Origin of the sequence: Campylobacter concisus, from assembly GCF_902460575.1 — a bacterium.
Classification (GTDB): domain Bacteria; phylum Campylobacterota; class Campylobacteria; order Campylobacterales; family Campylobacteraceae; genus Campylobacter_A; species Campylobacter_A concisus_AW.
On record NZ_CABPUY010000001.1, the window covers coordinates 117,407 to 232,749 of the forward strand.

A 115,343-nucleotide genomic window follows, 5' to 3' on the forward strand; every position below is an offset into this window, starting at 1 on the left:
TCATTAAACATTTTTAAACACAAGAAGTATAAGAGTATAATTTATGCAACAAAAAATAAAATACCTATAAATCAAAAATGTACACAATATATTAAATTAATATAATTTATCCTCTTATATTTTAATTGCATAATTTGTATTTTTTTTACAAAATCTACCTTTATTATGATATACTTCCAAAGTATCTTATGTATTTATAGGAAAATCACATGTTGATTAGTTTTTATGCAGAAAATTTTTTATCTTTTAAAGGTAAAATAGAATTTAGTATGCTTGCAGACAATGGCAACGATAAGAATTCAGTTGCTTTTAGAAAAAATAAAATTTTAAAGACTGCTGTAATTTATGGTGCAAACGCTAGCGGAAAATCAAATTTATTAAAAGCATTATCTTTTTTTAAAAATCTAACCAGAAATATGAATAAAGTAATTCAATCAGTAGATAAGCTGGGCTATGCCCCTTATCTGTTAAATACAAAAAATAAGGTTAAACCTTCCAAGTTTGAAATGATATTTACAATAGATGACACAAAATATACATACGGCTTTTCGAATGATGCAGATAAGGTTTATGAAGAATATTTGTATGCAGATGAAAAAGGTAAAAACTCAAGACTTTTTTATAGAAATGGCCTAGGCGAAGATTATGTAAATGCAGGCAAATTTAAAGAAGGGGCGCCTTTTTTTGATAAAGTAAATAAAAAAATTAAACTACTTGACAATAGGTTATTTTTATGGAAATGCGACGAAGAAAAAGGTCAAATATCGCATAAAATTTTAAAATATATGTCGAATATAAAACTAATAGACGCGAGCGAATCAAATAATTATACTGGTATTACTAATAAAATGATCAAAGATGATGATAACTTAAGAAAAAAGATAGTTGATTTCATACAAAAAATGGATACTGGAATAAAAGATATTCATCACAAGGAAGAAGATATACCGGCTGATATGCTTGATTTTTTACGAAATTTCCCAAATTTTCCGAATGATATATCACCTGATAAAATGAAAGCAATCAGTATAAACACAAGCCATGACGCATACAATGAGAAAAATGAATTAATTGGCAAAGAATTATTTGATTTAAACGATGAGAGCACTGGAACTCAAAAACTTTTTCAGATACTTGGACCGGTATTTGATTCGCTTGAAAATGGAAACGTTTTACTTATAGATGAGTTAGAAGCTAGTTTGCACCCGTTTATTACAGCTACTATCGTTAAGCTTTTTAATAGTGAATATAATGAAAATGGAGCACAACTTATTTTTACTACTCACGACCTAAATGTCTTTTCGCTTTTCAACCGAGATCAGATATGGTTTGCCCAAAAGGATAAATTCGGTGCATCTGAATTTTACTCGCTTTTAGATATCAAGGGCGTAAGAAATGGTATAAATTTTGCGAAACATTATAAAATGGGAAATTATGGTGCGTTGCCTTACATAAATTTCGATTTTTCAAAGGCTAAAAATGAAAAGGAGTAGAAATACCAGAGAGCAAATTTGCGGTATTATCATAGCATGTGAAGACAGTGTTTCATCTCCTGAATATTTTAAACAAATTGTTTCAAAACTAAAGGAAGAGAAAAAAATTACACCACATTCTTTTGTTATAGCAAATCATAGACACAATAACCCAAAAGGAGTTTTACAAGATTTACAAAATTATAAGGATGGGAATATAACATATAAAGACTTTAATAGTAAATGGATAGTTATAGACCGAGATGCAAAAATGGGATGTGATAGATCTGGGCATGATATACAAGACTTTAACAACGCAATAAAAGATGCAAATAAAAAAGATATAAAAGTAGCTTATGCAAATGACAGCTTTGAATTGTGGTATTTGTTGCATTTTAGATATATAGACACCAGCATAATGAGAGATAAAATTCTAAAAGATGTTATTATTGAACTCAAAAGAAATTTTCCAGGCGAATTTCAAAATTTAAATGAAGAAAATATAAAGACAAAAGAACAGACGCAAAAGATATATGAAAAATTATTGGTAAAACAGCAAACAGCTATCAAAAATGCAGAAAAACTTCTGACCAACTACGGGAACAACCATAAACCAGAAAGCGACAACCCGTCAACTACTATTCATAAGCTAGTGCTAGAACTTAATAACATCTAAATTAAAATATTTATATACCCACAGCACAAAAAAGTAAAAATTTCTAAAGACACCTATTATATAATTAAAATCAAACAATACAAAAGCATATCTGCAAGAGAAATTTATAATATTAGCTATCTTGAAAACGATCTAAAAAATAAAGAAAAGATAGATGAAAGAGATAAATTTTACAAAAAGGTTGATACTAGGGTTTAAATTTAAGGGTAAAATCCAAAAAAGTTTATTGTAATTTAATCTTTTGGGGCATATAATCAATTCTTTGTAAATTCCAAACTTAAAAGAGACTGCTATGAATTTCACACCACTTTTTGCAATATTTTTTATAATCGCAACTGGTTTTTTTGCTAAAAAAGTCGGCATTGTTGAGCAAAAGCACTCGATCCCATTTGTGGATTTTGTCCTTTGTTTTGCAATGCCTGCGCTAATCTTTGACAAAATTTACCACGTAAATGTCGATGCCTCACTTATAAACACGATCCTTATTGGCTTTGCATCAACCGCCATTAGCGCCGCTTTGGCATTTGTCATAGGTAAGGTTTTTAAATTTACCAAAATAACAACCGTTAGTATGGTCATGCTAAGCCTTTTTGGTAACACACTATTTGTCGGTATGCCTGTCATTCAGGGCTTCTTTGGCGATGCAATGGTAAATGAGGTCATCTTTTATGATCAAATAGCCACTGGTATCCCGCTCTCGATCCTTGGACCACTCATCCTATCTTTTGCCGCACCAGAGAAGGTTTCTCTATTTCAAAATACAATGAAAATTTTAAAATTTCCACCATTTATCGCGCTTATTATGGGTCTTATCTTAAAAGAAGTCCCACTTCCAGATTTTATCTTTGCGCCACTTAGGATGTTTGAAGGCAGCGTCACTCCAGTCGCACTTTTTGCGATCGGCGTTGGTCTTAACTTTAGCAGTATCACAAGCTCATATAAAGGCGTTAGCGTCGTGCTTTTGTGCAAAATGATCTTGCCAGCTATCGTATTTTTTATCATATTAAAAGTCTCAGGTATCCAGATGAGCAAAACTTGGGTCGTTGGTCTCTTTCAATGTGCGATGCCGACATCAGCCCTTGCAAGTGCGATGGTCATAAAAGCTGGACTTGATAGCTCTCTAGCCATCTCATCAGTAGCTATCGGTGTGCTTTTTTCATTTATCACGTTACCAGTTATCTATTTTGTATTTGCATAAATTCACACTTATTTCACACTAAGTGACTACAATTGCAACATAATTTAATTTAAAGGAGACTTTATGAAAAAGTTAATCTTAGTTGCACTTGGTGCTATGTTTATGTTTGGCGGTCTTGCAAATGCTACTGAAATGATGCAAAAGGACAAGATGGGCAAAGATGAGATGATGAAGAAAGAGCAGATGATGAAAGATGATATGTCTAAAAAACATCCTGTCAAAAAACACGAAGCTAAAAAAGAAGACATGGGCATGAAAGACGAAATGAAAAAAGACGACATGGGTATGAAAAAAGACGACATGGGCATGAAAGACGAAATGAAAAAAGATGACATGGGTATGAAAAAAGACGACATGGGCATGAAAGACGAAATGAAAAAAGGCATGTAAAGGCACTTGATGGTCAGAATTTTGCTTGTTGAAGATGATGAAACATTACTTGATCTAATAAGCGAGTATCTGGGCGAAAATGGTTACGATGTCACCACTACAAACAATGCCAAAGACGCACTAGATCTTGCATACGAGCGAAATTTTGACCTACTTATACTAGACGTCAAACTCCCGCAAGGCGACGGCTTCTCCCTACTTTCATCGCTACGTGAGCTTGGCGTCACAACACCTAGCATATTTACCACCTCGCTAAACACCATAGACGACCTTGAAAAAGGCTACAAAAGCGGCTGCGATGACTATCTAAAAAAGCCATTTGAGCTAAAAGAGCTACTTATCCGCATGCAAGCTCTCATAAAAAGAAATTTCTCACACCAAAACGGCGAAGATATCAAAATTTTAGATGATCTTTGCTTTCACCCACAGAGCAAAACTCTAAGTAAAAACGGCGAAAATGTAAATATCTCGAGCAAAGAGAGCGACCTGCTCGCCCTATTTTTGCAAAACAAGGGCAAAATTTTAACCAAAGATGAAATTTTTAATAAAATTTGGAGTTTTGACGAGGAGCCAAGCGAGCTTAGCCTTCGTGTATATATCAAAAATTTACGCCAAATTTTAGGCAAAGATGCCATTTTAAACAAGCGTGGAGACGGCTACATCTATGTCTGAAAAGACGCAAATTTTATTTAAAATTTTATCCCTCTATCTTGTTAGCTCTGTGCTATTTTTGAGCTATTTTTTTATACACGACTACCAAAATAAAAAAGAAGCACTCATCTTAAACGAGGTAAAAAGCCTAAAAGAGATCAAGATGGGCATTTACATGAAAGCAAGGACAAATGGTCTTAGTTCGGTTTCAAGCCTAACAAAAGAAAAAGGGGTAAAAGCCTGCATCATTTCAAAAAATGGAGCGAAAATTTATCAAGACTTTGCCTGCGAAAACATAGATAAAGAAAAAAATATAAATTTGATAAACGGCAAGGTTACGATCTTTGAAAACATCCAAAGCATGGATAACGACATAACAGATGAGCTTTCTAGCGCTGAGATATTTTTAGTTGGCAAGGACATCAAAAAAGAGATCTTATCCCTTGTAATTTCATGCGTTATGGATGCTATATTTTTCCTTTTTATACTGCTTTTCATCGCCTTTTACTTAGCAAAACTAAGCCTAAAGCCACTTTATGAAAAGATAGATACGCTAAATCACTTCATAAAAGACTCAACACACGAGATAAACACGCCCCTAAGCGTCATCTCGATGAGCATAGAAACAGCCGATCGTGAAAACCTAAATGAGCGAAATTTAAAGCGCTTTAACAACATCAGCCTTGCTGCAAAGAGCCTAGGCAGCATCTATGACGCGCTCGTTCATCTAAGTTTTAACCTTGATAGGCCAAGCAAAAAAGAGCTAATAGATCTAAATTTGCTAACCACGCAAAGGCTAAACTATTTTTCACCATTTTTTGCCAAACGCGGACTTAAGATAGACGCTAGCCTAAAGCCTAGTTTTATAAACGCAGACCTTGAAGATGTGAGTAAAATTTTAGACAACCTCTTAAGCAACGCCTCAAAATATGCAGCGACAAATTCAAAGGTTAGCATCATTTTAGGGCCAAATTTCTTTAGCATAAGCAACACTGGACGTGGCATCAGTAAAGAGCAGCAGATGAAAATTTTTGATCGTTACACGAGATTTAACGACGATCAAGGCGGCTTTGGCATAGGGCTAAATTTAGTAAAAGAGTGCTGCAAGAAAAATGGCATCGCCGTAAAATGCCAAAGCGAGCTTGATGGCGAGACTACGTTTTTGCTCTCTTGGCAGAGCTAAATTTAAAACTACCCTACTCTAAATAATAAAATTTATTAAAAAAAAGAATTTATACCCAAAATTTATTTTTGATAAATTTTATTAATATTATAATCCTTTTACAAAATCTTAATCAAGGAGAAAAGTATGAAACTACTTGAAAAATACGGGCTTTTCATAAATGGTGAGTGGCGTGACGCAAAAGACGGTGCTACACTTGATGCCAAAAATCCAGCAAACGGCGAGCACCTTGCAAAGATCGCTGACGCTACCGAAGAAGATGTAAATGACGCAGTTCGTGCTGCACGTGAAGCTTTTAAGAAATTTAAACACACCACAATTAGCGAGCGAGCAAAGCTACTAAACAAGATCGCTGATATCATCGACGAACACAAAGAGCACCTCGCAAAAGTCGAGAGTATGGACAACGGCAAGCCAATCCGTGAAACGCTAAATGTCGATATCCCTTTTGCAGCTGAGCATTTTAGGTACTTTGCTGGCGTTATCATGGGCGAAGAAGGCAGCGCAAATGTGCTTGACGAGAAGCAACTCTCTATCGTTTTGCGCGAACCAATAGGCGTCGTGGGTCAGATCGTGCCTTGGAATTTTCCATTTTTAATGGCAGCTTGGAAGCTAGCTCCAGTGATCGCAGCAGGCGATGCGAGCGTGTTTAAGCCTTCAAGCGAGACAAGCCTAAGCGTGCTTGAGCTATTTAGGCTGATAGATAAAATTTTGCCAAAAGGTTTGATAAACATAGTAACGGGCAAAGGCAGCAAGAGCGGCGAGTGGATCAAAAACCACCCAGGCCTTGACAAGCTAGCATTTACTGGCTCAACCGAGATCGGCCGTGATATCGCCATAGCTGCGGCTCGCCGTATCATCCCAGCTACACTTGAGCTTGGCGGCAAGAGCGCAAACATCTTCTTTAGCGACGCAAATTTAGACAAGGCGCTTGACGGCCTTCAGCTTGGAATTTTGTTTAACCAAGGTCAAGTTTGCTGCGCAGGGTCTAGAATTTTCGTAGAAGAGAGCTTTTATGACAAATTTATAGAGGCTGCTGTTAAGAAATTTAGTACCATAAAAGTTGGCGATCCGCTTGATCCTAAGACTCAAATGGGCTCTCAGATCAATAAAAAACAAGCCGAGCAAATTCTAGAATATGTCGAGATCGGCAAAAAAGAAGGTGCAAAAGTAGCAGTCGGAGGCAAGGCCTACACTGCAAATGGTTGCAACAATGGCGCATTTGTCGAGCCAACGCTGCTAGTTGATGTGACAAACGATATGAGAGTGGCTCAGGAAGAAATTTTTGGACCAGTTGGCGTCGTCATCAAATTTAAAGATGAAGCCGAGCTTATCAAAATGGTAAATGATAGCGAATACGGCCTTGGTGGCGGAATTTTCACGCAAGACATCACAAAAGCACTTCGTGTCGCAAGGTCTATGGAGACTGGCAGGGTCTGGATCAACACTTATAACCAAATCCCAGCAGGCAGCCCATTTGGTGGATATAAAAACTCAGGTATCGGCCGTGAGACGCACAAGATCATACTTGAGCACTACACTCAGATGAAAAACATCATGATAGATCTCACTGGCAAAGTAAGCGGCTTTTACGCACAATGATTTTAGGGGGTTTTGCCCCCCTACTGCTTTAAATTTCATAAATAAAATTTCATTCTAAATTTATCAACAAATAACAATCTTTATTTTTAAGTTTAATAGACTAAAATTTGCGCCAAAGGAGAAAATTTGAGCGAGCAAATTTACATTATCGGCGACGTTCACGGCTGTTTTAACACGCTTTTAGAGCTTATCAAGCAGTTTCCAAACAAAGAAAAATCTCAAATTTGCTTTGTTGGCGACGTGATAGATCGTGGGCTTTTTAGCTGCGACGTGGTCGAACTTATCATGCAAAATGACTATAAAATGGTCATGGGAAATCACGAGCGAAGACTGCTAAGCAATAAACTTGAATTTCTAAACAACAAAGTGCCATTTGACAGGAGCTGGTTCTTTGGAAACGGCGGAGAAGAGACATATAGATCATATCTTGGACAAAGCGTAGAGTTTAAGCAAAGGCATGTGGATTTTTTAGAAAGCAGGCCAGTTTATCTGGAATTTAAAGATTATAAAACCCAAAATGGCGAGCATCTAGTCGTCTCTCACTCAGCCGTTGGCAATATGTGGGAGCTAAGAAACGACAAATACGCTAGTGAAGAGTTTAAAAGGCACCTGCTCTCAGGCAGAGGCGACGAGATGCAAGTTAGTGGCATATTTAATGTCTATGGTCACACGCCAGTAAGAGAGGTAAAATTTTATAAAAATAGCGCAGATATCGACACTGGCTGCGTTTTTAATGAAGTTGGTTATGACAAACTAAGTGCGTTAGAATTTCCATCGATGAAAATTTATACGCAAAGAAATGTTGAAAATTTTAACAAAAAGGATAAAGATGTGGTTTTCTAAAAAGAGTTCTAGCTTTGCTAGTAGGGTTGATAAATTTTGGAGCGAACTTGGTAAAAATTTAGATGTCATCAAGCGTAATTTAGAGGATAAAAATTACGAAACAGCGAGTAAAATGACTGAGGAGGCGCTAAATTTATGTTTAGTAGATCCAACTTTTATGATAGGCCTTGTTGATAATAAGATCGATCTAGTGCTAACACCAGAAGGGATGAAATATAGGCTTTTTTGGCTTAAATTTATCAAATCACGCATGCCAAAAGAGTATGAGACAAAGCTTACTTGCACGCTTGGCAAACCACGTGCACCACGCGACGTAGCCACTATACAGATGTATGGCGTGAGTGTTGATGCAAATGAGGTCATGGTCTATGCAAATTTTGAAGAAAAAAGCGTGGATATGTGCCTATACAACGAGACTTTAAGCAAGCTAAAAAGCGAAGATGAAAACAAGGCCTACACACTAGCTTTCATACTTTGCGACAATGTTGTTGGCGAGACAGCGATGATAAACACACTTGGAGACTTTGAGATCGTAGATGAGCCAAGAGAAAAAGGCGTCGCGCTTACCGACTTTGCCGATCTTATAGATGATAAATTTGGCAAAGAGGCCTCGAGCGAACCGCTAAAGCAGTTTAGCTTTTATGAGCTTGAACCCCGCTCAGACGCACTAAGAGATGATGTATTTATGGGATATACGAGCCTAACCTCGCTACTAAATGAATACTATGACGGCAAAAGCGATATCTATAATGAAGCCTACGAGCTTGGCATAAATTTCTGCTTTTTAGCCCTTGATCACGGTGGCGATGTGCAGTTTGGTGTTGATAGCAAAAACAAGATAGAAGATGAGCTTGAAACTAGTACTTTTTGCGAGAGTATGGGCGCAGCGACTGGCACTAAGCACTCTTATGTTGATCTTATCTGCTTTGATAAAGACGAGCTTGAAAAGGCTGTTAGCAAATTTAGCAAAGAGCTTGATATCAAGATAGAAATTTGCGAGTTTAAACGCTAGATACATAAAAATTTAACGTAAAATATTACATATCCTGCTAGCTGGTAAATTTAAAATAGCCAGCTGGCAATAAATTTATCCTTTAAATTTAGAGCTATTTGAGAGATAGGCGCAAAATTTAAGCCCATATAAAAAGATGATCCACGAGATGTAGATCCAGACAAAGAAGAAAAGCACGGCTGAAAACGAGCCATAGACGCTTAGATAGGTCTTGTTGTAAAGGACATAATAGACAAAGGCTGACTTGCCAAGATACCAAACGAGCGAGGCGGCAAATGAGCTAAAAAACGCGCTTTTAAATTTTATCTCGTCATTTACTGAGATGAGATATGTGACGCAAAATATCACCCAGATGATGAGATATGGCACGATGCTTAAGAAATTTATCCAGCTTGTAAATTTAGTCGAGTTTAGCATCTCTTGCACAAGGCTTGAGAGGTAAAAGCTGCCAGCGAGTCCGAGTGGTGCAAGTGTGATAAGCGTCCAGTACGAGCTAAGTGCCGACCAAAATCCCCTAGCCTTACTAGCTCTTGTCACTTTTAAGACTACGTATTCATAGTCGCTAAAAAACATAGCTGAAGTAAATATCATCGCCACAAAGCCAACTATGCCTAAATTTCCGCTATTTTGGAGAAAATTTTGCAAGTAGTTTGAGATGATCTCTTGGTTGCTTGGCAAAAGAGCTGAGAAGACAAAGTCTTGAATTTTGGCGTAATAATCCTCAAAGCTAGGAAGTTTTGTAAAGATAGAAAACGATATAAGAAGTATCGGTATGATCGATAAGATCGTGTGAAAACTAAGGCTTGCTGCGTAGTGAAAGAGCTCTTTGTCCTTAAGAGCAGCTAGCAAATTTAAACCACTCTTTAAATCGCTCTTGCTTAAGGACAAACGGCTCATTTATCAGTTGTCTTCTTCAAAAAGTTTTTCGTAGTGAGCGTCGTAGTTGTTGATGTGCTCGCTATTTAGCTTCCAAAATACAGTGTCTATGTCGCTAACTCTTGTATAAAATGGTAGTTGATAGTACTCAACCTCGCCAGTTTTAAACTCCTTTAGCACCTTAAAGCTTTGACAATCAGCAAAAACGCTTCTGCCATCCATCGCGACAAAGATAAGTCCAGCTGCACTTTGAGCGCACATCTTTCTAAAGTCATCTCTGCTTGGATTTGGCTTGTATTCGTAGCTTAAGTATGCTCCGACAAGGTCTGGATGGATAAATATCATATTAGGAAATGCGCCCAAAACCTCTTCATAAATTTCTTTATTTGGCACGACGATTAGCGAGCGGTTATAAAGGTAGTTTAGCACGACTATATCGCCACTTGCAGGTGCGATGCCAGGGAGTGGGAGAGCCTTTTGCTCAAGTAGGTCAAACACCTCAAATCTAACCTTCGCAAAGCCGGCATTTTTTGAGACAACGCTCACTCTTGCGATGATAGAGCTATCAGTGTCAAATTTATGGAGCACGACGCCGCTTGATCCGATCAAAATTTCAGGACTATCAACTATCGTTGCTGTGCCGTCACTCTCGACGCTAATAAGAGGAGTTCTATACTCATTTAAAGAAAAATCAGCCCCAAAAGCAAAGCCAAAAAACAGCGATAAAATCACGATTATACGTTTCAAAAATATCTCCTAAGTTTAAATTTTTAGAGCGATTATAGCCTAAAATGCTTTATCTTTTGCAAAATTAAAGCAAGTTTTAGTTAAAATCTCTCCCAGCTTTTTAAAAGGATATCGATGCCTCGTATTTTTGTGATTTTTGCAATATTATGTATAAATTTATATGCCATAAAACCAACTGTTGATGAGCTTAGTTGGCCAAATGGCAGCAGCTTTTTAAATTTCCTAGAGACAAATAAAATCCCACTTTCACTTTACTACAACCTAGCAAGCGAAGATCAAGAGCTAACAGAAGAGATCATCGCCGGCACAAAATATCAAATTTACAAAGACGATAACGGCGAGGTTAAACAAGCTCTCATCCCCGTTAGTGACGAGCTTCAGATACATATTTATAGAGATGATAAGGGCAAATTTCAGCTTGAGTTTATCCCGATCTTATACCAAAGCGAAGATAAAGTTTTAGCCCTAAAAGTCGATAAATCAGTCTCTGAAGATATCTTTGACTACACTGGCTCTGGCACGCTAGCACTTGGTTTCAAAGAGGTTTTTAGCGGCAGCGGGATTGATTTTAAAAAGATAAACAAAGGCGATACGATCGCTATCGTTTATAACCAAAAACTACGCATGGGGCGCTCTTTTGGCACGCCTGAAATTTACGCAGCGATGATAGAAACTAAAAACAAACGCTACGTGATGTATAAATTTGAAGATAAATTTTATGATAAAAATGGCAAGAAAAATGATAAATTTTTGCTCGTTCGCCCACTTGCAAACGCTAGGATCACATCAAATTTCACCCTAAAAAGATGGCATCCGATCCTTCAAAGATATAGAGCGCACCTTGGAGTTGATTATGGTGCTCCAAAAGGCACACCGATCAAGGCTGCAGGCGATGGCACGGTCAAATTTGTCGGACAAAAGAGCGGTTATGGCAGAACCGTCATCATCTCTCACGCTGGCGGCTACGAGACACTTTATGCTCATCTAAATGGCTTTGCAAAGGGCATAAGAAGCGGTCTTAAAGTAAAACAAGGCACGCTAATAGCATACGTTGGCACAAGCGGCATGAGCACTGGCCCACACTTGCACTTTGGCCTCTATCTAGGTGGCAAGCCGATCAATCCAGAAAGCGCCATCAAAGTCGTAAAAAATATAGAAGATAAAAAAGAGTCGGCTAAATTTAAAGCAGTCATAAATAGAGATGATGAGCTGATAAGACAAGCTCTAAACAACGACAAAGAGTATCACAAGGTGGAATTTTTCCCTAACGTAATAGATTTTTAAAGGTAAAACTTGAGCCAAGAACTAGAAGAAGCAAAAGAGCTGATAGATCAGCACTTAAATGAAAATTTAGAAGACGGTGAGCTCTCCCCTTACGAGCTAGCCCAGCATCTTAAAACACTTAAAAAGCACGATGAAGAGCTTTTTGCCAAGTACCTTGAAAAACTAGATCCTGAAATTTTGGGTGATGTGGCGATAGAGTTACCTGATCACATGCTAAAAGACGTGATCGACACGCTCCCAGCTGAAAAGATCGTAGAAGCGCTTGAAGAGCTAGAGAGTGACGATGCGACAGACCTACTTCAATACATCGAGGATATCGATGAGGACAAGGCTAGAGAGCTTTTTAACGAGCTAGATAAAGAAAATCAAAACGAAATTTTAAGACTTAGAAGCTACGACGAAGATAGAGCTGGTGCGCACATGCAAACAGAGCTATTTTCAGCTCATCTTGAAGAGAAGCTTGGCAGCGCAGTCGCAAGACTAAGACAAGAGAAGCAAGAAGGCAAACTAGAAAATGTCTCACAGCTTTTCATCATCGATAAAAATAGCGTCTTGCAATACGCCATCCCACTTGAAGATCTCATCCTCTTTGACTTTACAAAGACGCTAAAACAAAATATCGAATCAACCCAGATCGACCACTACAAGCCTCACATGGCAAACGATATGGATCTCATGCAAGATGTCGCTGATATGTTTCAAGAGTACGATCTAAACGTTATCGCAGTTACAAGTAGCACTGGCATACTGCTTGGTCGTATCACGTATGATGATATCCATGACTACATCCAAGAGAGCGCTACAGAGCAAATTTATAACCTAGCTGGCGTTGATGACGAGTCAGAAGAGGACGATACGCTATTTAAAGCGGGTCGTGGCCGTGCGGTTTGGCTTGGTGTAAATTTACTAACAGCACTTTTTAGCTCATCTATCATCGGACTTTTTGATGAGACGATCGCAGCTTACGTCGCACTTGCAGTTTTGATGCCAATAGTTGCTTCAATGGGTGGCAACACTGGCACGCAAGCACTTGCCGTTACGGTTCGTCGTTTGGCACTTGGCGAGATAGAATTTAAAGATGCAAAGAGCGTTTTAAAGCGCGAGGTGACGATCTCACTCGTAAATGGCCTCATCTTTGGCGCTATCATGGGCGTCATCGCCGCTGTTTGGTTTGATAAAGGCATGCTTGGCGTGGTTATTGGCCTTAGTATGGTTACAAATTTATTCTTTGCTGGTTTTTTTGGCACGATCATACCTTTGACGCTAAGGCGCTTTAACATCGATCCTGCCGTTGGCTCGGCGGTCATTCTTACTACATTTACTGATGCGATAGGATTTTTTAGCTTTTTAGGACTTGCAAAATGGATACTACTATAACAAATTTAGAAATTTTACCTCTTGGTGAGTCAAAATACCTAAAGCCATTTAAGATGAAATTTAAACAAAATGGCTTGCAAAGGGACTGGGACTGCGTCAAAGTGATGAATAGCGTTAGTATATTTTTATATCACGAGCAAAAAGATGCATTTTTGTTTGTCAAGCAGTTTCGCCCAGCTGTTTGGTACTCGCAAGAAAAAGAAGGCATCAAAACAAATGAGCAAGGCTTTACCTATGAGCTTTGCGCAGGGCTTATGGATAAGGGGCTAAGCGAAGAGCAAACAGCTAGAGAAGAGGCAGTCGAAGAGGTCGGATATGAGCTAAAAGAGATGGAGCATATCACGATGACGTATGGCGCTTTTGGCTTTGGTGGCAACACTCAAACGATGTTTTACGCAAAGATCGATGAGAGTATGAAAGTAAATGCGGGTGGTGGCGTCGATGGCGAGGATATCGAGCTAGTTTTTATAAAACGAGAAGATATGATGAAATTTGCCTTTGATGAGAGCAAGGTCAAGGGCTTTGGGCTCATCTTTGCCTACTTGTGGTGGGAGAAATTTAAAGGCTAAAATGAGACCTTTTTGATAAGCGCAAAGACAACAACCGCCACAATAAAAATGCCAACTAAAATAATATAATCCGACATAAGAAACCTTTATGTTTAAAATTTGCACTATTGTAACTAAATTTTTAACAAAATAAGAACTTTATAACCGCACATATCATAAAATAATCAAAAATTATAAGGAGAAAATGATGAGCGAAAATGAAACTCTTTTTATCAACCGCGAATTAAGCTGGCTACGCTTCAACTCAAGGGTGCTCGCTCAGTGTGAAAAGGATATACCTTTACTTGAAAAGCTAAAATTTATAGCCATTTATATGACAAATCTTGATGAATTTTATATGATAAGAGTAGCTGGTCTAAAGCAGCTTTTTGCAGCTGGAGTGACGACAAGTAGCAGCGATGGCATGAGCCCACTTGATCAACTACGTGAGATCAGAAAATATCTTCAAGATGAGCAAAATTTAGTTGAAAGCCACTACAAAAGCACCGTTGATGCGCTTAGCAAAGAGGGTCTTTTTATCAAAAACTATGACGAGCTTGATGATAGTTTAAAGCAAAAATGCGACGAGTATTTTTTCTCAAACATCCTGCCAGTTATCGTGCCTATCGCTGTTGATGCTACACATCCATTTCCGCACCTAAACAACCTTAGCTTCTCGCTTGCCGTTAAGCTTGCTGACATAGAGCATCCTGAAATTTTAAAATACGGCATGATAAGAATTTCAAGAGTTCTGCCAAGATTTACCCAGCCAAGTAGCAACGTCTTCGTGCCTATAGAGACGATCGTTCACCGCCACGCAGAAGAAATTTTCCCAGGGTATAAGCTCATTAGCTCGGCTGCTTTTAGAGTGACAAGAAACGCTGATATCGTCATCGAAGAAGAAGAGGCGGATGATTTTATGATGATACTTGAGCAAGGGCTAAAGCTTCGTAGAAAAGGGGCTTTTGTTCGTATGCAGATAGATAAAGATGCGGACGCTGATATCTTAGAGTTTTTAAATTTCCATATGAAAATTTTTCACAAAGATATCTATTTTTCAAGCATCCCGCTCACACTTAGCTCTCTTTGGGAGATAGCTGGGAGTAAGAACTTTAGCCACCTAGCAAACCCGCCCTACGCCCCAAAAACCCTGCCTCCATTTGGCAATGGCGTCTCGATCTTTGACGCCATAGACAAAGAGGATGTGCTGCTAGTTCATCCATTTGAGAGCTTTGATCCAGTCGTTAGCTTTATAAGAGAAGCGAGCAAAGATCCAAAGGTGATCTCTATACGCATGACGCTTTACAGGGTCGATAAAAACTCGCCGATCATTCAAAGCCTAATAGACGCTGCAAGCGACGGCAAACAAGTAACCGTGATGGTCGAGCTTAAAGCAAGGTTTGATGAAGAAAATAACTTGCACTGGGCAAAGGCGCTTGAAGATGCTGGCGCACACGTGATATATGGCATCACAGGTTTTAAAGTCCATGCAAAAGTTAGCCAAGTGATCCGCCAGATCGGCGATAAACTCAAATTTTACATGCACTTTGGCACTGGCAACTACAACGGTAGCTCGGCAAAAATTTACACCGACGTTAGCCTATTTACTAGCAAAGAGGAATTTAGCCAAGATACAACCTCGTTTTTTCACATCCTCTCAGGATATAACAAAAACCGCCGTCTAAACGCCCTTAGCATGTCGCCCTTTCAGATAAAAGAGCGCATCATCGAAAAGATAAGAGTGGAAGCTAGCAAAGGCAGTGAGGGCAGGATCATCGCCAAGATGAACGCACTAATAGACGAAGACGTGATAAACGAGCTTAGCCGCGCCTCAAACGCAGGTGTGAAGATCGACTTAATCGTCAGAGGTGTGTGCGGACTAAGGCCTGGCGTAAAAGGCAAAAGTGAAAACATAAGAGTTCGCTCGATCATTGGCAAATACTTGGAGCACGCTAGAATTTTATATTTCAAACACGCTAACCCAAAAATTTACATCTCAAGCGCTGACTGGATGCCACGAAATTTAGAGCGCCGCTTGGAGCTCATGACGCCTATCTTTGAGCCAAGACTGCAAGAGAGACTGCTTGAAATTTTAGAGCTTCAGCTAAGCGATAACGACCTAGCATTTGAGCTACAAAATAACGGCGAATATGTAAAAGTAGCTAGACGCGAGGGCGAAAAAGTGATCTCTTGCCACGAAGTTTTAGAAAACTATATCTCTAAAATTTATAAATCCGTCAAAAAAGACACCGACAAAGCAAAAGCTGACATGCTTGCAAGCAAGCTTTTAAAAGAGAGCTAAAAAATAAATGGCTTTTAAATTTAAGTTTAGAAGCCATTTTTACTATTAATCCTAAATCTTAAATCCAAAGACTAATTTTAATTTCTAGCTAAATTTAACTCCAAATTTAGCTAGCAATTTTAGCAAAAGTAAAATTTCACATTGGTGCAAGCTCTAAATTTAGCTACAAAAGCAACCCGCCTAGCAAACTGCGTCATCAGTAGCGACGGCTTGGCTATTTTACGCATACAAAACTGGCATTCACGAGAAATTTATCACAACGGCGACGTTGTTTCAAGGATTTTGTAAAGATCAGCGCTTGCAAGGCGATTGAACGCGCCGTTTTTGAAAGCATGATGACCGCAAACTACACAAGGACATAAAGTCTAGTTTAAAAGTCCTCAACTAAATCAAATTTCTAAATTCCCAGCCAAGTGGCTTAAATTTAAACCAGCCCTACTCCAAAGCTTTTAAAACTGGCTCTGGTTTTAGCTTTACGCTTGGGGCATTTTTGCTAAAGTTTATGAGATCCTCTGTCGTTTGGATGCTAAAAGGCAGGCGCGTGAGACAGACTTTAAAGATTTCGGCTGCTGCTATTGCGTCATTTAGGGCTCTATGGTGGGTGTTATTTATGCCAAGGAGCTCTTTTAGCGAGCCAAGGCCGTATTTTTGCGAGGCGATGGTGCGGCGGCTAAGATCGATGGTGCAAAGCTTTCTGTTTAGCAGTATGCCAAGGCCGATCTCATTTAGACTATGCGAGATAAATCCATAGTCAAAATTTACGTTGTGTGCGATAAAGACGCTAGTTCCAAGAAAAATTTTAAACCGCTCCAGCACGTTTAGCAAATTTGGCGCACCAACTAGATCGCTCGCTCTTATGCCGGTTAACTCTGTGATATTTTCAGGCACCACACTAGCTGCCACAAAGCTTTCAAAGCGCCCTATTTCGGTGCCATTTTTCATTTTTATAGCGCCTATTTCTATGATCTGGCCATTTGTCGTGCCACCAGTCGTTTCGATATCAACCACGCAAAATTCCTGCTCGCTAATATCTCTAAATCTCGTGCCAAGCTCGATCTCATTATCTTCGTTTCTAGTGATGTCAAGCCCAAGAGTTCGCCACATATCAAGGTCACGCACGTCAATGAGCGATGAAATTTCCTCGATATCGCTAAATCTTAAGATAAACTCGTGATAGCCTAAATTTTGCCTAGCTAAAATTTCAATGCTATTTTCTAAACGCTGTTTTTTTGGTTTCAAAACTCAAGCTTTATGGCGCGAATGGCTTGTTCGTATGAATTTGATGAGAAGATATAGCTGCCAGCCACCAAGATATCAGCTCCAGCCTCTTCAAGATCAGGCGCATTTAGTCCGTTTACGCCGCCATCTACTTCGATGAGACACTTGGCGTTTTTGCGCTCTATTAGCTCTCTTAGCGCTCTTGTTTTCTCAAGCACGACTGGCATAAATTTCTGACCACCAAAGCCGGGATTTACGCTCATTAATAACACCATATCGACTTCATCGATGATATGCTCGATCGCGCTAACTGGCGTGTGCGGATTTAGCACGATACCAGGACTTACGCCGTTTTTTCTGATGTGATCGATGAGTCTCATCGGATGTTTCTCTTCTTCTATGTGAAAGGTTAGAAATTTTGGTTTTAGCGGCAAAAAAAGGTCAGCAAAAAATGAGTTATTTTCAACCATCAAATGAATATCAAGTGGCTTTGTAGTAGCCTTTGCAACGGCACTTACCACGACTGGCCCGATGGTTAAATTTGGCACAAAATGCCCGTCCATAACATCAACATGCACCAGATCGCACCCAGCCTCGCAAATGGCTCTTATCTCAGCTGCCAAATTTCCGAAATCAGCCGACAAAATACTAGGTGCAACGTACATTTTAAATCCTTATTTACTTATAAAAATCACGCCAGTTTGGCTCTCTTTTGCATTTAATGTGGCAAAAATTCCACTGCTTGCTCTGTCAAAAAACATCTCATTTTCGAAAAATTTAAAGTTGCTAAGTTTTACCTTTAAATTTCTCTCAATGAAAATATCTAAAATTTTGCTTGCAATGATACTAAAAATTTGAGAAAATCCGCTTAAACAGCCACACTCCAGATCGCCATTATCTGAAAAAATAGAGCAAATTTTACCAAGCTTGTCCTTTTTAACACCAAGCAAAATTCTCATCTGTACGTCGCCATAAAAGAGGACGCAAGCCCGCAAATAGTCATTTTCGCCCTCTACGTTAAAGTTGCTAATCTTCGCATCAAGGCATAAAATTTCACTCTCTATCAAAGGCGAGAGCACGTCTGTGACACTTGAGATCACAAGTGGCAAAAACTCAACTAAGCTTTTATTCATCTTTGTAGGCTCAATGTCGATAAGGCGCTTTTTAAAATAAAGCGTCGAGTCATCTTTGAAAAAATCATCCATCTTTTTATATAAAAGTATCTTTGCTGCTTTTAAATTTGAGGCAAGTGTCTCTGAGATGTTGCCCTCATTTAAGCCGCAAATCGCCAATATACCGCCACTTTTTTGGCTCAGCTCAGATAGCTTTATCAAAAAACTAGCACCTATGGTATTTAAAGCACCTACCGAATCAGACCAAAAAACAAAGAATTTAAAGCCTATCTTTTGTAATCTTTCGTGAAATTTATAGTCAAAATTCTGCACAAAAGAGCTATCCATGAGCCCTACTGTCTTGTAGATAACGACGTCGCCTCTTACAAAGGTGCTAAACTCTTTTTTGCCTAAAACGATGTGATTTAGTGTGCTGATGGTGTATTTGTAAGCTTGCTTGGCGGCATTAAATTCTTCCACGCTTTTTACAAATTTACACTTGTAGCACTTTTGCTCCAAAAGCGAGTTGATGTAGTCTTTATACTGCTCATTTTTGTTATAAATCACGATGGCTTCGCTACTATCTGATAGCGTATCGTTTAAAAATAGCGTCGCAACTCTTTCATTTTCAAAGAGTGAAAATCTCAAAATATTTTTTGAAGTCTTTGCTACAAGCTCGTAAAAAGTATCGTCATAGTCACAAACTGCGAACTCAGCGCCTATCTCTCTGGCGATGCTTGAGAGATGCTCGCACGTGCTATTTAGCCAAAGAGGGCTAAAAAAGGTGACATTTTTTAATGAAAGCAAAATGGCACTTATCTGCCTTGCGCAAATTTGCTCTACTTCAGCCTTTTTGATGCTTGAAGGGGTGATATTAACCTCTAAAAATCCAAATGGCCTAACAATGGCTAAAGAGCCCTCAAAAGTTACTTTCATTTTCTAAGAGCCTTTTTTAAATTTATAACCATATCAGCCGAAGCATGGACGCTAACATCGGTGATCCTGTCGATACCAAAGTCAAAAAATTTAGCAGTGCTTGCCTCATAAGAGAGCAAAATTTTAAAGTATTTTAAGACCAAAACCTCTTCTCTAGTGAGCCTATCGCTCTCCCATCCTGCAAGCTTTAAAAGTACTCCAAATAGCGAAATATCAAACCTTCGCTGCAAGATCCTATCAAAGCTCATATCAGAAAAACCAACGATATGCTTAAGCGAGTGTGGATACTTCAAAAAGATCAGCTCGCAAAATATAAGCAAAATTAGCGCGTAGGCAGCTAGAAATAAATTTTTTTGATTTTTTAGCCCAAGATAGTTTAGAAGTTTGCTCCAGTCAGATAGAAATTTGGCATTAAACTCCATCATCGAGTGTAAATTTACGCCAAAATTTTTATATCTTTTTGGAGATTTGATAAAAACAAAATAAGAGCAAATTATCATTTTTAGGTTGTCTATGCCTAGCGGATAAGCCATAGCATAGATATCTCTAGTGTGGTTTTGAACGCCAAAATCGCCTAAATTTACTATCGTAGCAAAGTACGCTTTAAAAGTCTCACTACCCCTCAAAAGCTCCATAGCAGCAGTGATGTCGCCCTCATCCAAGTGCTTTTGGCACTCATAAAAAGCATCGGGCATTGTATAGATAAAATTTGAAATTTCATCTATTTGATTTTTAGTTAGCATTTTTGTTTTACCGATTTTTTATTTTGGGGCTATTTTAGCCTTAATTAAATAAAAAATCAACAAAACTTATAAATATAAATGTTCATTTTAAGCAATACTTTGGTTTTGTTTAGATAAAATCAGCAGAAATTTTTGTTTATAAGGAAAAAAAATGTCAAAAAGATGTGCGATAACTGGCAAAGGACCAATGGTAGGCAACAACGTGAGCCACGCCAACAATAAAACTAAAAGAAGATTTTTACCAAATCTTAGAACTATCCGTGTTACTCTAGAAGATGGCACAACAAGAAGAATAAAAGTTGCTGCTTCTACTCTAAGAACTATGAAAAAGCAGTCAAACTAAGAGATAAAATGAAGAGGAATTTATGTCTTTTCTCTCAAGACTTTTAAAATTCCTCAACTGGTCAAACTCTGCAAAACCAGAAATAAGCCTAGATACTGAGCTTTACGAACAACTAAAACCTTTTAGATTTCCACTAATTTCAGTCGTATTACTGTTACTTTTTGGAACACTAGGTTATATCTTTATAGATAACTTCTCTCTCATAGATGCCTTTTACCAAGCAGGTATGACATTCACGACGGTCGGTTTTACCGAAGTTGCGCCCATAACTCCAAAGGGGCGAATTTTTACTATAACATTTATCCTTGTTGGCTTCATCATTTTTACGCTATCAATCGGTATCGTTGTAGAAGTTCTAAAAAGAGGCACATTAATTAGCATTTTAAAGGAAAGGCGTATGCTTTACAAGATCGCAAGACTAAAAAATCACTTCGTTATTTGTTATCACAACCTCTACACGATCGAGCTTAGCGCTCAGTTTCGTGAAAATCACATACCATTTGTAGTGGTTGATGACAGAGAAGATATCGCAGAATTAGCTCAAATTTACAAGTATCCATACTTCATAAAAGCTCAGCCTCACACTCAAATAGCCTTTTTAAAAACGCATCTTTCAAGTGCAAAAGGACTAATCACTCTTAGCCCAAATATCGCTGATAATATCGCACTTATCGCATCTGTTAGACTTTATGAAAAAGAGATAGGCCGCAAAAAACCTTACCATATCATCACAAACTCCGATAGTGAAGATGACACACAAAGGCTTAAAAAACTTGGTGCTGACAACGTCGTAAGCCCATCTCGCCTAGTCGCACAGCGTCTAAGTGCCATGAGCGTAAGACCTGATATGGAAAATTTACTCGAGCAATTTCTATACACAAAAAGTTCGCCTATCGACATAGAAGAAATTCTTGTGCCTGACTACTCTTGGATCAGGTTTAAAAGACTAAAAGAGACGCACCTAAGAAATATCACAAATGCAGACGTGGTAGGCATTAGAGACATAAATAATAAATTTATCCCAATGCCAAATGGTGACACTCTAATTGGCACAGGCACAAAGCTTTTAGTCATCGGTACAGTTGATGGCATACGTCTAACCAAACGCCTAGTAAAGAGCAAACACAAACCAGAAGAGCTAAAATACGTTTAGTTCGTTTAGTTTTGCATTTTGTGATAAATTTGGCTTAACCGCTATATACTAGAAGCTTTTATGGATCTAAATTTAGATAGCCAAACATTTACAAAGCCTTGTTAGAATTTATAAATTTTTTACAGGAGCTACGTATGTTACACGAATACACTGATCTCATAAATGAGTTGAAAAAAGTTGATGTTCATTTTGCCGCACTTTGCAAAAAGCATGACGAGCTAAATGAAAAGATAGATAGCAAAGCAGTGCAAGCCTCTGAGCTTGATGCCTTGAAAAAAGAAAAATTAAAACTAAAAGATGAAATTTACACTCAAGTTTTAAAATACAAAGAGCAAAAATAAGAAAAAGCCAAACTAACAATGGAGCCAAATTTAATTTAGCTCGTATTTTAGGCTTTTACTAGACTAGAAATTTAAAAAGCCCAAATTTCTTTGGGCTTACAAATTTTATATAGCTTTTATCATCACTTTTGTTAGAAGCTCTGAAAATTTAGCTGGATTTTCTAGGCTCATGCCCTCATTTAGCCTTGCCATATCAAGAAGCAAAGGCGCTATGTCATAAATCATTGCCTCATTTTTCTCAAGTTTTGCAAAAATTTCATGATCAGCATTTATCTCCAAGATCGGCTTAACTTTTGGAGCATTTGCGCCTTGTCCCATCTGTTTTAGCATCTCTTGCATAGCGTAATCAGGGTCGTTTTTGTCGTATATTAGCACCGCAGCCGAGCTTGAGAGCCTTGAGCTTAGCCTAACATCTTTTACCTCGTCTTTTAGGATCTCTTTCATCTTAACAAGTGTGTTTGCAACCTTGCTCTCATCGACCTTCTCATCGTTTTTGATCTCGTCGTTTATATCAGCGTGTGAGACTGATTTTAAAGGTGTTTTGTCAAATTCATTGACCATTGGCATGACGATCGTATCGATCTCTTCGTCCATTATTAACACTTCGATGTCGTTTTTCTTAAAGCTCTCAAGAAGCGGCGAATTTCTTAGCATATTTTCGTTGTTGCCGCTGATGTAGTAGATCGACTTTTGATCCTCTTTCATCGCCTCTTTGTACTCTTTTAGGCTGATAAGTCCGTCTCTTTTTGAACTTTTAAATAGACAAAGGTCTAAAATTTGCTCTTTTTCAGCATTAAAACCGTAAAGTCCCTCTTTTAAAACCTTGCCAAATAGTTTGTAAAATTTTATGTATTTTTCACGGTCGTTATCTTTTACTTTTGCAAGTTCGCTTAAAATTTTCTTCACACTTTGCTCTTTAACGGTTCGCATGATCGCATTTTCTTGTAAAATTTCGCGGCTAACGTTTAGCGGCAGGTCTTCAACGTCGATCACACCTTTGATAAATCTTAGATACGGCGGCAAAAGCTCTTTTGCATCGTCAGTTATAAAAACCCTCTTCACATAGAGCTTCACGCCACTTTGATAATCAACCCTAAAGAGATCAAACGGCTCTGTGCTTGGCACATAAAATAGCGTCGAGTACTCGATCTTGCCCTCGGCCTTTGTGTGGATATAAAGGAGCGGATCGCTACTATCGTGTGAAATTTGCTTATAAAAGTCGTTGTAGTCTTGCTCTTTTAAGCTGGCTTTATTTAGCCTCCAAAGCGCATTTGCCTTGTTTATCTGCTCGTTTTTAGTCTCATAAGTGCCCTCTTTTTCGCCTTTTTTTGGTGCGACGTAGCTCTCTTTATCCATAAAAATAGGATAAGGGATGTGGTTTGAATACTTTTTAACTATCTCTTCAATACGCCAAGAATTTGCAAATTCATCGTCGTTTAAATGTAAGATGATATCCGTACCAAAGCCATCTTTTTTAGCATCTTCGATCTCGTAGCTTTTTGCATCAGATGTCCATTTATAGGCTTTGTCACTTAGTGCTCGTTTACTGACGACTTCGATCTTGCTTGCCACCATAAATGCTGAGTAAAAGCCAACGCCAAACTGGCCGATCAGCGAGCTATCTTTTTTGGCATCGCCGCTTAAGCTTTGCATAAAACCTTTTGTGCCACTTCTTGCTATCGTGCCTAAATTTGCGATGAGCTCGTCTTTATCCATGCCGATACCGTTGTCGCTGATGGTTAAAGTTTTAGCTTTTTCATCTACTTTGATGTCGATCCTTGGAGTGTAGCTTAAGCTTTTATACTTTTCATCAGTCAAACAAAGGTAGTTTAGCTTATCAAGTGCGTCGTTTGAGTTTGATATGAGCTCTCTTAAAAATATCTCTTTGTTTGAGTAAAGAGAGTGGATCATCAAATTTAAAAGGTCATTGACCTCGGTCTGAAATTCAAATTTATCTGCCATTTTCTTTTCCTTGTTTTAAATTTTTGGCAGATTATAGCACAAAGTGATAAAAATATACTTAACCTTGATAGCATTACTATCAAGTTTTTTAACAATTTTTTAGGCATATATGGTAATTTATAAATAAAATAAAAATTTGTATTTAATTTTTATTATTTAAAATGCTATTTTGTATAGTATTTATTTAAAATAATGCAAATTTAGCTATAAATCTTTTAGAAAATGTTGCTAGTCTGTCTTTCAAAATAAGAAACAAATATCGATATAAATGGATAACAAAGATCAAAGACCAATAAATCTAAACGATTGGCTTGAAGTTTTAAACGTTTTATCTATCTTTTAACGCTGCATGAGGTGGCAAATTTGAGTTTGAAAACTAAAAAAGTTCTGTGATGTTTGACTTGAAAGGCATGCAAATAATAGCCGCTTTAAAAAATTTAATTTACCAATAATCACTATGCGAGCAATCTTTAATGCCATGCTTTGCAAATTTTCGCCACTCTGACTTAATCCGCAAAATATAACATAAACGCTGTGTATTTCATCAAATTTAGCAACAGTAAAAAACCTAAAAACTAGTCAAAAAAGATACATACGAAAGCAAAGATCAAAATAGCAGCTAAAAAGCATCAAATTTAAAGAGGTAGCAGTAGTGGATAAAATAAAAATTTGCCACCTCTTGCAAGGCGGGTTTAGAGCCAAAAGGGGTAAATTTTATAAGTGAGCTAAAAAGCTTAGACAAAGAAATTTACGCACTTGGCGGACTAGATAGCAAAAACTACAAAGAGGCCATAAAAGCTGGCGCAAACGGCATTTGCTTTATGAGCCTAGCAATGAACGGCGATATAGAGCTTATAAAAAAGATAGTAGAGAGCAAAAACGGCTAAATTTAGTATAAATTACATAAAATAATACGTAAAATTTTACTCATTTTTGCTAGCGATATATGTTTTTATATCAAATATAAGTAGCGTCACAAGAGATGGCAGCATATAGGAGTTTAGCACTAAAAGCAGCGACTTTGTCAAATTTGACTTTATTAAAGTCTCTATATCAAAGCTGCTGTTGTAGTTAAAAAAATATAGCAAGGCAAACTCGCTAACAAGAACTATACGAGTGATCTTTAGCAAGATGTCATTTCCCAGCCTTGCAAATTTATCATCGACCACAAGCGACAAAGTGATCCAGCCAAGCAACCAAACTGCGCAGGCTAAAGCATAAACAGTAATGCTTTCATCAAATTTTTCAAGTAGTAAAAATACCAAAGGTTGCAAAAATACAAGGCTAGCGATAAACCAAAGAAGTGAGCTAAAGGCTAGCAGGCAAACACAGCCAAAGATAGAAATGGCAGAGATAAAGCCAAAAACCTCTAACCCAAGATAGTAGGCCAGCGCATAGGATAAAAAGAAAAAATAAGTCAAATTTTAATAACAAGTCGCCACCTATTTGCAAAGGCAGCGGCTTTTAAATTTAGGCTATCTGTCAAACTCATTTACGAGATTTTCTTTTGTTTTGGGCGGAAAACTTTCATCACATTTTCATCAGTCTCGATAAATGCACCCTCGATCAGGTCGATGCAGTATGGCACCGCTGGAAATACTGGCTCCAAGCACTCTTTTATCGCCTTTGGCTGACCTGGTAAATTTATAATTAGCGCATGGCCTCTTATGCCTGCTGTTTGGCGTGATAGGATTGCAGTTGGGACATATTTTAAGCTCGCAGCTCTCATTAGCTCGCCAAAGCCTGGCATCATCTTCTCGCAAACCGCCTCAGTAGCCTCTGGAGTGACGTCTCTTACAGCTGGTCCTGTGCCTCCAGTCGTTAGCACAAGGTCGCATCCTAGCACGTCTATCATGTGCACGAGCCTCTCTTTTATGAGATCAAGCTCATCAGGGATCACCTCGTAAAAATACTCTCTCTCGCTTACTATCCAGCCGTCAAGCACCTCTTTGATCGCTGGACCTGATTTGTCCTCGTATGTGCCCTCACTTGCGCGATCGGACATAGTTAGAATTCCTATTTTTGCTTTCATTTTTTCTCCTTTATTAGTAGTTTTCATTTAAAATTTTAGCAAGCGTCTCTTTATCTACGCTCTCGTAAGCAAGCAGATATGAGCTTATCCTTGCGATCTGCTCGTTTGTGCCCTTTAAAAAGGACATTATCTCATCTTTTGCTTGTTTTAAAATTTCTTCCACATCGTTTGGATTTGGCACGAAAGAATTTCCCATGCCATACTCATAAACCATCTTTGAAGCGATCTCTTTTGCTAAATTTAGATCGTTGCTTGAGTTTGAAAAGATATCGTTCTCATCTATCTCGAGCTTGCACATGCCAGAGATTAAAACCTTTATGCGTGAGAGCATCTGTGACTTTGACTCGATCTCTTGCTCAGTCGCCATAAAGCGATCTTCAATGAGCGAAATTTTTTCAAATTTCACATCAAACCAGTAGGCACTTAGCGCCTTTGCGCCTTGATAGATGGCTTGAATTTTCTTCTCGCTCTCGCTGTAGCTTAGCACCTTTTTCTTGCCAAGCAAGACCTTGTTTAAAACAGCCTCAAAGTCCCTCATCCTAAGCACGCTCTCGCCGTTTCTTAGGGCATTTATCGCTGCTTCATTTACAAGCGTGCTAAGTGCCGCACCAGAAAAGCCAACGCTCATCCTAGCGATGTCCTCGGCTGGCACTTCGCAGTTTTTATCTCTTAGATATGTGTTTAGGATCGCCACCCTGTCGTTAAAATCAGGCATTGATAAAAATATACGCCTATCAAAGCGGCCTGATCTAAGTAGCGCCTCGTCGATCATCTCGATCCTATTTGTTGCAGCTATGACGATGACGCCTGAGTTATCTTCAAAGCCGTCCATCTCGGTTAGCAGCTGGTTAAGCGTGGCTTCTCGCTCGTCGTTTCTAGTGCCACCCCTGCTCTTGCCAACAGCATCTATCTCGTCGATAAAGATGATTGATGGTGCGTAGGATTTGGCTCTGCTAAAGAGCTCTCTAACTCTTTTTGCGCCCATACCGACATAAATTTGCACAAAGCTTGCGCCATTTTGGTAAAAAAACGGCACATTTGCCTCGCCAGCGACTGCCTTTGCCACAAGCGTCTTACCAACGCCTGGAGGGCCGATCATCAGCACGCCTTTTGGCATTTTGATACCAAAATTTCTATATTTTTGCGGATTTTTAAGAAAATCAACTATCTCACTAAGCTCGCTTTTGACCTCGCTAATGCCCGCCACATCACTAAATCTCACGTTTGAGATGACTGGCATCGCATTTTGATTTAGCACGCTTTCTATCTCAAAAGCGCCGTCTTTTTTGCTTAAAAGGCTCTCCTCTTTCTTCTTAATAGCCCGAAAAATATAGGAGTACCAAAGCACAAGACAAACAAAGATGATGCTTCCCCAAACCATGCCTGGCGTGATATACTGCACGCTTTGCTCGACTGGAACCTTTTTGATGAGCTCTTTTATGTCTATACCCTCTTTTATGATGGCAAAGCGGTTATTTTGCGCATAGAGGATGACCTCATCTTCGTCGATGACCGCTTTATCGATGAAATTTCCATCCATTAGTTGCATATATTGCGAATAGGTGATGTTTCGTGGTTCTTTGCTCACAGCAAAAAGTAGCGCTATTATCAGAGCCATAGCGGCTATTATCAGGATATTTTTCTTGTTAAATTTAAATTTTTGCATAATTGGCATCTGGCTTAATTTCATATTCGCTTACCTCCAACCACTCTTTTGTTATGTCATTTTGACTAGAAATTTTAGCTTTGTTGTAAAACTGATCAAAGCCCTCGTAAAAGTCGCCGTTTTTTTGCTCGACTAAAATTTTTAAAGTTTCGTTATGTTTTTTTCTAAAATTTTCATTGTTTTTAAAAGCAATGCCCTGTAAAACTTTCAGCCTTGCCTTTGCCACGTCGCCACTAACGTCGCTCTTTAGCGTCGCTGAGTGCGTATCGCGCCTAGGCGAATAGACAAAAGCGTGCAGATGCGTTATAGGAAATTTCTTGAAATTTTCCACCGCTTCTGCCCAAATTTCTTCACTCTCACCTGGATGACCCACGATATAGTCAGTCCCCAGAGCAAAACCAAGGGAGCTAAGCTCATTAAAAAGCTCTAAGTCGCTAAATGCGTTATTTCGCCTGCGCATGATCTTTAGCATCGCCTCGCTCGTGTGCTGAAGTGCGATGTGAAGATGGCGCTCCAGCCACTCCTCTTTTAAAATTTCTCTAAAGCTCTCATCTATCTGGCTTGGCTCGATACTGCCAAGTCTTATACGTCTGATGCCTGAAATTTTGCCTAAATTTGCTAGCAATTTGCCAAGAGAGCTATTTGTATCCTTGCCGTAGCTGCCTATATTTGTGCCAGTTAAGACGAGCTCATTATAGCCATTTTGAGCTAAAATTCTAGCTTCTTTTAGTATCATCGCCTCATCCATGCTCCTAGCTCTGCCACGCACTGATGGGATGATGCAGTAGCTGCAGTTAAAGTTGCAGCCTTCTTGAATTTTTATAAAGGCCTTTGTGTGATTTTCGTAGTTTGTGACGATGTTTTTATCGACTGAGTTTAAATTTCCAAGCTCAAAAAATGGCTTCTCTTGTTTTAAAAGCTCGTTTATGTCGCTCTTTTTACTAGCTCCTAGCACGCCAAAGACGCCACTACTAAAAAGCTCCTTACCCTTACTAACTGCGCCACATCCTGTTAGTATGACCTTTGCGCCACGTCTTTTTACGCCGTTTATATAGTTTCTAACGCCGCTATCAGCCGAATTTGTCACGGTGCATGAGTTTATGACTACGATATCAGCGACCTCTTCGTCATTTGTGATCTCGTAGTCTTTGATGTAGCTCTTTAAAAGCTCGGTGTCATAGATGTTTGTGCGGCATCCAAATGTCTTAAAAAATATCTTTTGCATTAGATATTTTCGCCCTCTTGCTCAGCGTGAGCTACGTGATCGCTTGGCGTTTCTTTTTTGCCTATAAACATAGTTTGCGTTGGGTAAGCTATCTTTATATCATCGTGAGCCAAAAATGCCTCGATTATCTCCGCGCTTATCGTGCTTCTAAGAGCGAGCGTGGCGTATGAGTTTGACATAAACCAGCATGAGATATTTATACCGTAAGGCTCAAAAAATGTATAAATTCTTGGCTCTACATTTGGATTTTTGATGCTGTATTGGCTTCTTAGCTTGTTCATCTGGCGTTTTGCGATGTCGGTGTAGCCTTTTGAATATTTTTTTACTATATTTTTTGCTAGATAGGCTGCCTTTTTGTGATTACTATCAAAGCTTATCACGACATCTATGCCGTCCCAAACGGTCTTCATACCGTAGTGTGAGTAGTTTGCGATGAGGTCTGTAAAGATGTAGTTGTTTGGCACAAAGATGATCCTACCTGCACGGCGGTTTGTCTTATAAGTTGAGTAGCTAACATCTTCAAAAACGGTTAGGCGAAGTAGCGAGATATCGATAATGTCGCCCACAAATTCGCTCCCGTCGTGATAGACTCTGACGCGGTCGCCCACGTGGATCGTGCCACCAAACATGATAACCATCCAGCCAAGCATGCTCATAAACATATCTTTCATCGCGATAGCGATACCAGCTGAGGCAAAACCTAGCACGGTTACTAGATATGTGACGTTTTCGATGTATGAAAAGAGCAAAATTATGATGATAACGGTGATGTTTAGCACGTTTAAGAATTTATTGACCGTGTAAAATCTCTCGTTATCCGTGATCGTTCTTTTAACGATAAATTTAGCGATAAATGTTAGTCCGATCGTTAAAAGGATGACGATGGCTGTGTAACCCATGCTTAAAAACTGAGCCTTTATGTCAGATGTCGTCATATTTACCGCTTCATCTGCCCTTTTTTCATAGACGCTATAAGTGGTATCAGCGATCTGTTTTGCCGCTTTGAAGTCGCCTATCTCTTGCTTTGCAAGGTTTAGACTTGCTCTATTTTGCTCGCTGTCATCTATCAAATTTAGTCTATTTAGCAAATTCTCTTTTGCTTCAAGCTTTTCAAGCAAGGTGTCAAGCTCTTTGATATGCCTTTGGTATTCGATCTTGTCGCTTCTTATCTTTTTGATGTATGAAAAGCCAGATACCAGCGCCACTGGGCTATTTATCCTAGGTGGTGTCTCCATTTCTGGGGCTGCTAGCATATTTGAAAATGGCGTTTTCTCATACTCTTTTAGCAAATTTATCTGCTCTTTTAGAGTTTGACTTCTCTTTATGAGATCGCCACCTCTTTTTGAGCCTTTATCAAGCTTTTTAAGCTCATTTTCATTTTGCTCTAGCTCATCAAGAAGCTTTTGATAGGTGTTGTAGTTGGCGTATCTTGTGATCCAAATGTTGTTTTTTAGGGAGTTATCTAAGTTTGAAATTTCTTTTATAAGCTCGCTATTTTGTAAATTTTGTGAGACATTTTGCTCAAGCGTAGCGTTTTCTTCAGCATAAAGCGCAAAGCAAAAAAGTAGAAAAACTAGGATCTTTTTCATTTAAATTCTCTCAAAGTTTCTAAAACGTCCTCTTTTTTGACGTCATTTTTGATGATCGCACTGCCGATTTTATCTGCGATGATGAAATTTATCTTATCACCTTTTGTCTTTTTATCCATAAAAAACGCCTCGTAAAATGCATATTCATTTTCTATTTTGTAGCTTACAGGCAGATCAAATTTCACTAAAACCTGCTTGATATCTTCTGCCTGCGCTTCACTCATGAGACCTAGTCTAACGCTTAGGCGATTTGCCATATTCATACCTATCGCCACTGCTTCGCCGTGTAAAAATTCTTTGTAATTTGTCTCATTTTCGATGACGTGAGCAAAGGTGTGTCCGTAGTTTAGGATGGCTCTTAGCCCCTTTTCTTTTTCATCTTGCTCGACCACCCTAGCCTTTAAATTTATAGACTTTTCAACGAGTTTTGCCAAGTTTTCATCGTCTAAATTTACGCTCTTTAGCCAGCCAAACATCTCTTTATCAAATGTCACAGCCATCTTTAAAGCCTCAGCCACGCCAGCTGCAAATTCTCTCTTTGGCAATGTTTTTAAGAAATTTATCTCGCAAAAAACTGCCTTTGGCTGATAAAATGAGCCTATTAAGTTTTTACCAAATTTGTTATTTACCCCAGTCTTTCCGCCCACACTAGCATCGACTTGCGCTAGAAGCGTGGTTGGGATATTTATGAAGCTTATCCCTCTTTCATATATGCTTGCCGCAAAGCCAGTCATGTCGCTGATGACGCCACCGCCAAGAGCTATGAGTGTAGATGAGCGGTCAAATTTACTAACAAAAAGCTGCTCTAAAATTTGCTCTATCGTTGTTAAGTTTTTATACTCCTCGCCGTCTGGCACGCTTATGATAAATTTCTCATCGCACTTTAAAACGCTAAGTAGCTTTTCAAGGTGAAGCCCCGCCACTTTGGCATTTGTGACGATGCCGACCTTGCCCTTTAGCTCTAACCTCTCAAGCTCGTTTATATAAATTTTATAGCTTGACGCCTTTTCCTTAAGGTTTAAATTTATCTGCATTTTCTACTCACTTACTGGCACAAAAAGCTGTGCGTTTTGGCTTAGTTTTTTATAAAGTCTATTTAAATTTGTCGATAAAAAGGCAAAAGCGCTGCCATTTGCCACGTTTTTAGTAAACATCACAAAATGAAGCAGATCATTTGTGCCTTTTAGCTTTACAAGCGGGTTTTTAAGGCTGTGATTTTCTATCTTTATGCGCTTTGAAAAGAGCGTGCTAATGCTCTCAAAGTGCTCTTTTAGCGCTTCATCGTCGCTATGCTTGTTATCAAAATAGTAAAATCTCATCTCCAAATCAAGCTGCGCGCAGCAGTCTGTAATGACGGCTGATTGATTTTCCACTTCTTGGCTTTGATCGCCCAGTATCACGCCCTCTTTTATATTTGAGAGCAAAATTTTACCCGTTTTTAACACTGGGATTTTAAGCTCATAAAATAGCTTTTGAAATTTAAAAAAGTATCTATCATCGCTTATGATTAGTCCGATGTCGTGTTTTAAAACGTCATCTTTTATCGATTTATTGTCACTATTAAAATAATCCATCAAAACAAGGATATTTTTCTCTTTTATAGCTTTTAGCGTCTCTAAATTTTCGCCCAAAGTTGGATTTATCACTCTAAAAATAAGGCGTTTGTTATTTAGCTTTGAATGCACATATAAGCTATCTTTTATGAGCTTGCTAACTCGCTCTTTGCTCATTGATCTCATATCGATTAGCGTGTAGATGTTGCTGCCAAATGGACTTGGAAACTGCCCGCTTTCGCGTTTTATCGAACGATAAACATTTTGAAGCACGTTTGGATCGCCAACGATTAGCAAGATATCGCTTGGCTGGATCATTGTATTTGGCTTTGGCAAGATGATCTCAGCACCTCTGTAAATAAGCGCTATCCGCCATCTTTTTTGAGCGATCGAGCTTACATGGCGATACATATATGAGCTGCCAATAGGCACCTTAACCTCCATGATCTCGCCCTCACTAAAGCCGATATTATCAGCATATACAGGCATATCTGGCAGATAGTCCATGAGTCTTGAAGCTGCGATATCTCTTATATCAACCACGCTTAGATGCTTATCACTCGCGAAAGTCTCCTTGCACTTTTCATCTAGCTCCCATGAGTTCATAAAAATGGTCTCTGTTTTTGTGCTGATCTGTCTTAAATTTTCATAAACAGCAACCGCCTCTTTTTCATTGTCACTCACGATGCAAAACTGGCTAAAATAGCCATCACTTATGCTCTTTAGCTTTGAAAGGCTCGTTGGGTCAAACTGATAAAATGTAAAATTTTCGTAATTTGCCTTTTGGCTGTGATCTTCGTTTGAAACAACGATGTAGTGGTGTAAATTTGACTTTGCTCCAAGAAGTCTATCTAAAAAATTTCTTGCAAAAGCTCCATCTGCGATTATTAAAATTTTCTTCATTAATTCTCCGTATTTTAAAGCCGCATTATAACAAAAGGTCTTTAAAATAAGCTATTTTTGGCTGTAAATTTAAGCTTTCACAGCCAAAAAAATTAAGAAAATTTTAGTAGATTATTTCAGAGATTAAAGTATCGATAGCTAAATTTGCAGCCTTATTTATCGTCTCAAAAATGGTGCTTGAGCTTGGATCTGGGCAGAAAATTTCTTTTGTGATCATGCCTGATTTTAGCGAGGTATTTGCGTTAAATAGCTCATAAGCTAGCGAAACTTCGGCCTTGTCGCCTCTTATTTGAAGTGAGATGACGCTAACTTTTAGCCTAAGATCCTTTGCATTTGGCGAAAATATCGGCTTTGCAGCGCAGTTTGAGTATAGTCCTTTTACGAGCGATTTATAGATCATCTCGCTTGGCTCAGAGACAAATTTAGCATCGCTCAGGTATCTTATCTTATTGTTTTCAGCGACGATTAAAATTTTTCTAGTATCGACCATATCAAGGGCGCTCACGTTTTCGATGAAGACATTTTTTAGCTCTTTTTGCTTATTTTCAGCTGAGCACTCTTTGTTTGAGTAGTGTATCTCATACATCGTAGCTTGTGGTACGTCGGTCTTTAGCGAGCAGCCAAGAAATAAAAATGCAGTCGCTGCGTATATCAAATTTCTCATTTTTTGTCCTTTTTATCTGTATTTGGCACTGGATTTGTGAAGAAAAACTCGTAAGGGTTGTCCTCAAGCCTTTGAAGCGCGCCTCTAAACTCACGTAGCGTCTTGTCAAATCCATTTAAAAACTCGCTAGCCTCTCTAAGAAGCGGAGAGACCGTGTTTCTAAGGTCATACTCGCCGTTTTTTACCTTTTGAGTGAGTATATCTTGAAGCGAGCTATATCCAGTGACAGCCGAATTTGCTGATTTGAAAACTGAATTTGCACTTGCAATTAGCGTGTTTAAATTTTTAGCAAGCTCTTTTGTGTCTGTTTTGTTTAGGCTGTCGGTGAAATTTTTTACATTTTTAACGATGCTATCAACCTCGCTTAGACCATTTTCATCGGTTAAAACCTGAGTAAATTTATCGATATTTCTTAGGATTGACTCGATGTGAGAGATATTTTCAGCTGAGAAAAAGCCATCAACCTTATCAAGGGTTTGATTTATCTTTAAAGTGATGTTCTCAGCGTTGTTTCCAAGCTTTGAAAGAAGGCTCTCTTCAAGCTTTAAGATAGGCTTATCGCCTGGTTTAAAATCCTTAGTGCCTCGGCTTATATTGATACTTGCTACTCCGCTAATAGCCTGAACTTCGATGCTAGCCACGCTATCAGCCTTGATAGGCAGATCCTCTCTTATCTTCATTGTGATGTTTATAAGAGCGTTTTTATCATCGACAAAATTTATATCACTGACGCTTCCTGCTGGCACACCGATAAATTTAACCGTAGAATCAACCTTTAGTCCGCTTGGCAGCTCGCTTGTGTGGATGTAATACTCCTTAAAATCAACTTTTGTGTTATTTTTGCTAGTCATCCACCAGATAAATATCGCAAATGCTGTAAGGCAGGCTATGAAAAACATGCCAACAATGGTATAAGAATTTCTATTTTCCATCTACTTTTTCCTCATTTTAAATAGCTCTTCAAGCGGGTTATTTTCAAGATGTTCAAGCTCTTTTATATCTCCCTCAAAGGCTATTTTTTTGTTATCTATTATCAAAAATCTATCCAAAATATCAAAAATACTATCGGCATCATGCGTCACCATAACGACTGTTACGCCGATGCTATCACGAAGCTCTTTTATGAGCGCATCCATCTGGCGCGAGCTAACAGGGTCAAGGCCGCTGTTTGGCTCGTCCAAAAATAGCACCCTAGGGCTTAGCACCAAGGCTCTTGCAAGCGCAGCACGCTTTTTCATACCGCCACTTAGCTCGCTTGGATAAAGCATCGATACCTCTTTTTTTAGCCCTACTTTTTGTATCCAAAACATCGCTATCTCATCAATCTGACGCTTGTTAAATTTAGAGTACTCATGCAGTAAAACGCCCACATTATCAAGTATCGTCATCGAGCTATAAAGCGCTCCAAACTGAAACATCGTCCCACTTTTTAGCTTTATCTCCTGCTGCTCTTTGGGGCTACTTTTCCACATATTGACGCCATCAAACGTTATATCGCCCTTGCTTGGCTTTTTTAGATATATCATCGTCTTCATAAGCGTCGTTTTACCAGCACCACTACCGCCTAAAAAGCCATAAATTTCAGCCTCTTTGATACTCCAGCTCACGTTATCGTGCATTATCTTATCGCCATAACTTGTCGTTATGTTTTTTCCAACTATTATCTCGTTCATATCTTTAGCCACATAAAAATTATCGCAAAAAATGCATCAAGCGCGATGACCCAAAATATCGCATTTACAACGCTAACAGTTGTCATCGCTCCAAGGCTTTGGGCGTTTTGGCTAACGCCAAATCCTCTCATGCACCCAATGATCGCTATTACAGCGCCAAAAAACGGCGCTTTTATCATGCCAACAGCAAAGTGCCTAAGCTCGACCATCTCGCGAAATCTATTGAGATAGTCGCTAAAGCTGATATCAAGTATCGTTTGACAAATGATCATCTGCCCTAAAATGCTTATGCTATCAGCTATAAAGATGATGACTGGCACGCAAAGCACCATGGCGATGATGCGAGGCAAGACCAAGAAGTTAAATGGCTCAAAACCCATCGTCTTCATCGCGTCTATCTCCTCAGTTAGCTTCATAGCACCAATTTGTGCGGTAAAGCTGGAGGCAGACCTGCCTGCCACTACGATAGCAGCGATGAGCGGTGCGACCTCTCTAAGCGTTAGCATACCCATGATCTCTACTATAAATATACTTGCCCCAAAGCTTGCAAGCATCGCACTACCAAGATATGCAAGCACGACGCCTATCAAAAAAGCGGTGAGAGATACGATAAAAACGGCATTTACACCGCCATCTTTTATGTAGTTACTAAATTCTCTAAACCTTAAATTTGCAGGATTAAATAAAATCCTCACGCTTTTTATCAAAAACTCGCCCAAAAACGAGCCAAACTCAAGCAAATTTACAAATCCCTCGCAAATTTTCTCACCGAGACGTGAGAAAAAATTTAGGCTATTGTGCGGTGGCATATATTTAAAATCAATCTTCTCATCATTTAAAAGATCGCCCATCGCCTTTATCTTCTCGTCATTTGTGATGATCTCAAATTTCTTGCCATTTAGCGTGTTTTTTAAAAGGATCAAAACAGCGTAATCAATGCTCTTTAGCTCGCTAAAGTCAAATTTAACATTGCCGTTAAGCTTTTGGATTTTTTTAAAGATGCTTTGTAAATTTTTAGCCTCTTTGTAGCTAAACTCACCTGCAAATTTTATGGTCGCAGTGCCGTTTGCTTCGGTAAAAACGATATCATTTCTCTTTTGCAAAAAGTTCCTTTGCCTTAAAATTTCTGGATTATATTATAAATTTTGTTAAAATAAAAAATCAAAAAATTAAGGGACTTAGATGAAATTTGAAGTTATAAAAAAAGATGGCAACGCAAGGCGCGGCATTCTCACCACAGCCCACAGCGTGATACAAACGCCAGTTTTCATGCCAGTTGGCACGGTTGGCGCAGTTAAAAGCTTAGATGCCTTTGATATGAGTGAAATTTTAGACGCAAAGATAATTTTAGCAAACACCTATCACATGTATCTGCGCCCTGGCAGCAAGGTCGTGCGTGAGTTTGGCGGACTTCATGGATTTTCTAAATTTGATCGCTCGTTTTTAACTGATAGCGGCGGATTTCAGGCATTTTCGCTTAGGTCAAACACCAAAAACGACGATGGCGGGATAAAATTTAAAAGCCACATCGACGGCAGCACGCACTACTTCACGCCAAGATCCGTCCTTGACACGCAGTATGAGCTTGGCAGCGACATCATGATGATACTTGATGATTTGGTTGCATTGCCAGCTGAGCCAAAAAGGATTGATTTAAGCATAAAGCGAACGATAAAATGGGCAAAAGAGGCGATTGATTATCACAAATTTATGCAAAGCAAGGGCGTTGGCCTGCAGCAAAATATCTTTGGTATCGTTCAAGGCGGCACCGACTATGAGGCACGTAAATTTTGCGCTGAAGCCTTAAATCAGATGCCATTTGACGGCCTTGCCATAGGTGGGCTAAGCGTTGGCGAGAGCAACGAGGCGATGTATGACACGGTTGAGGCAGTTATGCCATTTATGGATGAGCTAAGACCTCGCTATCTAATGGGCGTTGGCACGCCTGAAGATCTTGTAGAAAACGTGGAGCGAGGCGTCGATATGTTTGACTGCGTCATGCCAACTAGAAACGCAAGAAACGGCACGCTCTTTACTAGCTTTGGCAAGATAAATATAAAATCAGCCAAATTTATAAACGACCACGCGCCGATAGACCCGCAGTGTCAGTGCTACACCTGCAAGCGCTACTCAAGAGGCTATCTAAACCACCTTTTTAAGGCTAGAGAGCTCACGTTTTTTAGACTAGCAAGCCTTCACAACCTACACTACTATCTAAATTTGATGAAAGAGATGAGAGAGGCGATAGAGGTCGGCGAATTTGCTAAATTTAAGCGAAATTTCTACGCAAAAAGGGTAAATAATGAGTGCTAGTCTTAGTGGATATTTTTACGGCGAAGAATTTGACTATATAATCTTAAATTTTGGCGCCAATTCGCAGAAATTTCTCTTTAAAAATGGGCAAATTTTTAAAGAAGATCTAAGCTCGCCTTGTGATAAAAATGAGTTTTTAGAGACGATAAAAAAGTTGCTCGATAACTTTTTAAATAAAATCTTAGAGCACGAAAGTGAGCTTGAAAACTACGAGCAAATTTACACAGGCAGCGCAAAGGTGGTAAATTTCGCCAAAAAATATCACGTTTTAAGATATGAGATCAGGAAATTTGAGAGTAGAATTTCTAGAATTTATGAGGCTTTGCAAATTTGTGCGGCTGAGCAAAATGAGCTAAAAAAGGAGCTAAAAAACAGCATACATAAGTGCGGCGTGCTAAAGAGCATGATAAGCGAGTATTCGCTCAGGGTCGAGGACATCTACTCATTTATACAAAACGACAAAAACGACAAGATAAACAAAAATATCTACCTTTTGACGCTGCTTTCGGCGCTATTTTTACCGCTAAATTTCATCACTGGCTTTTTTGGTATGAATACAAATGGCATGTTTTTAAGCTCATTTAAAGATGGTACGTTGATAGTTTTTGCCTTTGTAGCGATGCTTTGCGTGCTATTTTTTATATTTTATTACAGAACAAATAAGGATATTAGTTAAATTTATGCGAAGCTTGGCAAGTTGATCCAACCTGCCAAGTAAATTTGAAGTTATTTTTTCTTTATGATGATTTTCTCGCCATCGCTATCGATGGTGATCTCATCGCCACTTTCAAGCTCATCTTTTAAGATCATATCAGCGATCTTGTCTTCAACTAGCTCATAAAGCGCTCTTCTAAGAGGTCTTGCTCCATAAACTATGTCAAAGCCAGCTTTTGCGATAAATTTCTTAGCCTCTTCGCTTAAAACTGCCTTGATACCGCGGTTGTGAAGAGTTTTTTCAAGCTCTTTAAACATGATCTCTACGATAGATATCAAACCTTGCTCATTTAGAGGATTAAAGATGATGGTATCATCAAGCCTATTTAAAAACTCAGGTTTAAAGTAGTTTTTAAGCTCGTTTTTAACAGCTACATCACGATCTTCGCCCTTTAGCTCCATGATGAAATTTGAAGCGATGTTTGAAGTTAAAATGATGATAGTATTTTTAAAATCAACCGTTACACCTTTATTATCAGTCGCGCGCCCATCATCAAGTATGCCAAGAAGTATGTTAAATACGTCCTTGTGAGCCTTTTCAACCTCGTCAAAAAGTATGACTGAGTATGGTCTTCTGCGAACTGCCTCTGTTAGCTGACCGCCCTCATCATAGCCTACATATCCTGGAGGCGCACCAAGAAGCCTGCTCACGCTATGTTTTTCCATATATTCGCTCATATCAAAGCGGATAAGCGCCTTCTCATCGTCAAATAAGAATTTAGCCAAAGCCTTAGCAGACTGAGTTTTGCCAACGCCTGTCGGTCCAAGAAATAAAAACGAGCCAATCGGCCTTTGACCCTCATTTAGCCCTGCTTTGTTTCTCTTAACAGCACGTGCAAGTGCGTGTAGTGCGTCATCTTGACCGACAACGCTCTCTCTTAGATGCTCTTCGATGCGTAAATATTTCTCTTTTTCGCTTGTTAGCATCTTTTTAACTGAAATTCCAGTCCATTTGCTCAAAATTTCAGCCACAAGCTCCTCATCGACTTGATTTTTAAGAAGCACGCCCTCTTTTTTCATGTGCTCCCATTTTTCTTCAAGCTCGTGTTTGTGCTTTTTGGCGTCTGCTATCTTGCCGTATTCTATCTCAGCTGCCTTTTGAAGATCGCCATTTCTTTTTGCTATCTCAGCTTGTGATTTTAAGCTATCGATCTCTTTTGTCGCTTTTGAAATTCCGCCAAAAACGGCCTTTTCGTTTTCAAATTTAGTATCAAGCGCTAGCTTTTTCTCATTTAGATCAGCTATCTCTTTTTCGATCTCGCCAAGTCTTTCTTTGTTTTTATCCGCATCCTCCATCTTTAGAGCTTCTTTTTCTACTTGAAGCGTTACGATCTCACGTTTTATCTTTGAAAGCTCGTATGGTTCGCTCTCTATTTGCATCTTAAGCTCAGCTGCTGCCTCGTCGATAAGATCTATTGCTTTATCTGGCAAGAAACGGTTTGCGATGTAGCGGTCGCTTAGCCTTGCTGCGGCAACTAGTGCGCTATCAGTTATTGTGATGCCGTGATGAACTTCAAGACGCTCTTTTATACCACGCAAAATTTGAAGTGCCTCATTTACGCTTGGCTCTTTGACGTCTATTGGTTGAAAACGTCTTTGAAGCGCTGCATCTTTTTCAAAGTATTTTCTATACTCTTTTAATGTTGTCGCACCAACAGCGTGAAGCTCGCCACGCGCAAGAGCTGGTTTTAGGATATTTGCAGCGTCCATTCCACCCTCGCTCGCACCAGCTCCAACGATGGTGTGAATTTCATCTATAAAAAGTATGATGTTGCCAGCTTTTTTGACCTCGTCGATGACAGCTTTTAACCTATCTTCAAACTCGCCTCTATACTTTGCTCCAGCTACAACTGCGCTCATATCAAGTGCGATGACACGCTTGTTTGCAAGGCTTGTTGGCACATCGCGAGCCACTATCTTTTGAGCTAGCCCCTCAACAATAGCTGTTTTACCAACGCCTGGCTCACCAAGCAAGATAGGGTTATTTTTGCTCTTTCTTATTAAAATTTGCATCATTCTAGTGATCTCTTCATCACGTCCGATGACTGGATCAAGCTCTTTATTTAGGGCTTTTTGCGTTAGATCGATACTAAATTTCTCTAAGCTATCAAGGGTATCATCGCCAGTTTGGCTATCTATCTTTTTACCGCCTCTTATGCTCTCAAGGTTCTTTTTAATCTCTAAGATGTCGCAAAATTTGCTTAAAATTTGTTTGATCTCACTAAGCTCAAGAGCCGAGATGATCCAAGTATCAACAGCTATGTAGCTATCGCCCATGCTTACCATTAAAGCTTTTGCATTTTCAAGTGAATTTATAAGCTCTCTCGAAACTGAAACGTTATCTTTTGTAACGTTTGAGCTGCTTGGGAGTGACGAGATCTTGCTTTTTATCTCAAGCTCGACTGCGTCTTTGCTTATGTTCATCTTATTAAATACTTGATTTAAAATAGAATTGCTATCAGCGAGCAAAGCCCAAAAGACGTGAAGTGGCACAACTTGTGGATTTTTAGAAAAGATCGCTAAGCTAACGCCTTTTTCAAGTGTCTCTTGCATCTGCGCTGTTAAATTTTCTGTTATGTCAGCCATTAAAGCTCCTTAAGTTATTTTATAATGGCGGCATTATATAACTTTAGTCTTATATTGTCAAGTATTTTTATAGCCTTTGTCACTCTTTTTATATAATTGCTAAAATTTGCTGTTATAAATTTGTGTTAAAAATAGACAAAAGCTAAAAATATAAGGTTAAATTTATGCTTTTTTTAGCCAAATGTTAATAAAATTGAGCCAAAAAATATAGGAGATATTTTGAACAAACTTACTAGATCTTTTGCGCTAAAAATAACAGGCGCCCTACTCATCTCAAGCGTAGCAGTAAATGCACTTTTTGCCAAAACTGAAGATGAGGCGAGTGCAAAACTTGAAGCACTTTCAAAACTTACAAAAACCATCTCAACTGTTGAAAAATACTACGTTGATGACATTAAATTTAAAGAGATAATTGACAAAGCCATCGCTGGTTTGATGCAAAATTTAGACGCTCACTCGAGCTTTTTAAATGAAAAAGCATATAAAGATATGCAGGTGCAAACAAGCGGAGAATTTGGCGGACTTGGCATAACAGTTGGCATGAAAGATAGCGCACTAACCGTTATCTCGCCTATCGAGGACACTCCAGCTGATAAAGCAGGCATAAAAGCAGGCGATATCATTTTAAGGATCGATGGCAACTCGACTATCGGCACAACGATAGATGAAGCCGTAAATAAGATGCGCGGCAAGCCAAAAACTCCGATAACAATTACAATTTTGCGAAAAGGCGAGCAAAAGCCATTTGACGTAAAGATCATAAGAGATCTTATAAAAGTTGAGTCTGTCTATGCAAAAATGATAGAAAATGAAAACATCCTTTATATACGCGTCACAAATTTTGACAAAAACGTCGTTACAAAGGTAAAAGATGCTATCAAAGAGCATCCAAAAGCAAATGGCATCATACTTGATCTTAGAAACAACCCTGGCGGTCTTTTAAATCAAGCTGTCGATCTAGTGGATCTTTTCATAGATAATGGCATCATCGTATCTCAAAAAGGTCGTGATGCATCTGAAAATGTAGAGTATAAAGCAAGTGCTAGCAAAACCTTATCAAAACTCCCACTTGTTGTCCTTGTAAATGGCGGAAGCGCAAGTGCTAGCGAGATCGTCAGTGGCTCACTGCAAGATCATAAGCGTGCGGTGATAATTGGCGAAAACACATTTGGTAAAGGCAGCGTTCAGGTGATCTTGCCAATAGATGATACAGAAGCCTTAAGACTAACCATCGCAAGATACTACTTGCCAAGCGGCAGAACTATCCAAGCTGTTGGCGTAACACCTGATGTAGTCGTGCATCCTGGCAAAGTGCCGCAAAGCGATGATAGTGCATTTAGCATCAAAGAGAGCGAGCTAAAAGCACACCTAAAAAGCGAGCTAAACAAGATAAATCCAACAAGCGAGGGCAATAAAACCGAAGCAAAAGATGATAAAAATATAATCACACAGAAAAAAGTTGATGAGGATATTCAGTTAAAAACAGCGATTGATACGATCAAAATTTTAAAGATAAAACAACAATAATCTAAAGGAGAACAACATGCAAAAAAGAGAGCTTATCTACGAGGGAAAAGGCAAGAAAATGTACGCCACAGACGATCCAAATCTACTTGTGGCTGAATTTAAAGACGACCTAACAGCATTTGACGCTCAAAAAAGAGGCAACGAAGCTGGCAAAGGCGCACTAAATAACAAAATCTCTACTCAGCTTTTTAAACTGCTAGAGAGCAAAGGTATCGTGACTGACCTAGTTGAGACAATAAGCGACACTGAGCAAGTTGTCAAAAAATGCGAGATCATACCTCTTGAAGTTGTTGTGAGAAATATCGCAACTGGCTCACTTAGCAAAAGGCTTGGCATAAAAGAAGGCACCGTTCTACCTTTTACACTTGTTGAGTTCTACTACAAAAATGACGATTTGCACGATCCACTAGTTACTGATGAGCACTGCATCATCATGGGGCTAGTAAAGAGTGAAAAAGACCTTCAAACACTAAGACACACAGCTAGAGAGATCAACTCTATCTTATTTAAATTCTTTGCAGAGAGAAATTTAAAACTAGTTGATTTCAAAGTCGAATTTGGTATCGACAAAGATGGCAACATCATATTAGCTGACGAGATAAGCCCTGATAGCTGCAGATTTTGGGATGCTACGACAAATGAAAAACTTGACAAAGATAGATTTAGACAAGACCTTGGTAGCGTAAAAGTAGCTTACGAAGAAGTTTTAAGAAGAATTCTTTCTTAAGGACAAAGATGAAAGCTGTCGTAAATATAGCATTAAGAAGTGGGGTCTTAGACCCTGCTGGTAAGGCAGTGGAGCACGCGCTAAATTCGCTTGGATTTAGCGGTGTTTCAAATGTCAGGATAGGCAAACAAATCGTTTTAGACATCGACGAGAGCGATAAAAGCAAAGCAAAAGAGCAGCTAAAAGTGATGTGTGAAGAACTTCTAGCAAACACCGTCATCGAAGACTACGAGATCGTGCTATGAAAGTAGCCATCATACTTTTTCCTGGCACAAACTGCGAAGAAGACACAGCTCACGCCTTTAAACTACTTGGCTGCCAAACGCAGATCATCTGGCACAAAGAAGATAAGATCGATGCTGATCTAGTCGTTTTGCCTGGTGGTTTTAGCTACGGCGACTACTTAAGAACGGCTGCGATAGCTAAATTTAGCCCAGCGATGCAGGCTGTAAAAGAGCATGCGAAAAAAGGCGGCTACATCCTAGGAATTTGCAATGGCTTTCAGATGCTTCTTGAGCTTGGACTTTTAAAAGGCGCGATGAGAAGAAATGAAAATTTAAATTTCGTCTCAAAATATCACCATCTAAAAGTGATCTCAAATAGCAATAAATTCCTAGCAAATTTAGCCAAAGACGAAGTGGTAAATATCCCCATCGCTCACGGCGAGGGCAACTACTACACTGATGAAAATACGCTAAAAAGTCTATATGATAATGAGCAAGTCCTGCTAAAATACTGCGACAGCCACGGCAATGAGATAAATCCAAATGGCTCAGTTGATAGTATAGCTGGGATTTGCGATGAGAGCAAAAAGATCTTTGGTCTTATGCCTCACCCAGAGCGCGCTTGCGAGAAAATTTTAGGCACAGATGATGGCATGAAGATGTTAAAAGGGCTAGTTTGGTAAAACGAACACTTTTTATCGCCCTACTCGCGCTAAATTTATTTGCCGCAAACACTGATGAAGTCAGCGTTTTTGACATGATGGATGAGGCAAGAGAGGATAAATTTGTAAATAGCCAAGCATCAAAGCCGCAAGCAAAGACTCCAAGCGAAGAAGATATATCAAGAAAGCTCGTCTCTCCACGCTCTATCGCCCCACAACCAGAGCGTATCACTCCAGAGCAGATGCGAAATATCGTCCCGACAAACGAACCAGACATTAGCGTCCCTGATAATCAAGTCTATGACAAGATCAAGATAAAAGACCTCCTTTTAAAAGCGACAAATATCCCTAAAAACGTCGTAGTAGGAGAAATTTTTAGCGTTGAGATCGTGGCTGATACACAAAGTGACCTTGAGTTTGAGTTTGAGACACAGCTTGATGAGACAAATATCAAATGGCTAAATAAGAAGAATTTTCAATGGGTAAAAGGCGATGAAAACAAATACATCGGCACTTTCTACCTTGAAGCAACGAGCATTGACGCAAAGACTTTACGAGTTAGCTTGGATCTAAAAAGAAATGGCGAGAACTATCAAAACTCAAACATAAATATCTTTTTACCAAAGCTAAAAGAGCTTAGAAGCGACGAAAACTACAACCATATCGTCGCTGACAACCTTGAGGTGAAGAAATTTAAAACGACTAAATTTGATGACATAAACAACATCATGGTCGTTGAAATTTACGGCAACAATGTCGATCTAAGCGCCTTTAATATCGAAAATAAAACGATCCTAAAGCAAGGCGTAGATACGATAAATGGCGACTTTAACTCGCAAAGTGCATATTATTTTGCAGTATTTAAGCCAAACAAAAAGACGCTTGACTTTAACTACTACAACCTAAAAAAAGCTAAATTTGAGAGCTTTTCTCTGCCTGTGAGCGTCGAAGAGGACGAGGTTAGCACGCAAATCGGTCTAAATCCAAAACAAAGCGAATTTAGCACTTACAAAGATATCACGATCTACTCTTTGGTCGCTATCTTTATCTTGCTAGCGATCTGGCGTAGAAAGCTAAGCTACTTCTTTGTGGCAGCTGTTTTTATCGCACTTGGAATTTACACTTACAATCCTTTTGGCAAAGCAGTGCTTAAGCCAGATGTGAGCGTCACTATCTTGCCAACTAAGAATTCAACCGTTTTTTATACATCTCGTAAAAACGAAAATGTTGAAATTTTAGACACAAAAGATGACTACTCAAAAATTTTATTCGCAGATGGCAAAATCGGCTGGGTAAGAAAGGGTGATCTTGTCAAAAATTAGAGCTATTTTCTTCTCTATCACATTTGTTCTTAGCGTTTTTGTCGTGGTATTTTTTATGTGGCTTTTTAACTCGAAAAATAGACCTATTAGAAAAATTTGGGGCAGAGCTCAGAGATTTTTTGGCGGTTATACACTTGAGGTGGTAGGTGAGTTTAAAGATGAGGCGAATATCTTACTAATAAATCATCAAAGCATGCTTGATATCATCGTGCTTGAAGAGGTGCACCCTAAAAATCTTTGCTGGATCGCAAAGGCGCAGATAGGTAAGATCCCGATCATCGGTAAAATTTTGAGCCTTCCAAAGATGATAGCGGTCGAGCGAGAAAATAAGCACTCGCTAATAAAGCTTTTAAGCGAAGCAAAAGACAGAGTAGAAAATGGCCGTGTTTTAGCGATATTTCCAGAAGGCACAAGGTCTCAAACTAAAGAGCTGCTACCATTTAAAGGTGGCGCAAAGTTGCTAGTTGAAAAGCTAAATTTAAAGGTTCAGCCTATCGTGATCGTTGGAAGCGATGCGATGAAAGTGAAAGAATTTAGCTTTAAAAAAGCAGACATCAAGCTCTTTTGCCTTGATCTAGTTGATACCTCAAAACAAAACTGGCTAGAGGCGACTAGAGAGAGCATGCAAAAAGTCCTAGACGAAAACAGAAAATAAATTTAGCTTTGTAAATTTCTTTTCTAGAATTCACATTTTATGTAACCACTATAAAGAGTTAAAATTAATAAGCAATAAAGTAAATGTTGGTGTGATATTACCTTATAAATTTAGACAAATCACCTTAGTAAAAGGAATTTTATCCACCAGCGTTTTACTAATATCTTTTAGAAGTTTTTATATATCAAAGCATGTATCCAAATTTGCTTTTTACCGCCACGAGCAAACAAGCTTTAGTAGATAGACTGCTCTCTACACCATTAAATATAAAAATTACTACACCTTATAACACTTTGCTCATATTAGTTCAGCCGTTTATTATGAGCATTAAATTTTATTTAAGCCTAATGCTTAAATTAGATCTCTTGCTGGCTATTTTTATTAGCCATAAATGTTAGTTTGTGATTGCGGTGAAATAAAATAAATAGAAAAATTTAAATTATAGAAGTACGACAACTATTTGGCGGAGAGCTCCGCCAAATTTAGTTTTTCTTGAAAAATCTCAATATCTTTGCTTGTAGTTTAAACTGCTCTGAAAGCTCCATTATCGGATAAGCTCCAGCGTATTTTTTGCCGCCAGGTAGGTCTTTGCTAACGCCGCCGCGTGCCGCGATCTGAGCGAAGTCTCCAACGCTTACGTGTCCAGCTGAGCCGCTTTGTCCGCCCATAACGACGTTTCTGCCTAGCACTGTTGAGCCAGCAAGTCCAGTTTGTGAGACGATGAGGCAGCCATTTCCAAGCTCGCAGTTGTGGCCTATTTGAACGAGATTGTCTATCTTTGTGTAGTTTGCGATCATCGTGCTTTCAAAAACGCCACGATCTATCGTCGTGCAAGCGCCGATCTCGACAAAATCGCCCAAAACAACGTTGCCATTGTGATAAATTTTCACATGCTCACCAGTTTTTGTGTGCGCATAACCAAAGCCATCGCTGCCTATGACGCAGTTTGCTAGCAGGTGGCACTCGTTTCCGATAACGCAGTCGTTATAGATGACGACATTTGGGTGAATGATGCAGTTTTTACCAATAGTTACATTATCTCCTAAAAATGCCCCAGCCATCACTATCGTGTTTTCGCCAACGCTCACGTTTGAGCCGATATAGACATTTGGCATTATAATGGCGCTTTGGGCGATATTTGATGGTTTTGGCTCGCAAAAAAGCGGCTTAGCGTAAATTTTACTAAGGATGGCAAATGCAAGGTGCGGGTTGTCGCACACAAGCGCTACCATGCCAGCTGGCACCAAGTCTAAAAGCGATTTTGTCACCAAGATAGCTCCAGCGTTTGAAGTGCTTATAAATTTGGCATTTTTCTCGCCATCGCAGTATGTTAGCTCAGCTTTATTTGCATTTTTTAAAGAATTTAGAGCAAAAATCTCAAGATCTTCTCCGCTAAAAGTAGCATCTACTTTTAAGGCTATTTCACTTAGTTTCATCATATATCCATTATCACAGATCCGCCGCGCACGACATCAACTGGGTTAAATTTCTTTATCGATTTTAAAAAGCTCTCTACCCTGCTCGCATCATCAGCCACCATGACGACGATGTAGTTTTCATTTGTGTTTGTGACGATGCCATTGTATGTCTTTAGTATCGCCTCAAGGCCGGCGAAATTTTCACCAAGTGGGATTTTTACAAGTGCCATCTCTTTTTCAACAAATTCGCCGCTTTCTATGACTTTATATGTTGGGATGAGCTTATGAAGCTGCTTTACGATCTGCTCTAAAACCCTCTCATCGCCGCTTGTGACGATGCTTAGCCTTGAGAAGTTGCTCTCAGGTATCGGAGCGACTGTGAGCGTGTCGATGTTGTAGCCCCTGCCCGCAAAAAGCCCAGAAATTCTAGCCAAAACGCCATGTTCATTTAAAACTATAACCGAAATCGTTCTTCTGATACTCATTTTTCTTCCTTGCTCTTTAATATCATATTATAAATCGCAGCCCCTGCTGGAACCATAGGAAGCACGTCCTCAAAGCGGTCGATCCTCACGTCGATAAGTGCTGATTTTTTACTCTTGATCGCCTCTTTTAAAGCCTTTTTAAACTCATCTTTGCTCTTGCAAACAAAGCCAACGCCGCCAAATCCCTCAGCTATCTTTACAAAATCAGGCTGCAAGCTAAGATCAGTTGATGAGTAGCGCTTTTCATAGAAAAATGTCTGCCACTGGCGCACCATGCCTAAGAAGTTGTTGTTTAAGATGATGTTTATGACAGGGACATTTGTCTCATAAGCGGTCATTAGCTCTTGGATATTCATAAGTATCGAGCCATCGCCTGTGAAATTTACAACCAAATGCTCAGGCATCGCACACTTTGCGCCGATCGCTGCAGGCAGGCCGTATCCCATCGTACCAAGGCCGCCACTTGTGACAAGCTGTCTTGCGCGGTTAAATGGATAAAACTGCGCCACCCACATTTGATGCTGACCAACGTCAGTTGCGACGATAGCCTCAGGGCCAACTATCTTTGCGGTCTCTTCAACCACCCATTGAGGCTTTAAGACCTTGTCACTATCTGTGTAGCCAAGTGGATTTAGCTTTTGATATCTATCTAAAATTTCTCTCCAAGGTGCATAGTTTTTAGGCTCACCTTTCACCTCCTCATAAAGCTCGCTTAGCACGTTTGTAAGGTCGCCAACTATCGGATAGTGAGCGTTTATGATCTTTGAGATAGAGCTTGGATCGATGTCGATATGAATGATTTTTGCATGTTTGGCAAACTCGTCAGTTTTGCCTGTGACCCTATCGCAAAATCTAGCTCCAAGTGAGATAAGAAGGTCACACTCGCTAAGCGCCATATTTGAAGCGTAGCTGCCGTGCATGCCTGCCATGCCTAAATTTAGCTCATCTTTTGCGTCAAGCATGCCAAGAGCCATAAGTGTCTCAACCGCTGGGATGCCAGTTTTTTTCATAAATTTACGTATGATCTCGCTTGCATTTGATGCGACTGCACCACCACCGATGTAAAGAAGTGGTCTTTTTGCTTCATTTATCGCAGCAGCTGCTTTTTTGATCTGCTTAGAGTTGCCTTTATAGGTCGGCTTGTAGCTTGGGATAGAAATTTCTTTTGGATAGACAAAGTCGCCAAGCTTTGAAGTTACGTTTTTTGGGATATCGATATGAACTGGTCCTGGGCGGCCTGATCTTGCGATATAAAACGCTTCTTTTATGATGCGAGGTAGCTCCTCGACGCTATTTACTAAAAAGTTATGTTTGACACAGGGGCGTGAAATGCCGACTGCATCGATCTCTTGAAAGGCATCTGTACCTATCATAAAGGTTGGTACTTGACCGCTTATAAGCACAACTGGGATGCTGTCGCTGTAAGCTGTGGCAAGACCAGTGACTGCGTTTGTAAAGCCAGGACCGCTTGTCACAAAAGCTACGCCAACTTTGCCACTAACCCTAGCGTATCCGTCTGCTGCGTGCACGGCTGCTTGCTCGTGGCGAACCAAGACGTGCTTAAAATAAGTTTGTTTATATGTCTCGTCGTAGATATTTAAAGCTGCACCGCCAGGATAGCCAAAAACTATCTCAACGCCCTCTTCATGCAAGGCTTCGCTTATCATCTGCGAACCAGAAATTTGTTTTATCATCATTTTAGCCTTTTGATAAATTTATCGCAAATTATATCCCAAAGCATTTTAAATCCATTTTAACTTTTTAGCGAAATTTAGGCGTTATCTTAAATTCTTTGAAAAAATTTTAACGCTGGAGCAAGGATATTACAAAGTATTTTACATATAATTTAACGTAATATTTTTAGTATTTTGATAAATTTGGCAAATTTTATAGTAAAAATTTATAAAATAGACGGATGGGACAGAAACCAAATTTAATCCAGCCAATCCAGCCAATCCAGCCAATCCAGCCAATCCAGCCAATCCAGCCAATCCAGCCAATCCAGCCAATCAAATTTAACCCAGTAACCCAGAAAATTTGGCTAGAAATTTCACAAAAATAGCAAGAAATTTTATATTGAAGTATAAAAACAGCCTTAAAATAAGCCATTTCTAAGTGCAAAAAACGATCTATTTTAAATTTAAAAGTAAATTTAACCCAGCCAAAGAGAGTAAATTTAAATTTAGAGGTGAAATTTAGCCCAAACTAAGCGCCAAAAGGATTTAAAATTTAGCCTCATCTCTTATCAAATTTAGCTTTTTTACAGCCTCATCAAAGTCATCAGAGCTTACAAAAACGCTAATGTTTTCATTTTTCTTATAGACCTTGTCGTAGTATTTTGTGAGTAAAATTTCAGCCACTTTGGCAATGTCGTTTTCATTAAATTTGGCCACCGCCTCATCTCTGGCCTCTTTGTCGATGAAGGGCGAAATTTTCTTTATGCACTCATCAAAAAAGGCTTTATCCACACTTTTATAGTCGCTTGTGATGCAAGAAATTCTATTCTCCAAGCTCGCGCTAACCTCAACGCAGATGCCTCTTCGCATCGCTTCATAAAGGCTTTTTGGAAGTGTTAGCGAGCCGATCCTTCTGCTCTCGCCCTCGATAAAGCAAATTTGATCTTTTAGTGCAGAAAGCTCCTCAAATAACGCATCTTCAAAGCACTTTTGGCTAGGCTGCGCGCCGTTTATCGCGCCAAAGACTGAGCCTAGGTGATTTGCCATCGCTTCAAGGTCTATTGATGGCGTAAGTGCCCTTATTAGCTTACTTTTATAGCAGCCAGTGTTGCCAAAAAGAGTGATAAATTTCGTGCTTAAAGGACGCTCTAAAAATTCCAAAACATGGTTTCTATAAGCCTTATAGCCGCCATTTAGCCTAAAAACCCTATACCCAATCATGCTTAACACAAAGCCAACCGAGCTTGATCTAAGTCCGCCCTTTGCGCAGTAGATGCCAATAGCTGAGCCGACCTTAGCCCTTTTATAGACCTCGTCGATGATATTTTGCAAATTTTTGCAGATGTATTTTGCACCAAGGCTCTTGGCTAGGGCCCTGTCGCTTTTGTAGATTGTGCCTACCTCTTTGTGCTCAGCATCATCAAGCGCGTATAAATTTAGAGCATCTTTTATGTGCGAGTAGGCATACTCATGCGGCGTTCTAGCGTCTATTAAGAGCTCAAACTCGCCTCTTTTTTCAAGCCACTGCTCTATATCAATCTCAAATAACGCCACTAAAAGCCTTTTTTAGCTTTTGATAAAGCGGATGAAACGGCGTGCCATTTACTCTCACATCAGCGATCGTTGTGATGAAATTTGTATCCCCGCTCCACCTTGGCACAAGATGATAATGCACGTGCTCAGCTATGCCAGCGCCTGCTGCCTTGCCTAAATTCATACCGATATTTACGCCCTGAGCGTGAAGCTCCCTTTTTAAAATTTCAACCCCAAGCCTTACAAATTTACTCATCTCAAACCACGTCTGCTCGTCAAGCTCCTCGATCTTGTCGGTGTGGTGGTTTGGTATGATCATAAAGTGTCCAGGCGAATACGGGTATAAATTCATTATCCCAAAGCAGTGTTTAGCACGAAAAAGCACGCCATTTTTCTCGTCGTCTTCTTTTGAATTTATGACCTCGCAAAAGACACAACTATCTTTTTTTGCGCTGAAATACTCGCTTCTCCAAGGGGCACAAAGGTGCTGCATCACTCGCCCTCCTTTATCTTTTTAACGGCATTTTTTATATCATCTTGCCTCATAAAATGCTCTCCGATCAAGAAAGCATCAACTCCGATCTTACTTAGCTCGCGAAGCTGCTCATGCTCGTAAAGTCCGCTTTCAGCGACTATTATCTTGCCATTTGGCAAAAGTGGCACGAGCTTCTCGCAAAGGCTCATATCCATCGTAAAATCATCTAAATTCCTATGATTTATCCCTATTATATTTGCTCCTGCAAAGATCGCCTTTTTCACATCGCTCGCGTCATGGGTCTCTACCAAGACCTCAAGCCCCAGGTGGTGCGCGTACTCAAGTAGCTCTTTTAGCTCGCCTTGTGTTAGCGCTTTGGCGATAAGCAGGATAAAGTCCGCCCCATAAACAAGCGCTTCTAAAATTTGATACTTATCAACGATAAAGTCTTTTCGCAGGATCGGCCTTGAAGCGTAGCGACGAACTTGCGTGATATACTCTATGTCTCCCTTAAACCAATGAGGCTCGGTTAGGATACTAAAAGCATTTGCGTACCGCTCGTACTCCTGCGCTATTTTTATCGGCTCAAAATCCTCTCTTATCACGCCCTTGCTTGGGCTTGCTTTTTTGATCTCAGCTATGATCTTTATAGGCTCATCTTTACTTGATCTAAGTGCGCCCAGAACGTCTCTTGGCATGTATGGATTGTATGCCAGAGAGCGACCTAGCCACTCCATAGGAAAGTCTGCCTTGCGCTTTTTTAGATCCTCTTTTGTCTTTTTTATGATCTCATCAAGTATCATTTTTTAAGCCTTTTGTTTAAATTTATTATGCAGCGCTCGATTAGATGTAAATGCTCTTTTGCCTCTTTTGAAGTCCTAAAATCAACATCTTTCATCGCGTGAATCATTATGCCCTTTGCCTTTTTGCACTCACCAAGCTTAAAATATCCCCACGCTAGCGAGTCCTCATAGTAAGGCGAGTCTGGCGAGATCTCAAGCGCTTTTTGCACCATCTCTACGCCCTTTCTAGGGTCTATCTCATGATCAATTAGCAAATAGCCGTAGTAGTTAAAAAACATATCATTATTAAGCTTTGGCACGCTAGCTTCAAATTTATCTAAGATATCAGCGATCTTTTTTTCATCTAGGCTATCTTTGTTCATCTCGTACTCGTAAATGGCTGCCTTTGCTAAGAAATTTAGATCCCTGCTGTCGTTATAAATTTTAACCGCCAAAACGTATGCATCGCCAAAATTTCCAGTCGCAGCGTAAAGATCCATAAGCGTGGCGTCGTTGTAGCCATATTTTTTCAAAATTTCAATAGCCGCTTTGTAATTTTTATCATAGATAAAATACTGCACGATCTTATCAAGATAAGTGGTATCGTGAGTGATATCATAGATCTCTTCAAAAAGCTCGATCACCTTTGGGAAATTTCTTTGCTGAGAGTAAATTTCAGCCAAAAGCTCACATGTCTTTTGAGTGCAGCCCTGCTCCTCGCGGAATTTCTCGAGGTATTTTGTCGCATCATTTACATTATCCATGCGGTTTAAAAGGATATCAACGATGCGGAGTAAATTCTCCTCTTCAGGCTTTAGCGAGTATGCCTCTTCAAAGTATTTTAGCGCCGTTACCGTATCATTTTGCATCATACAAATGGTACCAAGCATGAGCAAATTTTGAGCGTTTGGCTCTTTTGTGGCAAGCTCTTGCATCAACTCTTTTGCCTCGTTTAGCTTAGAGAGATTGACTAAATTTGCAACCTTGATCCTGATAAAATCGCTATCATCTTTTAAGCTCTTCTCGCCATCACTCATGAGGCTATCTAAATTTTCATTTTTTGTAGCAAATGCTAGCTTGATCGCCTCTTTTAGATAGGTCTTTTGATTTGTCTCTTTAAAAAGCCCAAGATAGGTCTGGATGCTAGCATTTACATCGCCACTATCTTGCGAGATGAGAGCTTGCATTAGGCGTAAATTGACACTTTTGTTGTCATCTGCAAGCAGATGCGTGCTAAAAAATACGCTTATAAAAATTATTAAAAATTTACGCCAATGCATTCTGCTCTTAGCTCCTTTAAATTTTTTTTAAAATAATCCCAAAACGGAAATGTCCTGCACTGCTTAGGTCTTAGCTCATAAACCGAGCAGTTTTTATTTTTCTCATCAAAAAATATGCAAGCAAAACCGTCATCATAAGGCTTTTCTTTTATGCTTCGCCTTACGCCCACTTTTATTAGAAATTTGCTCTCAAACTCATCTTTTGACATATCAAATGCGGCGCAAAATTTTAAAATTTCACCCTCATCTATCCAGATGTAGCCGCTCTCGCCAGTGCAGCATTTGCCTCCGCAACTCTCACAAAAACTAGGATCAAACTCATAGCTAAAACCCTCAGCTCTCACGCTATCTCCTTGTAAGAGATGCTGTTTGTATCAGCTTTTTTAAAGATCTCGCTTGCCTCTTTCGTGTGCGAGCCATCCTCGCTCATCACAAGAGGCGGCAGGACTTTTAGCTTTGAGTTTGAGTTGTTTCGCACTTCAAGTAAAGCCAAATTTGCTGGCTTATCCTTTTTGGTATGGACAAATTTTAAGCTCACCAAATTTAGCTTATGCTCTTTTAAGCATGCCGCTATCTCGCTAAGATCATCTGGCGCATAGCAAAAAAATGCCCTTTTATGTGGCTTTAAATTTACGCTTATGCCTCTTATAAAATCCTTTAAATTTAGCGAGCTTGCATATCTACTAACTTTTATGTGCTCATTTTGGCTTTTTGTAACACCGTCATGATAAAAGGGCGGATTTGAGATGATTAGATCAAATTTCTCACTATCTTTAAAATTTGCAAAATCAGCCGTTATAGCTCTAGCCTCTAAGCAGTTGCTCTTTGCGTTAAAGCTAGAAATTTCGCTATTTAGCTCCAAAAGATCAAGCATGCTTAGATCTATCTTTTTAAAGTCACGCTTAAGCAAAAGTCCAAGTATCCCACACCCTGCTCCAACATCCAAAACTCTGCCAGAAATTTCGCCAAAGCTCATGCAAATAAAATCATAAAGAACGAGCGTATCGCTGTTGTAGCGATAGCCATTTTCAAGCTGAGCTAGGATCATCTATAAACCTTGATGATAAAGCCGCGCGTCACATCTTTTACGATCACTTCAGAGCTAAAGCTGATCCTTGCAAAGTCGCCAAATTCCTCTTTTATAAGCTCAGCAGCTGCCTTTGCACGCTCTTTACCAACGCCGTAATTTACGTAGTTATTTAGCTTGCCAAGGTCATCTTTTTTGATATTTTGAGCGACATTTGATGGGATGACAAAATTTTTCTTATCCACGATCGGGATGATCTCATACATGTAGTTTGAGTTAAATCTCTGCAAAAACTCGCTCACTCTGTTTTTGCACATTATGCTCACTTTGTCCTTTGCGTCCATATCGTCACACTCGATGCTAGAGATGAGGACGAGCTTTGTTGGAGTCTCAGGCTTTGTCGTAGCTTGCAAGATATTTTTTAAATTTACATTTTCGTTTTCAAGCTCGTCTTGTCTGTTTAAATTTTGCTCGATATCTTTTTGAAGCTCGATGATCTGGGCATTTACGGCTCCGCCTTTATGACCGCTCGAGCTTAGCTCGCTTATCTTTGAATTTAGCCGCTCGATCGTCTTATTGCTCTCGTTTAGCTTTTGCTTTGCATTTTCTAGTTCATTTTGCAAGCTTAGTAAATTTTTGCCACCACTTTTGTTGTTATCAGTTAAAAAGGTTGAGGTATCAACTATCTTTTTTTGTAGCATGTTTATTTGCTGGCGCAAAATTTCGTAGTTTTGCATATCGATCTTTAGCGTTCTTTTTTGAGTTTCTAGCTCATTTTGCTTAGAGAGGAGCATCTGGCTTGTCTTTGTGACATTTTCTTCAAGCTCTTTTATCTTCGCATCTTTTAGATCAAGTTTAGCGCTTAAATTCTTTAGCTCGCCCTCGTTTGAGCCAAGTTTTTGTGACTGCAAAGAGATGGTTTGGTTTTGATCAAATAGCGTTTTTATAAATTTAGTTGTCTTTGTATCAAGCGCTTTTAGCTCTTCTTGGCTCTTTTTAAAGCTCTCCTCACTTAAACTTAGCTTTTTACTTAGCTCATTTAGAGTTGAGTTTGCGTCTAAATTTTGCTTTTCAAGCTTTTTATTTAGAGCATTTGCCCTCTCAAGCTCTTTTTTAAGCGAGCTTATATTTTCATTTGCAAGCTTATTCTCTTGCTCGCTTTTTAAACTCTTTTGCTTTAGATCATCAAAGCTTTTATGAAGTGCCGCAAGCGAGGCATTTAGCTCTAAATTTTTGCCATTATAGCTTTGCGCCATTAGATCTTTTGAGTTTAAATTTTTCTTGATCTCTTCAAGCTCGTAAATTCTATCTTTTAGTGCAGTCTTGTTTGACTCAAGAGCCTCCTGCAGATCGATTATCTTATTTACCTTTTTAGAAAGCTCATCCTCCATAACGCTCTTTTGCGTCTCAAAGCCATCATTTAGCGCATTTATCTCTTTTTCATAGCTAAATTTTTGAGTGTTAGCGTCGTTTTTAACTCGCTCGATTTCCTCTTTTAAAAGCAAAATTTCTTTTTTCTCGCCTCTATCTTTTTCACTTTGAGCTTTTTCATACTCTTTTATAAGAGCTTCTTTTTGCGCAAGTGTCGCGTTTAGCTCGTTATTTTGCTCTTTTAAAGCGGTGTAGTTTGCCTCAAAACTCTCTTTAAATTTATTAAAGCTGGCCTCGGCATCTTTAAGTTTACTCTCATCGCCATTTCTAGCGTCATTTATCGCATTTTCAAGGTCAATTATCTTTTTCTCATAAGCCTTTGAGCTCTCTATCATATCAGCTTGCGCTTCATTTAGGCGCTTTGTCAAAGCTTGGATATTTTCAAAGTGTTGCGCCTCAAGCTCGCCAAGAGCCTTTTGATTTTTTTCTACTATCTCATTTTTTTCATTTTCGATATTTCTTTTCATCTCTGAAATTTTGCTTATAAAGTCTAAATTTTTCTCGCTCATATCGACATTATCAGCGGCTAAAATTTCATTTTTTTTGCTTAGCTCGCGCACTTGCTCTTGAAGCTCTTTTACATTGTCTGATAAATTTAGATCCTTATCATCAACAAAATTTTGCATGTAGCTCTTTGGCGTGATGTAGCCGCCATACTCGTAAAGATCATCTTTGCTTACATATCTTTGTTTCTCTTCTTCGGGGAGATCATCAAAATTTATAGAATAAATCGTTTGATTAGTATCTTTTGGCACCTCGTCCTCTTTTTGAAATTTCAAAAACGAGAGGCAAAAGCCAGCTATCAGACAAACAATAGCCAGTGCGATTTTATTTATCAAGCTTGTGCCTTGCCTTTTAAGATATCTTTGATGACGCTATGAGCGTGATTTAGTCCGACTACGATCGAGCCACCATTTTTTAAAACAATGTCGCCTCCCACATATAGTCCTGGCACGCTACTTTGGTAATTGCTATCAACTATCGGAGTGCCTTTTTCATCAGTTTTTATCTGACATTTTTGTAAAAAATCAACCGGACTTGAGCCACCGATCGCATAGACAACCCTGTCATAGACACGGATCTTGCCATTTTCATAATGCACTCTTACCTTGCCTGATTCATTATCGATCTCGGTTATATCGTGATTTAGCCTTACTTTTATCTTATTGTGCTTCTCAAGCTCCCAAAGTGCGCTTAAATTTGTCTCATTTACACGGCTAAATTTATCTTTTCTGTAAGCGATTGTCGTTTTGTTATACTGACAAAGCTCGATAGCATACTCAACTGCAGAGTTGCCACCGCCCACAACTAGCACTTTTTCGCCGTTTGTGCAGTTATCAAGGTTAAAATTTACAACTGAATTTAGTGATGGCGGTATCTTATAGTCAGGTTTGTTTGGTCGTCCCATTTTGCCGATCGAAACCATCACGTTTTTGGCTTCATAGACAGCTTTTGAGGTAGTTACTTTAAAGATTTCTCCCTCTTTTTTTACGCTTTCGACCTCAGAGTTAAAAAACGCCTCGATATTCTCAGAGTCAAGTAGCTTGTCAAAATAATCAAGCGTACTCTCTTTTGTGCCATCTTCAAACGAAACTAGCCCATGTATCGTGCTATCTTGACCTTTATACTCTTTATCTACGCGTTTATTGTCTTTATAAAATTTTCTGATCGTTTGGCTGTGATTGTCGCCTTTTTCAAGGAGCAAAACATTACTTAAGCCATTTCTTTTAGCCTCCACTACACTAGCTATGCCGCAAGGTCCGCCGCCAACTACTATTAGATCATAAATATTTGCCATATTTTTCTCCAAATTTTATAAATTTTAAGCTTTTTTAACTAGATCAGCCATCAAAAATGCAAGCTCTAAAGCCTGATCGGCATTTAGTCTTGGATCGCACTGCGTCTCATATCTCTCTTTTAGCGAGCTTTCAGTGATGTTTAGCGCGCCACCAGTGCACTCTGTCACATCTTTGCCAGTCATCTCAAGATGCACGCCACCTGCTCTTGTGCCCTCAGCTTTATGAATTTCAAAAAAGTTTCTAACCTCGCTTAAAATTTTACTAAATTCACGAGTTTTGTAGTTGTTTGAGGTCTTAACGGTGTTGCCATGCATCGGATCGATGCTATAAACGATATTTAGCCCCTCGCGCTTTAGCTCTCTTAAAATTTTTGGTAAATTTTCGCCGATCTTGTCAGCGCCCATTCTGATTATCACATTTAGTCTGCCAGCTTCATTTTCTGGATTTAGCTTATTTGCAAGCGCGACAACTTCTTCAGCTTTTGCACTTGGTCCGATCTTTACGCCGATAGGATTTTTCACACCACTTAAAAAATGCACGTGAGCATCGTTTATACCGCGTGTTCTCTCGCCTATCCAAAGCATGTGAGCCGAGCAGTCATACCACTCGCCACTAAGGCTATCAACCCTAGTTAGTGCCTCTTCATAAGGCAAAAGCAGTGCCTCGTGAGATGTATAGACTGCGGTTTGATTTATCGCTGGGGTATTTGCCGAAGTGATGCCACAAGCTGCCATGAAAGATAGAGTTTTTGTTAGATCGTCAGCTAGTTTTGCGTATTTCTCACCGATCTCTGGCCTTTTAACAAAGCCTAAATTCCACTTATGCACCTGATGAAGGTCTGCCAAACCTCCTCTTGAAAAGGCTCTTAGTAAGTTCATCGTAGAAGCACTTTGATAGTAAGCTTCTATCATGCGTTTTGGGTCGGCAACTCTAGCCTTTTCATCAAATTCAAAGCCATTTATGATGTCACCTCTATAGCTTGGCAACTTAACGCCATTTACCTCTTCATAGTCGCTACTTCTAGGCTTTGCAAACTGCCCTGCTACGCGGCCTACTTTGACCACTGGACAGCCACCGCCAAAGGTTAAAACTATCGCCATTTGAAGTAAGACCTTAAACATATCTCTGATGTTGTTTGCGTTAAAATTTGTAAAGCTCTCAGCGCAGTCGCCACCTTGAAGCAAAAAGGCCTCGCCATTGCAAACTTTTGCAAGCTCATTTTTAAGACTTCTAGCCTCGCCAGCAAATACCAAAGGTGGAAGTGCTTTTAGTTTTTCTTCAGCCTCTTTAAGCTCTTTTAAATTTGGATAAGTTGGTTGTTGTAAGATATTAAATTCTCTCCAGCTATCTCTGTTCCAAGTCATAAATTTTTCCTATCTTTTACCTTGATTTAGCGCAGATTATATCACGCAAAACTTAAAAAATAAAAGCCATTAATGGGTTATTAAAGATATTTTACATACAATCGCTACTTTAAATTTACCCAGAAAAAGAGAAGATTTTTTTCATGATAAAAGGCATTTTTTATTCGCTTTTGGCATCAGTTTTATTTAACTGCATCTACTACATGTCAGTGCTCATGAACCCCATCAGCACGCAAGCTCTTATTGGATACCGCATGATCTTTGCCATGCCTTTTGTCATCGCCGCCATTTTTTTGTTAAAACAGCAGCGAAATTTCAAATTTTTACTTCTAAAAATAAAGCTAAAACCTAAAATTTTGCTCATTTTATTAGCTACCTCGCTCATCGTCTCATTTCAGATGTGGCTCTATCTCTGGGCTCCAAGTAACGGCGCAGCGCTAAAAGTCTCGATAGGCTACCTCATCATGCCAATAGTCATGGTCCTTTTTGGACGGATATTTTTCAAAGAGCACCTCTCAAAAACAAAGTTAGCATCGATATTTTTCGCTGCCATTGGCGTCTTTAGCACAGCAGTCATTAGTGGTGGCATCTCGTGGGAGAGCGCTGTAGTTTTTTGTCTTTATCCAGTCTATTTTACCATTAGAAAATACTACAACCTTGCAAATTTCTCAAGCTTTGTTATCGAGATAATTTTTATGTTTTTATTCTCATTTTATTTTGCGCTCACAGCCGACATGAACTACGTAATGAGCCAAAATCCAAACATCTACTATCTACTCATCTTGCTTGGTGCTATCAGCGGCATAGCCCTCATCGCCCAGATCCTCTCAAGCACGCTCGTACCGATAAATGTGCTTGGTTTGCTTACATATTTTGAGCCTATAATGATGCTTTTTGTCTCATTTGCTATCGGCGAGAGACTGGAGAAAAGCTCATACTTTTTGATGATCTGCCTAGCCATCTCTGTCACACTTTTGATGATAGATAGTATAAATTCTATAAAAGGCGACAAAAATACCAAGACTAAATGAGAGCCAAAAAGGCGTTATTCTCGCGCTTAGCGCCTTTTTTATGTGGGGGTTTTTGGCGGTTTATTTCAACCTATTTAGCAAAGATGTCGATGCTTATGAAATTTTAGCCCACAGGATCATCTGGTCATTTTTCTTGATGGTAGCAGTGCTTTGCATTAATGGCAAAATGGGCGAAATTTTTGCGCTTCTTAAGGATATCCGCTCGCTAAAGGCTCTATTTTTAAGCGGTATTTTTATCACCATAAACTGGGGCGTTTATGTCTATGCGGTGGGTAGCGGTAAAATTTTAGATACGAGTTTGGGATATTTTATAAATCCCTTGATAAGCATGCTCCTTGGCGTCATCATCTTTAAAGAGCGCCTGAGCAAAGCTAGCGCCATAGCCGTTTGCATCGTCATCGCAGCCGTCTGCGTGCAAATTTACGCCAAAGGTGGCCTGCCACTTGTCTCTATCATCTTGCCACTTTCGTTTGGATTTTACGCGATGGTTAGAAAGATGGCGAAGATTAGCGCATTTAACGGGCTTTTTATCGAAACATTTTTTATGTTTCCATTTGCGCTTGGCTACGTTTTATGGCTGGTTTTTCACTCACAAAGCCACTTTGGACTAAACGAGGACTCACTTTTAATGATCGCTTCAAGCATCGTCACTATCGTGCCACTTGTAGCTTTTAACGCAGCTACGACAAGGATAAATTTAACGACTATCGGCTACTTGCAATACATCTCGCCAACCATCGCGATCCTTTGCGCGGTCTTTATTTATGGCGAAATTTTAGATGGCTACAAAGTCATCTCATTTTGTATGATCTGGCTGGCGCTTGCGATAATTAGCGTGGATAAATTTAGAAAAAGGAGTAAAAATGAATAGCGTTACGATTTATTTGCTGCTTGCGTTTTTTGCGGCGCTTATTTTATATTTTCAGATACAAAAACTAACCAAAAAGCTTGATGATGAGGGGGCGGTGCCTGCCTATCAAAAGGCTGCGCAAGATGTTTTAGAAAATTTAAGCAACGCAGAGAAATACCCTAAATTTTGCAATGTCATCTTAAAAAAGATAAACGCTCTAAGGCAAGACATACTCTTTGAAGATGCGCTAAACGAGGCTAGTGACAAGGATAAAGCTCTTGATCAGCTCGAGCAGACAAGAGATAAGCTAGAAGCGCTTTTGAAACAAGAAAATGCAAACTGGGAGAGCAAACTGGTTGAAATTTTAGACGAGATCGATGGCTTTGTAAAGGCAAATTTCAAAAACGGTAAAGATAGAGCCGAGGAGCTAAGGGACGAACTAAAAAAAGAATTTGATGGGTTGTGAAAGTGACTTTGGTATTTTTAGCAAATTCTAAATTTTGTGTCCAAACTATTAAATTTTTACTCAAATTTACATTTTTTAATTGAGTAAATTTAAACTCCTTAGAGCCAAATTTAAAGCTTCGCTTTTAGAGCCATTATCCTCTTATATGAAGCGTCTATCCGCTCTTTGCTGATCTTTTTCTCATTTACAGCATCCACTATGATCTGAGTGACCAGGTCGGCCGTTCTTTGGTTATTTATCTTAAACTCGCTAAAGAGCAAGATATCGCCACCAGCGTTTATAAATTTCACCACTTTTTGCGCCAAAGTCTCATCTCCAACACCTTTCATCAGCATATCATCGCTGATAACCACGCCATTAAATTTAAGCTCATTTCGCAAGAGATCGGTTATTATTTTTTTAGAAAGTGTGGCCGGATTGTCCTCGTCGATGCCCTTTACAAAAAGGTGTCCGACCATGATGATCTGCGCTCTACCTGTGCTTATAGCGTCTTTATACGGCAAAAGCGCATCTTTACTTAGCGTGACCTCGCTTTTATTTTTATGTGAGTCCTCTTTTGAGCTGCCGTGTCCTGGGAAGTGCTTAAGTGTCGTTAGGATGCCCTGCTCTTTAAATGCATCCATAAAGGCATCAGCGTAGATCACTACCTTGCTTGCATACTCGCTAAACGCCCTTTGCTTAGCGGCGATGATTGGCGAGTTTTCATCGTGCAGATCGACCACTGGGGCGAAATTTAAATTTATGCCACACTCTTTTAAATTTATAGCCATTTTTGAGTATAGATCATATGCACTTTTGATATCAAGCGTGCTTGCGACCTCGTATGCGCTAGGATATGGGCCGTCAAAGCTCTTGTCTTTCATACGGCTTACGTTGCCGCCCTCTTCGTCAATGGCGATAAAAATTTTAGGACTTTTCTCTTTGATCGCCTTTATGCTAGCTTTTAGCTGGGCTTTGCTGGTGACGTTTCTGCCAAGCAGCATAACTCCGCCAAATCTCTCGTACCCAGCATCGCTTAACATCGCGCGAAACGTAGCGTCTTTTGTGCTAGCGCCGTTAAAGCCGACCATTATCATCTGCGAGACCTTGGCTCTTAGGCTCACCTCTGCGCCGTTTAACCCCAAAGCAAAAATAGCCATAAAAAGTATAAATTTAAAAGCTCTCATCTTCTTCCCAAAAGCGATTTAACGCTCTCAAAAACGTCTTTGCCATTTAGCATATTTTCAACCTCACTAGCAATCGGCACATATATGCTCTTTTCTTTAGCGATCTTGCTAATAGCCCTTGCCGTATCGACGCCCTCTGCCACCTCGCCAAGCTCATTTAAAATTTTCTCTAATCTCTCGTGCCTTGCGATACCAAGACCTACACGGTAGTTGCGTGAAAGTATCGATGAAGCGGTCAAGAAAAGATCTCCTGCGCCGCTAAGCCCCATAAATGTCTCATCTTTTGCACCAAAAAATTTGCCAAATCTAGCCATCTCAACAAGCCCCCTCGAAATGAGGCTCGCCCTTGCGTTGTTGCCAAGACCAAGGCCGTCGCAGATGCCACCAGCTATGGCGATCACGTTTTTATAGGCTCCGCACACCTCAGCGCCGATCACGTCATCTGAGGTGTAGGCTTTCATATAGCTTGGGAAAAATGAGGCAAATTTTAAAGCTAAATTTTGATTTTTAGAATTTACCACCAAGGCGCAAGGCAGCTTTTGCATGATCTCTTTTGCAAAGGTCGGCCCTGAAAGAAAGGCCAAATTTTCTCTATCAACAAAATCCTCGTAAATTTCATTTAGAAATTTAAGGTTTGCCGTGTCTATGCCCTTGCTGGCGACTAGTATCTTTTGACCTTTGTTTTTGTAGTTTTGCTTTAGCCATAAATTTGTAGCTTGCGTTGGGATCGTGCAGACTAGATATTCGCACTCCAAAGCCTTTTCTAAGCTTACAAAATTTGGCATATCTCTTGGCGTTCTTGAGCTGATGACGCACTCGTTATTTTCACTAAATGCGTGAAATAGCGCACTGCCCCACTTGCCAGCTCCGATGACTGCTATGCTCATTTTAGCCCTTTTTTAGCCTATTTTGGCCTTTAAAAGCTCATTGACCTTGCCTGGGTTAAAGGCACCCTTGCCCTCTTTCATCACCTGACCGACAAAGAAGCCAAACATCTTATCTTTGCCGTTTTTATACTCTTCTACTTTGTCGGCGTTTGCAGCTAAAATTTGATCTATGATCGCAATGATCGCTGAGTCGTCGCTCACTTGTTTTAAGCCAAGCTTTTCGATGACGCTATCTACGTCCGCATCATGCTCCATTAGATAGTCTAGCACCTCTTTTGCAGCTTTGCCGCTTATAGTGCCATCTTCTATGCGTTTTAGTAAATTTATCATCTTAGCGCTACCAACCGGGCTTGTCTCGATCGTTACGCCGTTATTTAAGCGGCCAAGAAGCTCGACTATGAGCCACGTAGTAGCAAGCTTTGGCTGAATTCCAGCGGCGATTAGCTCCTCAAAATATCTAGCCATCTCAACGCTTTGGGTTAAATTTAGCGCATCACTCTCTTTTACGCCTAGCTCGCTAACATATCTTGCGACCTTTTGCTCGGCAAGCTCTGGAATTTTGATCGCTTCGTTATACATCTCTTCTGGCACTTCAACAGGCAGCAAGTCAGGGTCAGGGAAGTACCTATACTCCGCGCTATCCTCTTTGCCACGCATCGATCTTGTCACTAAATTTGTCGTGTCAAACAGCCTTGTTTCTTGATAGACCTCTTCGTCATATTTGCCATCTTCCCACGCTGCGCTTTGGCGCTCTACCTCGTAATCAATCGCCTTTTGGATAAATTTAAATGAGTTTAGGTTTTTTATCTCAACCCTTGTGTAAAGCTTAGTGTCACCTTTTGGACGGATAGAGACGTTTGCGTCGCAGCGGAAACTACCTTCTTGCATATTTGCGTCGCTGATGTTTAAAAAGCGAAGGATCGAGTGTAGTTTTTTAAGATAAGCCACCGCCTCGTCGCTACTTCTAAGGTCTGGCTCGCTAACTATCTCAAGAAGCGGCGTGCCGGCCCTGTTTAGATCGACCAAGCTCTCGTTTTCTTCGTGGATATTTTTGCCAGCGTCCTCTTCAAGGTGTGCTCTTGTTACTCCGATGCGTTTTTTAGTGCCATTTACGTCGATGATGAGCTCACCACCTTCTACGATAGGTATCTCAAACTGTGAAATTTGATATGCCTTTGGAAGGTCTGGGTAGAAGTAGTTTTTTCTATTAAAGACTGATTTTTTATTTATCTTAGCGTTTATCGCTGTGCCAAAGCTGATCGCCTTTTTAACAGCCTCTTTGTTTAGCACGGGTAGCGCTCCAGGCAGAGCTAGGCAGGTCGGACAAACGTGAGTGTTTGCCTCGTCGCCAAAGCTAGTCGAGCAAGAGCAGAAAATTTTAGTTTTTGTATTAAGCTGAGTGTGAACTTCTAAACCGATAACGACTTCAAACATATTTTTACCTTTAAATTTATGCAAATTTTTAGTGCGTATTTTAGCGATACTTTCTTTTAAAATATCTAAAGGGGAGCTTTGGTAATATATTTATATAGGTTAAAAATGTTTTTGGAGAATAAATTTAAAAGAGAGAAGCCATATAAAAATATGGCTTTAAATTTTAGTGTTCTCCGCTAATAGCGACTGCGCCAGCTAGATAAACGTAAGTTAGCATCATGAAGATAAATGTTTGCAAAACAGCCATAAGTGTTAGAAGTGCAAAGGCTGGAAGTGGAGCAAACCAAGGTGCAAGTGTAAGCATCGCAAGTAAGAACAAGTCATCGCCCTTGATATTACCAAAAAGACGGAAAGATAGCGAAACTACACGTGAAAGATGTGAGATGACTTCGACTGGAAACATAATAGGAGCTAGAAATTTGTTTGGTCCCATGAAGTGTCCAAAGTATTTGAAAAAGCCATTTTCTCTAATGCCCTCAAAGTTGTAGTAAATAAATACAACCAAAGCCAAAACTAGAGTTAAATTTAAGCTTGAGCTTGGTGACTCAAAGCCAGGGATGATGCCGATGACGTTTGAGAAAAATACGATAAAGCCGATAGTTGCGACAAGTGGGAGATATTTTCTAGCTAGCTTTTCGCTACCTAAAGTATCCTTGCCCATAGAGATAACGCCCTCTAAATAAGCCTCAACTATGTTTTGAAGGCCTCTTGGCACAAGCTGCATTTTACTCCTTGCGATGTAAGCAACGATGAGGATGATCAAAGCTACAAGGCAAAAGTGAAACGCGTAGATGAAGGCGTGTGAGTGGTTTAGCAAATTTGAGAATAGAAACAAATCTTTCATTGATTTACCTTAGATTTAGAATTTTGCGTGATTGTAACAAAATTATTGTTAAAACATTTTTAATTTTAAGCCTTGAAGTAGTCAAAAAGTAGTTTGCAAATGGTCGCTGCGACAACTATCAAAAACATCGTTCTAATAAATTTAACCTCTTTTTTGATGACTAAATTTGAGCCAAAATAAGCTCCTAAAATTTGCCCTACAGCCATTAAAAAGCCAACCAGCCAAAGTATCTGCCCACCTGCTATAAAAACACCAAGTGCTACGATGTTGCTAGTAAAATTTAAAGCTTTCGTGTGAGCGACCGCCTTTTTTAAATTTAGCCCAATTAAAGCCACCATCGCAAACATCCAAAACGAGCCTGCTCCTGGGCCAAAAAAGCCATCATAAAAGCCAAGAATTAGTCCAAAAATGACATAAAAAAGCCTCTCATTCATCTTTGCAGCCCTGTCGTTCTCGCCTATTTTTGGCATAAAAAGCGTGTAGATGAAGATGGCGATTAGCAAAAATGGGATGATTATTTTTAAGAAATTTGCATTTAAAAATAAGATAAGTGTCGCTCCAATGGCCGCTCCGATGAATGTAAAAACTATGCCAATAAAGCACTCTTTATAGTTAATCAGCCCTTTTTTAGTGAAATTTAGCGTTGCAGTAAAGCTTCCAAAGACGCCTTGAAGCTTGTTTGTGCCAAGGGCAAGATGAGGTGGCACGCCCATTGCCATGATAGCTGGCAAAGTGATAAGTCCGCCGCCTCCTGCGATCGCATCGATAAAACCACCCAAAAACGCGGCGATAAAAAAGACAGTGTAGCTAAGTAGGTCAAATTCCATTTTTGTTCTTTGTAAATTTAAGTTAAAAAGCGGATTGTAGTTTAAAATTTTGAAATTTCATCTTAGAAACGGGGGTTAAATTTGAGCGCAAAATTTAAAAAAGCCTTTAAACATATAAATTTAAAGGCTTTTTGTGGGGCTTAATTATTTAATAACGCCGCAAAGCATTCTAGCACCGCCACCGCCAAGTGCTTTTGGCTGGTCGCTGTGGTTGTCACCACCGACGTGAACCATTAGTGAGTGACCTTTTAGCTCGTCAAGGTTTTTTATCTTTGGAGCTAGTACTGGGTAGTTTGCATTGCCCTCAGCATCTACATAAAGCGCTGGTAGATCGCCTTTGTGACCCTTATCGTCCCATGCAAATGAGTGCATCTTTGTCTCAGCTGGATCCCAGTGACCGCCTGCTTTCATGCCTAGACCTTTTTCAGTCGCGCCACAATCAGCATTTTGATGAACGTGAAAGCCATGAAGTCCTGCAGGAAGACCTTTTAAATTTGGAAAAAACGCAACGCCGTAGTTTGTCTTAACAGCTACTACTTCGCCAACGCTCTTATCGCCTTTTTCGCTTAGCTCATTAACAGGTATGACTAGATGTTCGCCAGCCTTTGGATCAAAGTGATGACTCTCGTGAGCAAAAAGCAAAGTTCCTAAAACTGCACTTAGTAAAACGATTTTTTTCATACAAGCTCCTTATGGATAAAATTGTATGGTAAGTCTATCCTAAATTTAAAAATTTAGCAATAATTTTTATTTTTTAAGATTTTTTACGATAGTTTCTAGCTCTTTGCTCTGCCCTATCCTGTAAAGCGCAAAGTCGTATTTTATCGGGTCTAGCTCGTCAAATTCTCTAAGTTTTTTTGTAAGCTCCATCACCGCTTTGAAGTCGTAGCTCTTTCTATTTATAAGTCCTAAATTTAGTGAAACCCTATGCGTATGCACGTCAAGTGGCATCAAAAGTCTATCTTTTGGCAAATTTTTAAATAGTCCAAGGTCAATGTCACTATCTCGCACCATCCAGCGAAGATACATATTGTAGCGTTTATATGGGCTTTGTGGCTCTTTATCAAAGCTCTTACCAAAGAAAAACTCATATCCATCCGAGCGGTAAGAATTTAGCCCATATATAAATTTAATAAGCTCATTTACGCCCTCTATCATCTCGCCATTTTTTGCTAGACCTTGGCGCAAAATTTCTTCTATGTCAGCCTCTTTTTTCAGGCGTGAGAGCGTGATGAAAATTTCTCTCACATCATTTTCATTTTGAAAGCGGTATTTGAAATTTGACAGATTTTTCTTGATATTTTGCTCACTCTCATCAAGCAAGCTAAATTCAAGTGAATTTAGAAATTTCACTATCATTTTTGCGTTGCCATAGGCAAATAACGCGCAAATGAGTGCTACGTTTGGCTCTTTAAATTTAGTAGCTACTTGGAGTGGGTCTGGGGCGTCAAATAGCCCCGAATTTGTATTTTTACTAAGTACGTGCGCGTCTAAAAGGCTCTTTAGTTCGCTCATTGTTTTAGTGAAAGAAGGGTGTCAAGCATCTGATCAACGGTCGTGATGATCTTTGCTGCTGCGCCGTAGCTTGCTTGAAAGCGGATCAAGTTTGTAAGCTCTTCGTTGGTATCTACGCCACTTGTTGATTGAAATTCCTCTTCAGCAGTCCTTTGCAAAGATGTGTTTGTGTCGTGGATAGTGTTGTTCGCCTCGGTATCGCTCGCCATATCGGTTGTGAAATAGCGGTAATACCCCTCGATCGTCTCATCTCTATCAAGCGCAGTGCCACTTGAGTAAAATGTCTGCTTTTGGTACTGAAGCTGGATCATCTTGTTTGCAACTTCGTTGTTTCCGACAACTGGCTTTGAGTAGGCACGAAGTTTTGTATGATCTTGGGTGAAATTTTGATTGATACCTATTGTATTTGAGTTTGTACCAGAGAAAAATCTGTTGATACCAACAACGCCTGGGAAATTTGTGCCGTGATCGACTATTGAGATGCTATAAAGCCCTTGAGCTTGCTTTGGTATGAGCGCAAATGTGCCTTGATGCGTGTTTTTATCATAAAAATACGACGCTTCAAAGAAGTCATCGACGTCATTTAGCATGTTGTTGTCGTTATTATCGTCTGAATTTGAGTTAAAATCCTGCACAACAGAGTTGCCGTATTTTGTATCATTCATCGTCGTTGTGCCGTTTATCTCGATAGTTTTTTTAGCTACGACGTTACCCTTGTTGTCATAAACGATAGCATCAAAACTGCCGTTTCTTATGCTGTTGTCGTGGTTCATCAGCGTCTTGTCGTTTTCTAGATAGCTGATCGGATCTGAGTTTGAAATTTCAACCGCAGACTCGGCATAGACGTTGTTTGTGCTAGTTATTAAAGTTTTTGAAAATGTATTTAGGTTGTCGATATATTTTTGGATGATACCATCGCTAAATTTATCATTATCTGGCTCGTAGTTACGGCCCCTAAGATCAAGTGCAGCGCCTATCTTGCCATTTGTGATCTTCTCCTCCATAGGGATGCGTCTGCCATCTTCTCTTTCATAATAAATTTTAGTGTATTGCCCACTCTCGGTTGAGCTCATAGAAATTTCATGAAAATTTACACCATCAACTATGCTCACACCGCCGATATTTAGGTTGTAGTATCTTCCTTGATCGCTTATGCCCGTATCTATCCTTGACTCGCTTTTTAGATCGCTTTTATAAACAGCTGTATTTACTAGCTTTGACATAGCAAGCTCTAGCTCATCGCGCTTGTCGCGAAGATCGTTTGCATTTATTTTGATGCCAGCATCTGCGCCAGATTCAACTCTTTGAATTTGCTTATTGATATTTGCTATTTGCTTGCCAAGTGAATTTATCTCGTTTATGTTTATCTTTATAGTCTCATCTATCTGCGTGTGCATATCATAAAGCATCTTTGATGAGCGGTTGATGCTACCTGTTAAAACGCTAGCTTTGTTTATCAAATTTACCTTTTGAGCGCCCTCGTCTGGGTTTGAAGCAAAGTTGTTCCACGCAGCAAAATACTCCTGTATATCTTTTACCATGCCGTTATCTTTTAGATCTGGGAAGTATTTTGTCGCCTCTTGTAAAATTCTCTGTTTATAGCCTGTATTTTCTAAATTTGATGATGAATATTTTAGTCTTGAATAGGCAAACTCATCGTGAAGCCTTGTCACAGTATCTACTTGCGTACCTGTGCCAACTCCGCCAGGGACTGTGTTCATCGCTGGAGATGCTGACTGGACTACACGCTGCCTTGTGTAGTAGTTACTATCGGCGTTTGTGATGTTGTTTCCAGTTGTGCTTATTTGCACTTGGGCTGCATTTAGCCCTGAAACGCCTGTGCCTAATGACATAAAGATATTAGCCATTTTTTTAAACCCTTGATTTGTAAAAATTATTATCTGTGCCGCTGCCGTCTTGTCCGTATTCATTAGTCTGAGTACCAAAGACTTTTTTGCTAAGCGAGTCGAAAAACTCCTTAACAACAACGACGTGTCTTGCATATTCTTTATTTACTTTATGCAAAATTTCAAGCTTTGAACGCATAAGCACCAGCTTTGACTTCACTTCATCATCTAAAACGCTTGCAAGTGTCGTAGTGCCACTCTCTTTTGAAACCCTTAGTAGCTCTTTATCCAAAGCTCTTTTGGTATCTTCAAAAGCACGCACGAGAGCATTTTTCTTCTTCACGCTCTCATCAACACTTGAGTGCTTCGCCTCTTTTATGTTGGCGATATCTTGCATCGTTAAATTTATAAGCTCGTCTAGCTCGCCTATGGCCTCGTCCAAAAGCTTCTTTATCATTTAAATTCCTTTAAATTTAGAGCAACGCATCAGCCACAGCTTTTGCTGTTTTAGAGATATCTACCTGATAGGTGCCATTTGCTATTGCATCAGCTATCTCTTTTACTCTTGCGTTTTCGTTTGTTTTTACTTCTTTGTTTTCATTTTCAACTCTAGCATCGCTATTTTTATTTAGCGTATTTGCCTGGTAGTTTGGTCTTTGGTTCAAAGGAGTTATCATATCCATACCTCTTAAAATAAAATGTTTATATCACTACATCGGCAAAATATAAATTTACTTAAGAGTCTCTCTTCAAAAAATCGTATAAAAGTTCTGAAAAACCTAAATTTCCACTCAAAGCTTTGCTCATAGCGTCATTATACATAGACCTGTAAATGTCGCTGCCAGCGGCTTTTGGATAGAGTGAGTTCTTGTCATCCTCTTTTAAAGCGATATCAAGAACAGCTTTTACCATAAATGCTTCAAAAGCGTCAGTTTGCTCTTTTAAAAGTGCATCTTGTTTGGCATTTGCATTTTTTATCTTGTTTGCTGAGATGTCATTGTATGAATTTAGTGCTAGGGTGTTGTCTATTTGCATTATATTATCTCCAGATCGACTTGTATCGCGCCAACTCTTTTTAAATTTTCAAGTATCGAGATGATATCACTTGGTGTTGCGCCAAGTTTATTTAGTGCTCTTGTCACGTTTGCAACGGTCGTTTTTTCTCCTGAAATTTTAAGTAAATTTTGACTAGGAGCCACCGAGGTGTCGCTACCTATATTTACATCATTTTGCGCCGCCTCTTCATAGCTGTTTGGCTCTATTTTTATAGTTATGGCGCCGTGAGTTATCACGACTGGACTAACTACTGCGTTTATACCGCTAACTATCGTGCCAGTTCTCTCATCAACTACGATTTTCTCATCTGGCTTATACTCCACGTCAAGATCAAGCACAGCGCTCGCAAGCTCGATGATGCTAACGTCATCTGGCTTTTTAACGATAACCGTTCTTGGATCTATCGCCTTTGCAGTATCGTCTGAGATGTTTGCATTTATGGCGTTTTGGATATCAAGAGCGGTTTTGAAATTTGTATCTTTTAGGCTTAGCTTTATGCTATCTTGGTTGTAGATATCGTAAGTAACCTCTCGCTCCACAAGGGCACCATTTAAGATAGTACCAACGGTTGGGTGGTTGCCGCCACTTCTGCCTGCGCTTTTGCCACCGATGCTTAGAGGTCCTTGAGCCAAAGCGTAGATATCGCCATCAACGCCTTTTAGTGGAGTCATAAGAAGTGTGCCACCTTGCAAGCTTTTTGCATCGCCGATAGATGAGATCTCGATATCAAGCTTGTCGCCATGCCTTGCAAATGCAGGCAATTTTGCTGTCACCATAACAGCAGCTGCGTTTTTAGACTTGATATCATCTGGATTTATCTTGACATTTACGCCTTGAAGCATGTTTGATAGCGACTGGATCGTAAATTTTGACGTTGAGCCATCCCCTGTGCCGTTTAGTCCGACGACTAAACCATAGCCTATTAGCTGGTTATCCCTTACTCCAACGATGTTTGCAAGCTCTTTTATCTGCGTAGCAAAGGCTGAAGTAGCTATCACTGAAGCTGCTACAAAAGATAAAAATTTATTCATATTTTTTCCTAAAATTTAGCTATTTTAGGTTTTTAAAGCAAAAGATGTTCCAAAATTTACTGAAAATAAGAGAGAGAAGTGGCTCCAAATTTTTTAAATTTAACAAGCTTATACGCAGAAATTTCATCGCCAAATTTAAAGTCGCTGTTATGCTCAAAAACTATCATATAAATTTTCTCTTTTTTTAGCTGTGAGATCAAATTTACGAGCTTTTCGTAGATATCATCAAAGCCAGCTCTTATGTCAAATGGCGGATCAAGATAGAGCAAAACCTTGCCATTTTGCGAATTTACAAGATCAGGCAAAAGCGCAAAGCTGTCGCCATTTATAGCTTTTAAATTTGGACTTTGCAGGCTTGCAAGGTTACTTTGCGTGATCTTAAAAGCAGCCCTATCTTTTTCGATAGCGATAGCCTCGCGTGCTCCGTTGCTAACGGCCTCGCTTGCCATCACGCCGCTTCCGCCAAAACCCTCTATAAATGTAAGTGAGTAAATTTCATCTCTGATGACGTTAAAAAAGGACTCTTTTACGATGCTTTTTGTGCTTCTTGTCGTGCTTAGACTTGGCAATTCAAGCCTTTTGCCTTTAAATTTACCACTTGATATTTTGGTGTAAAGTTTCACTGATTTGCCCTTAAAATTTCAAACAGATCGGCTTTAAATTTATCAATTAAGAGTGATACTTTTTGCTCCAAACTCTTTTCATTTACTATCTGATCTGGCTCTTTTGCCTTTGAAATTTGCGTGGCTGAGTAAAACTCCTCGAGTGTATCAAGAAGAGTGGCTCTTGTGAATGGATGAGAAAGATGGGCGTTCTTACCTATTATAAATAGCGGTTTTTTTGTGACGATCTCGCGGTCACTTACTACAAAATCACAATCCTTATGATGAGCGGCTAAATTTCCACAAAAAAGCAGTAAGGTCTTTTGCAGCAAAATGCAGTCGCATTCAAATGAAATTTTCATATCCCGTCCTATAAATTTTGCTCGATTTTAACCTAAATAATCAAAAATTTATATAAATACTAAAGGAATTTAAAATTTTACCGATGTAGGAGCTAGCGTAAGTTTTAAGGAGTAAAACTATGGAAATTTTCAAAGCAGCGGCAAATCAAACACTTGATGCAAGCATGAGCACGTCGGCTCAGCGTCAAATTGATAGCAGACCTATCGAGCACTCAGATGTCAAAGTAAATGCCGATAAAAACGGCAAATCAAAGGATGCTAACGAGCTTGACGGACTTAGCAACGAGGATCTTGCTAGAAAGACAAGAGAGGTCACTGATAGGCTAAACTATCAGATGCAGCAGCTCGATACTAATGTAAGATTTGCTTACAACGAGAAGTTAAATTTAATGGTAGTGCAAGTAAAAGACGCCAAAACAGGCGAAGAGATAACACAGCTTCCGAGCAAAGAAGCTATAAAAATCAGCGAGTATTTCAAAGAAAGTATCGGAATACTTTTTGACAAGGAGAGTTAAAAATGGCAGTAGGTAACGTAACAAATTTAGGCATCGGTACAAAAAATAGCGGCCTAAACGATGAGCTTATCAAGAAACTAAAAGAGGCTGATGAGGCCGGACAGATCAAACCACTTACAACAAGACTAGAGAAAAATGAGCTTAAGCAAAAGGACCTTGCGGCGCTAAAAACTCTTGTTAGCAACGTAAATGTTAGTGGTAAAACACTTGGCGGCGAGGCACTTTATCTAAAAAGAAATACAAATAACGCTGGCAAAAGCGTCACAGCTTCAGCGGCAAACGGCGTTAGCGTGCAAAGCTTTAGTATCGATGTGCAAAAACTTGCTCAAAAAGATACATTTCAAAGCAAGAATTTCAAAAATTCTTCAAGCATGGTGGGTGCGACAAATACTGGCTCGTTTGATGTTGAGATCGATGGACAAAAATTCTCTATCGGCGTGACAAGATCTACAACGTATCAAGATATCGTTGATAAGATAAATGACGTAAGTGGCGGTAAATTGCAAGCTAGAATTTTAAATGTTGGTGGCGATAAACCAAATCAAATAATGCTTCAATCAGGCAGCACTGGCGCTACACAGACTATCAAATTTTCAAACGACACTGCTGGCGTTTTAGACAAGCTTGGCTGGGATGATACGCAGTTTCAAGACACAGACGAGCACGGCACAGCGCTAACAAATCCTGATGGCACGCCAAAGATGACATCAAATTTGGAGAAAAATAGAATTCTAAAAGCGCAAGATGCAGAATTTACATATAACGGCGTAAATATCAAAAGAAGCAAAAATAGCTTTGATGATCTAAGACCGGGTGTAAATATCACGCTAAATGAGACTGGCAAGACAAATGTCAGCATCTCTCAAAACACTGAAGAGGTCGTAAAAGCGGTTGAAGAGTTTATAAAAGACTACAACCTAATGACTATGAACCTTGAGATCGCTACAAAATATGACGAAGAAAAAGGTGCTGGTACTTTTCAAGGTGTGAGTGAAATTTCAAGCCTTAGATCAAACATCGGACGTCTAGTAAATGGTCAAGATAGCGAAGGTAAAGCGCTAAGTAAATTTGGCATAGTACCAGATAAAGACGGTCAGCTTCAGCTTGATCTAAACAAATTTAACGCAGCTCTTAGCAAAGATCCAGAAGAAATTCAGAAATTTTTCATGGGTTCAAGCAAGACCGAGCCGATAAGTTACATGGGTAACTCAACCGTTAGCGCAGGTGCGTTAAATATCCAAGCTGGCGATCTAACGATAAATGGTAAGTCAGTTATATTTTCAACCGCAGCTGGCGGGACAGTTGAGGACAACGCTCTAAAGCTTCAACAAGCCATCAATGACGCTGGTATAGACGGTGTCACAGCTAGCCTTGATCAAAGTGGCAAGAGGATCATCTTAAAAAGAAGCGATGGCGAAAATATCGAAGTAAAAGGCAAAGCTTCTGCACTAGCAACTCTTGGTATGAGTGAAGCCACTGTAAATCCAGTGACTAAAAAAACTGATGGACTTTTTACAAAGCTAGCTAAGATGCTTGATGGTGCTGTTGGCAAAGAAGGTACGATGATCGCTATGCAAAATCAGCTAAAAGATGAGAGTGAGTCTATCACTAAAAACAAAGAGAGCACTCAAAAGCTTTTAGATGAGAAATATACAACGATGCAAGAGCGCTTCATCAAGTATAACGCTATCATCGCAAGTTTAGAAAATCAGTTTGCTACATTAAAATCAATGATAGATGCTGAGCTAAACAATAAGAACTAAGAGAGAAAAATGAATCAAAGTGCATATAGTGCATACGCACAGTCGAGTTTCGGGGGCATCGAGTCCCCGACTAAATTAATAGAAATGCTTTATGACGGAATTTTAAAATTTATATTTCGCACAAAAAAAGCGATCGAAGCTGGAGATATAGAGAAAAAGGTCTATTATATAAACAGAGCAAACGCTATCTTTGTCGAGCTTTTAAACTCGCTTGATTATTCTCAAGGCGACGTGGCTCACTACCTTAGCGGACTTTATACAAGACAGATGCAGCTTCTTGCTATGGCAAATATCCAAAATGATATTAACGCGCTAAATGAAGTAACAAATGTCGTAAAGCAGTTATCAGAAGCATGGAGGGAGGTAACATCAGGTGAATAGCTGGATCAATGAATTTAAGCTAGCGTTAATAAACGAAGATACAAGAAAGCTAGCTGCACTATCACAAAGCTTTAGCGAAGATATGTTTAAAAGCTTAGCTGCAGCTGAAGAGGCAAAGGCCTTGATAGGTGGTGCGATAGAGCTTTTTAAAACTAAATCTTCACACATCCAAAACGAGCTTACAAAGCTACAAAAAGCTCAAAAATACGTAAAAAACTAATCTAAACTCAAACTTTCAAGGCACGGTATATTTGCCGGTTCTGTCTTGAAAAACTTTCAAATTTACTAACTGCTTGCTACTTGAAATTTACTCTAAATTTAAGCGAAGGCACGGCGTTAAGCCGAGTTCTGTCTTGAGCGATCATTTATCTACGCTTGCTTTTGCAAACAAGCTCTAGCGAAGGGTTTTAATATAAGACCAAAACCATCCCTTCTTGCTGCAAGTTGGGTTTATATGGCCGCGCAAGTTACCAAGCGCGCCGGTGGGCTCTTACCCCGCCGTTTCACCTTTACCGCCGAAGCGGAAGTTTGCTTTCTGTTACACTATCCCTTAGGTTTCCCTAGCCATCCGTTAGATGGAACTTTGTCTTATCGCAGCTCGGACTTTCCTCTTTTACAAGATGCAAAAGCGACCGCTTACCGTGCCAGAGCGTGATTATATTTAAAAATATATAAATTTACCCTGCGGCTAAATTTTTCATCAAATTTTCTAAATTTATCTCGGGAATTTTTTTGATTTTTGGGCCTAAATTTTGTCACAACTTGGTATGAAATTAATTTTTTTATTTAATCTTTTTAAAATTTCTTTACAAAATCAAGAGTAAAACGCTCCAAATTTCACTTTTTTGTTATTTTGCTTTGAAGCTTAAATAAATATAATAAAATAGACGACAAATCAACAAAACGATACAAATTTAAATTTTAATCCCTCAAAAGCGCAATTTTCTTGCTTTTACCAAACTATAAATTTTGCTTAAAAAGCTAAATTTAAATAGCAATTTTTTATAAATTTTTACTCCAGTTTCATAAAAGTTATAATTATAAATACAAAGCAAACAAAAATTTAAAATTCGTTATTTTTCCCCAAAATTCTATATGTTTTACGAGAAAAAATTTGTATAATAAACCCTTAAAATCTAAACCAAGGAGGATATAGATGAATTTGCGTAGCATCTTAGTCAAGGTCTCAGCGATCATCGCTTTAGTTCTTGCCATTTGTATGGCTTGCTTTGTATTTTTTATATCACATGTCTTAGAGCGTGAGATCAAGGAGGGAGTAGAAACAACTATCCAGCAAAACGTTGCGCTTGCGATGGACACAGTTGAGCTATTTGATGAAGATAACGAAGATAATGCAAAACTATATATGCATGTCTTAAAAGAGGCTTTAGGTAATATAAGAGCCACTAGCCAAACCATAAAAACAGAAAACGACGATGCTGTAGAGCTTATCTCAGATAAAATGGGTGTGCTAAATAACAACCATGAAATTTCTGATAAGATCAAAAAGCTAACAAACGGCGGTATCCCAACCATCTTTGCAAAATCAGGCAATGAATTTGCTGCTGTATCTACCTCACTTTTACTAGATGATGGCAGTAGAGCGCTTGGTATGCTAAATAAAACGATCTATCCAAAGATGATGAACAAAGAGACATATGTTGGAGCTCTAAATATTTTTGGTAGAAACTATATGTGTGTTTATGAGCCAGTCATTCAAAACGGCGAGGTTGTAGCAGTTTTATTTATAGGTTATGACTTCACTGAAGGCCTAGAAGATCTTCAAAAGACAATGGCACAAATGAAGCTAGGCGAGCGTGGATACTTCTCAATCTTTAATACAAAGACAAATGTCTATGACATCCACCCAAAACTAGCTGGCAAAGCACCAGAAGGTCAGCTAAAAGATATAGTTGATGATATAGTAAAAACTAAAGAAGGTGTCAAACTCATAAATGTTGATGGAGTTGAGAGAGTAGTTGCTTTTGAGCCATTTGACAAGCTTAACTGGATCGTGCTTGGCTCAGCTGTTACTGATGACTTTTTAACACCTCAAAAAGTAGTTAGCAAAAACTTCATCATCGCAAGCATTATAGTTACATTGCTTCTTATCATAGTATCTATCTTCTTGCTTAAAAAGCTAGTTGCAAATCCTATCGATAGACTAGGAGCAAATTTAAATGCTATAACATCTGACTTTACTCTTAAAATCCCAATCTACGGCAAAGACGAGATAGCTAAAATAAGCAATGATATAAATAACTTCATAGAGCGCATAAGAGTGCTTATAAGCGACACTAAAAATCTTTCAAGTGAAAACAGCTCAGTTGCAAACGAGCTAAGCTCTACATCTCTTCAAACAGGCAAACGCGTAGAAGAATCAACCCAGATCGTTGAAGAGACAAATCAAAGATGCAAGTCTATGCAAGAAAGCATGAAAGAGTCTTTAGCGGTAGCTCAAGCTGGCAAAGACGACCTTCAAAAGGCAAGCACTCATATAAAAACAGCTACCGAGGCTATCAGATCTCTATCATCTCAGATCATAGACTCTGCTAATGTAGAAAATCAAATGGCTGGCAAGATCGAGCAGCTTAGCCGTGATGCTGAGCAGGTAAAATCAGTCCTTGTGGTTATAAATGACATCGCTGATCAGACAAATTTACTAGCTCTTAATGCAGCCATTGAGGCAGCACGTGCAGGTGAGCATGGACGTGGCTTTGCAGTCGTAGCTGATGAAGTTAGACAGCTAGCTGAGAGAACTCAAAAATCTCTAACAGAGATAAATGCAACTATCAACGTTATCGTTCAAGCGATCAATGATAGCAGCGAGCAAATGGGCATCAACTCTAAACAAATTCAAGAGCTTACCCACGTGGCAAGCGAAGTTGAAAAGACGATAAATGATATGAGCGCAACGATGAATAACGCCATAGCGATGTCTGATAAGACTATGCAAGACTACATCGCAACTGGTAAGAATGTAAATGAGATCATGGATGGCATCTCAGATATCAATCAAATTTCATCTGAAAATGCTAGAAGCGTAGAAGAGATAGCTTCTGCGGCTGAACATCTAAATAAGATGACAGATGCGCTAAATACAAAACTAAGTGTCTTTAGAACTTAAGTTTTTATTTCTTAAGCTAATATTTTTAGGTCTAGCTTTGGCTAGACCTTTTTAAATTTCACCTAGCTAAATTTAGCTAGCTAGCCTTTTTAACCTATCTTTATAAAACTAGTAAAAATTTGGCTTGATAGATTATATCTCTTATCTTCGCTAAATTTTTACGTTGTTTCTACTTGCAGTTGCTATCACAAGAGAAAAAACTCTTAAAAAATATTGCGATACTTTGCCTTAAATTTTTGCATTAAAATTCATAATTAAATTTTTAAATTTTTCTTACTCAACCATGTATACTAAAAATACAAACCACTATAAATCTCTAAATACTAAGCTGTAGCGCAAGATATGGGAAGCTTGTGAGCGACAGACGATTGCAAAATGCGGATCTTTTAAGCTTATTTTCGGATATAATTGGCTCTTAAATTTAAATATCTTTTAAAAGGAATAAAGGAATGGCAAATATTTTTCTTTGCTCCTACTTCGCGGAGGTTGCGAGCAAGATCAATGAAGTGGTAGATTTTCAAGGTAAGCATGTTGCTTTTATCGATACTGCAGCAAAATTTGAAGAGGTGAATTTTTACGTAGATGAAGCGGTGAAAATTTTGGAAAAATTTGGTGCGAAGCTGACTCGTATTGATATTTCTTGTGTTAAAAACTTGGTTACGCAGATTTCTGAATGTGATGAGTTTTGTGTTGCAGATGATAAAATTTTAGCTACTATTAATAAGTGCGACATCATTTATGTAAGCGGTGGAAATACATTTTATCTGCTTAATGAGCTGCGAAAATCGTGCGCCGAACAAGCTATAAAAAACGCGGTTAAAGCTGGTAAAATTTACGTCGGTGAGTCAGCAGGGGCGATCGTGGCCGCACCAGACACGAGATATGCTACGCTTATGGATAAAAGTAGTGTAAACATGAGTGATTTTACAGGATTAAATTTGGTTGATTTTTGCGTAGTGCCGCACTTTGACTGTGAGCCTTTTGTGGAGGCTACTCACGAGATAATGGAGAAATTTGGGGACTTGTACGATTTGCGACCTATAAATAATGCTGAATTTATTGCGCTTTGAGATAAAAATTTATGCGATCTCTGATAAAACATACGCCAAATATTTACTCAGAGCATTTTCCCTATAAAATCACTTTTTGTCTGCAAATCTGCCTTATAAATAAAGAAAATAATTAAAACGCAAAGTTTAATTTTTAAGGCTAGAAAATTAAGCAAAAACCGCCATAATTTCGCTCTGGCACGGTAAGCAGTCGCTTTTACACTACGCAAAAGAGGAAAGTCCGAAAATTTACCCTACTCAAATATATTTTTATGCAAAATTTCTTCTAATACGACTGTGGCGTATGAGCCCTTTTGAAGTGTGAAATTTAAGCTAAAATGAGCGTTTTCTTCGTTGTATTTGTAGCTTGTATTTTCAAGATACGCCCAGTTAAAGCGCCTTGAACCAGCGATCTTTGAAGTAAGCAAAAACGCCTCAGCGAAAATTTCATCCTCAAGCTCTTTTGCTACGCCGCTTGCCTCATAGGCCTTTGCACCGACAATGAGACCAAGGCTTGTGATATCGCGCCTAGCAAATCTTTGCGCCTCTTGATCTAAATTTTCACACAAAAAGAGCTTACCAAATGGATAGTGCCCCAAAACCTCTCCAGGAAGCAGCTTAAAAAAGCTCTCCTGCGACTTCATCACCTGGAGAATTCCTTTGCTAAATTTTTTATAAATTTCGCCTAGCTCATTTAGGCTAAAGTCGCTTACAAACCTTGAAATTTCGACCCTTTTGCTAAGATAGCGGTTAAAAAGATCACTTTGATAGGCTGAGATCAAAAAGTCATTTAGCTTTACATTTTTACTCTTTTTGCCATTTATCGTGCCGTTTTTAAGAAGTTCTAGCCCAGTTACTGCGTTGTCGCCAAATTTACCAAAGCGCTGATAGCCAAAGTAGTTTGCATAGCCCATTTTATCGATATTAGTAAATGCCTGCTCGAGCTTTTTAGCGCTACTTGGCAGCACCTTTTTTAGGCGGATAAAAAAGCTATTGCCCTTTAGATGTCCGATGTGAAGCTTGTTTTTATGCACGTTTAGGTTTAAAATTTTCATCTTTTCGTGGCTAAAGTTTGCAAGCGCACTCTCAAATTTACGAGGCATAGAGATAAACTGCGTAGTCATGCCTTGCTTGTCCTTTAGCCCAGCATAGCCAAAGTCACGCATTTTTGCCCCTGTAACCTCGCTTAAGGCGTGCAAAGCATCGCTTGTCGTCATATCTTTTTTAGAAATTTCAACGATCAAGTGCTCGCCGTCGCCACTAAATTCATAAAGTGGTATCTCGCGCACGACAAAATCATCTGAATTTTTAGAAAAATATGCCTCGATGGGCGCATGAGTGAGCGCATAGAGCGGCTTAAAAGTGGTGGCTTCTTGCATTTTGTCTTAACCTTTTGTGTGAAATTTTTGCAAAGATATTGATCTTTGTCCTAGTTTTTGCGGCGATCCTTTTGATAGCGCTTAAATTTTTAGGGCTAAAGGTAAATAAAACCTCATACTCCTCGCCGCTACTAAGCTCAAATTTGCTTAGTTTTTTTGTAAATTTAGCGCCCTTTTTGCTAGCTTTTAAAAGCTTGCCAAGGTCGGTATTTAGCCCATCTGAGATATCCATGGCAGAGTTTATAAGATGAGCTGCTTTGTAAAAAAATTTATCTCTTAAGATAGGTCTTTTAAAGCGTGAGTTTTTAGAAATTTGAGCCAGTCTTAAAAGCGAGTTTAGCCCCTTTTGGCTGCCTCCAAGCTTACCAGTAAATGCGATAAGATCGCCAAATTTAGCATTTTTTCTAAGCACAGCCCTGCCCTTTAGCTCGCCGATCACGCTAACGCTTATGTTTAAAATGGGGCTACTTATCGTGTCGCCGCCTATTATCTTTACGCCAAACTCCTCGCACGCCCTATTTATGCCCCTACTTAGCTCGTCTATCTGCCGAGGTGTGAAGCTCTTAGGCAGACTAAGCCCAAGAAGGGCAAATTTAGGCTTTGCGTTCATTACGATCGTATCTGAAAAATTTACGATCATCGCCTTGTAGCCGATCTCTGCAAGGCTTAGCCAACCAAGCTTAAAGTGCGAATTTTGCGCAAAAATGTCCTTGCTAAAGACCATTTTGCCAGCAACCGCCGCATCATCGCCGATATATGCGTTACTAAAGCGTTCAATCGTAAAATTTTCTTTATCCATTGAGCTATTATAATGAAACTCCTTTTAAATTTAGGATAAAATAAGCCCAAAAAAAGGATACAGATGCAAAGAGTTGAGATTTTTAGATTTGACGCGAAAAGAGATGTTTTGGCATATTTTAAGCCATATTTTTTAGAGATTTCAGACTTTGCAAACTTAAACGAGCTTTTTGCCCACGTAAAGAGCATAGATCCCTACTTTAGCCCATTTGAAGGCTTTGTCAAGGTAAATGACGTCGTAGTTAGCACCGCCAAGCCACTTGCAAATTTAGCTCAAAAATTTGGAGACGAGCTTTGCATAGCCCCGCTTGATGAAAAAAGAGCGCTCTTGGACCTTGCTATAAATGATGATGACTTTTGGGCGAAATTTGAGCCATTTGCTAGCTTTTGCAAAAGAGCTGACAAAGAGCTTTACGCTAGCTTTAAGCCCTATTTTTACGCTGATTTTGTAAAAGACTACGAGCCAAATTTTATAGGAGCTGCCGCGATAATGCTAGCTCATCATCTTTACAAAAATGAGAAAAATGATGAAATTTTAAAGCTAATTGGCGATAAAAACGGCGTTTTGATAGCCTGTGGGCTTGATGACTTACTATTTGAAGGTAGCGAAATTTATAGTGAGGCGATTAGATTTTTCAAAGAAATTTTAGGCGTAAAAGCTGCGCCAAAATATGAAAATGAGCTTGAAAAGATAGAAAAACTTAGTAAATTTATAGAGTTTAAGATAGCCATAAAAGACAGACTGCCTGCAAATTTAAGCGCATACAAGGCAAATTTTATAGAGCTAAATGCCAAAATGCCTTGTGGATATGATCTTTTAAAGGCCGATGAAGAGCTAGCCTGCAAGCTTGCTAGCAAGATAGTTTTTGCTGCATTTGATAGTGGGGCTGACTTTTTACTAGCAAGCAATGAGGCTGAGTTTCATATCTTTGACACGCTGGCAAGAAAGCTTGAGAAGTCTGCCAACAGAAGCTTGCAAGACTTTTATGTCCTAAAAGCGAGCGAGCTAATGGCGCTTGAAAATGGCGAGATACCAAGCGGGCTAAAAGAGCATGTTTTGAAGGTTGGTTTGGTAAATTTGTGAGCTAAATTTACTAAGTCAAATTTAAAGCATTATGACACTCGTGCGATTTTAAATATTGTATTTAGGGTTTATAATTTTTCTAAAAACAAAAAGCATCATTTAAAACAAGCCATTTTAAACTCTTGCGAGTTTAGATAATGCTTTGATAGCTAGCAAAAATACGCCATAGATTGATTGCCGCCAAAGCCAACAACAAAAACCAAAGTACTTAAATCAGAAAGTGTTTTTAAAGGTCAGATAGCAAATTTACAACCTAATTTTAGATAAATCTAAAATTTAAGAGTTTTAAAACCCGCTTCGAGCCTATTAAATTTTCAAATGTCTTGTTCTAAATTTTGACCGCTCATGCGATCTATACACATTTGAAACACTAGTAAAACTTGTAAATTAGGTTTGTGCCAAGACTACAACCTAAAAGGCAAGACGTCGGTTGCTAAAGGCAAAATTTCAAACCAGAGTTATCAAATTTGTGATCCATTTTTACTAGCCACTTCTAAAATTTATGCTTACATTTGCCTTGCAGTACAAAATGGCGAAATTTACTCAAACTAACAAACAATCATTTAAAACTTGATCTAGTAAAAATTTAATGGCTACATCTAATTTTATAACACCGCAGCCTATCACATCACAATAGTGCGAGCCAAAATAACCAAACATATCGCTACTTAATGCCCCTATCTAGCAAATTTATAGCCTAAATTTACTTGCTTTATTTTAGATTTTTCTTCTAAATTTGCTCTCTTACACCAAACTTGTTTTAAGGCAAAAGACCAGCAGGCAAGGTTTTATATTTTAGCCCAAAACAAGCGCACAGTCTGATTTAAAATACAATCTATAATTTGCTAGTTTATTTTAAATTCCATAAGCTCACTGTTTAAATTTGATCGCTTGCATCAACTTTTTTTAAAGCAAAAGAATAATAAGCAAGATTTTATATTTAAACCAAAACCTGTCAAAAAATACGGCACAGTTTATCTTTAAAAAATCTATAGCTTGCTAATTTTATTCTAAATTCTGCAAGGTCTTTGTTTTAAATTTGATCCAATACGCTACTTCAACTATTTAAAAGCTTGAAAAATATTAGCAAAAATCAGCCAGACAGGCTTTATATTTACATGCAAATTTACCAAAACTGGCACAACGCAGCTTTATAAAAAATACGCCTGTAATCTGCTAATTTTGTTAAGCTTAAATCTTTTTACACTTCTAGCTTTTAAATTTAAAGGTTTTTGCGCTCATCGCAATAGATCAAATTTAAATTTTTCTAGCGCACAACTCTAAATTTTACCTCCAATAAAGCAAAATCATATTATTTTACGTAAATTTTTGCATATTATTTTTAGTATTTTAAGAAATTTGAAGTGCTAAATTTAAAAATTTGTGTTTGCTGGTGTAAAATTTGGCGTAGTTTTCAAGTCAACCCAGTTAACCCAGAAAAACAGAAAAAATTAACTAGAAATTTTCATCAAATGGCAAGAAATTTATGTCAAAGTATAAAAATAACCTTAAGCTAAACCATTTTAAGTGTAAAAAACGATCTATTTTGAATTTAAAAGCAATTTTATCAAGCCAAAATGCTAAATCAAATTTAAAGCTTAATAATCAAGAGCTTTGCCTATATGGCCAAGAGCGAACTTGAGCGATCAGGCTAGCTTTATGCGCCGACCGAGCCATTCTTAGCGATGGAGACAGCCTAGCAAACAGGGGGCAGCATTTCACACGACTGCGACTGGCAAGTAGCCGCTTGAATATAACTACAAGGGCTGGGCGACTGAGCGCATTTTCTTACCGCTTTTGCGCACGACCGTGCCAAAGCCACTAGGCTACAACCCTACCCAAATATTTCAAATTTATGAAATAGCTCTGACTCATCTTTTACTACGCCACGCTTCACAAGCTCAGCCACCACTTCGCGATCGCAGTCAGTTTGCATAGGCCAACCACGCGTGTAGCCCTCCAGCTCACTCTTGCTCGTCGCATCCACGCAGAAATTTTCGCCATCTATGTAGATATCTCGCAAGGCATCTATGTTATTTGTCACGCGCCAAAGCAGCATATATGGGTTTTCTAGGTAGTTTTGCATATCTACTACGATTAGAAGCTTGAAAAACTCCCTAAACTCTAAAAGCTTAGAAAATAGCTCTTTTACAGGGCGATCTTTTTCAAATTTCACCACGCAAATAGGCGTTTTACTCTGCTTTTTAAACTGCCTAAGCTCCTTAATATTTGGCACAACGCTTTGAAATTTAGCCAAAAGTTCATCGTCACTTAAAACCGCAGGACTAAATTTGCAAAAGTCCTGCGTCGCGTCGATGCCTAGCTTACCGCCAAAGCACGAGTTTGGACTAGCGTGATCAAGTTGATCGCACACACCTTGGCTTATCAGCACACTCTCACTACCAAATCTATCAAGCACAAAGTCCGCAAATTTGTCGTATTCTGCTAGCTCTGGTGCATCGCTACCCACAAAGATCGCATGCTTTACAAAGCTCATCTGTCCAACTCCCCAAAAAGCGTGCATCGCCTGCTTTGCGTGCGCTGGATAAAGGGCGTTGATCTTGGCTAGGATAAGGTTGTGAAAGACGCCATTTTCAGGCATATTGTAGTCTAGTAGCTCTGGCACGGTCGTTCGCAAAAGCGGCAAGAAAATGCGCTCAGTCGCCCAGCCCATGTATTTATCTTCAAGCGGCGGTTTGCCAACCACGGTCGCGTGAAATACGGGGTCTTGCTTGCTAGTTATCGCCGTGACCTCCATCACTGGAAACGGCTCAACTGGCGTATAAAAGCCAGTGTGATCGCCAAATGGCCCCTCAAACTCGCTCTTAGCAGTATCCACAAAGCCCTCTATCACGTAGTCGGCGTCGTGCGGGACGTAAATTTCATTGGTTAGCGACTTTACAAGCTTGGCTGGCTCTTTGCGGATAAAGCCGTAAAGTAGCAGCTCAAAGACGCCCTTTGGCAGTGGCGCCTGACCGCACCAGATATAGAGTGGATCGCCGCCGATCGCCACAGAGACTGGCATCTTACGGCCTGCGCGCTTATACTCATGAAAGAAATTTGCGCCGTCTTTGTGGATCTGCCAGTGCATGCCAAGGCGATTTTTATCATAAATTTGCAGTCTATACATGCCTAAATTTTGCAACGTGCCGTCTAGACTTTTCGTATAGACCTGCCCCATCGTAATAAAAGCACCTCCGTCATGCGGCCAGGTCTTTAGCGCAGGCAAGCTCAAAAGATCAGCCTGCTCGCCCATAAATTTGACCTGCTGGCACTCGCCCTCGCCCTTTAGCCTTTTGGTAAAAATCTTTCTCATGCTAAAAAGATAGGCCAAAAAGTCAAGCTTCTCTTTGAAATTCTCAGGTTTTTTGGGCTTTAAAAGCTTTTCTATCTCAGCTGCTATCTCATCGGGCTGCACGCCAAATATCAGCTCAAGCGCCCTTTTTGAGCCGTAGATATTTGTAAGTACTGGGGCAAATTTACGCCCAGTTTTTTTGCAGACCGGGTTTGTAAAAAGTAGTGCTTGTGAGCCCTCGCGTTTAACCTCGATGTAGCTAGCGTGCGCGATCTCTAGGTCGATATCCACTGGCTCATCGATCACCCTAAGTAGGCCATTATCTTTTAAAAGCTTGATGTAGTCCATATTTTTCCTTATAAATTTATACTTAGTTATCCAAATTTTAATAAAGTTAAATTTAGCAAATTTGGGCTAAATTTGTCGTTTTATTACGATTTTTAATAAATTTTATAGAGATAGATATGCAAAATTTACCAAAAATAGGCGATCACATCTTCGTAGACAGAAGTGTGCTTGGCGTAAAGCTTTACGAGCATCACGGCATCTACGTCGGAGATGATAAGGTCGTGCATTATAACGGCTTGGCGCGTGGGATCGTGCTTGAAAAAAGCTGTTTTGAGGAGATCTTAAGCAACGTCGTGCCGCTAGATAAACGCAACATCGCAAAGGTAGAGATGACTAGCCTCGAGGAGTTTGCTAGCGGCGATACTTGGCAGATAAAAGAGTATGCAAATGCGCCATTTAGCGGTCAGGAGGTGGCGCTTCGGGCTAAAGAGCGCATAGGCGAGCAAAAATACAACCTACTCATCAACAACTGCGAGCATTTTTGCAGCGAGTGCATATTTGGCGAGCATGTGAGCGAACAGGTGCAAAATGCGAAGCAAAATTCCGCCATTTTTAGCGAGATAGAGCCATATTTGGGGCAGATCATAGGTGAGCTTTTTAGTGCACAGACCAAAGATGAGATCAAAGAAACTCTCGTAAAATCATTTACCGCGCTTGCACAATTTACGAAAGATAGCGCGGAGAAAAAAGCTCGCGAGATGATAAAAGAAAACAGCGACAAGGCAAATTTGCAAATAGAGAAATTTATGGACAAAAATGCCAAAATGAACGCTATGTTTAAAAAGATCGGTGCGGACTTAAAAACAAAGATCGCAAAGGATTTTAATATAAAAATTTAGTCCGACTACGGTTTTGACGCTTGGTCAAATTTAAAAGGCGCTTTTAAATCGCGGCTTTATTTCTCGATATCTTATCCGCGTTTTGGCTTGCAGCATTTAGCACGCTAGGTAGCGTCACGTCTCCTGAAACGGCGGCAAATTTTAGAAAATTTCGTCTTTTTATCTCTAAATTTAAACAAATTATTTTGGTACGCTACACTCTAGCAGCTCGCCAAATATCTCTTTGCTATATCTCATAAAGTGCTCATTAAGCTTAACATCCTCGGTATCTACGCAAATGAGACTATCTTGTATCTCAAAAATGATAGTTTTTTCAGAGATCGTCACCCGCTTGCAAGCGTTATAACAAACATCGCCATTGCACTCTGCATATAGGCCGTTTATGTCGGCGTTTTCGTCGTCGCCCTTTTTTAGTTTGATCGGTCTTTGAAAGATTATGTAGTTTTTGTAGTTATATTTGTCGTCCGCAAGACCGATCATATAGTAGTTGTCTTTGCTATTTTTAGTGGCGCTTATGGCTTTTGCTTTAAAATTTAGCTCAAACACGCTTATGCCATCTCTTCAGCGCGTTTTAAAAGCTCTTTCGCCCCTTTTTCTATAAATTTATGCGCTAGCTCTTTGCCGATGCTTTGAAATTTATCTTTGCTACTCTTTAAGCTATCTTTTATAAACTCGCTTCCATCAGGCAGGCCAACGATCGCATCGATAGAAATTTCATCGCCTTTTAGCCTTGCGCTTATGCCTATTGGCACTTGGCAGCCCCCCTCTAAAACGCTTACAAAGTCACGCTCTATGGTCGTTTCGATGACCGCATTTTCGTCATTTAGAAAGTCAATCTGCTCTAAAATTTGCTTCTCGTCTCTAGCCTCGACGCCAAGAGCACCCTGCCCCATCGCAGGTATCATCTCGTCAAAGCCAAATGTGTAGATGTGTGCCACTTCAGCCTTGATATTTAGGCGGTTTATGCCAGCCATCGCCAAAATGATCGCATCAAATTCACCCTCTTTTAGCTTTCTAAGTCTAGTTTGCACATTACCTCGAAGCGAGATGATCTCAAGATCAGGCCTCATGATAAGTAGCTGCATCTTTCGGCGCAGGCTCGTTGTGCCAACCTTTGCACCGTGCGGTAGGTCGCTAAATTTAGCAAATTTCTCACTTATCATCGCATCTCTAGTATCCTCGCGTGAGCAAATAGCCGCTAGCTTAAGCCCTTTTGGAAATACAACAGGGACATCTTTTAGGCTATGCACGGCGATGTCAGTCTCGCCTTTTAGCATGCTATCTTCAAGCTCTTTTGTAAAAAGTCCCTTGCCGCCGATCTTTGCAAGTGGCGTGTCAAGGATCACGTCGCCCTTTGTCTTCATGCCCTCAAGCACGACCTTCATGCCCTTGTGCTGCGCCTCGATCCTAGCCTTGATATGCTCGCTTTGCCAAAGCGCTAAGATACTCTTTCTAGTTGCTATTTTTATCTCTTTCATCATCTCTCCTAATTTACTCTTTTTGGCTCTTCGATGACCTCAACGTCGATGATCTCGCCCTCATTTTCTCTTGGGGTGCGCTCGCTAAAATTTTGAAATTTAAACTCCTGATAGCTCTCATTTTTTGCCACATTTTTCTTAAATATCAAAGAAAAAACGACCACGGCGATACCAAAAACATCTGTCAAAATCCCTGGTAAAAAGAGCAGCGCTCCGCCAAAGCTAAGTCCTAACTGGCTAAATAATTTTCCACCAAGAAAGCTTTTAAATGCCGCTTGAGGCGAATTTAAGCTAGAAAATCCACTATTTAAAAGAAGTGCGATGCCCACAAATCCAGAGACCAGCACCTCAAGAAAGTAGTTCAAAAAGCCAAATTTATCAACAAAGAGATAGATAAAGACCGCTTCTATCAAAAAAAACAAAAATGCGAAAAATCTCATAAGCTTTCTTTTATCTTTCTAAAGGCGTCGTCTGTGTTGATCGTCTCTTTGCTTAGCCCATCTCTTGTGATAAACTCGACCTTGCCGTTTGCAAATTCTTTACCCACAAGAAGCGCATAAGGAAAGCCGATAAGTTCAAAGTCATTCATCTTAACGCCAAATCTCTCATTTCTATCATCGATGATGACGCTAACGCCAGCTTTTTTAAGGCTCTCATAAAGCTCAAATGCAAATTTCACGCCCGCTTCATCTTTTAAATTTGAGATGATGATCTCCACATCAAACGGCGCGCACTCTTTTTTCCAGATGCAGCCCTTCTCGTCGTGGCTAGCCTCTATCATCACAGCGATAAGCCTGCTAATACCAATGCCATAGCAGCCCATCAAAAATGGCTTTGCCTTGCCGTTTTCATCAAGATATGTCGCATTCATCGCAGCTGAATATTTATCGCCTAGCTGAAAGATATGACCGACTTCTATGCCTTTGCTAAGTTTTAAATTTCCGCCGCAAACTGGGCATTTATCGCCCTCTTTTACCTTTACAAGGTCTTTAAATCTCTCCTCGTTAAATCCGCTAACACTAACGCCAACAAAGTGATAGTCCTTCTCGTTAGCGCCGCATATCATGTTATTTGCGCCCCTTAGCTCGTTATCTATAAAAAATTTCACATCTTTTAGCCCAACTGGCCCGCAAAATCCAGCAGACAATCCAGCTTTAACCACGTCAGCCTCGCTAGCATCGACAAGTTCAAGCGCCTTGCAAGCGTTTTGCGCCTTTGTCTCTTGAAGCTCATCGTCGCCCCTTACAAAAAAGACCACGACCTCTTCTTTATCCTCATAAATCGCCTTTTTCATAACAGCTTTTATGCAATAAAACTCGCTAACTTTAAAAAACTCCGCCACATCTTTTATAGTTTTTGCATTTGGCGTTAGAAATTTAGCCGCGTCCGCCTCTGGCGCTTCAGCCTCGCTAACTCTTGGTTTGCGTCTTGCAGCCTCAACGTTTGCAGCGTATCTGCAAGCCTCACAGCAAAGTATGTCGTCCTCTCCGTTACTTGCAAGCACCATAAATTCTTTACTGCCACTTCCTCCTATGGCTCCGCTATCAGCCTCAACAGCTCTAAAATTTAGCCCCAAACGGGTAAAAATTTTGCTGTAAGTTGCTTCCATAAGGTCAAACTCACGCTTAAGATCCTCTTTGCTTGAGTGAAAGCTATAACCATCTTTCATCGTAAATTCGCGCCCTCTTAGCAAGCCAAAGCGTGGTCTTGCCTCGTCACGAAATTTAGTGTTTATCTGGTATAAATTTAGCGGTAGCTGCTTGTAGCTAGTCACCTTGCCACGCACCAAAGCAACGGCTGCCTCTTCGTTTGTCGGGCTTATGACAAAGTCATTTTCTTTTCTATCTTTAAAGCGCAAAAGCTCCTTGCCAAAGACGTTGTAGCGGCCACTTTGCTTCCATAGCTCGCCTGAAGTGACCACGCTAAAGCTCACCTCTAGCGCTCCAGCCTCGTTCATCTCCTCTTTTACCACGCGTGAAATTTTATCATGCATGATCTTTCCAAGCGGCAGATAGTTGTAAAGCCCAGAGCCGATCTGCTCAACAAAGCCGCCCCTTATCAAAAACTGATGGCTTGGTAAAGATGCATCTTTTGGCGCTTCTTTGGTCGTTGGGGCGTAAAATTTACTAAATTTCATCTATATCTCCTGCTTGAAAATTTTGTTCATCTTTTATGTCAAATAAAAATTTAACTCCGTTTGAAAGCTCGCTCGCTCTCTCCTCGTCTGCAAGCCCTTTTAGCTTCATCGTTGGCTGGTGCAAAAAGGCTTTAAAGACTTGATGAATGAGCTTTTGCGCCTCATCATAATCGCTATGTTTTAAATAGCCCTTTTTCATCGCCTTTTCTAGCTCATTTTTCGCGCAAATTTCAGCCTGCTTGCGGATTGATTTTATAAGAGGCACGCTCATATCTTCTTTTAAAGTCTTTAAAAACTCGCTCGTGTCTTGACCGACGATCGAGTAGGCCTTTTGCGCCTGCTCTTCTCTTAGGGCTAAATTTTTACGCACGATCTCCTCTAAGCTATCGACCGTATAGACGCTGATCAGCTCTGTGTTTAAAAGATCGATGTCCCTTGGCACGGCGATATCAAAAAAGTATCTATGAAATTCTCTTGGCTCGATGATCTCGCCTGTGATGATGGCGTGTGGGGCTGCGGTGCTTGAGAAGATGAGATCGTAGTTATTTACATACTCTTTTAGTTTTAATATACTATCCCAGCTCGCGCTATCTCCTAAGCTATCAACTAACTGCTCAACGCGCTCGGAGCTTCTGTTTATAATGATCACCTCTGCGCCACTTGATATGAGGTGCTTTGCTGCTAGCTCGCCCATCTCACCAGCGCCCACGACGATAGCCGTTTTGCCCTCAAGCGTGCCAAAAATTTCTTTTGCTTTTGCTACGGCGACGCTTGAAACTGAGATCGGGTTTTTAGAAATTTGAGTTTCATTTCTCACTTTTGCAGCGCACTTACATGCGTAGTGGATGATCTTGCTGATATCTTCGCCACATGAGTTGTTGTCATAGGCAAATTTAAAGGCATTTTTTAGCTGGCCAACGATCTGCGTCTCGCCAACGACTAGGCTATCAAGCGAGCTTGCCACGGCAAATAGGTGGTGTGCAGCACCGCTGTTTTCATAGATGTCAGCTCTCTCATAAAGCTCATCTTCAAAAACGCCTGAAAATATCGACATACACCTGATGATATGAGCAGTAGCGGCCTTTACATCCTCTACGCTAGCTATGATCTCGACGCGGTTGCAGGTGTTTAGCACCATGCTCTCTTTTATGTTTTTGTTTGAGTTTATCAGCTTTAAAATTTGCTCTTTTTTATCGTCACTATCAAATGCAAGCTTCTCTCTGACCGAAATGTCAGTATTTTTATATGTAAAACTTATGTCTAAATAGTGCATCAAAATTCCCTATCTATCATGCTTTTTATGATCCCTTCAAGCTCGGCGTTTTTATACTCTTTTATCGCTTCTATCGCCTCAGCTCCAAGCCTTTTGGCTTCGCTTATAGCCTTGCTAAGTGAGCTAGTTTTATCAAAATTTTCTTTTAGCCATGAAATTTCGTCCGCGTTTAACTTCTTTGCCCAAAGCGATCTAAGCTTTGCCCTGCCAGCCTCGTCTAGGCTCTTATAAAGATAAATGTAAGGAAGCGTTGTTTTACCCTCGACAAAGTCGTTAAGCGCTGGTTTGCCAAGTGTTTTTTCATCTTGAGTGATGTCTAAGATATCATCAACGATCTGAAATGCAAGACCTAAATTTTTGCCATAAAGGCCAAATTTCTCGCTATCTTTGCCAGCTAGCTTTGCCCCACAAATAGCCGTAGCTTCTATCAAAACAGCTGTTTTATAATAGATCATTTTTAAATATTTTTGCTCGTTTTCATTAAAATTTTCAGCCATTTTCACATCCATCATCTCGCCGATGCTTAGTTTGCTGACCGCGTCTGAGATGACAGCTGCGATGCTTGGATCAAATTTTGTAAGCTCGAAATAAGCCTTTGAGTAGAGGATGTCGCCTAGCATGACTGAGTTTTTACTGCCAAAAAGTGCGTTTATGCTTGGTTTGCCGCGTCTTATATTTGCCTCGTCTATGACGTCGTCGTGCAATAAGCTTGCAAGGTGGATGAGCTCGATGATAGCGCAAAGTTTAAAAGAAATTTCACTTTCTCCTGCGATCTTTAAGAGAAGTTTTGAGCGAAGCTTTTTGCCAGAGCTTATCTTTAAAAACATCTCAAACGCCTCTTTGTAGCCAAGCTCGCTTATAAAATTGCTCATTATTTCATCGATTTTATCCATTTTTATCCTTCTATTTATCCTCGTGCGGATCTCTAAAACCCACATCCACACGCTTACTCTCATCTAGCAGCGCCACCCTAAAATGCGCCTTTTTGTCCCTAAAATCAATAAATGATATATAAAGGCTCACGCTCTCGTTTGGCGGCATCATAAAATCAGGCAAAACTCGCTGCATGTAGGTGTTTTGTCCTTGTCTTAGCGAAAAGACCATCTGCCTTGGATAGCGCCTAAAAAAGCTTTGCACAGTGATATTTGTGCTATCAAATAGCGTCCAGCGAAAGTCAAACGTCTCAACTCTTTGAGTTTTTTTCTCAGTTATAAAGACCCGCGCCCACTCATCTTTTTTAAGCTCAAATGTATGCACCGAATTTGGGTCAAAATTTGGCTCTTTGGCAAAGACAAGAGCGGCCAGCAAAGCAATGAGCGCAAAAATTCTACTCATTTTGGCTTAAAATTTCTCCGCTAAGCTCGATATATAGGTCATTTACTCCGTTATAAACTTTATCTTGCTCTGAGGCTATAAAATTTCTGATCTCATCCTCGCTAACGCCATGCTTTTCGCAAAGCTCGCTCATAGCCACAAATTTCTCAAAAATTTTATCTATCTCGTTTTTAACTAAAACGGCATTTGCGTTAAACAAAATGTCATAAAATTTATCCCTCGCACTGCCCTCAAATATATCTATCATCGCTGTTTCTTTGAAAATTTCTTAAGATTATAGCCAATTAAAACTAAGTTAAAAATTTAATATTATCTCCCAAGCCTCGCTAACATTTTTGGCGTTATACGTGGCAGTTTTGCTCTCCTCGCCAAATCCCCAGCAAACTTGCACGTAAGGCATATTTGCATTTTTGGCAGCTAGCTCGTCTTTTAGGCTATCTCCCACAAAAATCGCCTTGTTAGCTTTAGTTTTACTAACAGCTAGATGAAGCATCGCAGGATCTGGCTTTTGCGGTATCTCCTTGCTAGCGCCGATAACCTCGTCAAATAGCTCATAAATTTCATTTTTCTTTAAAATTTTCTCTAGCGTATCATGCGGTGCGTTGCTTGCCAAAACGACCTTATAGTGAGCATCTCTACACTTTTGCAAAAGCTCTTTTACGCCCTCATACGTGCTCGCACACTCATCGTAAAATTTCTTAAATTTCTCTTCAAAGCCCTCTTTTAAACTCTTGCTTGGCGTGTCTATGCCGTAAAACTCAAGGGCCAAATTTCTACCTGGCTCATTAATCGCTTTTATGATAAATTCCTTATCAAGTGGCGCTAAGCTTAGCTCATCTCTTACTTCATTTACCGTTTTATATATCGCCTCGCCGCTATCTATCACCGTGCCATCCATATCAAAAATAACTACTTTCAATCCTCATCCTTAAATTTATTTTTATGTTTCTCTTTTTTATACGTCTTTTGATTTTTTAGCTTATCAAGTAGATTTGCCGCCTTTAAAAGCTCCTCTTTTGGCGCATTTTTGATAAGCAAATTTATAAAATTTTCTAGCGCCTTTGAGTATGGCTGATCAAGATAGACAGCTTCTATTTTTTCGATGACTTTCGCGTTTTTCTCCACTCTTTGGCGAAATTCAGCCTCGTCAAAATCATCTCTTTTTAGCCCGTTTATCGCTGATTTTGCAAATTTTTCTAGCGCACGAAGATATTTTACACGTTTAAATTTGTCCGTGACTTGGTTCAAATTTTTCCTTTTTTTTTGGCAAATTATATCAAAATTTGATTTTATCCCCTAAATTTTGGCTTTGCTAATGTATAATTTACGCCAAAATTACTTAAATAAGGAGCAAAAATGAGGCAAGAAACCGCTGCGATCCACGTAGGCTACGACACAAACGAGGGCTTTGGCACGATGGCTGTGCCTATTTTTCAAAGCACAGCTTATGACTTTGGAAGTGCCGAGACAGCAGCTGCTAGGTTTGACCTAAAAGATAACGGCTACATCTACACAAGACTTAGCAACCCAACGACAGATATCTTTGAAAAAAGGGTCGCTGCACTAGAGGGCGGAGCCGCTGCGATAGCGACTGCAAGCGGTCAGTCAGCTTTGTTTTACAGCATTATAAATTTAGCCCAAGCAGGCGATAATATCATCATCGCTAAGAAAATTTATGGCGGCACGACGGTGCTTTTTACGCACACGCTAAAAAGATTTGGCATAGAGGCCAGAGTCTTTGACAGCGACACTGCTGATGATCTGGAGAGTTTGATAGACGAAAAAACAAGGGCTATATTTTTTGAAACGCTTTCAAATCCGCAAATTTCTATCCCAAATATCGAAAAGATCGTAGAAATCGCAAACAAATATGACATCATCAGCATCACTGATAACACCGTGCCAACGCCTATCATCTTTCAGCCGCTTCGCCACGGAGTCGATGTTTGCGTGCATAGCGCTAGCAAATATATGAGCGGTCAAGGCCTTAGCCTAGCAGGTGTCGTCGTAAGTGCAAATCACCTAAACGAAAAGCTAAAAGGCAACAAGAGATATGAGCACTTTAACGTGCCAGATGCGAGCTATCACGACATCGTCTATGCTGATATGACCGATCGTTTTGATATCTACACGCTAAGAATGAGGCTTGCTATCGTGCGCGACATCGGCGCTGTGATCTCTCCGTTTAACTCTTGGCAGCTCATACAAGGGCTTGAAACGCTCGCTGTTAGAGTCGAAAGACACTCGCAAAACGCCCTAAAAGTGGCTAAATTTCTAAACTCTCACAAACATATAAAAAGCGTGGCATACCCAGGGCTTGCCGACAACGTAGATCACACAAAGGCGCAAAAATACTTTAAAGACGGCATGGCTAATGGGCTATTTTGCTTTGAGACTGATAGCTTTGAGCGTGCAAAAAAGATGCTAGAGCGCGTAAAACTCTTTAAGATCGTGGTAAATATCGGCGATACAAAGTCACTCATCACACACCCAGCCTCGACAACTCACCAGCAGCTAAGCAGCGAAGAGCTCATCAAAGCTGGCATCACAAAAGAGCTGATAAGAGTTAGCATAGGTCTTGAAAACGCCGAGGATCTGATAGCTGATCTAGCCCAAGCCTTAGAATAAAGAAATTTCTAGCTCATTTTGGGCTAGAAATTTAAAATTTACTCAAGCTTGCCGCATATCCTCTCGCACTCTTTTGCATGCCTTATAAATTTTATAACGATGTAGATGACAAGTAGCGGCACGCTTATATACCAAAATGCAAAAAAGGCGAGTATAAAAAACATAAATAAGAATGTTGCGAAATATGCCAAGACTGCAAGCATGATATCATCAAGCATTTTGCCTCCCATTTTGCTAGTGTTTTGGTGATTTTATAAAAAGCAAAATAAAATGAGACTGAACGGATTTGTTTTGGCTCTAAAATTTGAGCTAAGTTGCAAGCGAAGTCAAATTGTAGTAGCCAACTCTTGCGAGTGAATGGAATTTTAAAATTTACGACACAATCTAATTAAATTTAATGCTAAGAGCTAATAGGTTTAAATTAAAAATCCTCTTAGCTAATATAACGCTATGGGTGCAGATAGCGCTAACACACTACCTGCTTTTTCTAATAAATTATTTTATTAAATTATCTCAAACGATATCTTCAAAAACTTCAAATTTATCTTGATTTACAAGCATCTCAAGCAAGACACCGTAGTTATCTTTTATCTCATCTTGAAGTTTTATGGCAAGCTCTTTTGCGTCTTTTCCATCTTTTGGATAGGTAACTACTAGATCGATCGGCTCAGCGTTTAAAAACTCTTGTATGCCAGTTAGTAGCTCGCTAGCGCCTCTTTCGTTTGTGCCGTGAAGTACGACTACGTAGTGTTCGTTTTCTCTTATGACAACGTCAGTTTGTCTTAGGATTTTTTCAAAAATTTCGCCATATTCTTTACTATTTGGCAAAGAAAAATATATCAAAGATAAATTTTTCGCATAGTCCTTTACGTTTTTGTATCGCTTTATAAAAGCTATCTCAAGATCGATTATTGATAAAATATCAACTGCTGAGAAGATTTTTGCCGCCATTTTTACACTCCTTTTTTTGCGGTTTTGATTTTACGCCGCTATTATATCTTGTAAATTTTCAAAAATAAAGACATTCATTCCATTTTTGTATTCATAGCCAAATTTTAGTCCATGAGCCTCAAGGATGTTGCTAACTATATATAAACCTAGACCAAAGCTCTTTTGCGCGTCCTCGCCTTTGATAAATGGCTGGATGTAAAAGTCAAGGTCATTTTTTAGCTTCTCGCCTTGAGTTATAAATTTCATATGATCTTTGCTAACCATAATATTTACGTGCTTGTCTGTTGAATACTTTATGCCATTATCTATCATATTTTTTATAGCGACTGAAAATAGCTTAAAATCAACCATCACCCTAACCTCATCAAGCTCGCTAATGCCAACATGTTCCTTTTCAACCATCGCTATATCGATAGCCTCATCGATGAGATCCCTCATAAGGCAAGGCGTTTTGTTTGTAAGTCCTATCTTTGAAGTGATCTGCTCGATCGCTGCAAGCTCGTTTATCAAATTTTCAAGCTTGTGAAAGACGGAGATGAGCCTCTCTTGATTTTTACTTTTTTCTATCATTTGAGCGGCGATCAGCCCCTTTGTGATAGGCGTTTTTAGCTCGTGCATGATATTTCTTAAGAAAAGATGCCTTGAGTCATTTAGTGCTTTGATCTGACAAACAGCCTCATAAAATGCCTCTGAAACTTCAGAAATTTCATCCTTGCCATTACCGACATTTTGCACGCCGTTTAGCTCACCATTTGCAAATTTCACGATCTGACGCTTTAGCTTTCTAAGCGGTTTTATCTTATAGATGACAAAGATATAAGCAGCCAGCAAAATGACCGCAACTACGGCAAACACAGCCTTTATCACCTCGTATCTGTAGGGCTGAAATTCTTTATCCATCAAAAGCTTTAGCTCGTCTAAATGCTCGATCTTTAGGTAGTGATGCTTATCATAAAGCAAGATCGCACTTGATCCTAGATCACTTGAAATTTCTTCTAAAACGGCTGCATTTTTTAAAATTTCTTCTTTTTCATTTTTAGCTGTGATCTCTGGCATATCGATGTTTGAGAGCTGGCGGTCGTACTGAGCTTTGTTTATGATGCCGCCCATATATAGTAAATTTGTCCTAGCGACGTTTGAGTATTTGTTATTTAGCTCTCTTGTGTAGTTTTGCTTGTCAAAGCCCATGAGCCACAAAAAGGCCAGAAATATCGAAACAAGCGCGAGCCCAAAGATAAACGTTATCGTGATAAATATAGAAGATCTTGGCATCAAAGGACCAACTTATAGCCGATGCCGCGGATCGCGTGGATGTATTTTGGCTCTTTTGGATTTTCATTTAGTTTTTGGCGAATTCTGCCGATGATGACGTCGATACTTTTGTTTGAGCTATCTTCATTTATACTCTCGCAGTTGTAGATGAGCTCCTCTCTAGTGACCGCTCCGCCCTCTTTTTGAAGCAGATATTTTAATATGTCATACTCCGCTGCGGTTAAATTTAGCACGCTGCCTTTAAATAAAATTTCCCTTTCAAATTCTTTTAAAACCAAGTCTTTGTTTAAATTTCTTGCCTCATTTGCAGGAGCTATGCTCTGCCTTCTTAGATGGCTTTTTATGCGAGCAAGAAGCTCTTGTGGGTCATAAGGCTTTGGTAGATAGTCATCCGCGCCGTTATCTAGGGCATTTACTTTGTCCGTTATATCGTGCCTTGCGCTTGAGATGATTATAGGGATGTTGTGCTTTTTTCTTATCTCTTTGCACACCTCTAGTCCGTCCATGCCAGGGAGCGTAAGATCAAGGATAACTAGGTCAAATTCACTTGTGTTTAAAGTAGATAGTCCGATATATGGCTCCTCAGCCGTCGTTACTTTTATGTCGTAGTTTTCTAGATATTCAGTTAAAATTTCAGCAAGCTCCATATCATCTTCTATCATTAAAATTCTAGTCATGATCTTTCCTGATGTAAATTTATTTTTAAGGATTATAGCAGATAAAGGTTTTAAAAATTTAAAAGAGTTAAGAGCTGAAATTTCAGCTCTTAAGTAGTTATTTTATAACAAGACCTTGCATGATGCCACCGCGGTTTATCCACACTAGCGTCTTTTTGCCTTTTGCATTTTTAACTGTGCTTGCAAATGTTTGAAGATCTTTTATGCTCTCTTCGCCAACTTGAACGATCACATCGCCTCTTTCAAAGCCAAAGTCTTCAGCTTTTGAGCCGCTTTTTACGTCAGTTACAAGCACGCCTTGAGTGTCTGGGCTGATCTTATACTTAAATCTTATCTCATCGCTTAGATTACTAACGCTAAGACCTTCGATGATGACGCTTTTTGTCGCATCTTTTGCGTTGTGATCCATATTTACAAGCTTGATTTTTGTATTCATCACCTTATTTGATCGCTCGTAAGTTATATCAACGCTGCTATTTGGAGTTAGTGAGCCGATGAAATTTTTAAGATCATTTGCGTTTTTGATGGCTTTGCCATTTGCTGAAATAACCAAGTCGCCTCTTTTTAGCCCAGCCTCATCCGCTGGCATGCCCTGCTCTACGCCGCTTATTAAAGCGCCTTCTTTATTTGTATAAAGCTCTTTTTGCTCATCAGTTAAATTTGCAATCGTTACACCGATAAATCCACGCTCGATCTTGCCGTCAGTTACCAGCTTTTTAGCGATATCTTTTACCATATTTGATGGTATGGCAAAGCCTATGCCGTTGTTGCCACCACTTTTTGAAAGTATGGCTGAGTTTATACCAACTAAATAGCCCCTGCTATCAACCAAAGCGCCACCTGAGTTGCCAGGGTTTATAGAGGCGTCTGTTTGGATGAAATTTTCATATTGATTAAGGCCGATGTTGTCTTTATTTAGCCCTGAGATGATGCCTTGAGTGATACTCTCGCCAACGCCAAATGGATTACCTATGGCAAATACTACGTCCGCGTCAAGTAGCTTTGATGAGTCGGCAAATGTGATCGCATTTAGCCCGTTTGCATCTATCTTTATAACGGCTAGATCGGTTTTTGGATCGCTGCCTATTAGCTTAGCTTTATACTCCTTGCCACCATTTGCCAAGGTCACAACGATCTGGTCGCTATCTTCGATGACGTGGTTGTTTGTAACGATATAGCCGTCATTTGAGATGATGACGCCAGAGCCAAGAGAGGTTGTCTTTTCTTTCTCTTTTGGCTTTGCAAAGTTAAATCCAAAAAATTCATTAAAAAACGGGTCATTAAACATCTGCTCGATACCCGCATTGCTTACTGTTTTTGTAGTCGAGATATTTACTACTGAAAGTTTTGCCTGCGCGACAGAGTCGTAGTATGAGAGCACGCTATTTTTATCGCTTAACGGCGAAACTCTAGTTACATCTTGGTTTGCTTCGTTAAATTTAATATCAGCTCCCATTAGCAAAGAAGCCGCTGCTAATGAAATTAGCATAAATTTTTTCATTTTTTTCCTTTAAATTGAAAATGTCTTGAAATTATAAATAGAGCTTAAAAATAAAATCTTAACGCTTTTTTCTCCTTTGTAAATAAAAATAAACTTGACTTGCATAGACTAAAGTTTTGTGATATAATCCGTGTCAAAAAACATAAGGAGAATATATGAGCGAAAGCTTATATGAAACTTTAGGAGTTTCAAAAGGCGCATCAAGCGACGAGATAAAAAAAGCTTATAGAAAACTTGCTAGAAAGTACCACCCAGACATCAACAAAGACCCTGGAGCAGAGGATAAATTTAAAGAGATAAACGCTGCTTATGAAATTTTAAGTGACGAGAAAAAACGTGCCCAGTATGATCAATACGGCGACAATATGTTTGGCGGTCAAAATTTCCACGACTTTGCCAGAGGCTCAGCCGATATGGGCGATCTAAACGATATCTTGAAAAATATCTTCTCAGGTGGATTTGGTGGAGGTGGCGCTAAATTTAGCGGTGGCTTTGGTGGAGGTTTTGAAGGATTTGAAGGCTTTGGCGGAGGCGGATTTGGCTTTGGAGGAGCTGATCTAGATGTAAATGCCAAAATTTCTATACCATTTGACGTGGCTGTAACTGGCGGCGAGCACAAGATAAATTTTAATGGCGAAAGCATCAAGATAAAGATCCCAAGCGGCATAGAAGGCGGCGAAAAACTTCGCATAAAAGGCAAAGGCAAGAGTGCTGGCGGTCAAACTGGAGATCTCATACTTGCCATTAGCGTTGAGCCAAGCGACGAATATGAAAGAGTTGGAGATGATCTTTATAAAGATGTAGAAATTCCACTAAAAACTATGCTCTTTGGCGGTAAGATAAATGTGCATACATATAAAAAAGATGTAACCATCAAAATCGCTGAGAACTCAAAAACAGGCACAAAGATCCGTTTAAAAGGATACGGCGTGCAAAACAGAAAGAGCGGAATTTATGGCGATCTTTACTTAAAGGCCAGGGTAAAACTTCCAAATATCAGTGAGCTTGACGAGGGCTTAGTAAAAGAGTTAAAAGAAAAATTACCGGAGTAAAAAATGCAAAATTACGAAGAACCACTTTTTTTAATAAGCGTTGTAGCAAAGGTTTTAAGCATACATCCACAAACTTTAAGACAATACGAAAGAGAGGGGCTAGTTGAACCCTCAAGAACAGATGGTAAGATGAGGCTCTACTCACAAAAAGACGTTGATCGCGTCAAAACGATACTAAATTTAACCCGAGAACTTGGTGTAAATTTAGCAGGTGTTGATGTGATACTTCAGCTAAAAGAGAAAATTGACGATTTAGAAGCAACTATTGATGAGTTAAATAAAAAATTACACGAAGCCACCAGTCAAACTAGCACCAAAAGATCGCTTGTGAAGAGAAAAAGTAGCTTTGATCTTGTATTTTACGAAGGCAAAAAATAATTTATGGAACAAATTTTAGAAGGCTTTTTGCTTGTCGCTGCGATCTCAGTTGCGCTAAATGTCATTTTTAAGAAATTTCAAATACCAACCATCATCGGCTACATCGTAACTGGCACGCTTATATCAGAATTTTTCAACCTCAAAAGCAACGATGAAATTTCTCATATCGCGGAATTTGGTATCGCATTTTTGATGTTTACGATCGGACTTGAGTTTAGCTTTAAACACCTTATGAGCATGAAAAAAGAGGTCTTTCTAAATGGCGGTCTGCAAGTTTGTTTAAGCGGCTTTGTGATGGGCGTGATGCTCTACTACGCGCTTCATCTAAAGGACGAGACAGCGCTTATCGCTGGTCTTGCCTTTGCTCTATCTTCAACTGCGATCGTGCTAAAAACGCTAAATGACAATGGCGATGTGAGCAAAATTTATGGTAGAAAGGCGCTTGGAATTTTGCTATTTCAAGATATCGCCGTCATCCCTATTTTGCTTATGATAGATATGTTTAGCTCGCAAGATGCCTCGATAAATGAGCTTTTACTAAAGACATTTACAAGCGCGGTTATCCTTATCGTTGTGCTATTTTTGCTCGGCAAATACGTCATCAACTGGATATTTTACAAAGTCGTTCAGACAAACTCTCAAGAGGTCTTTATAGCTACGATCCTCTTTTTAGTAGTTGGCGCCAGCACGCTAGCTCACTTCTTTGGCTTTTCATACTCTCTTGGTGCATTTTTAGCTGGCATGATGATGGCAGAGACGCAGTATAAGCACCAGATCGAGGTCGATCTCATACCTTTTAGAGATCTGCTTCTTGGACTATTTTTCATAACCGTTGGCATGCAGATAAATTTTGTAGTCGTGCTCTCAAATATCTGGCTAGTTCTAGGTCTAGTCTTTAGCATAATGGTCGTAAAAGCTATCGTCGTTTTTGCCGTTTTAAATATCTACTTAAAACGTAGGGTCGCTGCTAAAACCGCGCTTAGCGTTTGTCAGATAGGAGAATTTGCACTGGCTGTCTTTGGGCTGATGACTACTAGAAATTTATTAGATGTCCAAACTGCGCAAATTTTCATCGCAGCCTCTGTTATATCGATGTTTGCGACACCTTTTATACTTAAAAAGCTTGACGTCTTAGCTGATCTTGTAGAGCGTGAGGTGGTAGTCGAGTCAAACGAGACCTTAAAGCCACAAAAACTAAAAAATCACATCGTAGTCTTTGGCTACGACAGGCTTGGTCAAGAGGTCGTTTTAAGGCTAAAAGAGACAAAGCTTTTATACATCGTGCTTGATAACGACATCAGCCTAGTTGAGCTTGGCAGAAGCCGCGGGGAAAATGTATTTTTAGGAAACGTGCTGCAAAGCGACACTCTTGAAAATGCCTGCCTAAACGACGCAGCAGCCGTTATCATAACAGTTAGCAACGAGCAAAGAGTTGAGCTGATCGCGCAAAAGATCAAAGACTACGGCGCAAATATCCAAACGATCATCAAAGCAAATGGCGAGGGCAACAAAGATATCTTTGGCGAGCTAGGCGCAAATTTCCACCTAATAAGCGAAGAGCGCGTCATGGCAAAAACCCTTGTTCACGAAGCCCTTCAATGCAAGATCGACCACGACGTAAGAGCGTAGTAAATTTAACTTCTTAAAACACGCTTTTTTGTTAAGTTCGTTTAAATAAATTGATAAAACTATTAGCAATATTTTTGATTATATAAGAAACAATAAGAAGCTAAAAATTTGTCTGGTCAAAACATCAATGCTAGTCTTAATGAGAAAGAAGTAAAAATTAAAGAGCTATCAAAAGATAAAAAAATAGAATTTATTACAAATTAAAATAAAGGCATATTAGCCAATAATATGCTTTTTAAAACTAAATTTAAAGCCTAGCTTTGCCAGGCTTTACTCATTTCTTAAAGTTTGAAGTACATTTACCTCTGTGGCTTTTTTGGCTGGATAGTAAGACGAGATAGCCACGATAAACACAGCCCCAACTACGATAAGCACAAGATCTATCGTTGAGAGTTCAAGTGGTAGTTTGCTTGAGCCATAAACATCAGCTGGCAGGTCTATGATGTTGAAATTTCCAAGTAAAAATAGCCCCAAAAAGCCAAGCACTAGGCCAAATATAATGCCACCTCCGCCTATTACTAGCCCTTGATAAAAAAAGCTTCTTTTTATCTCGCCTTTGCTAGCTCCAAGTGCTAGAAGCAAGGCGATCTCCTGTCTGCGGTTCATCACTGTCATTAGTAGTGAGCTTATGATATTTAGCGACGCCACAAGGATAATGAGCATCAAAACTATAAAAAGTGCTCTTTTTTCAAGTGCGAGCGCTGAGAAAAAGTTGCCATTTTGCTCCCACCAGCCAATGGCAACCGTGCCAGTTGGTAGGCCTTCGCGCACTCTTTTTATGTCATCAAATGGCTTACTTGAAAAGATGTGAATTCCATCATAAACGCCCTTTGGATAGTCTAAAATTTTCCTTAATGCATCAACTGAAGTATATGAAAACGCCTTATCGTAGGCGATTAGCCCAGATGTAAATGAGCCGCCTATGTCAAAGCGCTTCATCTTTGGTGTTAGCGAAAAGCCAGCTGGATCAGCCTTTGTAAAGATAAGCGTTAGTTTTTCATCGTTTCTTAGCCTAAACTCACTCGTTATGCCACTTCCCACAAGTATTTCAAAACCCTCTAGCTCTTTATCTTTTAAAGCTTCATTTACAACTGAATTTATCTGCTTTTCATCTTTAAAATTTACGCCATAAATTAGCCCACCTTCAAGCGCATTTGCTGAGCGGTAAATAACCTGCGTGCTGATATATGGACTAAATTTAAGGTCGCTAAATTTAGCCTTTAGCTCATCTACAAAGCCATCATCAATAGAGCCTTTAAAGGCGCTTTGAACGGTTATTGGATAGTTCATTGTAAAAAGCTTGCGCTCAAATTCTTTATCAAATCCATTCATAATAGCCATAGCAACGATCAAAACCATAAGTCCGATGCTCACACCAAGAAAGGCGAGCAAGGCGCTTAGAGCGATAAATGGCTGAGTTTTATCAAATCTTAAATATTTAAAAAGTAGATACTTTGGTAAGCTTGTCATCAAATAGCCTTTAAAAGATTAAGGCGCTTTGGCGCCTTAAAAGTAGAAATTTTAAGCAAATATGCCTTTTTTAGGGCCACTTTTGCCGTGGCAATCTTTATATTTTTTACCGCTTCCGCAAGGGCATGGAGCGTTTCTTGGTATCTTTTTTTCAGGCGTGAAATTTTCTTCTTCGCCTTGGTTATTATAGCTTAGGGGCTCATTTTCAGCATTTTGGCTAGCTTCTAGCATCATCCTAGCTTGCTCTTCTTGCTCCTCACGGCTCTTAAATCTAACAACTTGAAGCGTCTTAACGCTCTCAGTTTTTAGCCTACCAACTAGCTCCATAAAGAGGTTGTAGCTCTCTTTTTTATACTCCACTAATGGATCTTTTTGGTTATAGCCTCTTAGACCGATGCCAGTTTTTAGGATATCCATCTGATAAAGGTGCTCTCTCCACGCATTATCAAGCACTTGAAGGTATAAAATTTTCTCTATATCTTTTCTTTGCTCTTCATTTAGCACGCTCATCTTTTCGTTATATCTAACCTCTAAAATTTGCGCTATTTTTTCTACTAGTTCATTATACTCTAGCCCTTTTAGCTCACTCTCGTCGATCTCTTCGCCGCAGTCTGCAAGGATGATAGAGCATAAATTTTTAATGTCATAGTCATCTTTCAAGCCGCCATGGAAAATTTCAGCCGTATCAAGTAAATTTGTAGCGTATTCAACTCTATTTTGAGCTATCTTCTCACTCATATCGTAGTTTTTATCAAGTAGCTCGTCGCGGTACTTGTAGATAGTCTTTCTTTGCTCATTTGCCACATCGTCATACTCGAGCAAGTGCTTTCTAGCCTCAAAGTGCAAGCTCTCGACTTTCTTTTGAGCATTTTCAACAGCTCTTGTCACCATGCGGCTCTCGATGCTTTCGCCCTCGTCGATACCAAGTCTATCCATGATCGCTTTTATACGGTCGCTACCAAAAATTCTTAAAAGATTGTCCTCTAAGCTTAGGTAAAATCTACTCATACCAGGGTCACCCTGACGTCCAGCACGGCCACGAAGCTGATTATCTATCCTTCTGCTCTCGTGCCTTTCGGTGCCGATGATATATAGACCGCCTAAATTTCTAACCTCATCATCGATCCTGATATCAACACCGCGTCCAGCCATGTTTGTAGCGATAGTCACAGCGCCTTTTACACCAGCTTGTGCGATGATCTCGGCCTCTTTTTCGTGGTTTTTAGCATTTAGCACAGAGTGTGGGATGCCAGCTTTTTTAAGCATCTCGTGAAGCACCTCACTACGCTCGATACTTGCAGTTCCTACAAGCACTGGCTGACCTTTTTCGTGAGCCTTTTTGACTTCATCGATGACAGCTTTAAATTTCTCGTTTTGAGTTTTATAGATAAGGTCGTTTTGATCGATCCTCTTAACTGGCACGTTTGTAGGTATCGAGATAACTTCAAGATTATAAATTTGAGAAAACTCAGTAGCCTCTGTCTGAGCTGTACCAGTCATACCTGCAAGCTTTTTATACATCCTAAAGTAGTTTTGATATGTTGTATCGGCTAGCGTTTGGCTCTCTTCTTGGATTTTTACGCCCTCTTTTGCCTCAAGCGCTTGGTGAAGTCCCTCGCTAAAGCGCCTGCCCTCACTTAGACGTCCTGTAAATTCATCAACTATGACAACCTCGCCATCTTTAACAACATAATGAACGTCTTTTTCAAAGAGATTGTGCGCCTTTAGAGCTTGATCTAGGTGGTGGCTTAGCACGGCATTTTCAAGGTTATATAAATTTTCAACTCCAAAGAGCTTTTCAGCCTTGCTTATGCCAGCCTCTGTGATCATTATCGTTCTATTTTTTTCATCTACTATAAAATCCCCCGTTGGCTTTGAGCCTGGCACGTTTGGATCAGCTGGAGTGCCTCTTGTAAGCTGTTTTGCAACTTGATCAGCTCTTATGTAGCCATCAAGCGTGCGGTTTGTTGGACCAGAGATTATAAGTGGCGTTCTAGCCTCATCTATCAAGATACTATCGACCTCATCGACGATAACAAAGTTATGGCCTCTTTGCACCTTTTGACCAGCTTCAAATTTCATATTGTCACGAAGGTAGTCAAAGCCAAATTCTGAGTTTGTGCCGTATGTTATATCGGCGTTATAGGCAGCTTGCCTTACCTCATCGTCGTATCCGCCACTTAGTATCACATCGACGCTTAAGCCTAAAAAGTTATAAAGCTCGCCCATTTGCGTAGCGTCGCGCTTTGCGAGGTAGTCATTTACTGTTACTACATGCACGCCCTTGCCACTCATCGCGTTTAAGATAACTGGCAAAGTCGCAACCAAGGTCTTACCCTCGCCTGTTTTCATCTCAGAGATCCTGCCCTCGTTTAGCACCATGCCGCCTATTAGCTGCACGTCAAAATGGCGCATCTTAAGCACCCTTTTGCTAGCCTCTCTAACGATCGCAAAGACATCATTTAAAATTTGATCTAAAGTGACTTTCTCTTCGACGACTTGGGCTTTAAGCTCGTTAAATTTGATCTTAAGCTCATCATCGCTCATCTTCTCATATGTAGGCTCTAGCGCATTTATCTGTGCCACACGTTTTATGTATTTTTTGACTTCTCTATCGTTTTTCGTGCCAAAAATCTTTCTAAATACCGATGAAATCATTACTTTACCTTCCTAAATTTTTAAACTTTGGATCTTAGCATAGTTTAACTATTTATTTAATTAAACTGGGCTAGAATACGCCAAAAAAGGATAAAAAATGAGAAAATTTTTGATAGCTTCTCTTGTTGCGGTTTGCTCATTTGGCGCTGGCTTAAATTTTAAAAGCCTGCAAAGTGACTTTACTCAAACTGTCTTTAGCGAGGGCAAAAGTGTAAATTATAAGGGTAGATTTTACGCTAAAAACGACAACACCGCGCTTTGGATATATGAAAGTCCAACACCAAAAAGAATTTACTTTGACAAAGACAAGGTGGTCGTGATCGAGGATGAGCTTGAGCAAGCCATCATCTCAAGGCTAGATGATACGCCAAATTTGACGCAGGTTTTGGCTCACGCAGAGCAAATTCAGCCGACACTTTATAAGGCGATATATGACGGGGTTGAGTACTTTATAACGATCAAAAACACGCTTCCAACGACGATTGACTATAAAGACAAGCTCTCAAATAAGATAAAAATAACTCTAAGCAACCCTGTAAAAGACGCGCTCATCCCAAAAGAGACACTAACTCCAGTCATCCCACAAGGTTACGACATCGTAAATCAATAAATTTGGCTAGCTTTTAGCCAAATTTACTCACTTCTCTCCGAAGTCTTTTCCAAATTCTTGCACATTATTTAGATCGATCGGCTTTTGCACCACGTCATTTGGATCAGGTGCAACGATGATCTCGTTGCCTTTTTTCTTCTTTTCTGGCTTTGTCATCACATCTTCATTTACGCTTGGATCAGAGCATAAATTTTGGCTTTTTATCGCTTTTATGATCTCGCTTAGCTCTAGATTATTTATCACTTTGATGTTTAAAATAAGCACGTCATCGATATCAAGCGAGTGTTTTTTGGCTGCGTATTTCATAAAGAGCTCTTTAAATTTCTCTTTTCCCATTGAGGTGAGGATATCCTCCACGTAAAAGCTACCAACAACGACGTTTAGCGCATCAAGCACGTAGGCTTCATTCTCCTCCACGTCACGTCCGACAACTTCAAGGTTCATGCTTATCTTTTTTGTTAAATTTTGTCCAGCTTTTGAGTAGATATCTGTTTGAAAGTCACTCACTTTTAGCACGTCTGCAAATGCAAAAACGCCAAAAACAAGGCTTAAAAATAGCTTTTTCATAAACTCTCCTTAATATGCAAAAATACGTTTTCTTGGTAAAATTTCTTAACTTCGTCGTCAATTTTAACCACTTTTCTTAAATGCTGCCTAAAATCACTTTTCTTATCATAAAAAAGTTTTAAATTTTTAGGATTTACCGCGCGAGAAAGTGCGACGTAGAGCTGTCCTTTGGCAAAGATGTGGTTGATGTTGCAAATGAGCGAGTTTATGCTCATGCCTTGAGACTTATGGATAGTTAGAGCATAGGCAAGCTTAAATGGAAACTGATAAAGCGAAGCTTGCACGTTCTCCTCGATCTCGTCTTCGTTTAAATTTAGCGCGCAAAAGTTATAAGCGCACTTTTCTATCTCGCAGATCTCGCCGCTATCTTTTTGCACGATCACACTTGATATGGCGCCATTTTCTTTTAAAATTTGCATGATCTTGCCCTGCTCGCCGTTATAGTACTCGCCCCATTTATTTGAAGTAAAGATGATTTTTGCGCCTATCTTCATCTCCAAATTTCGCGAGATATTTAGCGTATTTGCCCACTTTTCAAACTCTTTTTTGTCTAAATTTTCATCCATAACAAGCACGTCCGAGTTTGAAATTTCAAGTGGAGCATTAAGCGCAAGAAGTCTCTTTTGATTTAGCATCTCAGCCTCTGCGTTTCTACCAAAAAGCACGCTTGTCTCGCTATCTGGCTCGATAGCTCCCACTCGCAAGCTCTCGATATAAGCCATCATCTCATCATCTAGCTCGCCAACTCTAAGACGAGAGAGAATTTCATAAAATTTAAGATCATTTGTGCGTTTTGAGACGAGCAGCTCAACATTTGTAAATTTCATATCCTCCCACGCACTGGAGTTAAAGGCGTATAAAAAGTTAAAAAGTTTGCTCTCATTTTGCTCTTTTTGCACGGGTGGCAGCTGATAAAAGTCGCCCACTATAAGCACTCTGCCCTTAAATTTAGAGGTAAGCAAGCGGTATCTTATCATCTCCATCACGTTTGAGCTAACCATCGAAATTTCGTCTATTACAAGCAGATCGCAAGCATCTAGCATATTTCGGAGTTTGCTTAGCTTATCTTTTTGGCGGTAGTCAAGCCGTCTTAGCTCTTCGTAGTCCTTGCAGTAGCCAAATTTAAAAAAGCTATGCAAGCTCACGCCCCCAAGGCTAACAGCGCTTATGCCAGTTGAGCCAAGGATGACGACGTTTTTAAAATTTTCTTTGTAGTGTCTGATGATGGAGGCGGTTAGATAGCTCTTGCCGACACCACCACCGCCTGTTAAAAAGACGTTTGAGCGAGATAAAATTTCTAAAATTTGATCTTTCATCTACTCAAACATCTCTGGGCGATACTCAAAATGCATCGTATCAAAGTGCTTCCAGCGTCCGCCCCAGACAAATTTATGCTTCTCAAAAACTCGCACGATCTTTTCTGGGATCAAATTCTCATAGCTCTTGCTCCACTGCCAGTAGTGGCTCTTTTTTACATTTATATCGATCGCGATGCCGTAGCTGTGCGCGCTTAGGCGGTTTGTGCCAGCGATGATGCGCCACTTAAATGTCCCGCCTGGATCTTTTAGGTATTCAAGCAAGGCTGGATCGCTCTTTACCATCTCATTTAGCTCGTTGCTCACATCTTGCAAAGCAGCTGCAGCGCCATTTTTAGAGTTAAATTTTAAAGGCAAATTTAAAAAATCCTTTAGCCAGATGACATCAACTAAATTTGCTTTTACAGCGCTCTCGCTTGAGCCATAAATTTTGCCTAAAAGCTCGTAGTTTCTACATCTGCCAGCATCACTTAGCGCGGTACTTAGTGGCGAAAATGCAGCGTAATCAAGTGCGTTCATATCCTCTATGTCAGCCCCAGTGCTGCACTCTTCATCTTTTTGTTTAAAATCATCATAGACTAAACTCGTGCCATCACTAAATTTAACCAAATTTTCTTCGATCTTCACGCCATAAGCTCTTTGCAATGCCGACATCTTTCTAGCCTTATCTAGCATCCCTTGCTCAGGCCTCATCACATTTATAGAATCAACCTTAGAAATTAGCAAATTTGCACTTTGTATGTCGCTCCTGTTTTGACCGATATTTAGCGTAGTTATCGCGGTCGCTCCGATTAGCGCGCGGCCGTTGTTTGCAGTCTTTAGCCCCCAAGCATCATGCACGACGTAGATATCATCGCCCTTGTATCCAGCGTAGAGCATGATGTGACCTGGCAGATGCACGAGAGTGAGATATGGCACGCCCTTTTCTTTTATCTCTTTGCTCTTTGCAGCGTTACTAAGACCTTTTAGATTGATCTTATCTCCCATATTTGCCTGCGCCCTTGAGTTCCTAGGCAACCACACGCCAAAGCTTGCTAACAAGTCTTTTGTAAAAAGCGAGCAGTCTCTTAGCTTATCCACCCCGCCCCAGCCATAAGGCTGAGTAAGAAGCGAGCTAAGAATTGTCTTTAAATTTGAGTCATTAAATTTAAGTGGAAAAAGGGCGCTAAAAGACTTTGGGAGGACAAACTCCCTAAGCATATTTCTTACATAAATTTTGCCGTAGTAGTTTTTGTCATCTTGCGCTAAAACTGGCAGTATCGCGCCGACACGTGAGTAAAATAAAAAGTTTCCGCCCTTGTCATAAACTGGCATCTTGTCGGTTTTTATCGTGACAAAGCTTGATTTTTGATAGGCAAGCGCCTCTTCATCGCTTATAAATTTGATATCTTCAACCTTCACCCAGCCCCAAACCGCATCATCACTCACAAACGCCCACGCCCTGTCTTTTGAGAGGTGCGATACAAAGAGCGGATGAGCGATGCTTAGGGTGGATTCTTGCAGATAGTCAAACGGATAGCCCTCACCTGGAGTTTGCGGGTTTAAAAATATCGGCTCGTCGGTTGGGAAATTTCTTACAGCTGTGTTTGCTGAAGTTAGAGCATAAGCTGAAATTTGCAAAAAGCCAGCGAAATTTGCATTCTCCTTTTGTGCGTCAAACCAGCTTTGAGGTATCTGCCTAAAATTTGAGCCAAAATACTTTCTTTTCTCGCTTGGTTTATATACATTAAACGCCCAAAAAGCGTCGTTTGGGTTAAATTTCACGCCTCTTAGAGTAAAAACCTTAAACCTTCTTTTTAAAATTTCATCTTGAGCAAAACTCGCACTTTGCATATTTTGAGGTAGCGACGAGGCGTCTTGTTTTACTTCAAATTCAAGCAAGCTGATGCGCTCATTTGGCTTATAGACATTTTCGTCTGGCAGGGCATTTTGCTGCTTGTTTGGCTCTGGTTTTGTTGTCTGCGAACAACCCAAAAACAAAGCAACACTAAGTGCTAAAAATATACCTTTTTTCAAATTTCTTCCTTATCCTTAAATATAGCTTCGACGATCAAAACAAAGATATAAAACATCTTTTCATCGTTGTTTTTGCAAATTTGCTTCATCGTCTCGTTTTGATCCTTGACCTTTATATCGTTTGATCTTAAAATTTCTACAACATCTGAGCCAAATTTCTTTGAAAGCTCGCCCACTTTAACATCATTTAGCGCGTTTAAAAACCTTGTCGTGTTGCAGTCCATCTGCACTGGCTTATGCTTTAAGATATTTTTAAACTCAAGGCTTAGCTTTTTTAGTTTTTTCTTCTTGACGTAGCTATGGATGATAGTTAAAACAACCAAGCTAAAGCCAAAGAAAATGTGCAAATTTAGCGAATTTTCGCTCATCTCTCCCTTTAAAAAGAGCACGCCGCTTGCAAAAAGTCCCACCACGCAGGCAAAAAGTAGCAGCAAGATGATATATTTAAAGATCACCTCGAGCAAGATGTTTTCTTTTAGCTTCTCAAACATCAAGCCGCCCTATCTCATCTTCGCTAAAGACTAAAATACCATTTTCTTTTAACATTTTTACCGCTACGCCATCGCCAAAGATTAGCTTTTTGCTAAAGCTTCCATCATAAATTTGCCCGCTGCCGCAGCTTGGACTTCTTGCTTTTAAAATAGCCTTTTTGCAGCCATTTAGCTTAGCTATCTTTAGGCAAATTTCAGCCCCAAATTTAAAATTTTCGCTCACATCTTTAGCTGTTTTTGTAACGACTAAGCCATCTTTCATCTCAGCTGGCTCTCTTGGCGTGCTAAGTCCGCCAAAGACCTCTGGACAGACAAAAAGCAGATGATATCTCTTTGAAATTTCATCTAAAACGCCACTATCCAAAAGGTTATTTTCGCCGTTAAATTTGCAGTTTATGCCAGCAAGGCAAGCGCTTATTAAGACCTTTTCTCTCAAAGTCCGGCTTCTTTTAAAAGCTCGCTAGCATAAATTTCACGAAGTTTGCTTGAAATTTCGCCCACTTTTGCGCCGTTTATCGCCTTGCCATCAGCATAGATAACTGGCAAAAGTATGAGCGTAGCAGCCGAGATAAAGACTTCATCAGCCGCGTAAACCTCGTCCATGCTAAATTTGCGCTCCTCTATCTTTAGTCCGATATCTTTAGCGATCCTTAAAAGCCTCATGCGGCGGATCCCTGGCAAAATTTCATTTGATAGTGGCTTGGTGATGAGGGTTTTATCTTTGATGATAAAAGCGCTCGAGCTACAGCCCTCTGTGACAAAGCCGTTTTCTACCATAAAGCCCTCGTCTGCGCCCTTTTTGTGAGCCTCATTTTTAGCGTAGCACTGAGCTAGAAGCGAGATTGATTTGATATCGCGTCTCTTCCACCTGATGTCCTCGACGCTTACCACTTTTATGCCAGTTTTTGCGGCTGGGTTGTTTAAAATTTCACTCTCGTAGCAGAAGATAAAGACGCTTGGGGTTAAATTTTCCATAAAATAGAAATTTCTAAACGCCACGCCTCTTGTTACTTGCATGTAAATTCCACCCTCTTTTAAGGCGTTTTTGGCGATCATCTCATTTAAGATCGCTTCAAATTTATCTTTTTCGTAAGGCAGGCTTATATCTATCTCATTTAAACTTCTTTCAAACCTCGCCCAAAAGCCCTCTTTATCGACCATTTTTGAATTTATCACAGGCACTACTTCATAAATTCCATCGCCAAATATAAATCCTCTATCAAATGCACTAACTTTTGCCTCATCTTTTGGTACAAACTCGCCATTTACAAAGACCGTTTCTAAAGCTTTATCTGCCATTTTTAGCTCCTTAAATTTTAGGCAAATTGTATCTAATTTTGTTTGAATTTATAGATTTTTAGATACAATGAGCTGAAATTTTTAAGGTAAAAAGTCTATAAAAAATGAAAGAAAATTTAAGAAACACTATCATTAAAAATATTTTTTTCGTCTCAAAACAGCCAGTTTTATTTAGAGATTTACTTGAAGCAAATGCCCTTTTTAACGAAGGTATGCTAGTTGATGGCGCAAAGCTAAATTTTAGATTTAACCACGTCAGGCTATATCAAATTTACGCACTTATCTGCTTTGTAGTCTTGTTTCCGCTTCTTATCATCACGCACCACTTTTTAGCAAAGACCGACGCGCACATCTCGATAATCGCAACCACCATCGTCACTTCAGCTGTTTTTATCGGATTTGATATGTTTAAGGTTTGGGCAAGAAGAGAGATAAGCTTGGATCTTATAAAAAAGGCTTGGAGCGTGCATTTTCCATATTTTGGATATGAAAAGTATTCAAGCAAGGTTGAAGAAATTTACAACACCGCTCTTAAAAATGACGTTTCAAAAAAAGATTTAGAACAATATATATATGAAAAGCTAATCTCTCAAAAAGAGAGCGCTGAGTAAATTTCGTTTTGTTTTAAAGCAACTCGTAAAATTAGCTTTTTAACGTTTTCGTCTTTGCAAAGCAGCTTCGCTTCTATCTCGCTTATGAAATAATATGGAAGTTTTTTGGTCTTTTTATCTAACATCAAAAACCTATCTGAGATGATTTTTATATCATTTTGCAAGGCGTTTTTCTCTTTTAGCTCGTCTAAATTTAGATAATTTCTAAGCTTAATCAGATCGCT

The 115,343-nt window shown here is 39.5% G+C and carries 113 protein-coding genes, 1 other RNA gene and 5 pseudogenes (1 of these 119 cut by a window edge); 44 read left to right on the forward strand and 75 right to left on the reverse strand.

All coding sequences use genetic code 11. From position 1 onward, the window contains the following. The first annotated feature begins 209 nt into the window (after positions 1 to 209). The 9 genes from F3G76_RS00535 (at position 210) to F3G76_RS00575 (ending at position 9,027) form a co-directional block, all read left to right on the forward strand. The gene (locus tag F3G76_RS00535) at positions 210 to 1,493 is read left to right on the forward strand and encodes an AAA family ATPase (protein WP_107930560.1); all 1,284 of its coding nucleotides are present in this window, start codon (positions 210 to 212) and stop codon (positions 1,491 to 1,493) included. Further along, complete coding sequence (locus F3G76_RS00540; RefSeq protein ID WP_107930562.1) at positions 1,480 to 2,148, forward strand: RloB family protein; 669 nt, start codon at positions 1,480 to 1,482, stop codon at positions 2,146 to 2,148. Before F3G76_RS00535 ends, F3G76_RS00540 begins: the two co-directional genes overlap by 14 nt. A 292-nt stretch (positions 2,149 to 2,440) precedes the next feature. After that, a complete protein-coding gene (locus F3G76_RS00545) occupies positions 2,441 to 3,346 on the forward strand; it encodes an AEC family transporter (protein WP_009293909.1) in 906 nt (301 codons plus the stop codon). A gap of 63 nt (positions 3,347 to 3,409) precedes the next feature. Next, on the forward strand, positions 3,410 to 3,736 hold the full coding sequence (locus tag F3G76_RS00550; protein ID WP_021085558.1) for a hypothetical protein: 327 nt from the start codon (positions 3,410 to 3,412) through the stop codon (positions 3,734 to 3,736). 9 nt (positions 3,737 to 3,745) lie between these two features. After that, positions 3,746 to 4,408, forward strand: a complete 663-nt coding sequence (locus F3G76_RS00555; RefSeq protein WP_107891798.1) for a response regulator transcription factor — start codon at positions 3,746 to 3,748, stop codon at positions 4,406 to 4,408. Next, a complete protein-coding gene (locus F3G76_RS00560) occupies positions 4,401 to 5,570 on the forward strand; it encodes a sensor histidine kinase (RefSeq protein ID WP_149705622.1) in 1,170 nt (389 codons plus the stop codon). Before F3G76_RS00555 ends, F3G76_RS00560 begins: the two co-directional genes overlap by 8 nt. Before the next feature lie 126 nt (positions 5,571 to 5,696). After that, positions 5,697 to 7,172, forward strand: coding sequence for an aldehyde dehydrogenase family protein (locus tag F3G76_RS00565; protein ID WP_149705623.1), 1,476 nt, complete (start codon positions 5,697 to 5,699; stop codon positions 7,170 to 7,172). A 126-nt stretch (positions 7,173 to 7,298) separates the two neighbouring features. After that, positions 7,299 to 8,015: a metallophosphoesterase gene (locus F3G76_RS00570; RefSeq protein WP_149705624.1), complete on the forward strand. Its 717-nt coding sequence runs from the start codon at positions 7,299 to 7,301 to the stop codon at positions 8,013 to 8,015. Continuing rightward, positions 8,002 to 9,027, forward strand: a complete 1,026-nt coding sequence (locus tag F3G76_RS00575) for a hypothetical protein (protein ID WP_149705625.1) — start codon at positions 8,002 to 8,004, stop codon at positions 9,025 to 9,027. The genes F3G76_RS00570 and F3G76_RS00575 overlap by 14 nt, the downstream gene beginning before the upstream one ends. A gap of 75 nt (positions 9,028 to 9,102) precedes the next feature. On the opposite strand, the gene F3G76_RS00580 is transcribed toward F3G76_RS00575, so the two are convergent. Both F3G76_RS00580 and F3G76_RS00585 read right to left on the reverse strand, forming a co-directional pair. Further along, on the reverse strand, positions 9,103 to 9,924 hold the full coding sequence (locus F3G76_RS00580) for a YihY family inner membrane protein (RefSeq protein WP_002942744.1): 822 nt from the start codon (positions 9,922 to 9,924) through the stop codon (positions 9,103 to 9,105). Between the two features lie 3 nt (positions 9,925 to 9,927). Beyond that, positions 9,928 to 10,650: a plasminogen-binding N-terminal domain-containing protein gene (locus F3G76_RS00585; RefSeq protein ID WP_002942758.1), complete on the reverse strand. Its 723-nt coding sequence runs from the start codon at positions 10,648 to 10,650 to the stop codon at positions 9,928 to 9,930. A 114-nt stretch (positions 10,651 to 10,764) separates the two neighbouring features. On the opposite strand from F3G76_RS00585, the gene F3G76_RS00590 reads away from it, so the two are divergent. The 5 genes from F3G76_RS00590 (at position 10,765) to F3G76_RS10405 (ending at position 16,449) form a co-directional block, all read left to right on the forward strand. After that, positions 10,765 to 11,934 carry a peptidoglycan DD-metalloendopeptidase family protein gene (locus F3G76_RS00590; RefSeq protein WP_149705626.1) on the forward strand — a complete coding sequence of 390 codons (1,170 nt, stop codon included), beginning with the start codon at positions 10,765 to 10,767 and terminating at the stop codon, positions 11,932 to 11,934. Between the two features lie 9 nt (positions 11,935 to 11,943). Beyond that, positions 11,944 to 13,311 (forward strand): magnesium transporter, encoded by a 1,368-nt coding sequence (mgtE, locus tag F3G76_RS00595; protein ID WP_149705627.1) that lies wholly within the window; start codon positions 11,944 to 11,946, stop codon positions 13,309 to 13,311. Continuing rightward, a complete protein-coding gene (locus tag F3G76_RS00600) occupies positions 13,296 to 13,880 on the forward strand; it encodes an NUDIX domain-containing protein (RefSeq protein WP_149705628.1) in 585 nt (194 codons plus the stop codon). Before mgtE ends, F3G76_RS00600 begins: the two co-directional genes overlap by 16 nt. Before the next feature lie 163 nt (positions 13,881 to 14,043). Then, the gene (locus tag F3G76_RS00605) at positions 14,044 to 16,161 is read left to right on the forward strand and encodes an RNA degradosome polyphosphate kinase (protein WP_223227410.1); all 2,118 of its coding nucleotides are present in this window, start codon (positions 14,044 to 14,046) and stop codon (positions 16,159 to 16,161) included. 144 nt (positions 16,162 to 16,305) lie between these two features. After that, on the forward strand, positions 16,306 to 16,449 hold the full coding sequence (locus tag F3G76_RS10405) for a hypothetical protein (RefSeq protein ID WP_188116262.1): 144 nt from the start codon (positions 16,306 to 16,308) through the stop codon (positions 16,447 to 16,449). A gap of 147 nt (positions 16,450 to 16,596) precedes the next feature. Here F3G76_RS10405 and F3G76_RS00615 read toward each other — a convergent pair whose 3' ends face one another. The 4 genes from F3G76_RS00615 to F3G76_RS00630 are packed head-to-tail and all read right to left on the reverse strand — an operon-like array spanning position 16,597 to position 20,170. Further along, complete coding sequence (locus tag F3G76_RS00615; RefSeq protein ID WP_149705629.1) at positions 16,597 to 17,400, reverse strand: 3'-5' exonuclease; 804 nt, start codon at positions 17,398 to 17,400, stop codon at positions 16,597 to 16,599. Continuing rightward, the gene (gene rpe / locus F3G76_RS00620; protein WP_149705630.1) at positions 17,397 to 18,044 is read right to left on the reverse strand and encodes a ribulose-phosphate 3-epimerase; all 648 of its coding nucleotides are present in this window, start codon (positions 18,042 to 18,044) and stop codon (positions 17,397 to 17,399) included. The genes F3G76_RS00615 and rpe overlap by 4 nt, the downstream gene beginning before the upstream one ends. Positions 18,045 to 18,053: 9 nt before the next feature. Further along, entirely contained in the window at positions 18,054 to 19,427 is a 1,374-nt protein-coding gene (locus tag F3G76_RS00625) for a prephenate dehydrogenase (protein ID WP_149705631.1), read from the reverse strand. After that, entirely contained in the window at positions 19,424 to 20,170 is a 747-nt protein-coding gene (locus F3G76_RS00630) for a hypothetical protein (protein WP_149705632.1), read from the reverse strand. The genes F3G76_RS00625 and F3G76_RS00630 overlap by 4 nt, the downstream gene beginning before the upstream one ends. Positions 20,171 to 20,321: 151 nt before the next feature. Here F3G76_RS00630 and rpmB point away from each other — a divergent pair, with 151 nt between their 5' ends. The 3 genes from rpmB (at position 20,322) to F3G76_RS00645 (ending at position 22,007) form a co-directional block, all read left to right on the forward strand. Continuing rightward, positions 20,322 to 20,513, forward strand: a complete 192-nt coding sequence (gene rpmB, locus F3G76_RS00635; protein ID WP_002942221.1) for a 50S ribosomal protein L28 — start codon at positions 20,322 to 20,324, stop codon at positions 20,511 to 20,513. A 22-nt stretch (positions 20,514 to 20,535) separates the two neighbouring features. Continuing rightward, on the forward strand, positions 20,536 to 21,666 hold the full coding sequence (locus F3G76_RS00640; RefSeq protein ID WP_009293929.1) for a potassium channel family protein: 1,131 nt from the start codon (positions 20,536 to 20,538) through the stop codon (positions 21,664 to 21,666). A 134-nt stretch (positions 21,667 to 21,800) separates the two neighbouring features. Continuing rightward, positions 21,801 to 22,007 carry a DUF465 domain-containing protein gene (locus F3G76_RS00645; RefSeq protein ID WP_149705633.1) on the forward strand — a complete coding sequence of 69 codons (207 nt, stop codon included), beginning with the start codon at positions 21,801 to 21,803 and terminating at the stop codon, positions 22,005 to 22,007. Positions 22,008 to 22,112: 105 nt separating this feature from the next. On the opposite strand, the gene htpG is transcribed toward F3G76_RS00645, so the two are convergent. Next, positions 22,113 to 23,969: a molecular chaperone HtpG gene (gene htpG / locus F3G76_RS00650; RefSeq protein ID WP_149705634.1), complete on the reverse strand. Its 1,857-nt coding sequence runs from the start codon at positions 23,967 to 23,969 to the stop codon at positions 22,113 to 22,115. Positions 23,970 to 24,649: 680 nt separating this feature from the next. On the opposite strand from htpG, the pseudogene F3G76_RS00655 reads away from it, so the two are divergent. After that, positions 24,650 to 24,856, forward strand: a pseudogene (locus F3G76_RS00655) (thiamine phosphate synthase); the annotation flags it as partial. Between the two features lie 36 nt (positions 24,857 to 24,892). Here the strand turns inward: F3G76_RS00655 and F3G76_RS00660 are convergent. From F3G76_RS00660 to F3G76_RS00710, 11 genes are all read right to left on the reverse strand, one after another. After that, complete coding sequence (locus tag F3G76_RS00660) at positions 24,893 to 25,390, reverse strand: hypothetical protein (RefSeq protein WP_187422355.1); 498 nt, start codon at positions 25,388 to 25,390, stop codon at positions 24,893 to 24,895. Between the two features lie 71 nt (positions 25,391 to 25,461). Beyond that, the gene (mog, locus tag F3G76_RS00665) at positions 25,462 to 26,001 is read right to left on the reverse strand and encodes a molybdopterin adenylyltransferase (protein WP_009293784.1); all 540 of its coding nucleotides are present in this window, start codon (positions 25,999 to 26,001) and stop codon (positions 25,462 to 25,464) included. Between the two features lie 13 nt (positions 26,002 to 26,014). Beyond that, a complete protein-coding gene (locus tag F3G76_RS00670) occupies positions 26,015 to 27,667 on the reverse strand; it encodes an ATP-dependent metallopeptidase FtsH/Yme1/Tma family protein (protein WP_103571345.1) in 1,653 nt (550 codons plus the stop codon). After that, positions 27,654 to 28,892, reverse strand: a complete 1,239-nt coding sequence (mtaB, locus tag F3G76_RS00675; RefSeq protein ID WP_103571324.1) for a tRNA (N(6)-L-threonylcarbamoyladenosine(37)-C(2))-methylthiotransferase MtaB — start codon at positions 28,890 to 28,892, stop codon at positions 27,654 to 27,656. The genes F3G76_RS00670 and mtaB overlap by 14 nt, the downstream gene beginning before the upstream one ends. Then, the gene (locus tag F3G76_RS00680) at positions 28,892 to 30,481 is read right to left on the reverse strand and encodes a mechanosensitive ion channel domain-containing protein (protein ID WP_149705635.1); all 1,590 of its coding nucleotides are present in this window, start codon (positions 30,479 to 30,481) and stop codon (positions 28,892 to 28,894) included. Before F3G76_RS00680 ends, mtaB begins: the two co-directional genes overlap by 1 nt. Then, entirely contained in the window at positions 30,478 to 31,515 is a 1,038-nt protein-coding gene (gene aroB / locus F3G76_RS00685; RefSeq protein ID WP_149705636.1) for a 3-dehydroquinate synthase, read from the reverse strand. Before aroB ends, F3G76_RS00680 begins: the two co-directional genes overlap by 4 nt. 3 nt (positions 31,516 to 31,518) lie before the next feature. Beyond that, positions 31,519 to 32,937, reverse strand: coding sequence for a COG3400 family protein (locus F3G76_RS00690; protein ID WP_149705637.1), 1,419 nt, complete (start codon positions 32,935 to 32,937; stop codon positions 31,519 to 31,521). Positions 32,938 to 33,040: 103 nt separating this feature from the next. Further along, a complete protein-coding gene (locus F3G76_RS00695; RefSeq protein WP_149705638.1) occupies positions 33,041 to 33,601 on the reverse strand; it encodes an ABC-type transport auxiliary lipoprotein family protein in 561 nt (186 codons plus the stop codon). Next, on the reverse strand, positions 33,598 to 34,533 hold the full coding sequence (locus tag F3G76_RS00700; RefSeq protein ID WP_149705639.1) for an MlaD family protein: 936 nt from the start codon (positions 34,531 to 34,533) through the stop codon (positions 33,598 to 33,600). The genes F3G76_RS00695 and F3G76_RS00700 overlap by 4 nt, the downstream gene beginning before the upstream one ends. Next, positions 34,534 to 35,274, reverse strand: coding sequence for an ABC transporter ATP-binding protein (locus F3G76_RS00705; RefSeq protein ID WP_149705640.1), 741 nt, complete (start codon positions 35,272 to 35,274; stop codon positions 34,534 to 34,536). Further along, positions 35,271 to 36,377 carry an MlaE family ABC transporter permease gene (locus F3G76_RS00710; RefSeq protein WP_149705641.1) on the reverse strand — a complete coding sequence of 369 codons (1,107 nt, stop codon included), beginning with the start codon at positions 36,375 to 36,377 and terminating at the stop codon, positions 35,271 to 35,273. The genes F3G76_RS00705 and F3G76_RS00710 overlap by 4 nt, the downstream gene beginning before the upstream one ends. Positions 36,378 to 36,456: 79 nt before the next feature. On the opposite strand from F3G76_RS00710, the gene tgt reads away from it, so the two are divergent. Further along, positions 36,457 to 37,587, forward strand: coding sequence for a tRNA guanosine(34) transglycosylase Tgt (gene tgt / locus F3G76_RS00715; protein ID WP_149705642.1), 1,131 nt, complete (start codon positions 36,457 to 36,459; stop codon positions 37,585 to 37,587). Then, on the forward strand, positions 37,577 to 38,263 hold the full coding sequence (locus F3G76_RS00720; RefSeq protein WP_149705643.1) for a CorA family divalent cation transporter: 687 nt from the start codon (positions 37,577 to 37,579) through the stop codon (positions 38,261 to 38,263). The genes tgt and F3G76_RS00720 overlap by 11 nt, the downstream gene beginning before the upstream one ends. A gap of 50 nt (positions 38,264 to 38,313) precedes the next feature. Here F3G76_RS00720 and F3G76_RS00725 read toward each other — a convergent pair whose 3' ends face one another. Further along, positions 38,314 to 40,887 carry an ATP-dependent Clp protease ATP-binding subunit gene (locus F3G76_RS00725; protein ID WP_149705644.1) on the reverse strand — a complete coding sequence of 858 codons (2,574 nt, stop codon included), beginning with the start codon at positions 40,885 to 40,887 and terminating at the stop codon, positions 38,314 to 38,316. Between the two features lie 252 nt (positions 40,888 to 41,139). On the opposite strand from F3G76_RS00725, the gene F3G76_RS00730 reads away from it, so the two are divergent. From F3G76_RS00730 to F3G76_RS00755, 6 genes are read left to right on the forward strand one after another with little or no spacing between them, the layout of a single operon-like run. Then, on the forward strand, positions 41,140 to 42,414 hold the full coding sequence (locus F3G76_RS00730; protein ID WP_223227412.1) for a S41 family peptidase: 1,275 nt from the start codon (positions 41,140 to 41,142) through the stop codon (positions 42,412 to 42,414). A gap of 16 nt (positions 42,415 to 42,430) precedes the next feature. Continuing rightward, positions 42,431 to 43,141: a phosphoribosylaminoimidazolesuccinocarboxamide synthase gene (purC, locus tag F3G76_RS00735; RefSeq protein WP_009293856.1), complete on the forward strand. Its 711-nt coding sequence runs from the start codon at positions 42,431 to 42,433 to the stop codon at positions 43,139 to 43,141. A gap of 8 nt (positions 43,142 to 43,149) precedes the next feature. Further along, positions 43,150 to 43,386: a phosphoribosylformylglycinamidine synthase subunit PurS gene (gene purS, locus F3G76_RS00740; RefSeq protein ID WP_002941745.1), complete on the forward strand. Its 237-nt coding sequence runs from the start codon at positions 43,150 to 43,152 to the stop codon at positions 43,384 to 43,386. Continuing rightward, the gene (gene purQ / locus F3G76_RS00745) at positions 43,383 to 44,048 is read left to right on the forward strand and encodes a phosphoribosylformylglycinamidine synthase I (protein WP_107930600.1); all 666 of its coding nucleotides are present in this window, start codon (positions 43,383 to 43,385) and stop codon (positions 44,046 to 44,048) included. The genes purS and purQ overlap by 4 nt, the downstream gene beginning before the upstream one ends. After that, complete coding sequence (locus F3G76_RS00750) at positions 44,042 to 45,349, forward strand: SH3 domain-containing protein (protein WP_103558135.1); 1,308 nt, start codon at positions 44,042 to 44,044, stop codon at positions 45,347 to 45,349. The genes purQ and F3G76_RS00750 overlap by 7 nt, the downstream gene beginning before the upstream one ends. After that, positions 45,330 to 46,004: a lysophospholipid acyltransferase family protein gene (locus F3G76_RS00755; protein ID WP_223227307.1), complete on the forward strand. Its 675-nt coding sequence runs from the start codon at positions 45,330 to 45,332 to the stop codon at positions 46,002 to 46,004. The genes F3G76_RS00750 and F3G76_RS00755 overlap by 20 nt, the downstream gene beginning before the upstream one ends. A gap of 482 nt (positions 46,005 to 46,486) precedes the next feature. On the opposite strand, the gene lpxD is transcribed toward F3G76_RS00755, so the two are convergent. From lpxD to F3G76_RS00820, 13 genes are all read right to left on the reverse strand, one after another. After that, positions 46,487 to 47,440 carry a UDP-3-O-(3-hydroxymyristoyl)glucosamine N-acyltransferase gene (gene lpxD / locus F3G76_RS00760; RefSeq protein ID WP_103636781.1) on the reverse strand — a complete coding sequence of 318 codons (954 nt, stop codon included), beginning with the start codon at positions 47,438 to 47,440 and terminating at the stop codon, positions 46,487 to 46,489. Further along, on the reverse strand, positions 47,440 to 47,901 hold the full coding sequence (ilvN, locus tag F3G76_RS00765; RefSeq protein WP_223227413.1) for an acetolactate synthase small subunit: 462 nt from the start codon (positions 47,899 to 47,901) through the stop codon (positions 47,440 to 47,442). The genes lpxD and ilvN overlap by 1 nt, the downstream gene beginning before the upstream one ends. A gap of 2 nt (positions 47,902 to 47,903) precedes the next feature. After that, the gene (locus tag F3G76_RS00770; protein ID WP_223227414.1) at positions 47,904 to 49,598 is read right to left on the reverse strand and encodes an acetolactate synthase large subunit; all 1,695 of its coding nucleotides are present in this window, start codon (positions 49,596 to 49,598) and stop codon (positions 47,904 to 47,906) included. A 196-nt stretch (positions 49,599 to 49,794) separates the two neighbouring features. Then, on the reverse strand, positions 49,795 to 50,028 hold the full coding sequence (locus F3G76_RS00775; protein WP_149705647.1) for a hypothetical protein: 234 nt from the start codon (positions 50,026 to 50,028) through the stop codon (positions 49,795 to 49,797). 101 nt (positions 50,029 to 50,129) lie between these two features. Then, complete coding sequence (gene mnmH / locus F3G76_RS00780) at positions 50,130 to 51,137, reverse strand: tRNA 2-selenouridine(34) synthase MnmH (RefSeq protein ID WP_149705648.1); 1,008 nt, start codon at positions 51,135 to 51,137, stop codon at positions 50,130 to 50,132. Continuing rightward, positions 51,124 to 51,609: an HIT family protein gene (locus F3G76_RS00785; RefSeq protein ID WP_002942290.1), complete on the reverse strand. Its 486-nt coding sequence runs from the start codon at positions 51,607 to 51,609 to the stop codon at positions 51,124 to 51,126. The genes mnmH and F3G76_RS00785 overlap by 14 nt, the downstream gene beginning before the upstream one ends. Beyond that, on the reverse strand, positions 51,609 to 52,394 hold the full coding sequence (gene trpC, locus F3G76_RS00790) for an indole-3-glycerol phosphate synthase TrpC (protein WP_103567991.1): 786 nt from the start codon (positions 52,392 to 52,394) through the stop codon (positions 51,609 to 51,611). The genes F3G76_RS00785 and trpC overlap by 1 nt, the downstream gene beginning before the upstream one ends. Then, positions 52,391 to 53,653, reverse strand: a complete 1,263-nt coding sequence (locus F3G76_RS00795) for a tetratricopeptide repeat protein (protein ID WP_149705649.1) — start codon at positions 53,651 to 53,653, stop codon at positions 52,391 to 52,393. Before F3G76_RS00795 ends, trpC begins: the two co-directional genes overlap by 4 nt. After that, positions 53,632 to 53,997 carry a YkgJ family cysteine cluster protein gene (locus F3G76_RS00800; protein WP_149705650.1) on the reverse strand — a complete coding sequence of 122 codons (366 nt, stop codon included), beginning with the start codon at positions 53,995 to 53,997 and terminating at the stop codon, positions 53,632 to 53,634. Before F3G76_RS00800 ends, F3G76_RS00795 begins: the two co-directional genes overlap by 22 nt. Further along, positions 53,994 to 54,701 (reverse strand): tRNA1(Val) (adenine(37)-N6)-methyltransferase, encoded by a 708-nt coding sequence (locus F3G76_RS00805; protein WP_149705651.1) that lies wholly within the window; start codon positions 54,699 to 54,701, stop codon positions 53,994 to 53,996. Before F3G76_RS00805 ends, F3G76_RS00800 begins: the two co-directional genes overlap by 4 nt. Further along, the gene (locus F3G76_RS00810; protein WP_149705652.1) at positions 54,698 to 56,950 is read right to left on the reverse strand and encodes a coiled-coil domain-containing protein; all 2,253 of its coding nucleotides are present in this window, start codon (positions 56,948 to 56,950) and stop codon (positions 54,698 to 54,700) included. Before F3G76_RS00810 ends, F3G76_RS00805 begins: the two co-directional genes overlap by 4 nt. Beyond that, positions 56,947 to 57,909, reverse strand: coding sequence for an NAD(P)/FAD-dependent oxidoreductase (locus F3G76_RS00815; RefSeq protein WP_002942343.1), 963 nt, complete (start codon positions 57,907 to 57,909; stop codon positions 56,947 to 56,949). Before F3G76_RS00815 ends, F3G76_RS00810 begins: the two co-directional genes overlap by 4 nt. A 24-nt stretch (positions 57,910 to 57,933) precedes the next feature. After that, positions 57,934 to 59,274, reverse strand: a complete 1,341-nt coding sequence (locus F3G76_RS00820; RefSeq protein WP_149705653.1) for a class II 3-deoxy-7-phosphoheptulonate synthase — start codon at positions 59,272 to 59,274, stop codon at positions 57,934 to 57,936. A 143-nt stretch (positions 59,275 to 59,417) separates the two neighbouring features. Between F3G76_RS00820 and rarD (F3G76_RS00825) the strand changes: the two genes are divergently transcribed. The 3 genes from rarD (F3G76_RS00825) to F3G76_RS00835 are packed head-to-tail and all read left to right on the forward strand — an operon-like array spanning position 59,418 to position 61,621. Next, a complete protein-coding gene (rarD, locus tag F3G76_RS00825) occupies positions 59,418 to 60,305 on the forward strand; it encodes an EamA family transporter RarD (protein WP_149705654.1) in 888 nt (295 codons plus the stop codon). A 16-nt stretch (positions 60,306 to 60,321) separates the two neighbouring features. Next, complete coding sequence (gene rarD, locus F3G76_RS00830) at positions 60,322 to 61,176, forward strand: EamA family transporter RarD (RefSeq protein WP_223227415.1); 855 nt, start codon at positions 60,322 to 60,324, stop codon at positions 61,174 to 61,176. Further along, on the forward strand, positions 61,169 to 61,621 hold the full coding sequence (locus tag F3G76_RS00835) for an aryl-sulfate sulfotransferase (protein ID WP_149705656.1): 453 nt from the start codon (positions 61,169 to 61,171) through the stop codon (positions 61,619 to 61,621). Before rarD (F3G76_RS00830) ends, F3G76_RS00835 begins: the two co-directional genes overlap by 8 nt. A gap of 110 nt (positions 61,622 to 61,731) precedes the next feature. On the opposite strand, the gene F3G76_RS00840 is transcribed toward F3G76_RS00835, so the two are convergent. The 14 genes from F3G76_RS00840 to F3G76_RS00905 form a co-directional block, all read right to left on the reverse strand. After that, on the reverse strand, positions 61,732 to 62,787 hold the full coding sequence (locus F3G76_RS00840; RefSeq protein WP_148785383.1) for a glycoside hydrolase family 3 N-terminal domain-containing protein: 1,056 nt from the start codon (positions 62,785 to 62,787) through the stop codon (positions 61,732 to 61,734). Further along, on the reverse strand, positions 62,784 to 63,674 hold the full coding sequence (locus F3G76_RS00845) for an NAD(P)H-dependent glycerol-3-phosphate dehydrogenase (RefSeq protein ID WP_149705657.1): 891 nt from the start codon (positions 63,672 to 63,674) through the stop codon (positions 62,784 to 62,786). The genes F3G76_RS00840 and F3G76_RS00845 overlap by 4 nt, the downstream gene beginning before the upstream one ends. 12 nt (positions 63,675 to 63,686) lie before the next feature. Next, positions 63,687 to 65,108 (reverse strand): Asp-tRNA(Asn)/Glu-tRNA(Gln) amidotransferase subunit GatB, encoded by a 1,422-nt coding sequence (gene gatB, locus F3G76_RS00850; RefSeq protein ID WP_103610122.1) that lies wholly within the window; start codon positions 65,106 to 65,108, stop codon positions 63,687 to 63,689. A 163-nt stretch (positions 65,109 to 65,271) separates the two neighbouring features. Further along, positions 65,272 to 65,952, reverse strand: coding sequence for a F0F1 ATP synthase subunit A (locus F3G76_RS00855; RefSeq protein ID WP_149705658.1), 681 nt, complete (start codon positions 65,950 to 65,952; stop codon positions 65,272 to 65,274). A gap of 65 nt (positions 65,953 to 66,017) precedes the next feature. Beyond that, positions 66,018 to 66,779, reverse strand: a complete 762-nt coding sequence (locus F3G76_RS00860; protein WP_149705659.1) for a TSUP family transporter — start codon at positions 66,777 to 66,779, stop codon at positions 66,018 to 66,020. Positions 66,780 to 66,923: 144 nt separating this feature from the next. Further along, on the reverse strand, positions 66,924 to 67,460 hold the full coding sequence (locus F3G76_RS00865; protein ID WP_103607469.1) for a superoxide dismutase family protein: 537 nt from the start codon (positions 67,458 to 67,460) through the stop codon (positions 66,924 to 66,926). A 66-nt stretch (positions 67,461 to 67,526) separates the two neighbouring features. Then, complete coding sequence (locus F3G76_RS00870) at positions 67,527 to 68,294, reverse strand: TIGR02757 family protein (RefSeq protein ID WP_103607470.1); 768 nt, start codon at positions 68,292 to 68,294, stop codon at positions 67,527 to 67,529. Beyond that, positions 68,291 to 70,162, reverse strand: a complete 1,872-nt coding sequence (gene flgK / locus F3G76_RS00875; RefSeq protein ID WP_103558154.1) for a flagellar hook-associated protein FlgK — start codon at positions 70,160 to 70,162, stop codon at positions 68,291 to 68,293. Before flgK ends, F3G76_RS00870 begins: the two co-directional genes overlap by 4 nt. Positions 70,163 to 70,166: 4 nt before the next feature. Beyond that, complete coding sequence (locus tag F3G76_RS00880; protein ID WP_002942314.1) at positions 70,167 to 70,598, reverse strand: flagellar export chaperone FlgN; 432 nt, start codon at positions 70,596 to 70,598, stop codon at positions 70,167 to 70,169. A 16-nt stretch (positions 70,599 to 70,614) separates the two neighbouring features. Beyond that, positions 70,615 to 70,818 carry a flagellar biosynthesis anti-sigma factor FlgM gene (locus F3G76_RS00885; RefSeq protein WP_035142326.1) on the reverse strand — a complete coding sequence of 68 codons (204 nt, stop codon included), beginning with the start codon at positions 70,816 to 70,818 and terminating at the stop codon, positions 70,615 to 70,617. Positions 70,819 to 70,876: 58 nt separating this feature from the next. After that, positions 70,877 to 71,176, reverse strand: coding sequence for a rod-binding protein (locus F3G76_RS00890; protein ID WP_002942304.1), 300 nt, complete (start codon positions 71,174 to 71,176; stop codon positions 70,877 to 70,879). Then, positions 71,176 to 72,228 carry a flagellar basal body P-ring protein FlgI gene (locus tag F3G76_RS00895; protein WP_002942326.1) on the reverse strand — a complete coding sequence of 351 codons (1,053 nt, stop codon included), beginning with the start codon at positions 72,226 to 72,228 and terminating at the stop codon, positions 71,176 to 71,178. The genes F3G76_RS00890 and F3G76_RS00895 overlap by 1 nt, the downstream gene beginning before the upstream one ends. Before the next feature lie 56 nt (positions 72,229 to 72,284). Then, a complete protein-coding gene (gene rsmD, locus F3G76_RS00900; protein WP_012001655.1) occupies positions 72,285 to 72,851 on the reverse strand; it encodes a 16S rRNA (guanine(966)-N(2))-methyltransferase RsmD in 567 nt (188 codons plus the stop codon). Next, a complete protein-coding gene (locus tag F3G76_RS00905; RefSeq protein WP_149705660.1) occupies positions 72,848 to 73,192 on the reverse strand; it encodes an ornithine carbamoyltransferase in 345 nt (114 codons plus the stop codon). Before F3G76_RS00905 ends, rsmD begins: the two co-directional genes overlap by 4 nt. Before the next feature lie 119 nt (positions 73,193 to 73,311). Here F3G76_RS00905 and flaG point away from each other — a divergent pair, with 119 nt between their 5' ends. From flaG to F3G76_RS00925, 4 genes are read left to right on the forward strand one after another with little or no spacing between them, the layout of a single operon-like run. Next, on the forward strand, positions 73,312 to 73,707 hold the full coding sequence (flaG, locus tag F3G76_RS00910; RefSeq protein WP_002942325.1) for a flagella length regulator FlaG: 396 nt from the start codon (positions 73,312 to 73,314) through the stop codon (positions 73,705 to 73,707). A 2-nt stretch (positions 73,708 to 73,709) separates the two neighbouring features. Beyond that, a complete protein-coding gene (fliD, locus tag F3G76_RS00915) occupies positions 73,710 to 75,470 on the forward strand; it encodes a flagellar filament capping protein FliD (RefSeq protein WP_149705661.1) in 1,761 nt (586 codons plus the stop codon). 9 nt (positions 75,471 to 75,479) lie between these two features. Beyond that, entirely contained in the window at positions 75,480 to 75,851 is a 372-nt protein-coding gene (gene fliS, locus F3G76_RS00920) for a flagellar export chaperone FliS (RefSeq protein WP_009293744.1), read from the forward strand. Then, a complete protein-coding gene (locus tag F3G76_RS00925) occupies positions 75,844 to 76,071 on the forward strand; it encodes a hypothetical protein (protein WP_149705662.1) in 228 nt (75 codons plus the stop codon). Before fliS ends, F3G76_RS00925 begins: the two co-directional genes overlap by 8 nt. 101 nt (positions 76,072 to 76,172) lie before the next feature. Here the strand turns inward: F3G76_RS00925 and rnpB are convergent. Beyond that, an RNA gene (gene rnpB, locus F3G76_RS00930) (RNase P RNA component class A) lies at positions 76,173 to 76,499 on the reverse strand. A gap of 571 nt (positions 76,500 to 77,070) precedes the next feature. Here rnpB and F3G76_RS11055 point away from each other — a divergent pair. The 3 genes and pseudogenes from F3G76_RS11055 to F3G76_RS00940 all read left to right on the forward strand — a co-directional run. After that, a pseudogene (locus F3G76_RS11055) lies at positions 77,071 to 77,901 on the forward strand (Cache 3/Cache 2 fusion domain-containing protein); the annotation flags it as partial. A 24-nt stretch (positions 77,902 to 77,925) separates the two neighbouring features. Beyond that, positions 77,926 to 78,978 (forward strand): annotated as a pseudogene (locus F3G76_RS11060) (methyl-accepting chemotaxis protein); the annotation flags it as partial. 449 nt (positions 78,979 to 79,427) lie between these two features. Then, the gene (locus tag F3G76_RS00940; RefSeq protein WP_103575076.1) at positions 79,428 to 80,048 is read left to right on the forward strand and encodes a Type 1 glutamine amidotransferase-like domain-containing protein; all 621 of its coding nucleotides are present in this window, start codon (positions 79,428 to 79,430) and stop codon (positions 80,046 to 80,048) included. A 233-nt stretch (positions 80,049 to 80,281) separates the two neighbouring features. Here F3G76_RS00940 and truD read toward each other — a convergent pair whose 3' ends face one another. Both truD and F3G76_RS00950 read right to left on the reverse strand, forming a co-directional pair. After that, positions 80,282 to 81,406: a tRNA pseudouridine(13) synthase TruD gene (gene truD / locus F3G76_RS00945; RefSeq protein ID WP_103559046.1), complete on the reverse strand. Its 1,125-nt coding sequence runs from the start codon at positions 81,404 to 81,406 to the stop codon at positions 80,282 to 80,284. Next, a complete protein-coding gene (locus F3G76_RS00950; protein ID WP_149705664.1) occupies positions 81,384 to 82,205 on the reverse strand; it encodes a thiamine-phosphate kinase in 822 nt (273 codons plus the stop codon). Before F3G76_RS00950 ends, truD begins: the two co-directional genes overlap by 23 nt. A 63-nt stretch (positions 82,206 to 82,268) precedes the next feature. Here F3G76_RS00950 and F3G76_RS00955 point away from each other — a divergent pair, with 63 nt between their 5' ends. Continuing rightward, positions 82,269 to 83,288, forward strand: coding sequence for an HdrB C-terminal domain-containing protein (locus F3G76_RS00955; protein WP_149705665.1), 1,020 nt, complete (start codon positions 82,269 to 82,271; stop codon positions 83,286 to 83,288). A 1,834-nt stretch (positions 83,289 to 85,122) separates the two neighbouring features. Here the strand turns inward: F3G76_RS00955 and F3G76_RS00960 are convergent. Beyond that, on the reverse strand, positions 85,123 to 86,931 hold the full coding sequence (locus tag F3G76_RS00960; RefSeq protein WP_149705666.1) for a menaquinone biosynthesis decarboxylase: 1,809 nt from the start codon (positions 86,929 to 86,931) through the stop codon (positions 85,123 to 85,125). Positions 86,932 to 87,047: 116 nt separating this feature from the next. Between F3G76_RS00960 and F3G76_RS00965 the strand changes: the two genes are divergently transcribed. Beyond that, on the forward strand, positions 87,048 to 87,770 hold the full coding sequence (locus F3G76_RS00965) for a lecithin retinol acyltransferase family protein (RefSeq protein WP_021085578.1): 723 nt from the start codon (positions 87,048 to 87,050) through the stop codon (positions 87,768 to 87,770). Between the two features lie 180 nt (positions 87,771 to 87,950). On the opposite strand, the gene F3G76_RS00970 is transcribed toward F3G76_RS00965, so the two are convergent. Genes F3G76_RS00970 through F3G76_RS01015 form a run of 10 tightly spaced genes read right to left on the reverse strand, consistent with a single transcriptional unit; the run spans position 87,951 to position 95,241 of the window. Beyond that, positions 87,951 to 88,316: an Imm10 family immunity protein gene (locus tag F3G76_RS00970; RefSeq protein ID WP_149705667.1), complete on the reverse strand. Its 366-nt coding sequence runs from the start codon at positions 88,314 to 88,316 to the stop codon at positions 87,951 to 87,953. A gap of 2 nt (positions 88,317 to 88,318) precedes the next feature. Next, on the reverse strand, positions 88,319 to 89,248 hold the full coding sequence (gene hemC / locus F3G76_RS00975) for a hydroxymethylbilane synthase (RefSeq protein WP_149705668.1): 930 nt from the start codon (positions 89,246 to 89,248) through the stop codon (positions 88,319 to 88,321). An 8-nt stretch (positions 89,249 to 89,256) separates the two neighbouring features. Beyond that, positions 89,257 to 89,688, reverse strand: coding sequence for an FxsA family protein (locus tag F3G76_RS00980; protein WP_149705669.1), 432 nt, complete (start codon positions 89,686 to 89,688; stop codon positions 89,257 to 89,259). Further along, positions 89,685 to 91,385, reverse strand: coding sequence for a proline--tRNA ligase (locus tag F3G76_RS00985; RefSeq protein WP_149705670.1), 1,701 nt, complete (start codon positions 91,383 to 91,385; stop codon positions 89,685 to 89,687). The genes F3G76_RS00980 and F3G76_RS00985 overlap by 4 nt, the downstream gene beginning before the upstream one ends. Continuing rightward, positions 91,375 to 92,658, reverse strand: a complete 1,284-nt coding sequence (hemA, locus tag F3G76_RS00990; protein WP_021088348.1) for a glutamyl-tRNA reductase — start codon at positions 92,656 to 92,658, stop codon at positions 91,375 to 91,377. Before hemA ends, F3G76_RS00985 begins: the two co-directional genes overlap by 11 nt. Further along, the gene (locus tag F3G76_RS00995; RefSeq protein ID WP_149705671.1) at positions 92,658 to 93,551 is read right to left on the reverse strand and encodes a polyprenyl synthetase family protein; all 894 of its coding nucleotides are present in this window, start codon (positions 93,549 to 93,551) and stop codon (positions 92,658 to 92,660) included. The genes hemA and F3G76_RS00995 overlap by 1 nt, the downstream gene beginning before the upstream one ends. A gap of 10 nt (positions 93,552 to 93,561) precedes the next feature. Beyond that, complete coding sequence (locus tag F3G76_RS01000) at positions 93,562 to 93,993, reverse strand: hypothetical protein (RefSeq protein ID WP_103569464.1); 432 nt, start codon at positions 93,991 to 93,993, stop codon at positions 93,562 to 93,564. Continuing rightward, positions 93,986 to 94,240, reverse strand: a complete 255-nt coding sequence (locus F3G76_RS01005; RefSeq protein ID WP_012001636.1) for a DUF2018 family protein — start codon at positions 94,238 to 94,240, stop codon at positions 93,986 to 93,988. The genes F3G76_RS01000 and F3G76_RS01005 overlap by 8 nt, the downstream gene beginning before the upstream one ends. 48 nt (positions 94,241 to 94,288) lie before the next feature. Next, positions 94,289 to 94,912, reverse strand: a complete 624-nt coding sequence (locus F3G76_RS01010) for an HAD family hydrolase (protein ID WP_149705672.1) — start codon at positions 94,910 to 94,912, stop codon at positions 94,289 to 94,291. Continuing rightward, positions 94,909 to 95,241 carry a hypothetical protein gene (locus tag F3G76_RS01015; RefSeq protein WP_149704057.1) on the reverse strand — a complete coding sequence of 111 codons (333 nt, stop codon included), beginning with the start codon at positions 95,239 to 95,241 and terminating at the stop codon, positions 94,909 to 94,911. Before F3G76_RS01015 ends, F3G76_RS01010 begins: the two co-directional genes overlap by 4 nt. Positions 95,242 to 95,349: 108 nt before the next feature. On the opposite strand from F3G76_RS01015, the gene F3G76_RS01020 reads away from it, so the two are divergent. Beyond that, positions 95,350 to 96,621 (forward strand): O-acetylhomoserine aminocarboxypropyltransferase/cysteine synthase family protein, encoded by a 1,272-nt coding sequence (locus tag F3G76_RS01020; RefSeq protein ID WP_149705673.1) that lies wholly within the window; start codon positions 95,350 to 95,352, stop codon positions 96,619 to 96,621. A gap of 38 nt (positions 96,622 to 96,659) precedes the next feature. Here F3G76_RS01020 and F3G76_RS01025 read toward each other — a convergent pair whose 3' ends face one another. The 5 genes from F3G76_RS01025 to F3G76_RS01045 form a co-directional block, all read right to left on the reverse strand. After that, positions 96,660 to 96,839, reverse strand: coding sequence for a transformation system protein (locus F3G76_RS01025; protein ID WP_149705674.1), 180 nt, complete (start codon positions 96,837 to 96,839; stop codon positions 96,660 to 96,662). A gap of 295 nt (positions 96,840 to 97,134) precedes the next feature. Next, positions 97,135 to 97,572 (reverse strand): nucleotidyl cyclase domain-containing protein, encoded by a 438-nt coding sequence (locus tag F3G76_RS01030; protein ID WP_021085477.1) that lies wholly within the window; start codon positions 97,570 to 97,572, stop codon positions 97,135 to 97,137. A 30-nt stretch (positions 97,573 to 97,602) separates the two neighbouring features. Next, positions 97,603 to 98,844 (reverse strand): ArsS family sensor histidine kinase, encoded by a 1,242-nt coding sequence (locus F3G76_RS01035; RefSeq protein WP_103612761.1) that lies wholly within the window; start codon positions 98,842 to 98,844, stop codon positions 97,603 to 97,605. Further along, the gene (locus tag F3G76_RS01040) at positions 98,844 to 99,521 is read right to left on the reverse strand and encodes a response regulator transcription factor (RefSeq protein WP_002940190.1); all 678 of its coding nucleotides are present in this window, start codon (positions 99,519 to 99,521) and stop codon (positions 98,844 to 98,846) included. The genes F3G76_RS01035 and F3G76_RS01040 overlap by 1 nt, the downstream gene beginning before the upstream one ends. A 97-nt stretch (positions 99,522 to 99,618) precedes the next feature. Further along, the gene (locus F3G76_RS01045; RefSeq protein WP_149705675.1) at positions 99,619 to 101,022 is read right to left on the reverse strand and encodes a Do family serine endopeptidase; all 1,404 of its coding nucleotides are present in this window, start codon (positions 101,020 to 101,022) and stop codon (positions 99,619 to 99,621) included. 155 nt (positions 101,023 to 101,177) lie between these two features. Between F3G76_RS01045 and F3G76_RS01050 the strand changes: the two genes are divergently transcribed. The 3 genes from F3G76_RS01050 to F3G76_RS01060 are packed head-to-tail and all read left to right on the forward strand — an operon-like array spanning position 101,178 to position 104,081. Beyond that, a complete protein-coding gene (locus tag F3G76_RS01050) occupies positions 101,178 to 102,074 on the forward strand; it encodes a DnaJ family protein (protein WP_009293707.1) in 897 nt (298 codons plus the stop codon). 3 nt (positions 102,075 to 102,077) lie between these two features. Next, positions 102,078 to 102,452 (forward strand): heat shock protein transcriptional repressor HspR, encoded by a 375-nt coding sequence (locus F3G76_RS01055; protein ID WP_009293705.1) that lies wholly within the window; start codon positions 102,078 to 102,080, stop codon positions 102,450 to 102,452. 3 nt (positions 102,453 to 102,455) lie between these two features. Beyond that, positions 102,456 to 104,081: a cation:proton antiporter gene (locus tag F3G76_RS01060; RefSeq protein ID WP_087583132.1), complete on the forward strand. Its 1,626-nt coding sequence runs from the start codon at positions 102,456 to 102,458 to the stop codon at positions 104,079 to 104,081. Between the two features lie 270 nt (positions 104,082 to 104,351). Here F3G76_RS01060 and F3G76_RS01065 read toward each other — a convergent pair whose 3' ends face one another. The 3 genes and pseudogenes from F3G76_RS01065 to secA all read right to left on the reverse strand — a co-directional run. Then, entirely contained in the window at positions 104,352 to 105,551 is a 1,200-nt protein-coding gene (locus tag F3G76_RS01065; protein WP_148822710.1) for an ABC transporter permease, read from the reverse strand. Positions 105,552 to 105,602: 51 nt separating this feature from the next. Continuing rightward, positions 105,603 to 105,704, reverse strand: a pseudogene (locus tag F3G76_RS11065) (SEC-C metal-binding domain-containing protein); the annotation flags it as partial. A 108-nt stretch (positions 105,705 to 105,812) separates the two neighbouring features. Next, positions 105,813 to 108,209 (reverse strand): annotated as a pseudogene (gene secA / locus F3G76_RS01070) (preprotein translocase subunit SecA); the annotation flags it as partial. A 97-nt stretch (positions 108,210 to 108,306) separates the two neighbouring features. On the opposite strand from secA, the gene lolA reads away from it, so the two are divergent. Further along, positions 108,307 to 108,819: a LolA-like outer membrane lipoprotein chaperone gene (gene lolA, locus F3G76_RS01075; protein WP_087578679.1), complete on the forward strand. Its 513-nt coding sequence runs from the start codon at positions 108,307 to 108,309 to the stop codon at positions 108,817 to 108,819. Between the two features lie 27 nt (positions 108,820 to 108,846). Here lolA and F3G76_RS01080 read toward each other — a convergent pair whose 3' ends face one another. The 6 genes from F3G76_RS01080 to F3G76_RS01105 are packed head-to-tail and all read right to left on the reverse strand — an operon-like array spanning position 108,847 to position 114,508. After that, positions 108,847 to 109,386, reverse strand: coding sequence for a hypothetical protein (locus F3G76_RS01080; RefSeq protein ID WP_009293697.1), 540 nt, complete (start codon positions 109,384 to 109,386; stop codon positions 108,847 to 108,849). Further along, complete coding sequence (locus tag F3G76_RS01085; RefSeq protein WP_103573359.1) at positions 109,383 to 110,702, reverse strand: ATP-dependent DNA helicase; 1,320 nt, start codon at positions 110,700 to 110,702, stop codon at positions 109,383 to 109,385. Before F3G76_RS01085 ends, F3G76_RS01080 begins: the two co-directional genes overlap by 4 nt. Next, positions 110,703 to 112,718, reverse strand: a complete 2,016-nt coding sequence (locus tag F3G76_RS01090; protein ID WP_149705677.1) for a bifunctional C40 family peptidase/M15 family metallopeptidase — start codon at positions 112,716 to 112,718, stop codon at positions 110,703 to 110,705. Further along, positions 112,715 to 113,209, reverse strand: a complete 495-nt coding sequence (locus tag F3G76_RS01095) for a chemotaxis protein (RefSeq protein ID WP_149705678.1) — start codon at positions 113,207 to 113,209, stop codon at positions 112,715 to 112,717. Before F3G76_RS01095 ends, F3G76_RS01090 begins: the two co-directional genes overlap by 4 nt. Next, positions 113,202 to 113,645 carry a 2-thiouracil desulfurase family protein gene (locus F3G76_RS01100; protein WP_149705679.1) on the reverse strand — a complete coding sequence of 148 codons (444 nt, stop codon included), beginning with the start codon at positions 113,643 to 113,645 and terminating at the stop codon, positions 113,202 to 113,204. Before F3G76_RS01100 ends, F3G76_RS01095 begins: the two co-directional genes overlap by 8 nt. Then, positions 113,642 to 114,508: a D-amino acid aminotransferase gene (locus F3G76_RS01105; protein ID WP_103607000.1), complete on the reverse strand. Its 867-nt coding sequence runs from the start codon at positions 114,506 to 114,508 to the stop codon at positions 113,642 to 113,644. The genes F3G76_RS01100 and F3G76_RS01105 overlap by 4 nt, the downstream gene beginning before the upstream one ends. A gap of 104 nt (positions 114,509 to 114,612) precedes the next feature. On the opposite strand from F3G76_RS01105, the gene F3G76_RS01110 reads away from it, so the two are divergent. Continuing rightward, positions 114,613 to 115,119 (forward strand): hypothetical protein, encoded by a 507-nt coding sequence (locus F3G76_RS01110; protein WP_103607001.1) that lies wholly within the window; start codon positions 114,613 to 114,615, stop codon positions 115,117 to 115,119. Here the strand turns inward: F3G76_RS01110 and F3G76_RS01115 are convergent. Further along, positions 115,098 to 115,343, reverse strand: partial view of an FUSC family protein gene (locus tag F3G76_RS01115; protein ID WP_103607002.1) — the final stretch only. The gene runs 1,704 nt beyond the window's last position; the window shows 246 of its 1,950 coding nt (coding positions 1,705–1,950); its start codon lies beyond the right edge, outside the window — the gene reads right to left on this strand; it ends in the stop codon at positions 115,098 to 115,100. The two genes, F3G76_RS01110 and F3G76_RS01115, sit on opposite strands and share 22 nt — an antisense overlap.

Bases quoted from the DNA above. Each gene is read 5' to 3' on its own strand.
- F3G76_RS00535 (WP_107930560.1), top strand. From the start codon at position 210: ATGTTGATTAGTTTTTATGCAGAAAATTTTTTATCTTTTAAAGGTAAA.
- F3G76_RS00540 (WP_107930562.1), top strand. From the start codon at position 1,480: ATGAAAAGGAGTAGAAATACCAGAGAGCAAATTTGCGGTATTATCATA.
- F3G76_RS00545 (WP_009293909.1), top strand. From the start codon at position 2,441: ATGAATTTCACACCACTTTTTGCAATATTTTTTATAATCGCAACTGGT.
- F3G76_RS00550 (WP_021085558.1), top strand. From the start codon at position 3,410: ATGAAAAAGTTAATCTTAGTTGCACTTGGTGCTATGTTTATGTTTGGC.
- F3G76_RS00555 (WP_107891798.1), top strand. From the start codon at position 3,746: ATGGTCAGAATTTTGCTTGTTGAAGATGATGAAACATTACTTGATCTA.
- F3G76_RS00560 (WP_149705622.1), top strand. From the start codon at position 4,401: ATGTCTGAAAAGACGCAAATTTTATTTAAAATTTTATCCCTCTATCTT.
- F3G76_RS00565 (WP_149705623.1), top strand. From the start codon at position 5,697: ATGAAACTACTTGAAAAATACGGGCTTTTCATAAATGGTGAGTGGCGT.
- F3G76_RS00575 (WP_149705625.1), top strand. From the start codon at position 8,002: ATGTGGTTTTCTAAAAAGAGTTCTAGCTTTGCTAGTAGGGTTGATAAA.
- F3G76_RS00580 (WP_002942744.1), bottom strand. From the start codon at position 9,924: ATGAGCCGTTTGTCCTTAAGCAAGAGCGATTTAAAGAGTGGTTTAAAT.
- F3G76_RS00590 (WP_149705626.1), top strand. From the start codon at position 10,765: ATGCCTCGTATTTTTGTGATTTTTGCAATATTATGTATAAATTTATAT.
- F3G76_RS00600 (WP_149705628.1), top strand. From the start codon at position 13,296: ATGGATACTACTATAACAAATTTAGAAATTTTACCTCTTGGTGAGTCA.
- rpe (WP_149705630.1), bottom strand. From the start codon at position 18,044: ATGTACGTTGCACCTAGTATTTTGTCGGCTGATTTCGGAAATTTGGCA.
- F3G76_RS00625 (WP_149705631.1), bottom strand. From the start codon at position 19,427: ATGAAAGTAACTTTTGAGGGCTCTTTAGCCATTGTTAGGCCATTTGGA.
- F3G76_RS00630 (WP_149705632.1), bottom strand. From the start codon at position 20,170: ATGCTAACTAAAAATCAAATAGATGAAATTTCAAATTTTATCTATACA.
- rpmB (WP_002942221.1), top strand. From the start codon at position 20,322: ATGTCAAAAAGATGTGCGATAACTGGCAAAGGACCAATGGTAGGCAAC.
- F3G76_RS00640 (WP_009293929.1), top strand. From the start codon at position 20,536: ATGTCTTTTCTCTCAAGACTTTTAAAATTCCTCAACTGGTCAAACTCT.
- F3G76_RS00645 (WP_149705633.1), top strand. From the start codon at position 21,801: ATGTTACACGAATACACTGATCTCATAAATGAGTTGAAAAAAGTTGAT.
- htpG (WP_149705634.1), bottom strand. From the start codon at position 23,969: ATGGCAGATAAATTTGAATTTCAGACCGAGGTCAATGACCTTTTAAAT.
- mog (WP_009293784.1), bottom strand. From the start codon at position 26,001: ATGAAAGCAAAAATAGGAATTCTAACTATGTCCGATCGCGCAAGTGAG.
- F3G76_RS00670 (WP_103571345.1), bottom strand. From the start codon at position 27,667: ATGCAAAAATTTAAATTTAACAAGAAAAATATCCTGATAATAGCCGCT.
- mtaB (WP_103571324.1), bottom strand. From the start codon at position 28,892: ATGCAAAAGATATTTTTTAAGACATTTGGATGCCGCACAAACATCTAT.
- F3G76_RS00680 (WP_149705635.1), bottom strand. From the start codon at position 30,481: ATGAAAAAGATCCTAGTTTTTCTACTTTTTTGCTTTGCGCTTTATGCT.
- aroB (WP_149705636.1), bottom strand. From the start codon at position 31,515: ATGCAGATAAATTTAAACCTTAAGGAAAAGGCGTCAAGCTATAAAATT.
- F3G76_RS00690 (WP_149705637.1), bottom strand. From the start codon at position 32,937: ATGAAGAAAATTTTAATAATCGCAGATGGAGCTTTTGCAAGAAATTTT.
- F3G76_RS00695 (WP_149705638.1), bottom strand. From the start codon at position 33,601: ATGAGAAATTTGATATACGCAGCGACTGCATTTTTATTTCTTGGCTGC.
- F3G76_RS00700 (WP_149705639.1), bottom strand. From the start codon at position 34,533: ATGGAAAATAGAAATTCTTATACCATTGTTGGCATGTTTTTCATAGCC.
- F3G76_RS00705 (WP_149705640.1), bottom strand. From the start codon at position 35,274: ATGAACGAGATAATAGTTGGAAAAAACATAACGACAAGTTATGGCGAT.
- tgt (WP_149705642.1), top strand. From the start codon at position 36,457: ATGAAATTTGAAGTTATAAAAAAAGATGGCAACGCAAGGCGCGGCATT.
- F3G76_RS00720 (WP_149705643.1), top strand. From the start codon at position 37,577: ATGAGTGCTAGTCTTAGTGGATATTTTTACGGCGAAGAATTTGACTAT.
- F3G76_RS00725 (WP_149705644.1), bottom strand. From the start codon at position 40,887: ATGGCTGACATAACAGAAAATTTAACAGCGCAGATGCAAGAGACACTT.
- purC (WP_009293856.1), top strand. From the start codon at position 42,431: ATGCAAAAAAGAGAGCTTATCTACGAGGGAAAAGGCAAGAAAATGTAC.
- purS (WP_002941745.1), top strand. From the start codon at position 43,150: ATGAAAGCTGTCGTAAATATAGCATTAAGAAGTGGGGTCTTAGACCCT.
- purQ (WP_107930600.1), top strand. From the start codon at position 43,383: ATGAAAGTAGCCATCATACTTTTTCCTGGCACAAACTGCGAAGAAGAC.
- lpxD (WP_103636781.1), bottom strand. From the start codon at position 47,440: ATGAAACTAAGTGAAATAGCCTTAAAAGTAGATGCTACTTTTAGCGGA.
- F3G76_RS00785 (WP_002942290.1), bottom strand. From the start codon at position 51,609: ATGCAGCACCTTTGTGCCCCTTGGAGAAGCGAGTATTTCAGCGCAAAA.
- trpC (WP_103567991.1), bottom strand. From the start codon at position 52,394: ATGATACTTGATGAGATCATAAAAAAGACAAAAGAGGATCTAAAAAAG.
- F3G76_RS00795 (WP_149705649.1), bottom strand. From the start codon at position 53,653: ATGCATTGGCGTAAATTTTTAATAATTTTTATAAGCGTATTTTTTAGC.
- F3G76_RS00805 (WP_149705651.1), bottom strand. From the start codon at position 54,701: ATGATCCTAGCTCAGCTTGAAAATGGCTATCGCTACAACAGCGATACG.
- F3G76_RS00815 (WP_002942343.1), bottom strand. From the start codon at position 57,909: ATGGCAAATATTTATGATCTAATAGTAGTTGGCGGCGGACCTTGCGGC.
- F3G76_RS00820 (WP_149705653.1), bottom strand. From the start codon at position 59,274: ATGACTTGGAACAGAGATAGCTGGAGAGAATTTAATATCTTACAACAA.
- rarD (WP_149705654.1), top strand. From the start codon at position 59,418: ATGATAAAAGGCATTTTTTATTCGCTTTTGGCATCAGTTTTATTTAAC.
- F3G76_RS00835 (WP_149705656.1), top strand. From the start codon at position 61,169: ATGAATAGCGTTACGATTTATTTGCTGCTTGCGTTTTTTGCGGCGCTT.
- F3G76_RS00840 (WP_148785383.1), bottom strand. From the start codon at position 62,787: ATGAGAGCTTTTAAATTTATACTTTTTATGGCTATTTTTGCTTTGGGG.
- F3G76_RS00845 (WP_149705657.1), bottom strand. From the start codon at position 63,674: ATGAGCATAGCAGTCATCGGAGCTGGCAAGTGGGGCAGTGCGCTATTT.
- gatB (WP_103610122.1), bottom strand. From the start codon at position 65,108: ATGTTTGAAGTCGTTATCGGTTTAGAAGTTCACACTCAGCTTAATACA.
- F3G76_RS00855 (WP_149705658.1), bottom strand. From the start codon at position 65,952: ATGAAAGATTTGTTTCTATTCTCAAATTTGCTAAACCACTCACACGCC.
- F3G76_RS00860 (WP_149705659.1), bottom strand. From the start codon at position 66,779: ATGGAATTTGACCTACTTAGCTACACTGTCTTTTTTATCGCCGCGTTT.
- F3G76_RS00865 (WP_103607469.1), bottom strand. From the start codon at position 67,460: ATGAAAAAAATCGTTTTACTAAGTGCAGTTTTAGGAACTTTGCTTTTT.
- F3G76_RS00870 (WP_103607470.1), bottom strand. From the start codon at position 68,294: ATGAGCGAACTAAAGAGCCTTTTAGACGCGCACGTACTTAGTAAAAAT.
- flgK (WP_103558154.1), bottom strand. From the start codon at position 70,162: ATGGCTAATATCTTTATGTCATTAGGCACAGGCGTTTCAGGGCTAAAT.
- F3G76_RS00880 (WP_002942314.1), bottom strand. From the start codon at position 70,598: ATGATAAAGAAGCTTTTGGACGAGGCCATAGGCGAGCTAGACGAGCTT.
- F3G76_RS00885 (WP_035142326.1), bottom strand. From the start codon at position 70,818: ATGATAACTCCTTTGAACCAAAGACCAAACTACCAGGCAAATACGCTA.
- F3G76_RS00890 (WP_002942304.1), bottom strand. From the start codon at position 71,176: ATGCAAATAGACAACACCCTAGCACTAAATTCATACAATGACATCTCA.
- F3G76_RS00895 (WP_002942326.1), bottom strand. From the start codon at position 72,228: ATGAATAAATTTTTATCTTTTGTAGCAGCTTCAGTGATAGCTACTTCA.
- F3G76_RS00905 (WP_149705660.1), bottom strand. From the start codon at position 73,192: ATGAAAATTTCATTTGAATGCGACTGCATTTTGCTGCAAAAGACCTTA.
- flaG (WP_002942325.1), top strand. From the start codon at position 73,312: ATGGAAATTTTCAAAGCAGCGGCAAATCAAACACTTGATGCAAGCATG.
- fliD (WP_149705661.1), top strand. From the start codon at position 73,710: ATGGCAGTAGGTAACGTAACAAATTTAGGCATCGGTACAAAAAATAGC.
- fliS (WP_009293744.1), top strand. From the start codon at position 75,480: ATGAATCAAAGTGCATATAGTGCATACGCACAGTCGAGTTTCGGGGGC.
- F3G76_RS00940 (WP_103575076.1), top strand. From the start codon at position 79,428: ATGGCAAATATTTTTCTTTGCTCCTACTTCGCGGAGGTTGCGAGCAAG.
- truD (WP_103559046.1), bottom strand. From the start codon at position 81,406: ATGCAAGAAGCCACCACTTTTAAGCCGCTCTATGCGCTCACTCATGCG.
- F3G76_RS00950 (WP_149705664.1), bottom strand. From the start codon at position 82,205: ATGGATAAAGAAAATTTTACGATTGAACGCTTTAGTAACGCATATATC.
- F3G76_RS00955 (WP_149705665.1), top strand. From the start codon at position 82,269: ATGCAAAGAGTTGAGATTTTTAGATTTGACGCGAAAAGAGATGTTTTG.
- F3G76_RS00960 (WP_149705666.1), bottom strand. From the start codon at position 86,931: ATGGACTACATCAAGCTTTTAAAAGATAATGGCCTACTTAGGGTGATC.
- F3G76_RS00965 (WP_021085578.1), top strand. From the start codon at position 87,048: ATGCAAAATTTACCAAAAATAGGCGATCACATCTTCGTAGACAGAAGT.
- hemC (WP_149705668.1), bottom strand. From the start codon at position 89,248: ATGAAAGAGATAAAAATAGCAACTAGAAAGAGTATCTTAGCGCTTTGG.
- F3G76_RS00980 (WP_149705669.1), bottom strand. From the start codon at position 89,688: ATGAGATTTTTCGCATTTTTGTTTTTTTTGATAGAAGCGGTCTTTATC.
- F3G76_RS00985 (WP_149705670.1), bottom strand. From the start codon at position 91,385: ATGAAATTTAGTAAATTTTACGCCCCAACGACCAAAGAAGCGCCAAAA.
- hemA (WP_021088348.1), bottom strand. From the start codon at position 92,658: ATGCACTATTTAGACATAAGTTTTACATATAAAAATACTGACATTTCG.
- F3G76_RS00995 (WP_149705671.1), bottom strand. From the start codon at position 93,551: ATGGATAAAATCGATGAAATAATGAGCAATTTTATAAGCGAGCTTGGC.
- F3G76_RS01000 (WP_103569464.1), bottom strand. From the start codon at position 93,993: ATGAGTAGAATTTTTGCGCTCATTGCTTTGCTGGCCGCTCTTGTCTTT.
- F3G76_RS01005 (WP_012001636.1), bottom strand. From the start codon at position 94,240: ATGATAGATATATTTGAGGGCAGTGCGAGGGATAAATTTTATGACATT.
- F3G76_RS01020 (WP_149705673.1), top strand. From the start codon at position 95,350: ATGAGGCAAGAAACCGCTGCGATCCACGTAGGCTACGACACAAACGAG.
- F3G76_RS01025 (WP_149705674.1), bottom strand. From the start codon at position 96,839: ATGCTTGATGATATCATGCTTGCAGTCTTGGCATATTTCGCAACATTC.
- F3G76_RS01030 (WP_021085477.1), bottom strand. From the start codon at position 97,572: ATGGCGGCAAAAATCTTCTCAGCAGTTGATATTTTATCAATAATCGAT.
- F3G76_RS01035 (WP_103612761.1), bottom strand. From the start codon at position 98,844: ATGCCAAGATCTTCTATATTTATCACGATAACGTTTATCTTTGGGCTC.
- F3G76_RS01040 (WP_002940190.1), bottom strand. From the start codon at position 99,521: ATGACTAGAATTTTAATGATAGAAGATGATATGGAGCTTGCTGAAATT.
- F3G76_RS01045 (WP_149705675.1), bottom strand. From the start codon at position 101,022: ATGAAAAAATTTATGCTAATTTCATTAGCAGCGGCTTCTTTGCTAATG.
- F3G76_RS01050 (WP_009293707.1), top strand. From the start codon at position 101,178: ATGAGCGAAAGCTTATATGAAACTTTAGGAGTTTCAAAAGGCGCATCA.
- F3G76_RS01055 (WP_009293705.1), top strand. From the start codon at position 102,078: ATGCAAAATTACGAAGAACCACTTTTTTTAATAAGCGTTGTAGCAAAG.
- F3G76_RS01060 (WP_087583132.1), top strand. From the start codon at position 102,456: ATGGAACAAATTTTAGAAGGCTTTTTGCTTGTCGCTGCGATCTCAGTT.
- F3G76_RS01065 (WP_148822710.1), bottom strand. From the start codon at position 105,551: ATGACAAGCTTACCAAAGTATCTACTTTTTAAATATTTAAGATTTGAT.
- lolA (WP_087578679.1), top strand. From the start codon at position 108,307: ATGAGAAAATTTTTGATAGCTTCTCTTGTTGCGGTTTGCTCATTTGGC.
- F3G76_RS01080 (WP_009293697.1), bottom strand. From the start codon at position 109,386: ATGAAAAAGCTATTTTTAAGCCTTGTTTTTGGCGTTTTTGCATTTGCA.
- F3G76_RS01085 (WP_103573359.1), bottom strand. From the start codon at position 110,702: ATGAAAGATCAAATTTTAGAAATTTTATCTCGCTCAAACGTCTTTTTA.
- F3G76_RS01095 (WP_149705678.1), bottom strand. From the start codon at position 113,209: ATGTTTGAGAAGCTAAAAGAAAACATCTTGCTCGAGGTGATCTTTAAA.
- F3G76_RS01105 (WP_103607000.1), bottom strand. From the start codon at position 114,508: ATGGCAGATAAAGCTTTAGAAACGGTCTTTGTAAATGGCGAGTTTGTA.
- F3G76_RS01110 (WP_103607001.1), top strand. From the start codon at position 114,613: ATGAAAGAAAATTTAAGAAACACTATCATTAAAAATATTTTTTTCGTC.